We start from the raw sequence: 115,343 nt of genomic DNA, 5'->3' as shown, positions 1-115,343 counted from the left end.
GTGGCCGTGTCCATCTTCATGGACCTGTTTGCCCACCGGAACTCCACCGAGATCCGCCTGCGCGATGCGGTGGGCTGGTCCGTGTTCTGGGTCAGCCTGGCCCTGAGCTTCTACGGCTACCTCTGGGTGCGCTTCGACAAGTCCTGGGCGGACCTGTACCTGGCGGGCTATGCCCTCGAAAAGGCGCTCTCCGTGGACAATCTAATGGTTTTCATGGCGATTTTCGCCTCGTTCGGCGTGCGCGGCGCAGACCAGCACCGGGTGCTCTACTGGGGCATTCTGGGGGCCATCGTCTTTCGGGCGATTTTCGTGGGGATCGGGGCCGGACTGTTCCTCTGGGCGCCCTGGGTGGGCTTTGTGTTTGCGGCCATTGTGCTCTGGACGGCCTGGAAGATGCTGACGGCGGGCTCGCAGCACCAGGAGATCGAGGACTACTCCGATCACTGGTCTGTGCGCATTGCCCGGCGCTTCGTGCCCGTTCTTCCCCAACGGGACGGCCATGCCTTTTTCGTGGGGGCGAGGCGCGCGGCCTCTCTGGCGGCGGCCACCGGCGCAGCCGTGGTGGGCTCCGGCCGCAAGGCGCTGTTCTACGTCACCCCCATGTTCCTGTGCCTGATCGCCATCGAGGCCTCGGACATCATGTTCGCCTTTGATTCGGTCCCGGCCATCATTGCTGTGACCCACGAGCCGCTTCTTGTCTACGCGGCCATGATCTTCGCCATGCTGGGCCTGCGGTCCCTGTACTTTGTGCTGGCCGCGGCGACCCGCTACGTGGTGCACCTGGACAAGGCCGTGATCGCCCTTCTGTTCTTCATTGCCTTCAAACTCGTTTTCCACGCGATCGAGCAGATATCGGGCTGGCATCCTTTTGAAATTACGCCCACAATGAGTCTTCTGGTGATCCTTGGTGTTCTCGGTGCCGGATGCGTGGCCTCGTTCCTGTGGCCCGGCCCCAAAGATGGCGGACAAGAGCAGTCATGACGACATCCTTGCGAATTTCCCTGCTTCAGATGGATGCGGTCCTTGGGGACGTCTTTGGAAACGCCCGGCGGATCCTGGAGTTCCGCGCCCGCGCCTTTGCCGAGGGGGCGGACCTGGTGGTGGCCCCGGAGATGGTCCTGCCGGGCTATCCCCCCGAGGATCTTGTGTTCCAGACCTCCTTTCTCGAGGATGTGCGCCGGGCGGTGGACATCCTGGCCGAGGCAACGACGGACGGTGGTCCGGGCCTTCTGGTGGGCGGTCCCTGGCGGTCCGGGAGCGGATGCACCAACTCGGCCTTCCTGATCGACACGGGACGTCTGCTGGCGGTGACCAGCAAGGTCAACCTCCCCAACGATGGCGTGTTCGACGAGAAGCGGGTGTTCGTGCCCGGTTCCATGCCCAAGCCCCTGCGGTTCCGCCAGCACCGCCTGGGGGTGATCCTGTGCGAGGATCTGTGGAGCGACGACGTCGTTACAGGCCTGGTCTCGGGAGGGGCGGATATCCTGATCGCGCTCAATGCCTCGCCCTTCGAGATCGGCTGCGGTGACATTCCGGCCAAGCCCGCCCAGCGCCTTGAGGTGGCCCGCAAGCGGGTGGAGGAAACGGGCCTGGGGCTGGTCTACGTCAACAAGGTGGGCGGCCAGGACGAGGTCGTCTTCGACGGCGGCTCGTTCGCGGTGTCCCCGGGCGGCAAGTTCGGGCCGTCGTGCGTGCTGAACCTGCCCCACTGGCGGGAGGAGATGGCCTCGGTTCTGATGACCGCGGCGGGCGGCGAGCTCATGGATGTGAGCGGTCTGCCCCCGTATGAGGAGCTCTCGGAAAACGAGCACATCTACCGGGCCCTGGTGACCGGGCTTGGGGACTATGTGAACAAGAACGGCTTCCCCGGGGTTCTGATCGGACTTTCCGGCGGCATCGACAGTGCCCTCGCCGCGGCGGTCGCGGTGGATGCCCTTGGCCCGGACCGGGTCCGCGGCGTCCTGCTGCGCAGCCCCTACACCAGCGCCGAGAGCGTCGAGGACGCCTACGGTGTGGCCCGTCTTCTGGGCATCCGGCTCGATGACCTGGACATCCAGCCCGGGATCATGGCCGTCAACCACATGCTGGAGCCCCTGTTTGCGGGCGTCGCCCCGGACCTGACCGAGGAGAATATCCAGGCCCGGCTGCGCGGCCTGCTTCTCATGGCCCTGTCGAACAAGTTCCACCCCATGCTGATTGCCACCAGCAACAAGTCCGAGACCAGCGTGGGCTACAGCACGCTGTACGGTGACATGTGCGGCGGCTTCTCGGTCCTGAAGGACGTCTACAAGACCCGGGTGTTTGCGCTCTCGCGCTGGCGCAACGCGCTCGAGGACATGGGCCCGCCGGGGGAGGATGCCTTTCTGGGGGCTCCCGGCCCGGTCATGCCCGAGCGGGTGATCTCCAAGGCGCCCTCGGCCGAGCTCCGGGAAAACCAGAAGGACGAGGACACCCTGCCGCCTTACGTGGTCCTGGACGCCATCCTCGAGCTGCTGATCGAGCGTGAGTTCGGTATCCGCGAGGCGGCCCTGGAGGGCGGTTTCGACATCGAGCTTGTCCGGCGGGTCTGGACGATGCTGGCCCGGGCGGAGTACAAGCGTCGCCAGGCCCCTCCGGGAGTGAAGGTCACGCGCCTTGCCTTCGGACGGGACCGCCGCTACCCCATCACGAACGCCTACAACGGCTGATCCGGTTTATGTGATGAACACTCTGACCACGCCGACCCCCGGAGTGCGGGTGCGCTTCGCGCCCAGCCCCACGGGGGAGCTGCATCTTGGGAATGCCCGCATCGCCATCATCAACGCCCTGTTTTCCCGGGCGCACGGGGGCGAGTTCATTTTGCGTCTGGATGACACGGATGCGGAGCGCTCGACGGATGCGTTCGCCCACGGCATCCGCGACGACCTGGCCTGGCTGGGGCTGACCTGGTCCCGGGAGGAACGCCAGAGCGACCGGGAGCCTCTCTACCGGGAGGCCCTGGCGCAGCTGGAGGCCGCCGGGCGCCTGTATCCCTGCTTTGAGACCCCCGAGGAGCTCGAGGCCCACCGCACCTGGCGGCGCGCCCGCGGGCAGCCGCCGGTCTACAACCGCGAGACCCGGCGCCTGACGGACGAGATCCAAGCCCGGGCCGAAAGCGGCACCCACGCGCCGCACTGGCGTTTTGCGCTGGAGCCACGGGACATCGTCTGGGATGACCTGGTGCGGGGGCGCTGCCATTACAACGGGGCCCACCTGTCCGACCCGGTTCTCGTGCGGGCCGACGGCCTGTTCCTCTACACGCTGCCGTCGGTGGTGGACGACCTGGAGATGGGCATCACCCATGTGATCCGGGGCGAGGACCACGTGGTCAACACGGCCGTCCAGTTGCAACTGATCGAGGCCCTGGGCGGGGTTGCTCCCGCCTGGGCCCATCTGCCCCTGGTGCTGTCCGCCGACGGGGGACCGCTGTCCAAGCGCGAGGGTTCCCTGTCCCTGTCGGGCCTGCGGGCGGAGGGCATCCAGCCCGAGGCCATCACGGCCCTGATGGCGGCTCTCGGGGGCTCGGGCGCGCCGGAGCCCGGCCTGTCCCTCGATGAGCTGGCCCGGGACTTCCGGCTGGAGGCCTTCGGTCGCGCTCCGCCCCGTCTGGATCCGGAGGATCTGCCGCGCCTCAGCGCCCGTGTGATCCATACCCTGCCCTGGGAGACCGCCCGTGCCCGGGGGGTGACCCTCACCGAGCAGGCCTGGCCTGTGGTGCGCCCCAACCTGGAGCGTCTGGACGAGGCCCGGGCCTGGGAACGGGTGCTCGACGGGCCCCTGGACCCGGTGACGGAGGACGGGGACCGGGAGTTTCTGGACCAGGCGGTGTCCTGCCTGCCGGCCTCTCCCTGGGACCGGACCACCTGGAAAACCTGGACCGACGCCCTGAAGGCCCTTTCGGGCCGCAAGGGGCGCCCGCTCTTTCTGCCACTGCGCCGTGCGCTGACGGGCACCGATCACGGCCCGGACATGAATGATCTTCTGCCCCTGCTGGATCCGGGGCGTGTACAGGCCCGCCTGAAGGGAAACACTGCATGATGACCGCGCCTTTTGCCCCCACGCCCCTGACGCTCCACAACACCATGAGCGGGGAGAAGGAAACGTTCGTTCCCCTCGATCCGGACAACGTGCGCCTGTACGTCTGCGGCCCCACGGTGTACGACCGGGCCCACATCGGCAACGCCCGCCCTGTGGTGGTGTTCGACGTTCTGGCGCGGCTCCTGCGCCGGCGCTTCCCCAAAGTGACCTACGTCCGCAACATCACGGACGTGGACGACAAGATCAACGCCCGCTCCCGGGAAACCGGCGAGAGCATCGACGCCATCACGGGCCGGACCATCGGCTGGTATCACGAGGACATGGGCCTTCTGAACGCCCTGCCGCCGGATGTGGAGCCGCGGGCGACCCACCACATCCCGGCCATGATCGACATGATCAGCACGCTTATTGCCAGGGGCCATGCCTACGAGGCCGAGGGGCACGTGCTGTTTTCCGTCTCCAGCATGCCCGATTACGGCCGCCTTTCGCGCCGCTCCCGCGATGACATGATTGCCGGAGCCCGGGTCGAGGTGGCGCCCTACAAGCGTGACCCGGCGGACTTCGTGCTCTGGAAGCCGTCCGACGAGACCCTGCCGGGCTGGGAGTCCCCCTGGGGGCGCGGCCGTCCGGGCTGGCATATCGAGTGCTCGGCCATGAGCAGCCAGTACCTGGGGACCAGCTTCGACATCCACGGCGGCGGCCACGACCTGATCTTCCCCCACCACGAGAACGAGATTGCCCAGAGCGTGGGCTGCCACGGTCATGGAACCTTTGCCCGCTTCTGGCTGCACAACGGCCACGTGGTGGTGGACGGCGAGAAGATGTCCAAGTCCCTGGGCAACTTCCTGACGGTTCAGGATCTTCTGGCGGATGCGCCGGGTGAGGTGATCCGTCTGGCCCTTCTGGACACCCACTACCGCCAGCCTCTGGACTGGACCCGCGAGCGGGTCGCCCGGGCGGGCAAGACCCTGGACCGCTTCTATGCGGCGCTGGAGCGGGTCGGCGCGGTGGAGCCCTCCTTCGACAGGGAGGCGGCGGCACTGGGCCAGGCGGCCTGGGACCGGCTGTGCGACGATCTGAACACGCCGGGCGCCCTGGGCGAGCTGCACCGGATGGTGGCGGACCTGAACCGCTCGGAGGATCCGCGGGAGCAGGCGGCCCTGAAGGGCGCAATCCTGAGCCTGGGCGGGCTTCTGGGGCTTCTGGACAAGGATCCGGTGGCCTGGCGCCAGGGCGCGTTCGCCCCGGCGGCGGGCGGTGTCGACGAGCTGGACGCGGCCGCGGTCGAGGCCCTGATCGAGGAGCGCCTGGCCGCGCGCAAGGCGCGCAACTACGGACGCGCGGACGAGATCCGCGACGACCTGAAGGCCCGGGGGATCGAGCTTGAGGACGGCCCCTCCGGGACCGCGTGGCGCAAGATCGCCTGATGGCCGCCTGGTCGGGGTGGTGACGGACGCCTGGCGGTGGAAGGCTGATGGCGGAAGGCTGATGCCCGACGCATCGGACGCCGGACATGAGCCCCGGACATCGGCCCCCCTGCGCCGGACCCGGACGCCGGCCCCAAACGCCGGACAGGGGTGGCGCACTCCGGGGCGTCGCGAGCGCCCAAACGCAAACGGCCCGGAGGAGGGTTCCCCCGGGCCGTTTTTTGTGTCGTGCAGGTCCAGGCTGCCGGGGCCGCACAGCGGGCGGGTGCCCGGCGTCCGGTGGCGCCCGATGATGCCGCCGGGGCGCGGGTCTCAGGGCTCGTAGGTGCGCGCCGGCGTGATCGTGCAGGCCACCTGCATGGGGAACCGGGCGTCCCCGGCAAAGCCTGAGAACTCGACCGTGGCCCCGGTCATCTGACAGTAGTTCCACAAAGCCCGGGTTTCGTGCCCTGTGAACTCGTCGAAGATGGCCAGATAGGGCTCCTTGAAACGATCGATCATGGTCATGGCAAACACGGTGGCGCTGTAGATGTCGGCGTCGTAGTGGACGACCAGGTTCTTGAGCTCGCTCCGTCCAGAAAGAAAGTCTGGAAGTGTATTCTGGAACCATCCTTTGATGAACTGAACCCGCGGATCGGCGATCTGCGGGATTTGCCCCTCCACATCGAAGGAGCTTCGGGGAAGGGTCCGGGTCCAGTCTTCCGGAAGGCCCTCGAAGCTGTCGAACCCGTAAAACCGGGACTGGGGGTGGGTGTTGAGCTCGCTGAACGTCCGGATGGACTCCCCCCGGAACACGCCGAACTCAAGGACGGTGATCTCGCGGTTTTCAAGCGGGGCGAAGACACTGCGCCACAGATCCTCGCGCCGCGGGAAGGCGGGGGTCTGCCGGACGGTCGGGAACCGGTTCCGCAAGATCGAAAGGGCCAGCCAGCGTTCGACAAAATCCACCGGAACTCTGGACAGGCCGTCTTTCAGGGCGCCACGCAACGTGCTCAGCATACAGGGACTCCTTCGGGGGGCGGGCTGCAGGCCCGGGGCGGATCACGGGACAGGCCGGTTCGGAGCCTGCGGGATTTCGGTCCTCTCACAGTTGGACCGGAGGGAACGGGTACCGGGGAGGGCCCGTCCGGGTGTGGACGCCGGGGAGACCCCATGGGGTTTATCTCTAGCAGGATGGGGCAGAAGGACCAAGTCAAATTCAGGGGGCTGGGAGCAACCTCAGAAGAGGACCAAATGATCCGGGCGCGCCCGCAGCGGCGGTCCCGGTGAGGCTGACGGGTCGGAGACAAGGGGTGACGGTCCCGGGGTATCTCACCGTGTCAGATGGCGTGGCGGCGGGATCGGGTCCGGTGGTGCGGCTGTCGTGCCGGGATCCGGCCCCGGTGAGGCTGACGGGTCGGAGAAAAGGGGTGACGGTCCCGGGGTATCTCACCGTGTCAGATGGCGTGGCGGTGGGACCGGGTCCGGTGGCGCGGCTGTCGCGCCGGGATCCGGCCCCGGTATGAGGGCCCTGGACACGCAAACGGCCCGGAGGAGAGTTCCCCCGGGCCGCCTGTCGGTCATCGGATGTGGTCGCTGTTGCGCGCGATCAGGCCTGCTTGGCGTCGATCACCGCCTTGCGGATGGCCCGGGTGCGGCTGAACAGTTCCTCCAGCACCTCGCCCTCGCCCCAGCGGATCGCCCGCTGAAGGGCGGTCAGGTCTTCGGTGAAGCGCTGGAGCACGTCCAGCACCGCATCGCGGTTGTTGAGAAAAATATCGCGCCACATGATGGGGTCCGAGCCCGCAATACGGGTGAAGTCACGGAAACCGGTGGCCGAGAACCTCACCACCTCGCGGGACATCTGGGTCTCCATGTTGGAGGCGGTTCCCACGATGGTGTAGGCGATCAGGTGGGGCAGGTGCGAGGTGATGGCCAGCACCCGGTCGTGATGGGCCGGATCCATGATCTCGATGGCCATTCCGGCCCGGCGCCACATCTCGGAGACCTTCTCCAGGGCATCGGGGTTCGTGTCCGGCAGGGGCGTGAGAACGCACCAGCGGCCCTGGAACACCTGGGCAAAACCGGCGTCAGGGCCGGATTTTTCCGTACCCGCCAGCGGGTGCCCGGGCACGAAGTGAACCGTGTCCGGGAGCTCGGGCGTGACCATCTCGATCACGCGCAGCTTGACCGAGCCCACGTCGGTGACGATGGCTCCGGGCTTCAGGGAGGGCGCGATGGTCCGGGCGATCTGGTCCGAGACCCCCACCGGCGCGCACAGCACCACCAGGTCCGCATCCCGGACCGCCTGGGCCAGGTCGGTGGTGGCCTCGTCCACGATGCCAAGCTCCAGGGCGCGTTCGGCGACGCCGGGGCCCGTGTCTCCGGCCACCACGGTGCGGGCCATGTCCTCGCGCCGGATGACCCGCGCGAGGGACGAGCCGATCAGGCCGATGCCAAGGATGGCGACCCGGTCAAAAAGCGGTTCTGTCATGAGCCTCCGCCTTCTTCCATGAATTCGGTCAGGGTCTGGACGAACAGCTCCATCTCCTCGCCGGTGCCGATGGACACCCTGAGGGAGTCCGGCAGGCCGTAGCCCGCGACCCGGCGGCAGATCAGCCCGCGGGAGCGCAGGAACGCATCCGCGCGCTCGGCTGTGCGCGGGCCCTCGGAGGGGAACGTGGCCAGAAGGAAGTTGCCCTCGGACGGGGTCACCACAAGGCCCAGGGCCTCCATCTTCTCGCGGGTCCACTCGCGCCAGAGCCGGTTGTGGGCGCGCACGCTGTCCTGGAACTCCGTGTCCTTGATGGCCGCCACGCCCGCCACCTGGGCCAGGGCCGAGACGTTGAACGGACCGCGCACCCGGTTCAGGACATCGACAATGTGGGCAGGACCGTAGGCCCAGCCCAGGCGGATGCCGCCCATGCCGTGGATCTTGGAGAAGGTGCGCAGCATCACCGTGTTCGGGTGGGAGTTCACAAGCCCGATGCCGCCGTCAAAGCTGTTGCTCTGGACGAACTCGCAGTAGGCCGAGTCCAGGGCCAGGATGATGTCATCGCGCAGGCCCTCGCGCAGGCGCTGGACCTCGGACGGCGGCAGGATCGTGCCCGTGGGGTTGTTCGGGTTGGCAAGGAAGACCAGCCGGGTGGTGTCCTTCACGGTGGCAAGAAGGGCGTCCACGTCCGCGGTCAGGTTCGTCTCGGGCGCGAAGAGGGTCTCGACGCCCGCGCTCTTGCCGTAGATCGAGTACATGAGAAACCCGTAGCGGCTCTGCACCAGGGTGTCCCCCGGTCCCGCGTAGGAGTGGATCAGCATGCCGATCAGCTCGTCCGAGCCGGCGCCGCAGACGATCCGGGCCGGATCGATGCCGTACTGCTGTCCGATGGCCTCTCTCAGCTCCACACAGGCCCCGTCCGGATATCGATAGACGTCCCCGGCCGCATGGATCATGGCGTCGCGCGCGCGCGGGCTGCACCCGAGGGCACCCTCGTTGGAGGCCAGCTTGATGATCCGGGAAACACCGGGGATTTTCGACTCGCCACCCGCATAGGGGACGATATCCATAATTCCGGGGCGGGGCAGGGGAGTGTTCGACAGGTTCATGGTAACGATCCTTGAGGACTCGCAAGTCAGCCCATGCTGTTGAGGGGCTGGGTTGGCGGCGGGGCCGCAGGCGCGGGGTTTCCCCCGGGGACAGTGTGCGGTCGTCCTCCCCCGCTCAGGGGAGGCCGTCCGGGTCCAGCTCGGCGTCCGTGAAGGGTCTCGCATAGGAGCCGATCAGGCAGACGCGGCGGACCGCATAGGGGCCGGAGGACGCGGAGACCGTCTCCAGAGCCTCAAGCCGGGCATCAGTATTGTGGAAAGCGCCGTCCACCTCCAGAAGAATTCGGGCGCATCCGGCCGGGTCGGTGCGGGCGTCCAGAATGCCCCGCACGGGGACGCCGGCCCGGGTCACATGCTCCAGAACCCGGTCCGGGTGGAGCGCCGGGTCGTGCTCCAGGGCAAGGAGGGTGCGGTCGGTGCAGTCGTCGGCCTCGGGCGGCATGATGGCGATGACCAGGGCCTCGGGCGTGCCCTGGGTGCCCGCCATGGGCAGCCGGGCGATCACCCGGGGGGTGTCGGGGGCGGCGGTGGCCAAGAGGGGCCACCAGGCCAGGCGGTCACCGGTCTCGGGGAGGGGGAGGATGCCCAGGGTCGCCCGGCGCTCCGAGACCTCCCGGATCACCTGCTCCATGGACTGGTGCAAAGAGGCCGTCGTGAACGATCCATACTGGTTGTGGGCGATCTCCAGGAAGGCCGCGCCGCGCTCGGGCATCCAGACCGCCAGGGTCATGCGGTTCTGCATGGCAAGGGAGACCGAGAAGATCTCCCGCCACAGGCGCACCAGAACCCGACGCGGGAACCGTCCCGAGTGGCGCGCCATCAGGCGGCGCAGGACCGCGGCCTCGCGCCCCGGGCGCAGGTAGGTGGCGTCCTTCCCGTCCTCGTCGCGCTTGGCGAGGCGGACAAACTCCGCCAGCTCGGCGCGGCGCATCAGCAGGTCGTGCAGGGCGTCGTCAATGGAGTCAATCTCGGACCGCAGGGCCCCCAGGGAGACCGTCTCCCGGGTGGTGTCATGCGCTTGGCTCATCTCTCTCTCCGAAAAGGGGCATGGCCGTCAGGGCGTGGTCCCTTGGTTTACGCTGATGCGCGCTGCGAATCAAAAAGAAAAGATTGACTCCGCAGTCCCCCCTTCATACCAAAGCGATTCCCGGCCCCGTCCGGGTTCGTGCCCGCAAGGTTCTGTACCGGCGCCCCCTCCCGGTGCCATTTTTGACTGGAGAACGAAAGCCATGGTCGTTCCCGACCCGAAAACCGTCAACGCCGTTGTGGAGCTGTGCACCGACGCGCCGCTGCGCCTGGACAGCGGGGCGGAGATGGGGCCCGTCACCGTGGCCTACCAGACCCAGGGGACGCTCAATGCGTCCCGGAGCAATGTGGTCCTGGTCTGCCACGCCCTGACCCTTGACCAGTACATGAGAGGCCCCCATCCCGTCACGGGGCGCCCCGGCTGGTGGGAGGACATGGTCGGCCCGGGCAAGGTGATCGACACCACCCGGTTCTTTGTCGTCTGCGCGAACGTCCTGGGGGGCTGCATGGGCACCTCGGGCCCGAAGGACATCAACCCGGCGACCGGAAAGCCCTGGGGGCTTGATTTCCCGGTGATCACCATCCGGGACATGATCCGGGTGCAGGCCCTTCTGCTCGACCACCTGGGGATCGAGAACATCTTCTGCGTCATCGGCGGGTCCATGGGGGCCATGCAGGCGCTCCAGTGGGCGGTCAGCTACCCCGAGCGGGTGGGCGCCGCGGTGGTGATTGCGGGCTCGTGGCGCCACTCGGCCCAGAACATCGCCTTCAACGAGGTCGCCCGGCAGGCCATCATGGCCGACCCGGACTGGCGCGGCGGCGACTACCTCAACCAGGGAACCCGTCCCGCCCACGGTCTTGCGGTGGCCCGGATGACGGCCCACATCACGTATCTGTCCGAACCGGCCCTGCACCGGAAGTTCGGGCGCAAGCTCCAGGACCGGGAGCAGCTCAGCTACGGCTTCGAGGCCGACTTCCAGGTCGAGAGCTACCTGCGCCACCAGGGGGCCTCGTTCGTGCGTCGCTTTGATGCGAACAGCCTGCTCTACATCACCCGGGCGATGGACTACTTCGACCTGTCCGACGAGTACGGCGGTGTCCTGGCCAACGCCTTCACCCGGACAAAGACGCGCTTTTGCATTGTGTCCTTCTCGTCGGACTGGCTTTACCCCACCACGGACTCCCGGGCCATTGTCCGGGCCCTGAACGCGGCGGCGGCCAACGTCAGCTTTGTCGAGGTGGACACGGACAAGGGGCACGACGCCTTCCTTCTGGACGAGCCCGCCTTCTCCGACACCCTGTCCGGCTTTCTGGAGAGCATCGCGCGGCGCGCCGGTCTCCCCCCGAAGCTGAAGGGGCCGTCCGATGCGAGGGGCGACGATCCGCAGGCTCCGCTGGCGGTGACCCCCGTTCGTGATTCTCAGCCGGAGGGAACCGGACCATGATCTTTCCCAAGCGCCTGAAAGGGCCGATCCGTGACGACCTCCAGCTGATCGGGTCCATGATCCCCCACGGGGCCAGGGTTCTTGACGTGGGCTGCGGCAACGGCGAGCTGCTGGCCTGGCTGGCCCACGAGAAACAGGTGGACGGCCGGGGGGTGGAGCTGTCCATGGCGGGCGTCCGTGCGGCGGTGGCCCGGGGCGTGGCCGTGATCCAGGGGGACGCGGACACGGATCTGGACGACTACCCGGACGACGCCTTCGACTACGCCATTCTCAGCCAGACCCTTCAGGCCACCGAGCGGCCCCGGGAGGTTCTGGGAAACCTGGTGCGGATCTCGCGCCGGTCCATTGTGTCCTTCCCGAACTTCGGGAACTGGCGCTCGCGGTTCCAGCTCATGTTCCGGGGGCGGATGCCCGTGGGGGACTGCATGCCCCATGAGTGGTGGCAGACCCCGAACATCCACCTGTGCACCACCCGGGACTTCCTGGACCTGTGCAGCACCATGGGGATTGTGGTCGAGAAGGCCATTGCCCTTGATGCCCGGGGCCAGGCCTGCTCGTACTCGGGGCAGGGGCGGTTTGCCAACCTGTTTGGCGTTCAGAGCGTGTTTGTGCTGACCCGGCACGCCGGCCGATGATCGCTCGGGCCCGCCGCGTCCTCCCCGTCCTCGTGCTGCTTGTCCTGTTCGTGGCGGCCATGGCGGCCCTTGCCCTCTCGCGGTTTGTCGAGGATCCGGTGGCCCTGGTTCTGGAGATCCGGGAGACGGTGTCGATCCCGCTGCCCGGCTCCGGTGACCGGATTCTGGTGGAGCGCGCGGCGCTGCGTCCCTTCGGCTGGTTCCCCCGTCGGGCCCTGTCCTATGAGCGCGCCGGACAGCGCTCCCCCTGGGTGGGCATTTGCCCGCAGCGCGATGCAAAAGCCCCCCTCGAGGTGTTCTTCCTCCCCCTCGCATCGGCGGGAAGCGGGCCCTTTGTCCTGCTGGGCGAGCCGGGTGTCGAGCTCGTTTTGGATCTGCGGCAGGGCGCCCAGACCGTTTCCGGGTTCCCGGCAGAGCACCTGCTGCCCGGGGTCCACCGGTTTGTGCGGACCCCGTTCGGTCCGTTTCTCACCGCTCCGGGGGACCGGGCGGTTGCCGGGATCGCCCTGCTGCCGGGCGCGCCGGCCGTCATCACCCATGGGCGCACGCCGGCCTCCGCCGGACTGCCCCTGCTGGCACCGCCGCCGGACTTTGCCCTGCCGTCCGACACGGACCCCGGGCGCTACCGTCTGGGAGCGGTGACGGGCGGCTACGGAACCGGCCAGCCCCTGACCTTTGTCCCCTCGGACGGCCCGCTCTAGCGTCCTTCCTCACCTGTCCTGAATGGCCCCCGCGGGGCACTCACCGTTCGGGCTGCCCCGCCCCCGGGGTGCGTCCCGTGTCCCGTACGTGCGTGCCGCGGGCGCAGCTCCCTGGTGCGTCCTCCGGTGTGTCCCGGTGTGTCCCGGTGCGTCCCCGTTTGGCCCCTGCGCGCCCCTGGTGTGCCCTCCGGTGTGTGCCCCGGGCATGGCCCCGCCCGGGCCCCGTTTCAGGCCCTGTCCCGGTGCCGGAGCGGGGCAGGGGAGGCGGGGCGGGCACGGGCGGGTGCCGGAGTCCGGGACTGCGGTTCCCGTCTCCCGTTTTTTTTGGACATTTTATCCTTATCCCTTGTCTTTCCATCTTTTTTACCCACATCAGGGTTGGTGTCGGTGAGGTTTCCGCGTCAGATCCCCGATTCGCTGCCCGGGGAAGGGCGGTACATGTTTTTGGAATATTTTCAAAAGCATACGGCTTCCCGGGCGTCTGCTTGGATTCGCGTGGCCGGCGGCGCTGTTTTGCCCCCTTGGCGGCTTTTTCGCGACTCCTCCTCAGGTTGCGTTTATTGCACAGCAACCAGTGGTTACATATTTTTCAGGTAGCGGAGCTCGGTTGGTCAAACCCTTCAAGTGTAAGGAAAAAAAACACACCCCGATTAGCACGCATCAGTTGCTTTTTCTGCGGGGTGCGCCTAAATGTTCTTGACGAAAACGCAAACTGGATCCATCTAGGATTGATAACAAGCCGTTTTTACAATTGGGGGGTGATGGTTATGGTCAATCGTGAAGAGCATGCGTCTTATACGTCCGTGAACGGTGAAATCGTGGAGGACGCCCGTCCGCGCTACGATATCCGCAGGGTCGTGGGAACCAATATTCGCAGCCTGCGCCTCGAGGCCGGGCTGGCCCAGGATGTCCTGGCGACCCGCATGGGTGTGGATCAGGCCTATGTCTCAAAACTCGAGGCCGGGAAGCGCAACCCGACAATCACGACCATATCCTACGCGGCCCGGGCCCTGGGTGTCGAGGTGTCGACCCTGTTCCTGACCGAGGGTGTCCGCTCGGCGAAGGTCTCGGCCTGGCCGGGGGACAACATCACCTTTATCAAGCCCGTGCACGACGACAGCGACGCGGGCCGCCGCTAGAAACTTCCACCCGGGGCTCCTCTCGCAGGCAGCCCCGGTGCCGTTTGTGCAGGGAGTGAAAAAATCCCTGCGAGGGGGCTTGCACAAACCCGTCCCCGGACGCTATACAGAGCGCGGAAGGCTGGCGCGGGCGTGAGGCTCCGCCAACCCGGTCAGGTCCGGAAGGAAGCAGCCGTAACGGATGCACCGCGGGTCGCGTTCAGTCTTCCGCCTTTTTCGCGCAGGCGCCTTGACGGCACCGGTGCGGTTCCCGGAACATCCTCCCGGGAGTCCGGGACCGTTCGCGAGTGGCACGGCCGCGCGGAATAACGGACCGGAACCCTGACTTTCGATCGTTTCCGGTGCCGGGCGGCAACATCCTCCAGCGTCGGACGCGTTTTCGGCTCACCTGCCATATGGGGGCTGCCCCCCACTGACCTGGAATGACCGACACTCATCCCCCGAGCGACACGTTTCTGGATACGGACTCGACCGGGGCGGCCGGTTATCGGGTGCTGGCCCGGAAATATCGCCCCTCCACCTTCGAGTCCCTGATCGGCCAGGAAGTCCTGGTCCGGACCCTTCGCCATGCCATCGAGTCCGGGCGCCTTGCCCAGGCCTGGATGCTGACCGGTGTCCGGGGTGTGGGCAAGACCACCACGGCCCGTCTGATTGCCCGGGCGCTCAACTGCGTCGGCCCGGACGGAAACGGCTCCGTGACCATCGACCCCTGCGGGGTGTGTGAGCACTGCCGCGCCATCGCCCAGGACCGTCACGTGGACGTCCAGGAGATGGACGCCGCCTCCCACACCGGTGTGGGCGACATCCGCGAGATCCTGGAGTCGGTGCGCTACCGCCCGGCCATGGCGCGGACCAAGGTCTATATCATCGACGAAGTGCACATGCTCTCCAGCCAGGCGTTCAACGCCCTGCTGAAAACGCTGGAGGAGCCGCCGCCCCACGTCAAATTCATCTTTGCCACCACCGAGCTGCGCAAGGTTCCGGTGACGGTGCTGTCGCGCTGCCAGCGGTTCGACCTGCGCCGGGTGCCTCTGGGGCTTCTGGAGGAGCACTTCACCCGCATTGCCGGGCTCGAGGGCATTCCGGTCGAGCCCGAGGCCATCCGCCTGATCGCCCGGGCCGCTGACGGGTCGGTGCGTGACGGGCTGTCCCTTCTGGACCAGGCCATTGCCCACGCGGGCGGCGAGGTCGGCGCGGCCATGGTGGCCGACATGCTGGGCCTTGCGGACCGCAGCCGGGTTCTGGACCTGCTGGAGCACGTCCTGTCCGGTCGGGTTCCCGCCGCGCTCGACGAGCTGGGCGCCCAGTATGCCCTGGGGGCGGATCCGCTGACGGTGCTTCAGGATCTTCTGGGGCTGGTTCACTGGATGACCCGCATCAAGGTGGCGCCCGACAGCCTGGACGCCGAGGCCCCCGTGGGGGATTCGGACCGGGAGCGGGCGCGGGATCTGGCATCCCGCCTGTCCATGAGGGTGCTGAACCGGGCCTGGCAGATCCTGATCAAGGGCCTGTCCGAGACCCGCGAGGCCCCGTTGCCTCTCCAGGCGGTGGAGATGACCCTGATCCGCCTTGGCTATGCGGGCGACCTGCCGTTCCCCGAGGATCTTCTGCGCCGTCTTCAGCGCGGCGAGATCCCGGTGCTTCCCGGCGGTCCCGCGGACGGCGGAGCCGGGGGCGCGCCGTCAGCCGGCGGCGGGCCGGGAGGCTCGGCCATGGGCCACGCCTATGCGGCTCCCATGGCCGTGGGGGCCTCGGGGCCCGGTCCGACCATGGCCATTTCCAATGGGGCCATTCCCCAGACGGGGGGCGCGATGCCCGAGGCGGCAGCGGCGTTCGCGCCCTCTCCGCGCTCGTTTGTTCATCTGGTGGAGCTGTTTCGCGAGAAGCGGCGCATGGATCTTGTTGTGTCGCTGGAGCGGCAGGTCCAGCTGGTGCGCTTTGATGCGAAGGCCCGGGTTCTCGAGTTCCACCCGCTGGAGGAGGCGCCCCGCAGCCTGGCGGGGCAGGTGGGCGAGCTTCTCTCCCGGTGGACCGGCGCGCGCTGGGTGGTCTCGGTCAGCGACCGGCCCGGAGCGGTCCCCTTGCATAGCGAGCGCCAGGCGGATATTCATGCCGACCCGGTGGTGGCCTCGATCCTGGAGCTGTTCCCCGGCGCGGAGGTGGGCGCGGTTCGGGTCAACCTGAAAGCCCTCGAGCTGGAGGACACGTCCTCCGACGCTCTTGAGGCCACCTTTGAAGACAATCTCATCGACCCCTTCGATACAGAGGATGACTCATGAAAAATATCGGCCAGATGCTCAAAGCCGCCCAGGAGATGAAAACCCGGATGGAGGACGCCCAGAAGCAGCTGGAGGCTCTGGAGGTTCGGGGTGTGTCCGGCGCCGGCATGGTCGAGGTGGCCGTCAGCGGCAAGTTCGAGCTGAAGTCCGTTCGTCTTGATCCGTCCATTCTGCGGCCCGAGGATGCGGAAATGGTCCAGGACCTGATCGTGGCCGCCTTTGCCGATGCGAAGGTCCGGGTTGACGAGGTCGCCAAGGAGAAGATGGCCGAGGTCACCGGCGGCCTGTCGCTGCCCGGCGGCATGGGCCTGCCGTTCTAGGATCGCGTCCAGCCTGAGTTTTGCGCCGGGGCGGGCCTCTGCTGCTGATGCGGGGGCCGGTTCCGGCGTTTCCGACTGGAGCGGACGGGTTTTGGGGAAGGCCCCCGGGGACAGACCCCCGCAGGCCATGCAGACCGCGCTGAAAGGCAGACCCACTCGTGAGCACGAACGAAATCGAGCATCTGATCACCGTCCTCGGGCGGCTGCCCGGTCTGGGGCCCCGGTCCGGTCGCCGGATCGCGCTTGCCCTGCTGCGCCGACGCACCACGCTTCTTGATCCCCTGCGCGACGCCCTGACGGCGGTCAGCGAGCGCGTGGTCGAGTGCCCCCTGTGCGGCAATCTGGACACCTGCACCCCGTGTCGCCTGTGCACGGACGAGCGCCGGGACGCGGGCCTTCTGTGCGTTGTGCGGGACGTGGCCGACCTGTGGGCGCTGGAGCGCGGCGGCGAGTTCCGCGGGCGCTATTTCGTGCTGGGGGGGCTTCTGTCCGCCCTTGACGGAGTGCGCCCCGAGGATCTGGGGTTCGAGCGCCTGTACGCCCGCGCGGCCGAGGAGACGGTACGGGAGGTTATCCTTGCCCTCCCGGCGACGGTGGAGGGGCAGACCACGGCCCACGTCATTGCCGACCATCTGGAGGCTCTGGGGCGCCCGGTCACCAGCCTGGCCCAGGGCGTCCCCGTGGGGGGCGAGCTCGACTACCTGGATGACGGCACCCTCAGTGCCGCGCTGCGGGCCCGCCGCCCGGTCTAGCGCCCCGGTTGGGGATCCACAGCCCGGCGCCCGCCGGTCCGCCCGGTCCGGGGCCATTGGTTCCGGCCCATCGGCCCGGCCCCTAGCGCAGCAGGGTCACGAAAACACCCGCAAAGATCGCCGACGTGATGACGCCGCTGATGGACACGCCCAGGGCCTCGGGCAGGACGATTACTCCCGGCGCCACGGACTTCTGGGCCACCTTGGCGCAGGTGGGCACGCACGACACTCCCGCGATGCCGATCACCGGGTTGAAGCGTCCCCGGGTCAGGACATACAGGGCGTAGCCCCCCAGAAGCCCGCCAATTCCCGAAATCAGAAGCGCAAGGATCCCCAGCAGCAGGAGCGTCAGAACCTGCGGGTTCATGATGGTGTTGGCCTCGGTCAGCACGCCCAGAAGGATGCCCAGGAACAGGGTCGCGCCGTAGAGGATGGTGGTGCCCAGAAGCTGGCTGAGGTGCTCGAGCCCGCTTTCCCGGATGATGATCCCCAGGAACAGGGAGAAGAACAGGGGCGAGGCCACGGGAAACAGGAGGCACAGAAGGGTGCACATGACCACCGCGAAGACGATCTTCTGCCCCGAGGTGATCACCACCGGCTTTTTGGGCGGCGGCGGCTGGATGGCCCGGAGCTTCTTCGGCACCATGATCCGGATCAGGTAGGGGTAGCCTCCGTAGGTCAGGCCCAGGTACAGGTACGCGACCACGGTGATCGGCACAAACAGGGCCGGCGCCAGCAGGAGCGAGGCAAACAGCACCATGGGCCCGTCCGCGCCGCCGATGGTGGCGACCGCGGCGGACTCGCCTTCCGTCAGGCCCAGCCAGACCGCCAGCGGATAGACCGCGACCGTCCCCAGCTCGGCGAACAGGGCCACGAACATGCTCTGGAACGGGCGGGCCATCATGAAGCCCACGTCCAGGAGCACCCCGATGCCCATGAACACCAGACACGCGATCAGGCCGTTGGAGAAGCTGAGGGTGTAGATGGGCTGGAGCCAGTCCACCTGGAGAATGCTGACCAGGTCGTCGGTCTGGGCCACCAGCGGGTCAATGAACAGGTTGGTGGGCTTTCGGTCGATCCCGAAGAACACTCCGGCGTTCACGGCCATCATGCCCAGGCCCATGGGCATCATCAGAAGGGCCTCGAGCACGCCCTTGCGGCCCAGGTAGATCAGCAGCCCGCCCAGGAAGATCAGAAACAGCCGCATCGCCGTGATGGAGAGATCCTCGGCGTACACGAGCGTGGCAATGCCCTGAAAGAAGTCGAGAGTATCCGCAAGCAAGGTGTCCACGGGCGCTATCCTTAACAGCCGTTGTCCGGGAGCGTGTGGCGGAGCCGGCGGGTGCCGGACCGCGCGCGGGCGGGCCGGTTCAGCCGATGCTGACCAGGGGCTGGCCGGCCTCCACCGGGGCGCCGGGCTCCAGATGCAGTTTGGTCACGGTTCCCTCCAGGTGGGAGACGATGACGGTTTTCATCTTCATGGCCTCGATGGTGGCAACCTGCTGGTCCAGGGCGACCCGGTCCCCGGCCCTGACGGTGTACTCCACCAGAACCCCGCTCATGGGGCTGACCACGTCGCCCGGGCGGGCGTTGGCGGCAAAGGGCGTGAGCTTCTCGGCCGGGCGGGGGGCAGGGGTCTCGGCAATGGTGGGCTCGATGATGTCGGAGCGCATGGCGGGGGAGGGGTAGAAGGTCTCGGACGAGGATCCGGTGACGTTCTCCACAATCACGTTGTAGGTCCGGCCATCAATGGTAATTCGCAGTTCCTGCCTCATGTCGGTTCCTTGCAGTGGTGTGGCGTGGCGTGGGGGCTGGTGACCGGCTTGCGCCCGGTCTGTGTCTGCTCCCGGTCCGTTCCGGAGGGCGGCGGGGCCTATCTCTGGCGCCCCTTGAAGACGTTGTGCGACGAGTGGAGGGCGAAGCGCCCGGCGGACACCCAGCCCTCCCGCGGCCTCGGCTCGGAAATCTGGACCACGGGGCCGTCAAACCCCAGGGCATGGACCGCAGCGGCGATGATGGCCACGTGCTCGGGCGGGATGTCGCCGCCCGCGCAGCACACCGCCGGGGCCGCGGCGGGCCCGGGTGCGTCGGGGCCGCCTGCTCGTGCTCCTGCCCCTGCCGCGTCCCGTGCCGCCTCCCGGGCCCGGGAGCGCTCGGCCTGGGACGACAGGACCAGAACGATCAGCCGGATCACCGCCGCGCAGAAGAAAGAGATGACAATGACAAGGCCGTACACCTTGAGGGAGAAAAGGACCGGCTCCAGGGTCATAGCGGAATGTTCCCGTGCTTTTTTGCCGGACGCAGCTCGCGCTTGGCCGCGAGCTTGCGCAGGGCCAGGCCGACGGTCCAGCGGGTTTCCTCCGGCAGGATGATGTCGGTCACGAAGTCCAGGGCCGCCGAATGGTAGGGCGAGGCAAACTCGCTCCGGTATTCGGCCGCCAGCTCCGCGGCTTTTTCCCGCCGGTCATCCGCCTCGGCCAGCTCGGCGCGGTAGAGCAGGTTGACCGCCCCCTCGGCGCCCATGACCGCGATTTCCGCCGACGGCCAGGCATAGACCACGTCCGCCCCCATGGCCTGGCCGCACATGGCCAGGTAGGCGCCGCCGTAGGCCTTGCGCAGGATGACGGTGATCTTGGGAACCGTGGCCGAGCCATAGGCGAACAGGAGCTTGGCGCCGTGACGGATGATGCCGCCCCGTTCCTGGTCCACGCCGGGCATGAAGCCGGGGACGTCCACCAGTGTCACAACCGGAATGTTGAAGGCGTTGCAAAACCGGATGAAGCGCGCCCCCTTGTCGGAGGAGTCGATATCAAGGGCTCCGGCCAGCACCATGGGCTGGTTGGCGATGATGCCCACCACGGTCCCGTAGAGGCGTCCGAAGCCCACCACCAGATTGCGCGCGAAGGCGGCATGGACCTCGAGGAAGTCCCCCGCGTCCACAAGGCGCCTCACGATCGTGCGCACGTCCAGGGCCATGGCGGGATCGTCGGGCAGCAGGGTGTTCATGACCGGGTCCGGCTCCACCGCCAGGTCCATCGGGATGTTGGGCGGATCCTCGGAGTTGTTCGCGGGCAGGAAGGACAGGAGCCGGTGCACAAGCTCGACCGCGTGGCGGTCGTCCTCGGCGATGAAGTGCACGTTGCCGGAGACCCCCGCGTGCATTGCGGCGCTGCCGATGGCGTCCATGGTGGTGTCCTGCCCGGTCACCGCCCGGATCACCTCGGGGCCCGTGATGAACATGTGGGCGTTCGTGCGGGTCATGATGATGAAGTCCATCAGGGCGGGGGAGTAGGCCGCTCCGCCCGCGCAGGGGCCCGCAATGACCGCAATCTGGGGCACGACCCCGGACAGCAGAACGTTGGAATAGAAGATGTCGCCGTATCCGGCCAGGGCCTCGACCCCCTCCTGGATGCGCGCGCCGCCCGAATCCTGGAAGGCCACCACCGGCGAGCCCGTCTTTTCCGCCATGTGCATGACGTCACAGACCTTGCGGGCATGCATGCGCCCCACCGTCCCGGCCATGACCGTGAAATCCTGCGAGAACGAGCACACCAGGCGTCCCGAGACCATGCCCGTGCCGCAGACCACGCCGTCTCCCGGCAGGGTGCGGCGCTCGTCAACGCCAAAGGCCCGGGTGGCGTGGCGCACATGAAGGCCGGTTTCCTGGAAGGTTCCGCTGTCGAACAGGGCGTCGATCCGCTCCCGGGCGGTCATCTGGCCCCGGTCGTGGCGCTTGCGGATCGCGTCCACCCCGCCCCCCTCGCGAAGCTGCTCGCGCCGTTCCTCTAGCCGGGCAGCCTGGTCTGGATCAATGGGCATGGCACCTCTCGTGGTGTGAGGGGGCGCAGCGGGCCGGGAGCCGGTGTGCTTCCCGGGCGGTGCTGTCGCGGCAGGACAGGGCGGCAGTCCGGTTCGGGGCTGAGGCCTGCAGGATCCGTTACCGTACCAGAGTTTATAACGCTTATAAACACCAGTTTTCTGTCCAGAAAAACCGGAGGTTACTGCAGCGCGGCACAGGGGCGGCCCAAGGGCGGCCATATGGGGGCATGTGGGGCGCAGGCGGGGCGCTGGCGGGCTTCTGCCGAACGGGCGGCCGGCCGGGCCATGTAATCGCCCGCGCGTCGGATCCCAGTCCCGGCCGTTTCGGCACCAGCGGCCCCGGAACCCCAGGTAGCTGATATGCCGGATTTTGGTGTAAATATTAACAACTAAATGTTTATGTTGAATATAAGTGCGTGAAATCTATCGAGTTTACGGAAAAATAAAAGAATCAACATTCATTGTGTGGTTGTTTAATTGCAACTGTAAATATAAATATGCCTTTTATAGTTCGTGTTGTGTTGATGTTTCTGGTCGATCTGACCTAATGGTCTCTATCTTTTCGGAAAAGTCAGACGGTCGGGAGTGTCCTGTTATGCCTCAGTCGCGGCATTTTTTTGCCTCAAGTCACAACCATAGGATGCGAATGCGTGTCCGTTATGGTGTAGCTCTCGCTCTGGCGCTCACGGTCACCGGGGCCGGGCAGGCGTCGGCACAGGCCTATGACTGCCCTTCGGGCGGTAGTGGCACCTGTACCGTCACGGGCGTGGTGGCCTGGGAAGAGCTTGTGGGCGCGCAGTTCAGTCGAGATCTGTCCGACCTGACGTTCTCCGGATCGGGAGGAAAGGTCACCTTTTCCGAGGACACGACGCTCCAGGCCACATCCGGCAGCGCGGACCAGCGTCTGGCTGTCGATGGCGGTGTCACGGCGACCCTGTCCGTGGCAGACACCAAAACCCTGAAAATCATGGAGAACAGCCTGAGCAAGGCAGATGCTCTTGTCGAGGGGGGTGCGATTTACAATAAAGGGTCGTTAACCCTCTCCGGCGCCTCTGTCTTCACCAAGAACCTCTCGGAAAGCCAGAAGCTAAGAGGGTTGTCCTACGGTGGATCCATCTCCAGCGATGGTGGTTCTGTCTATGTGGGACGTATAGAGTTTATAGAAAACACCGCGCGCGTTGTTGAAAGCTCCAGTGCCGCATACGGGGGGGCTTTTTCCAACCGTAATGGCGATGCGATTTTCAATGAGTCCGCTGTCTTCAGAAACAACAGCGCTCAAGCCGTAAAGCAAGCGTCTCAGGCCAACGGCGGAGCAATTTACAACTCTACTGGCTCCGTCAATATTGTGGGTGCGGCGACCTTTGAAAACAATACTGCCAACAGCATGGAACGGGACGGTTTGAGCCGGGGTGGAGCGATCGCCAGCCTTGACGGTGCTGTGATTTTGAAAGATGCGGCACGCTTTACCGGGAACACAGCAACGGCTGCGGGGTCTGGAAAAGCCCATGGCGGTGCGATTTTCAGCACCGGAAATCCGGCAGGCGTCACTCTTGAAAAGACGGCAGAGTTCTTTCGCAATGAGGTGTCTGGCTTTTATGCTCTTGGTGGCGCAATCAGTAATTGGTCCGGGTCAATATTGAAAATCGCCGGGGTCGCTAAATTTGAGGGCAACTCCGGCACGAGTACTGTGCAGACTGGGTTTGCCGGAGGCGGTGCTCTTTATAACTATGGAGGAGCGGTGACGCTTAATGAAAAATCATCGTTTTCAGACAACAAAGTTGTGGGTTCGGGTGAAAATGGAAGAAGTGAGGGCGGAGCCGTTCTGAATACCAATAATGGTACGGTGACGCTTGAAAAGTACGCCCAGTTCACAGGGAACAAGGCCGAACATACGGGGACTCTCGGTTATTCCCGGGGCGGCGCGCTTTTCAATACGACTGTAAAGGGCAAGGTGACTCTGGCGGCTGGAGGAGAATTCCGCGATAACGTGGCCGTCGGTCCCATGGCGTACGGTGGGGCGATTTTCAACTCATTTGGCGGTGAGGTGTCCATTTCCGACGCCGTGACCTTCGAATCCAATACGGTCAAAAGCACCAATGCACAGCAGGGCGTCGCCTACGGGGGAGCAATTGCATCGCTCGTCGCCGGCGGTAAAGTCACTGTGACTCAGGCCTCGACATTCACCGACAACAAAGCCCTGGGTCGGACTGCTGTTGGTGGTGCGATCATGAACAATCAGGATTCCGTCACGCTTGAACAGTTTGCCTCTTTCTCCAAAAATATCGCCCAGAGCGAGGAAACTAACGGGCGCGCCAATGGAGGAGCCGTATCAAACATGGGCCTTTCCGGTGTTTTTACTCTGAAAAATGGCGGAGAGTTCAAGAATAATAAGGCCATCGGGGACAGCACGCGTGGCGGCGCCATTTATAACCAGAGGGGCAAGACCGTTATCTCGGGTGCCGTTTCCTTCAAGGACAACGAGGCAGAGAGCAAAAACAACAGCGGGTTTGGCGGAGCTCTCTACAACGAGTTGGGAACGGTCGAGATTCTTGGTGAGGTGGAGTTTTCCGGGAACAAGGCGACCTCAGGCGGCGGTGCCATTTGCAGCCTTGGCGGCACGATAACCCTGGCCCCCGAGACCGTTGACAAGACGATCCTCTTTAGCGGGAATACGGCCGGGGGGAAAGCGAACTCGATTTATCTCGTGAGCGGGGTATCGGGCAGCACAAACATGGATGCCGTCCTGAAGGTTGAGGGAGCGGGCAGGATGGACATGAAGTCCGATCCCATGGGAGGCCAGGCATCGGGCGGGCGGGCCGTTACTCTCGTCAAGGATGGCACCGGCACCTGGGCCTTGGGGGGCGAGAACGTCTTCATCACGGATGACAACGCGGACAGCCGGACGGAGTTTCTGGTCAAACGCGGGGAGCTGGCCTTTGCGGCCGACACCGCAGGCGGCACAACCGTCGATCTCCGGGGCCTGAAGTCTGCCTTCACCCTGGAGGCCCCGGCCACCCTTTCGCTCGTGGGCGACAGCCACAAAATTCTGGTCGGGAACGGTGGCCTCAACCCCGATACAGGGACGGGCGGGACCATCACCCTGGCCGCAGGCTCCACCCTGACGTACGACCTGGACAAGGCCGGGCAGAAAACCTCGGTCCTTACTCTTCGGGCGGAAAACGTGATCCTCCCGACGGCTGCGGGCGAGACAGTCACGCTCGATATCCGGTCGTTCAAGAATGTTGCGGGCACCGAGTACTGGCTCCTGGACGCGGGCGTGGACCTGACAGGAAAACTGAAGCTGACCTACCGGGGCGAGGACATCACCAGCACGCAACTGGGTGAGAGTCTGGTTGGGGAGCTGAGCGACGACAAGAAGATTCAGAAGCTGCTTGTCAAACAGCGTGGGAACCGGAAACTGACCTGGGTCGGGGACAGCAATGACTGGAACACGACCATCGCAGACAAATGGCGCCTGCCGGACGGGACAACCCTGACCGTGTTCGTCCCGGGCGACGCGGTGGAGTTCATCCCGGAGCATACGGGAACCGTCAACGTCAACGCCGGTGGCGTGGTGGTCGCCGGCATGGAGATCAAGGGCGGCACGTTCCTGTTCAAGGGCGGCGAGATTGTCTCGGCCACAGGCGACGAGACCAACTACACCCCGGCCACCCGGAAAATGGAGCTGAGCGGGACCGCGGACGCCACCTTCGAGGACACCGTGGACCTGAACTTTGCCAACGGCTATGACATCGCCAGCGGCGCCAAAATGACCGTCAGGGGTGGCGCCATCGAGGGCAAAATAGTCAACAGCGGGACGTTCGTTTTTGACATCGGCAAAGACAAGACGTTCCTCTACGGCAACCCTTTGACCGGTGTCGGAACCTTCGGGAAAGACGGAGCGGGTACACTGGTCCTCTCCGGCGACCAGACCGGGGCCACAGGCAGCCTCGTCCTGAACGGGGGCACGCTGGGCGGCGCCTTCACGTGGGGCGGGGGGCTGAGGCTGGGCAACAGGGGCACCACCGTGGCGCCGGGCACATCCGATACGGTCGGCACCCTCTCCGTCAACAGGTTCGACACGAACGGCAAGGCGTTCACCCTCCAGGTTCGTGTCACGGCGGATCGCAGCGACCTTCTGGAGGTCCGCTCGGGGACCGTGATCGTTCCGTCCGGCTCCACCCTGAAGGTGGTCGAGGCCATCGGAAGCGGCTGGGCTGCGGAAAAGATCTACACGGTCCTGGTGGCCCGGGAGAGGGGCCAGAAAGTCGTGGGCACCTTCAAACACCTGGACAAGGCGGCGGACCTGCCGTTCCTGATCCTCGAGCAGGTACGCCTGGGGGCGGACGGGAAGCCGATTGTCGGGCGGGGGCCCGCCTCGGCCATCGGTCTGCGGGCCACCTACCAGGGACCGAAGCCCGGGCCTGGTCCCGGCCCGGACCCTGGCCCGCTGCCGCCGTCCCCCTGGGAGGGCATGACCCCGAACCAGATCGCAACAGCCGAAGCCATCGGGACCATGGCTCCGGGGCCGGTCCAGAACGCCATGATCAACGCATCGCGCAGCGAGGGCTTGCGCCTTCTGGACCTGTTCTCCGGCGACGGTCACGCCAACGTGGGGCATATGATCCGCCACGGCGCCCTGGAGCTCTCGCGCACCCTGATGAACACCCTGTCCGACATGGCGCCGTCCGTGGACGGGATGCCGGGCGGGGGCCGCCTCGAGGTGGCCTCCCGGGGTCCGGTTGAGGTCGACCCCGCCACGGGCCTGCGCAAGAACCACCGGGTCTGGGCCCAGGTCTCGGGCGTGCACAACACCTGGGACGGGGACGGGAATGCGGCGCGCTCCACCGCCAGCGGCGTGGGTGTCCGGGCCGGGGCCTCGTTTGGCCTCGGGGACGGCTGGTTTGCGGGCGGCCTGTTCCGCTACGGCTACCGGGATTTCCGGGTGTCGGACCGCCTGTTCAAGGCCGACATCCACTCGTTCTCGGCCGGGGCCTACGGCGGCAAGGTCTGGGACGTGGGCACGGGCTCGCTGCGCACGACCCTGGGCGGGGTCTACACCCGCCACGGCATCGACAGCCGGCGCACCTCTCTGGGCGAGCGCCTGAAGGCGGACTACGGGGCGAACGTGTTCCAGGTTGTGGGCGAGGCCGCCTGGCGGATCCAGGCCACCGACGCCCTGATGGTGGAGCCCTTTGCCGGAGGCTCGTGGGCCATGGGTTATACCGAAGGCTTCTCGGAAAGCGGGGGCGTTGCGGGCCTGCGCGGGCACAGCCAGGCCAGCCATACGGGGGTCTCCACGGTGGGGGTCCGTATGGACGCCCGGGTGCATGAGAACGCGGTCCTGAAGCTGGACCTGGGCTGGGAGCACGTGTACGGCGACATCGACACCAACAGCCGGATGGCGTTCCTTGCGGGGTCGGATGACTTCCTCGTGCGGGGGACGCCGGCGGACCGGGATGCGGCGGTGGTGGGTGTGGGCGCCGAGGTGCGTCTGGACGACACCTGGGGCCTGACGGTGATGTACGACGGTGCGTATGGTGCCCACACCACCTCCCACGGAGGCCGCGCCCGCGTAACGTATCGCTGGTAACACCGGTAGCGAGGGCCCGGGCTTCGGCCCGGGGCCGGGACGTCCTACCCCGGACCACTCCGGCACAAGCCCCGCCCCAAAGGCGGGGCTTTTTGTGTACTGAGCCCGTTTTGGGGCACGTCCGCTCCGCTTGTCCGGCATGAGGGTATGTATCCGGGAGCATCGAGACGTCATTCAAAGATAGGAACATTTCTGACCGGACTTTTGGATCGGCCAGACCGGAGGGGGATTTAAAAATCTCATTGGGCAAAAATAACATGTTAATTAAAAGATTGTACACGAAAAACTGAGCATATGGCTATTAATTACATTTTTCAAGTGGTTGTCCTTAAGTCACAAAAATTAATATAGTGACTCATTGTGAGTTTTTTGGGCCTTTTATTCTTGATGTTTTTTTCACCGGGACACTAGACTTCTGGCTGCGTTTGTTGGTTCAGCACCAATACCCGGAGGCGTGATCATGTGCGTTTTGAGCTGTCGCTGCGCGTCCCCAGCCAACAGGCCTGTTTATAGGGGCAGTTGTGCTCTTTCCAGTCTGGCCCTTGTTCTGGCGCTGACCGCTACCGGTGCTGGTCAAGCGCTCGCTGCCGGCCATGACTGCCCGAGTGGCGACGGTAAATGTATCGTGACCGATGAGGTGGCCTGGGACGAACTGGTTCTGGATCCGAAGTTCAGCGGCAAGCTGTCCGATCTGACGTTTTCCGGATCGTCCGGAAAGCTGACGTTTGGCGGCGACACGACGCTCAGCGCAACCGCGGGCACTGCGGATCAGCGGCTGGTCGTGGGAAGCGATGTGTTGTTGACCCTTTCGGTGGCGTACGGAAAGACGCTCACGTTCCAAGGAAACACTCTTGATCAGACCAGCGGTTTAGCTGAGGGCGGAGCGATTGACATACAAAGCTCCACATCAGGCGTTTTAATCGTGGGGCATTCTGTGTTCCGTTATAACGGAGCGAGAAATTCAAGTTCAAAAGATGGTATTGCAAGAGGGGGAGCAATTTCAAACAAATCAAGAGGATTAGTGCTTTCTGATTCTGAATTTTTGAGAAATTCAGTGTTTGCTGATGGCGAGTCTGCTTTCGCTGGAGGTGGTTCAGTTTTTAACAAAATTTCAGGAACTATAAAATTTGAAGGAAAAGCTATTTTTAACGAAAATACGGCTCAAACGAACGGATATATGGGTAACGCCTGTGGCGGTGCGGTCAATAATGAGCAGGCTGAGATTTCTTTTTCGGGAACATCTAAATTTTTATCAAATAAATCAACATCGTCAGGATCTTCTGCAAATTCTCATGGGGGCGCCGTTTACAGTAAGGGGTATGCATTTGTTTCGTTTCTCGACGATGCTTTTTTTGACTCCAATTCTGCAGAAACCACGGGGGATGCTCAGTTTGCCAGTGGCGGAGCCCTCTTCGGCGGATCGGTTGTTGCGTTTCATAAGCACGCCGAATTTCTGGAAAATAAGGCGGTCTCCTCGTCCTCTGATGCAGCTACGGAGGCACGCGGTGGCGCGATCCACAATCAGTCCGGTGGCATCGTCAGCTTTTATGGTGATTCTATTTTCAGAAAAAATAGCGCCGAATTGATTAAAGGGGGAAAGAGCGCGTCTGGAGGGGCCGTTTTCAATTCGGGAAAGATGTATTTTTCTGGATCAGCCTCTTTCAAGGAAAATAGATCAGTTTTATTTGGAAGCGAATTAAATGGTGCCACTCATGTTTCTGGTGGTGCTTTTGTTAATGAGAAAGAAACTCAGTTTAGTGGTGATGTAAAATTTGATGAAAATGAGGCTTTAAATAAGAGTATTTTTGAAACTGACGTTTCAAATGCATCATATGGTGGTGCTATTAATAATCGATATGGATCGATCAAGTTTCTCGGGTCGACGTCATTCTCTGGAAATTCCGCGAAAACCATTAAGGGTTTGGCTAGCGGGGGAGCTGTGCACAATTTCGGGAAAATTATCTTTGATGGTTTTACCGAGTTTCTTGGGAACACGGTTTCGTCTGACGACATCGGTAGCAGGGCTATCGGTGGGGCGGTTTCAAGCTCGATTGGGTCCGTTTACTTCAATAGTGCCGTTGATTTTATTGAAAACAGTGCTCTGGGGCCTAACGGGCGCGGAGGCGCTTTATACAATCTGAAGACGATGGTCGTTAGCGGCAGTGCGAATTTTCTTCGAAACACCGCGTCCACCGAAGGTGGTGCCATATACTCTGCAGGTGGCACAATTACGCTCGATCCCGGCGCTGGCAAGGCCATCCTTTTCAGTGGCAATATGGCCAACGGACGTGCCAACTCCGTGTATATGGACGCATGGTATGATGATGTGATGCTTCAGGTCGGTGTCTCGGGAAGCGGCACGGTGGATATGCGCTCCGATCCCATGGGAGGGCAGGCAACAGAGGGGTGGGCCGTCACCCTCGTCAAGGACGCGGCCAGCATCTGGTGGCTTGGAGGTGAGAACCGCTTCACCACTGACGGTAAAGACAACAGCCGGACGGAGTTTCTGGTCAAGAACGGAACCCTTGCCTTCGCGGCCGGGGCGTCCGGCGGCACAACCGTCGATCTTCGGGGCCTGAAATCCTCCTTCACCCTGGAGCCCTCCGCTCTTCTGCATCTTGAGGGGAGCGGCCACAAAATTTATGCTGGAAATGGTGGCGAAAACCCCACCGCGGAGACCGGCGGAACCATCACGCTGAAGACCGGCTCCACCCTGACCTTCGATCTGGACGCGGCGAAAACGGGAGAGGCGATTCTCACCCTGCGGGCCGAAAAGGTGGTCCTGCCGACGACGGCGGGCGAGACGGTCACGCTCGATATCCGGTCGTTCACGAACGTCAAGGGGACGGAATACGCTCTTCTGGATGCGGGCGTGGATCTGGCGGGGAAGGTGAGGCTGACCTATCGGGGCGAGAACTTTGCCGACACGCGCCTCGGCCAGGTTCTGCAGGGCTGGCTCGAAAAGGGCGATACGGTTCAGATGCTGACAGTGGCTCGGGCTGTGCAAAACCGAAAGCTGACGTGGGTGGGGGGCAGCAATGAGTGGAACACGACCATTGCAGACATGTGGCGCCTGCCGGACGGGACAACCCTGACCGTGTTCCTCCCGGGCGACGCGGTGGAATTCATCCCGGAGCATACGGGAACCGTCGACATCAATGCCGGTGGCGTGGTCGTGGCCGGCATGGAGATCAAGGGCGGCACGTTTGTGTTCAAGGGCGGCGAGATCGTCTCGGCGGCGGACAAGGAGACCAACTACACCCCGGCCACCCGGAAAATGGAGCTGACGGGGAACGCCAACGCCACGTTTGATGTGAATCTGGACTTTGCCAACGGCTATAGCATCGCCACGGATGCAACGATGATCGTTCGGGGGCAGTCCGTTAAGGGTGACATTGCGAACGCGGGCACCTTCGTTTTTGATATCGGTGCGGGCAAGGAGCTTGCCTACACGGATAAGATGTCCGGCGGCGGCAAGGTCTTCAAGGAGGGTGATGGCAAAGTCCTCCTTTCAGGCGACCAGACCGGGGCAACCGGCCCCTTCACCCTGAACGGGGGCACGCTGGGCGGCGCCTTCACATGGGGCGGCGGGCTGATCCTGGGCAACAGCGGCACCACCGTGGCTCCGGGCGCAGAGGACACGGTCGGCACCCTCTCGGTCAACGGGTTCAATACGAACGACAAGACGTTCACGCTCCAGGTCCGGGTCACGGCGGATCGCAGCGACCTGCTGGAGGTCCGCATGGGTGATGTGAGCGTCCCGGACGGCTCCACCCTGAAGGTGGTCAAGGCCATCGGAAGCGGCTGGGCGTCGGAAAAGATCTACACGGTCCTGGTGGCCCGGGAGGACACCCGGAAAGTCGTGGGCACGTTCTCGATCCTGGACAAGGCGGCGGACCTGCCGTTCCTGAGCCTGGACCAGGTGCGCCTTGACGCCAATGGCAAGGTGGTTGCCGACGGCGAGGACGCCGCGGCCATCGGCCTGCGGGCCACCTACCAGGGGCCGAAGCCCGGTCCTGGTCCCGGCCCTGGTCCCGGTCCGGGGCCCGGCCCTGGCCCCGTGCCGCCGTCTCCCTGGGAGGGCCTGACCCCGAACGAGATCGCCACAGCCGAAGCCATCGGCACCATGGCCCCCGGTCCGGTCCAGAACGCCATGATCAACGCCTCGCGCAGCGAGGGGATCCGGCTTCTCGACCTGTTCTCCGGCGACGGGCATGCCAACGTGGGCCACATGATCCGCCACGGCGCCCTGGAGCTCTCGCGCACCCTGATGAACACCCTGTCCGACATGGCCCCGTCCGTGGACGGGATGCCGGGCGGGGGCCGTCTCGAGGTGGCGTCGCGGGGTCCGGTTGAGGTCGATCCCGCCACGGGCCTGCGCAAGAACCACCGGGTCTGGGCCCAGGTCTCGGGCGTGCACAACACTTGGGACGGGGACGGCAACGCGGCTCGCTCCACCGCCAGCGGCGTGGGCGTCCGGGCCGGGGCGACCTTCAGCTTCGAGGACGGCTGGTTCGCCGGCGACCTGTTCCGCTACGGCTACCGGGATTTCCGGGTGTCGGACCGCCTGTTCAAGGCCGACATCCACTCGTTCTCGGGCGGGGCCTATGGCGGGCGGGTCTGGGACGTGGGCACGGGCTCGCTCCGCACGACCCTTGGGGGCGTCTACACCCGCCACGGCATCGACAGCCGGCGCACCGCTCTCGGAGAGCGCCTGAAGGCGGACTACGGGGCCAACGTGTTCCAGGTTGTGGGCGAGGCCGCCTGGCGGATCCAGGCCACGGACGCCCTGATGGTGGAGCCCTTTGCCGGAGGCTCGTGGGCTATGGGCTACACCGAGGGCTTCTCGGAAAGCGGCGGTGTTGCGGGCCTGCGCGGACACAGTCAGGCCAGCCATACGGGGGTCTCCACGGTGGGTGTGCGTATGGATGCCCGTGTGCATGAGAACGCGGTCCTGAAGCTGGACCTGGGCTGGGAGCACGTCTATGGCGACATCGACACCACCAGCCGGATGGCGTTCCTTGCGGGGTCGGATGACTTCCTCGTGCGGGGCACGCCGGCGGACCGGGATGCGGCGGTGGTGGGCGTGGGCGCCGAGGTGCGCTTGGACGACACCTGGGGCCTGACCGTGATGTACGACGGTGCGTATGGGGCCCACACCACCTCCCACGGCGGCCGCGCCCGCGTGACGTATCGCTGGTAACATCCACAGCGAAATCCCGGGCCTGACGCCAGCGCACCCGGCGACGGATCCCGGGCCTCGGCCCGGGCGTGCCGATCCGCGCCGCCTTCGGGCTGGTCTGAGCCGACGCCAGCATGTCGGATGTCACCCGGTCCGAGGCGGGGTTGGAGCTTTGAGCAAGGTTCCGAAAGCAACATTCTGACATCGGCACAGTCCGGCCCGGGTCCGATACCTGGCCCCCACGCGATACCCCAGGGCAGCGGAGGCTGTCGCGCGGGAATACAGCGCCACCCTGGTCCCGGACGGCACCCGGTCCCGGTTCGGCGGCGGCAACGCCAGCGGTCCACGGTCCGTCCTTCCGGGGTGGCCTGCCCGTCACCCGGGACGGGAGCCCCCTGCGGAGCCCCCCTGCGGGACCGGCCGGGAGAGAGCGCGGGCCGGCTGGAGCCCGACCGGCATCCGTGATACCTGTGACGCCGCCCCAGCAACGGCGCCGGGCTCGCCAACACACAGGACGCCCGTCCGGCCAGGAAAACACGCGCCGGAGCACCCTCAAAAAAACAGATAGTGCACACTTTTTTCTGTTACTTTTCTCTGGCACCCTATCCTGACTGGCGTTTTCCTGAGACTTTGTCTCCCCGACGACCCCGGAACACACCACATACAGGACTGATGTCCCGCCCACCCCGTCCTTTCTGCCTGCCCGTTTTGGGCCGGAAAAACTTTTGGTTATACCGCAATGAACCCCGCCCTGCCCGCCTCCGATACCGCCCGCGATGCTGCCACCTTGACCGCCCCCGACACCGCCCTGAGCATCGAGGGGCTCTCGAAACGCTACGCCGGGGGCAAGCTCGCCCTCGATTCCGTGTCCCTGAACGTGCCCCGCGGCGCATTCTTCGGGCTTCTGGGACCGAACGGCGCCGGCAAGTCCACCCTGATCAACATCATGGCCGGCCTGGTGCGCAAGACCTCGGGCCGGGTGCGGATCTGGGACCGGGACCTGGACCGGGACGAGCGCAACGCCCGCCTGGCCATCGGCGTGGTGCCCCAGGAGCTGAACTTCGACCCGTTCTTCACGCCCCGGGAGATCCTCTCGGTGCAGGCCGGGCTTTACGGCGTCCCCCGCAAAGAGCGCCGCACCATGGAGCTCCTGGAGGCCGTGGGCCTCGCGGACCAGGCGGACAGCTACGCCCGGGCCCTGTCGGGAGGCATGAAGCGTCGGCTTCTGGTGGCCAAGGCCATGGTGCACCGTCCTCCGATCCTGATCCTGGACGAGCCCACCGCCGGAGTGGACGTGGAGCTGCGCCAGCACCTGTGGTCCATGATCCGCGCCCTGAACGACGAGGGCACCACCATCTTGCTGACCACCCACTATCTGGAGGAGGCGCAGGAACTGTGCGACACCATCGCCATCATCAACCATGGCCAGGTGGTGGTGTGTGAGCCGACCCGCGATCTTCTCGCCCGGGTGGACGCCCGCTGCCTGGTCGTGACCCTGCGCGACCCCGTGGATACGGTCCCCGAGCGACTGGCCGCCCTGGGCATGGAGCGGCGCGACAGCCGCACGCTGGTCCTGTGCTATCACGCCCGGGCGCTGACCATGGATTCGATCCTGGGCGCCCTTCACGACTCCGGCCTGTCGATCGAGGACATGGCCATCCGCGAGGCGGACCTCGAGGATGTTTTCCTGCAGCTCACCCGCTCGGGGGCCGCGGGCCCGGCGCGAGCCTGACCCCTCCATGACCGGCACCGGGAAGGATTTGTCCGAACGGCCCGTTGCTGGCATGATGCGGGGGCTCGCATGTCTGGTGGCCGCCCTTGTCCTTGTTGCAGGATGCGCCCGGATGCCCGCCACCGGAGCACCGCCCGACACCGGAGAACCGCACACCCCCGGGGATCCGCCCCGACCGGCCGCCCGGACAGATTGGAAAGGACCGCCGCTTATGGACCAGACGTCGTTCCAGGCGCCCGACAGCCTGAAGATGCCCCTGCGCTCGTGGCTTCCGGACGGAAAGCCGCCAGAGGCCATCTTCCTCGCGCTGCACGGCTTTTGCGACCACTCCGGCGCCTGGGATGTGTTCGGCCCCTCACTTGCGGCGCGAAACATCGCGGTCTTCTCGTGGGACCAGCGGGGCTTCGGCCACAGCCCGGACCGGGGACAGTGGCCGGGGCACGAGACCCTGATCGCCGATGTGCGCGCCGCGCTCCGGGCGGTGCATGACCGCTACCCCGACACCCCCCTCTACCTGATGGGGGAGAGCATGGGGGCCTCCCTTGCGGTGGCGGCCACCACGGGCCCGGAGCGCAGCACGGTGCCCATCCGGGGACTGATCCTCTCGGGGCCCGCCCTGTGGGCGAGAGCCACCATGTCCTGGCCCATGACCGCCGCCATGTGGGTGGCCCGCAAGCTGCTTCCCGGCGTGCGGCTCAGCGGCCGCGGGGTCGAGCGCTACGCCACCAACAACGTGCCTCTCCTGCAGCGCCTGTCGAAGGATCCGCTGTGGATCCATGCTCCGACGGTGGAGTCCATCGCCGGCCTGACCGACGTGATGGACATCGCCTACGCCCGCTTTGCGGAGCTGGAGGGCCCGGTTCTGGTTCTCTACGGCCTGAACGACGAGATCGTGCCGGCGGGCCCGGTGCGCACCAGCGCGGCCAAGCTGGACCTGCGCACGCCAAGCAACCGGCTGGCCATCTACCCCGAGGGCTGGCACATGCTCACCCGGGATATCGGCGGCGCGGCGGTGACAGCGGACATCCTGTCCTGGGTCGGGAACCCGGACGCTCCGCTTCCCTCCGGCGCCGACCGGAACGCGGCGGCGTTTCTCAATGGCACCCTGCGCTCGGGGATGGAGCGCAAGGAGAGGGAGCACCCCTCGAGGGCCTGGGAGCGCCTGACCCAAAGCGAGCGCGAGCGCCTGCAGAGCGAACAGGACAGCCGTCCGGAGTAGCCTCCCCTGCCGCCCTTTCCGGAGAGTCCGATGGAGCAATGCACGCTGTTTCTGACGGTACCGACCCCCAGCGCCCTGTTCGACATGATCGAGGACGCCCTGCCCGCCCACACCCTGAGCATTGACCCCGAGGACGGCCAGATCCTGGCCACGGCGGAAACCGGCCCCGGCGCCGTTTTCCGGGTGATCGACATCAAGCGCGAGACCGATCACTTCCACCGCCTGATCACAACCCTGGTCCGCCTTGTGGGCTCGGTGACCACACCCCGCGAACCGGTCCGGGCCGGGCTTCTGGGCCACCTGCGGTCCCTGACAACCGTGGTCGTGGCCACCGCCGAGCCCCCGAGGGACACCCTGGACGAAACCCTGGTCAGCCGCCTGACGGACATGGGCGCCCGGGCGGACGGGCTCCTGCTGACCCCCAAAGGCGAGTTCCTCACGGGACAGGGAACCCTGGTCCTGAACCTTGCGGGAGAGAGTGACCTGCAGGTCTACCGGCCTCCGGACCCCCCGGGCCAGCGGCCCTCCACCGTGGTGGACGTCCTGGAGCTGAACGAGGCCCGCCGGGACCGCTCCCACCGGACCCTCGCGGCCCGGGGCATTCCGGTGTGCCCCTCCCTGCCGCCAATCGTGGGGGACGACCAGGTCCGCCTGCGCACCTGCGAGGAGGTGGTCCGGCGGTCCCTGGGCATCCTGATCACCTCGGTCTACGGGGAGTTCGTCCGCGACGAGTGCGTCGAGATTGCCCGTGAGCAGATCCTCACCCCCATTTTCCCCGACGACCCGGACCACGACCCGGATGTGATCTCGCCCTTCGGCCTGAAAACGGCCTGGGAGGTCATGACCCCGCGGGAACTGGCCTTCCTCGCCCGCGACGATGTCACCGACCAGGATGTGGCCACCTACGTCTGGCGCTACGAGTGCTACTGGACCGCCCTGTGGGCGCTGGGCTTCGTGCCCCGGCTGGACTACCCCGACCACATCTGTGACGTGCCCGGCATGCTCGGGTTCCTCAGGGATGCCGGATCCCTGGCCGCCTTCGCCCGGCAGGCCCGCCTGCGCAGTCCCCGGGAAATCCTGGACCAGGCCGACCTCATCTACCGCTATGACTGGGCCTGTGTGGAGGCCACGCTGCACGGAACCCCTCCCCCCGCGGGACTGGAGCCCGGCGTGGTGCGCGAGCGCCACCGCATGCTGAACTGGCTGACCTGCTACCGGAACCAGGACTGGGACGACGTCACCACCGACACCTGAAACCCGGCCCGGGAGGCGATCAGCGGGAATTACTCAAGCGCCTCCAGGACCCGCCGCGCCGTATCAATACGCTCATGACAGGCGGGGGCAACACGGTGAGGCGGATGGGATGCGGCCAGAACCTGGTACGCAGCCGCCAGCGACCCCAGCGCCTCCCGGACTGGCTCGGGGTCCCGGGTTTGCGCACCCAGTTGCAGGAGGGTGCCAGCCAGATTGTAGTGTGCCAGGGCCCACTCCACCGGATCGCGGTCGCGGGGTTTTGCGTCCAGCGCAGCGCGGAAGGCGGCGACCGCCTCCTTCATGGGCTCCGCACTACTTTCCCGCTTGCTCAGAGTCACAAGCGCGACGCCCAAATTGGTCTGGATCGTGGCCCACTCCCCGGGACTGCTGTCGCGGCGGATCTCTTCCAGCGCAGCGCGGAAGGCGGCGACGGCCTCCTTCAGGCGCTCCGGACCGCTTTCCCGCGTGGCCAGATCCTCAAGGGCGTAGCCCAGGTTGACCTGTGTCTTGATCCAGGCCATGGGGCGGTCGCGGTGGATCTCCTCCAGTGCGGCGCGAAAGGCGACCACCGCCTCCTCCAGGTGTTCCGTACCGCTTTCCCGGTTGCCCAAGGCCGCAAGGGCGCCACCCAGACTGGCCTGCATCCTGGCCCACTCTGCCGGATCACGGTCGCGGGTCTTTTCTTCCAGGGCGGCACGGAAGGCAGCGACCGCCTCGTTCAGATGCCTCGTACCGCGTTCCCGATTGCCCAGGGCCACAAGCGCGTCCCCCAGGCTGGCCTGTGTCCCGGCCCACGCCAGGGGGCGACCCCGGGGCGTTCCCTCCAGCGCAGCGCGGAAGGCGGCGACCGCCTCCTCCAGGTGCTTCGTCCGGCCGCCCTGTCCGCCCAGTTCCAGGAGCACGGCGCCCAGGGTATTTTGCGCCCGGACCCAGTCTTCCGGAGCCAGAGCCCTGTCCAGTTGCGAAAGGATCGTCCGCAGGAGTGTGGCCGCGCCCTCCAGAGCCCTTCTCTCCCCGAACTCGTTCCCCAGATCCTCAAGAACACGGACCTGCTGAAAACGGTAGCCACGGGAGATCCCGTCATCGATGGGGGCCAGCAGCTCTGCTGCGTAGTCGTACAAACCGATCGCTGCGCGGTAGGCCTCCCGCCCCGACTGAAGCCGGTAGCTGTCCGCCGCCTCACTCAGGAGAAGGGCCATCTGAAGAGTGTCCCAACGGATGAGGTCCGAACTCTGCCCCGCTTTTTTCTTCGCATCGCGGGCATCGGACACGTGGACCGCTGCCTCGCACAACAGCCACTGCGCCTTGTCCAACTGGCCGGCATCAAGCGCCGCGAGGGCGTCCCGGCGCATCCGCGCCACTTTGGGATCCTTCCCCTGAGCGCTGCTCAGGCGGGCTTTCAGATCCAGATACTCTTCGGCTTTCCTCTTCAGAAACGGGATGAGGGCCAACCCGTCCATGCCCCCGTCCATCGCCGTGTCGCCGGTCCTGATGCTCCCCACGATCGCGGTCAGGGTCGCAACCGGAATGCCGAGCCCGCGGGCGAACTCCTCGACGGGATTTGGGTGAGCCCGGGACGCGGGAGCCCCGGACCCAGGGGCCACAGGAGCGTCGGCCGGGACCATGGGCGCCTCGACATCGGCACCCCCTGTCCCCGGATGTTCGGAGGACAGGGACGCCGACGCCGGGCCGGCTCCGATCCCTCCCCCAAGACACACGACCACAGCGACCCAAGCGATTTTCGCCCCGATGGACACTCGGTTCCCGTCCGGAAAACACGTGTCCAGCCCCGCGCGGGCTCTGGCCACCGTCGTGGACTGTTTCGGATCCCCCATAGCACGCCTCCGTTTGAACCGGCCCTGACCGGACCCGCATTGGACGCTGCGGCGTGTCCGCGCAGCAAAGACCTCCCGGATTATCCCACAGACCCCTGTGGAAATGAATTGCATTTCATATTTATTACAATCAATGCTCCCGGCCGGCCCCGTCCCTGCCCCCGCAGACCCTGATGCGCGGGGTGGTGGGGGGGGCAAACCGCTCTCCCGGCTCGTGCCCTGCCGGAGACCACCACCGACACCTGAAACCCGGCCCCGGGACTCCGGGCGCCCCCTCAACTTTTCTGCTGCACGGGTTGCGCGAGCCTCCGCGCAAGGCTACAATTCGCGACCGTTTGGGCCTTTTGCCTGACGGCCCTCCCGGAACAGGCACGAGTGCACCACGTCATGAGCGCAAAAAAAGACCCCGCGAAAACGGCCTCCGCCGATGCCGGAACCGACGGCATGCCCGCAATCGACACTCTCACCTTCGAGCAGGCCCTGGCCGAGCTGGAGAGCATCGTGCGCCAGTTGGAGGCGGGAAGCGTCGACCTGGAGAGCGCCGTCCGCTTCTATGAGCGCGGTGTCGCCCTGCGGCGGCGGTGCGAGACGCGCCTGGCCGAGGCCCGCATGAGCGTCGAGAGCATCGCCCGCACCCCCGAGGGGGAAACCGGTCTGGCGCCCTTCGGCACCGAGTGACAGGCCTCACTGCCGCCCCTGCTTCCCCCAAGTCTTGAAAACAAGGATCCGCTTCCGTGACCCGTTTGAACGAAGAGATGCGCCTGGCCGCCCAGGCTGTGAACGATCACCTCGATTCCCTGATGGCCGAGACCGGAGACCCGGAAGACCGCGTGATCCAGGCCATGCGCTATGCCTCCCTGGACGGGGGCAAGAGACTGCGGCCGTTCCTTGTCATGCAGTCGGCGTCCCTGTTCACGGTTGCCAACTCCTGCGCGCTCAACGTGGCGGCGGCTCTTGAGATGATCCACTGCTACTCGCTGGTCCACGACGACCTGCCGGCCATGGACAACGACGACCTGCGCCGCGGCCGCCCCACCGTTCACCGGAAGTGGGACGAGGCCACCGCCATTCTCGCCGGGGACGGCCTGCTGACGAAGGCCTTCGAGGTTCTGGCCCTGACCGGCACCCACTCGGACCCCTCTGTCCGCTGCGAGCTGGTCACCGAGCTGGCCCTTGCCTCGGGAGCCCGCGGCATGATCGGCGGGCAGATGATCGACCTGATGGCCGAGCGCGGTCTCCTGGACCAGAACCAGGACATGGCCGCCATCACCCGCATGCACGCGATGAAGACGGGCCGCCTGATCGGGTTCGGCTGCGTGTCCGGCGCGATCCTCGGAAAGGCCGCGCGCCCGCTGCGCCAGGCCCTGGGGAACTTCTCGCGGGATCTGGGCCTTGCGTTCCAGATTGCGGACGACATCCTGGACGTGGAGGGCTCCACCGAGGAACTGGGCAAGACCGCCGGAAAGGACCAGGCCGCCGGAAAGGTGACCTTCGTGTCCCTCCTGGGGCTTGAGCGCGCCCGCGAGCAGGCCCGCATGCTCGCCGACCAGGCCGTGCGGCATCTGGAAGTCTTTGATGAAAAGGCCGATCTCCTGCGTGCGGTTGCCCGTTTTGTCGTCGAGCGGCAGAACTGACCGGCACCTGACACCACCGCTCCGGCCCCCGGCACGGGCCGGATTTTGATTGACGGACCGCTCCGGTTTCTTCAGAAGGAACGGAGAAGCGATCCGGCGGAGACCCCGTACCGGAGTGACTTCCGGATCCATGCACGGGTCTCCGCCGCTCCGGAGCGCCCGACCATCCGGTGACCGTCCCGGAACATCTGTTCCGGACCGGCACCCGGGAGCGCCCCCCTTTCGTTCCCGGATGCTGGCAGAGGCGCGCTTTCAAGACACGTTCCGTTACCCCCGGAGGACCACCGCGTGACATTGCAATCCGAAACGCCCATGCTTGACCAGATCCGCGACCCCCAGGACATGCGCGACCTGACGCTTCTCCAGCTTGAACAGTTGTCGGCCGAGGTCCGCTCGGAAATCATCCGGGTTGTCTCGCGCAATGGGGGCCACCTCAGTGCCAGCCTTGGGGTGGTGGAACTGACGACCGCGCTCCATCACGTGTTCAACACCCCCGAGGACCGGCTGATCTGGGACGTCGGTCACCAGAGCTACCCCCACAAGATCCTGACCGGACGACGCGAGGCCATGGAAACCCTGCGCCAGGCGGGGGGAGCCTCGGGCTTCACCCACCGGCACGAAAGCCCCTACGACCCGTTCGGGGCGGGGCACTCGTCCACGTCCATCTCCGCCGGCCTGGGCATGGCCGCGGGCGCCCGGATCCTGGGCGACAAGCGCCACGTGATTGCGGTCATCGGCGACGGCTCCATGAGCGCGGGCATGGCCTACGAGGCCCTGAACAACGCGGGCGCCATGCAGGCCCGCCTGATCGTGATCCTGAACGACAACGACATGTCCATCGCGCCCCCGGTCGGCGCCATGAGCGCCTACCTCTCGCGCCTGCTGAGCTCCAAGAGCTTCCTGTCCTTCCGTGAGCTCGCCCGGGGCATGGCCTCCCACCTGCCCAAGCCGCTGGAGCGCACCGCCCGGCGGGCCGAGGAGTACGCCCGGTCCTTCGTCACCGGCTCCGGAACCCTGTTCGAGGAGCTGGGCTTCTACTACGTGGGCCCCATCGACGGCCACCGCATGGAGCACCTGGTTCCGGTCCTGCGCAATGTCCGGGATTCGGACCGGGAGGGCCCGGTGCTGATCCACGTCGTCACCCGCAAGGGCATGGGCTACGGCCCGGCGGAGGAAGCCCCGGACCGCTACCACGGCGTCTCGCGCTTCGACATCCGCACCGGCGAGATGGAGACCTCCAAGTCCCAGAAGCCCAGCTACACCAGCGTGTTCGGCCGGACCCTCCTGCACGAGGCCACCCGGGATCCCTCCATCGTGGCCATTACCGCGGCCATGCCCTCGGGCACCGGCCTCGACATGTTCGCCGAGGCCTGCCCGGACCGCTACTTCGACGTGGGCATTGCCGAACAGCACGCCGTGACCTTTGCCGCGGGGCTGGCCTGCGAGGGCCTGAAGCCCTTCGTGGCCCTGTACTCCTCGTTCCTGCAACGGGGCTTTGACCAGGTGGTCCACGACGTGGCCCTGCAGAAGCTGCCGGTGCGCTTCGGCATCGACCGGGCCGGGTTCGTGGGGGCCGACGGCGCCACCCACTGCGGTGTCTTTGACATGGCCTTCATGGGCTGCATCCCGGATCTGGTAATCGCCTGCGCCGCCGACGAGGCGGATCTGGTCCACATGGTCCACACGGCGGCGGCCTTCAACGACGGCCCGTTCGTGATCCGCTACCCCCGGGGCGAGGGCGTGGGGGTCACACTCCCCGAGCCTCCGCAAATCCTGGAAATCGGCAAGGGGCGCGTTGTCCGCGAGGGCTCCCGGGTGGCCATCCTGTCCATCGGCACCCGCCTTGAGACCTGTCTCGAGGCCGCCGACACCCTGGCCCGCGAGGGTATCACCCCCACCGTGGCGGACGCCCGCTTCATGAAGCCCCTGGACTGGGATCTGATCGAGTCCCTGGCCCGCTCCCACGAGGCCCTTCTCCTTGTGGAGGAAGGCTCCATCGGCGGCTTTGTCTCCCACGTCTCGACGGGCCTGATGAACCGGGGCCTGCTGGACAGCGGGGCGCTCAAGGTCCGCGGCCTCTACATTCCGGACGAGTTCTTCCCCCACGGCACCCCCGCCAGCCAGCGCGCCGCCGCCGGCATCGACCACACCGCCATCGTGGCCACCGTGCGCGAGATGATCGCACCGGCCGCCGCCGTGTCGGACAAGAAGGCGGCCCGGGGCTGAGGGTGACACCAAAGCCGAAAAAAATCCGCCTCGACCAGCTCCTGGTGGACCGGGGGCTGTCGGACACCCGCACCCGCGCTGCGGCCCTTGTGCTTGCCGGGCAGGTCTTCAGCGGAGACCGCCGGCTGGACAAGGCCGGGGCCCAGGTCGCCCAGGATATCGAGCTGTCCCTGAAGGGGCAGCCGCACCCGTGGGTCTCCCGGGGCGGGATCAAGCTGGACTCGGGACTGGACCACTTCGGATACGATGTGACGGACCGGGTCGCCCTGGACGTGGGGGCCTCCACCGGAGGCTTCACGGATGTGCTTTTGTCCCGGGGCGCCCGACGGGTCCATGCGGTGGACGTGGGCTACGGCCAGCTGGCCCAGAAGCTCCGGACCGACCCCCGGGTCGTGGTCATGGAGCGCACAAACGCCCGCTATCTGGACCGGACCCTCCTCCCGGACCCCGTGGACGCCATTGTCTGCGACGCGAGCTTCATCGGCCTGAGAACCGTGCTGGAGGCCCCCCTGGGCCTGGCCGCGAACGGAGCCATCCTGGTGGCGCTGATCAAGCCCCAGTTCGAGGTGGGCCGCGAAAACGTGGGCAAGGGCGGCGTGGTGCGCGACCCGGAGCTGCACGCCGAGGTCTGCGCCCGAATTCGCGACTGGGTCAGCGGCCTGCCGGGCTGGATCGTGGACGGGATCGTCCCCAGCCCCATCACCGGCCCCAACGGCAACGTGGAATTCCTGATCGGCGCCCGGTTCACCGGCCCCACGCCGGAGGCTCCGCACACCGGCGCCCCCGTCAGTCCCGAGTCCCCGGCAGACTGACAGCGGAGCCCGTCGCCCCTTTGTGCACGGGCACGGGCACCGGGAGCGCTCGCGCCCGGACGGCGGCACAAAAAAAAGCGGGACCAGAAGGCTGGCCCCGCAAGTGGATTTTACCGGAGGTAGTCGAAGGAAGGAAAACGATCAGGAGACCCGGAGGTCGGGTCACCCATTCCCTATGCCGACAATAGTGCGCCTCCGCGCGCCCGGACTCCACTTAACTTGACGTCATACGCCGGACAGCAACCCGGGGATGCCATTCCGATACAACGGGCTGCGTTCGTGTTTTGAATCAATGTCCTGCCCGGACACGCCCTCGGCCGGAGGAAAAAACCGCCCCCGGGATGGCGGGGTTACGGTTTTGCAAGGTGGAGACCCGCCGGAGCGCGCTCCAATATGCGTGCGCCCTGCGCTTGTTCTTGAATTCACCCTCCCGGAGCCTTAAAGTCCGCCGAGCCGGTTTTCTTCTGTCCGGACGCCGTGTGGTCTCGCGCGGCCTCCGAACCCAGCCCCCGGACACAGGGGCCGGCTGTCCCTTTCGGATGCCGCCCGGACAGGCATTCGTTTGCTGTCCGCCCGTCCGGACAGGGTTCGGGTGTTTTCTCCCGGATCCTTTTGTCTCTCGTTTCCAGAAAGAAGGTTGTCCGCGTTATGGTCGCCATTACGTTGCCCGATGGTCAGGTTCGCGAGTTCCCCGGTCCTGTGACCGGTGCGGAGATCGCGCAGTCGATCGGCCCCGGTCTTGCCAAAGCCGCCCTTGCCGTTACCGTCAACGGGGACATGATCGACCTCACCCGACCCATCGAGACCGACGCGCAGGTGTCCATCGTCACCGCGAAGGATGACGCGGGCGTTGACCTGATCCGCCACGACGCGGCCCACGTGATGGCCCAGGCGGTGCAGGAGCTGTTTCCCGGCACGCAGGTGACCATCGGCCCGTCCATCGAGAACGGGTTTTACTACGACTTCGCCCGCGACGAGCCCTTCTCCACGACCGACTTCGAGAAGATCGAGGAGCGCATGCGCGAGATCGTGGCCCGGGATCTGCCCATCGAGCGCGAGGTCTGGGACCGCAACGACGCCATCCGCTGGTTCGAGGAGCGCGGCGAGACCTTCAAGGCCGAGCTGATCCGGGATCTGCCCGAGAGCGAGCCCATCACCGTCTACCGCCAGGGCGACTGGCTGGACCTGTGCCGCGGGCCTCACCTGCCCTCCACGGGCAAGCTGGGCAAGGCCTTCAAGCTGATGAAGCTGGCGGGCGCCTACTGGCGCGGTGACCACCGCAACCCGCAGCTCCAGCGCATCTACGGCACGGCCTGGCCGGACGACAAGTCCCTGAAGGCCTACCTGGAGCGCCTGGAGGAGGCCGAGCGCCGGGACCACCGCCGTCTGGGCGCCGAGCTGGACCTGTTCCACCTTCAGGAGGAGGCCCAGGGCGGCGTGTTCTGGCACCCGAAGGGCTGGGTCATCTACCGCGCGCTTCAGGACTACATCCGCCGCCGCCAGCAGCAGGCGGGCTACGTCGAGGTCAACACGCCGGTTCTGGTGGACCGGACCTTGTGGGAAAAGTCCGGCCACTGGGAAAAGTTCCGCGAGAACATGTTCATCAGCGAATCCGAGGACCGGATTCTCGCCGTCAAGCCCATGAACTGCCCGTGTCACGTCCAGATCTTCCGTCAGGGCATCAAGAGCTACCGCGATCTGCCCCTGCGCATGGCCGAGTTCGGCTCGTGCCACCGCAACGAGCCCTCGGGCGCGCTGCACGGCCTGATGCGCGTGCGGGCCTTCGTCCAGGACGACGCCCACATCTTCTGCACCGAGGACCAGATCGTTTCCGAAACGAAGGCGTTCTGCGACCTGCTCAAGAGCGTCTATGACGACCTGGGCTTCACGGACATCCGGGTCAAGTTCTCGGACCGCCCCGAGGTCCGCGCCGGATCCGACGAGACCTGGGACCGGGCCGAGGGCGCGCTCAAGAACGCCACCGAGGCGGCCGGCCTGGAAACGACCCTCAACCCCGGCGAGGGCGCCTTCTACGGTCCCAAGCTCGAGTTCGTCCTGCGCGACGCCATCGGCCGCGACTGGCAGTGCGGCACGCTTCAGGTCGACTTCATCCTGCCCGAGCGCCTGGACGCCCACTACGTGGCCGAGGACGGCACCAAGCAGCGCCCGGTCATGATCCACCGCGCGGTCCTGGGCACCTTCGAGCGCTTCATGGGCATCCTGATCGAGCACGTGGCCGGACGCTTCCCCATGTGGCTGGCGCCGACCCAGGTCGTGGTGGCCACCATCACCTCCGAGGCGGATGCCTGGGCGGAAGAGGTCGCGCAGGCGCTCCGGGAGCAGGGACTCCGGGTCGAGCTCGACATCCGCAATGAGAAGATCAACTACAAAGTCCGCGAGCACACCGTGGCCAAAGTTCCCGCCATGCTGGTCGTGGGGGCCCGGGAAGCCGCAGAACGGACCGTCGCTGTCCGCCGTCCGGGCGGAAGGGAGCAAGAAATTCTTGCACTTGAACAGGCGATCGATACATTTGTGACTGAGGCCGTTCCGCCGGACCTGCGAAACCGGAACGCCGCACGCGTGCACAAGACCCGTTAACGATACAAGGAGAAGGTAACATCGCCAGACCACCGATGCAGGCGCCGCCGTCCAAGGATGGACCGCGCGCCAACAGGGACATCAGAATTCCTGAAGTCCGCCTGATTGACGAGCACGGAGAAAACGTCGGCGTGGTTTCCACCCGTGACGCCCTGAGCCGCGCGGAAGCCGCCGGTCTCGACCTGGTCGAGATCTCGCCCAACGCAGACCCCCCGGTCTGTAAAATTCTGGATCTGGGCAAGTTCAAGTACGAGGCCCAGAAAAAGAAGAACGAGGCGAAGAAGAAGCAGAAGGTCATCGAGATCAAAGAGATCAAGATGCGCCCGAACATCGACGAGCACGACTATCAGGTCAAGCTTCGCGCCGCGAAGAAGTTCCTCATCGAGGGGGACAAGGTCAAGGTCACGCTCCGCTTCCGCGGTCGCGAGATGGCTCACCAGGATCTCGGTATCGACGTGCTCCGGCGCGTCAGCGAGGAACTGGGGGAGCTCATCCGGGTCGAGCAGCATCCCAAGCTGGAAGGCCGTCAGATGATCATGGTCATGGCCCCCCGGTAAGGTCTCCCATGGCGATACACTCCGCACTGATCGAGGCTCTGGGCGCATGCCTGGGGCCTCGAGGTCTTTTGACAGACCCGAAGGCCCTCATCCCCTACAACGAGGAACAGCGGCGCAACTACCACGGCGAGGCCCGGGTGGTGGCCCGACCCGCCACGACCGCCGAATGCGCCGCCGTGGTGCGCCTGTGCCGGGAGGCGGGCGTGTCCGTCGTGCCCCAGGGCGGCAACACCGGGCTTGTGGGGGGCGCCGTCGCCACCGGGGACCAGGTTCTCCTGTCCCTGGACCGTATGGGCGCGGTGCGCTGGATCGACCCGGAGGGCTACCGCATTGCCGTGGACGGGGGCTGCATCCTCGCCGACGTCCAGCGCCACGCCGACGAGGCCGGGCGCCTGTTTCCCCTGTCCCTGGGGGCCGAGGGCTCCTGCCGGATCGGCGGCAACCTGGCCACCAACGCGGGCGGGCTCAACGTCCTGCGCTACGGCCCGGCCCGGTCCCTGTGCCTGGGCCTGGAAGTGGTCCTTCCCGACGGCCGGATCTGGGACGGCCTCAGGGTGCTGGAAAAGGACAACACGGGCTACGCCCTCAAACACCTGTTCATCGGATCCGAGGGGTCTTTGGGCATCATCACCGGCGCGGTCCTGAAGCTGTTTCCCCGCCAGACCTCCACCGTCACCGCGCTGTGCGGCCTGACGGACGTGCGCGCGGTTGTGCCGCTCCTGTCCCGGGCCCGGGCCATCACCGGAGACGAGGTCTCGGCCTTCGAGCTCATGAGCCGCTTTGCCTACGGCCTGGGCGTGCGCCACCTGGACGGCGTGCGCGACGTGCTGGACACCCCGTTCCCCTGGTATGTGCTTGTGGAGCTTTCCACCTCCCGGGCGCGCGCGAACCTGGACGAGACCTTGGCCATCCTGCTGGAGGACGCCTTTGACTCCGGCCTGATCGCGGACGCCGCCGTGGCGTGCTCGGAGGCCCAGCGCCAGATGCTCTGGACCCTGCGCGAGGGCCTGCCGGAGGCGCAGAAAAAGGAAGGGGCCTCGATCAAGCATGACATTGGCGTGCCGGTCTCCCGGATCCCCGCGTTTCTGGAGCGGGCCCTGCCGGAGGTGGAGCGCCTTGTTCCCGGCATCCGCCCCTGCCCCTTCGGCCACGTGGGGGACGGCAACCTGCACTTCAACCTGACCCGCCCCGAGGCCATGGGCGACCGCGCGTTTCTCGACCGCCGCGAGGAGCTCAACGCCCGCATCCATGATATCGTCATGGACATGAACGGCACCTTCAGCGCGGAGCACGGCGTCGGCCGTCTCAAGACCCGGGAGCTGGCGCAGTACCGCTCCCCCGAGGAAATGGACCTCATGCGGACCCTCAAGCGGGCTCTGGATCCCGCGAACCTGATGAACCCGGGAGTTATCGTTTGAGCGCAGGCTGAGAACTCACAACACAAGAACAGGGAGACGACCAATGAAAGACACATGGACGGCACAAAAGATCGTCCGGCTTTCCGGAATGTACTGGGTGGGCTTCGCGCTGCACAGCGCGGTGGAGCTGGACCTGTTCACCACGCTGGAGAGCCTGGGCGGCACGGCGGAGGTCGATGCCCTGGCCGAGGCTCTGGCCTGTGACCGCCGGGCCCTGGGCATGCTGGCCACGACCCTTTCGGGGATGGGGCTCCTGTCGCGGGACGGCGGCACCGTCACCCTGAGCGCGGAGGCCGCGCGCTTTCTCTCCCGCCGCTCGGACGAGTACGTGGGCTATCTGGTGCGCCACCTGGCCGACGCCGTGGACAACTGGACCGGCCTGACCGAGGCCATCCGCACCGGCCGGCGGGTGAACTCCTCCTACGCCTCCCACACGGACGACCCCGAGGAACGGGAAGCCTTCCTGCTGGGCATGCACAACAACGCCGCCCCCCAGGCGCGGACCGTTGCCGAGGCCCTGGACCTCGAGGGCCGGCGCAGGCTCATGGACCTGGGCGGAGGCCCCGGAACCTACGCCATCACCTTCTGCCAGACGAACCCGGATCTGGACGCCCTGATCTTTGACCTGCCCACCACCGAGCCCTTTGCCACGGGCCTGGTCCGGGAGGCGGGCCTGGCTGAGCGCATCGGGTTCCAGGGGGGCGACTTCTTCGAGGACACGCTTCCCGGCGGCTGCGATGTGATCTGGATTTCCCAGGTGCTCCACTGCGAGCCCCCGGGGCGCGTCCGCTACCTGGTCCGGAAAGCCGCCGAGGCCCTGGAACCGGGCGGGATGCTCTGTGTCCAAGAGTTCGCCCTCGACAACCGGCACACCGGCAAACCCCTGCACCCGGCGGTCTTCGCCCTGAACATGCTGGTGGGCACCGAAGGCGGGCAGAGCTACACGGACGACGAGATCCGCGCCTTTTTCCACGATGCGGGGCTACAGAACGTGCGAGCCCTCGACCTGACCCTGCCGCAGGGATGCCGGGTCTACATCGGTGACAAGCCCGCGTCCTAGGGACGGGGAAAAACCGCAGAAGGGGGCGGGGGCGGGGCCTTCGGGCACGGGTCCGCCCCCCGACCACGAAATCCGGCCCCGGAGCCCGGAGCTGACAGGGGCCCGGAAGGCGGGCGCCGGACGGCCCTGCGGACCGGTCCCCACGACCGTGGCCCGGCGCAGTGGCACCCCCGGAATAAAAGGGCACGGAACGGCCCCCGCAGAGATACCGGCCCCGCGCGAGCCCGCAGGACAGCCGCCGGACGGCTCTACTCGAAATCGTCCAGGAACGAGGCCTGGCGCTGGTCCGCCTCCCCCTTGCGCGGGGAACGGCGCGGCCGGGCGGGCGACGCCGCCGCAGGAGCCCCGGCTGGCTGGGCGGCATCCGGGACACCGCCGGACACGACGGTACCGGACACGGTCCCGCCGGCCGAAACCGCCGCAGATGCCGGGGCGGGTGTCGAAACGGGCGCCGTTTCCGGCACGCCGGACCCCGGACCCGCGGGCATGACCGCATCCGCTCCCGCCGAAGCCGCTCCCGCCGGAGCCCGGGCCGCCGCAGGCGATGGCAGAACCGGCGCGCCCCCGCCCTCCACCCGGACCCCCAGGGTTCCATCGGAAAACACCAAAGCCAGATCCTCGCCCGCCCCGGCCCGGCCCGCCGAGGTCACCAGCGTGCCGTCCGACACCCGGCGCACCAGCGCATAGCCCCGGGCCAGCACCGACCGGTGGGAGACACTTTCCAGCCGGGGCGCGAGGGCCTCCAGACGGGCCTGCCGGTCCGCCAGCCCCCGGGCGCTCTCCCGGTCCAGCCGGGCGCCCAGATCCTGAAGCCGGGTCAGGCCCGCCTCGCAGGGGCGCAGCAGAAGGCCGGGCTGGAGCCGCCCGCCCCGGTCCGCCAGATCCCGCCCGCAGCGCTCCATCAGCCCGGCAATGACCCGCTCCAGGCGCTCGCCCCGGTCGTCCAGCCTCTGGGCCAGCGGCTCCAGCAGCCGGTCAAGGCGGGGCAGCCCCCGGGCCAGAGCCTCCAGACGCTCCCGGCGATCACCGAACAGGCGGGTGGTGGACCGCTCCAGGCGCTCCGCCAGTCCCAGCACCCGGGCGACCAGCTCGGCGCGCACGGGCACCGCAATCTCGGCCGCACCCGTGGGGGTCGGGGCCCGCACGTCGGCGGCGTGGTCGATCAGGGTGACGTCGGTTTCGTGCCCGACCGCCGAGATCAGCGGGATCTGCGAGGCCGCCGCCGCGCGGACCACGCTTTCCTCGTTGAAGGCCATCAGATCCTCGAGGGAGCCGCCGCCCCGGGCCACAATCAGAACGTCGGGCCGGGGGATGGGCCCCGCCGGATCCAGGCTGTTGAAGCCCTCGATCGCGGCCACAATGGCCCGGGCCGCCCCGTCGCCCTGCACGGCAACCGGCCACAGCAGCACCCGCAGGGGAAAGCGGTCCGTAATGCGGTGGAGGATATCGCGGATCACCGCCCCGGTGGGCGAGGTGACCACGCCGACCACCCCGGGCAGAAACGGCAGGGGCTTCTTGCGCGCGGCGTCGAACAGGCCTTCGGCGGCCAGGCGCTTGCGCCGGTCCTCCAGCAGCTTGAGAAGCGCGCCCTCCCCCGCCAGCTCAAGGGAATCGATCACGATCTGGTAGCTCGAGCGCCCCGGGTAGGTGGTCAGGCGCCCGGTGGCAATGACCTCCATGCCCTCTTCCGGGCGGACCGGAAGCTTGGCCGCCTGCCCGCGCCAGATGATGCCGTCGATCACCGCCTCGTCGTCCTTCAGGCGCAGGTACCAGTGCCCCGAGGCCGCACACTTGGGCTGGGAAATCTCGCCGCGCACCCGCACGCGGGAAAACGCGGTCTCCACGGTGCGGCGCAGGGCGCCGGAAAGCTCGGAGACCGTAAGCTCCGGAACGTTGTGTGCGAGAAGGTCGTCTGTCATGAACCCGGGGTATCCTCTGTGCCACGGCCGCGCAGGCAGCCCAGCGCCCAGCGCGCCGCCTCGGCAACCGTCTCATTGTCGTCGTGCGCGAGGGGCTCCACAAGCGGAATCAGCGACGGATCCCCGCTGTTGCCCGCCGCAATCAGCACATTGCGCCGGAACCGCCCGAAGCCCAGGCGACGCACCCCGGACCCGGCGAACAAGGACCGGTAGCCCGCCTCGTCGAGCCGGATCAGGCGCTCCAGCGGAAGGGCGAGGCGCTCGTCCCTCGGGGCCAGGGCCGGATCAGTGCCCTCGGGGGCCCGACGCCCCCAGGGGCAGGCCATCACGCATTCGTCACAGCCGAAGATCCGGTTGCCCATGGCCGTGCGCCAGGCCGGGTCCACCGGGCCCTTCTCCTCGGTGGTGTGGTAGGCGAGGCAGCGCCGGGCGTCCAGCACGCCGCCGCCCCGCAGCGCTCCGGTGGGACAGGCGTCCATGCAGCTGGAACAGTGGCCGCAGCGGTTTTTCACCGGCTCGTCCGGCTCCATCTCCAGGGAGGTGAAGACCTCGGCCAGAAAGAGCCAGGGGCCGTAGTCCTCGGTGATCAGAAGCCCGTTGCGCCCCTGCCAGCCCGCTCCGGCGCTGACGGCCAGGGGCTTCTCCATCACCGGAGCGCTGTCCACATACACCCGGACCTCGCCCCCGCCCCGGGAGACCATCCACTGGCCCAGGGTCTTGGCCCGCCCCTTCAGCACCTCGTGATAGTCCCGGGAGAGCGCGTGGGCGCTGACCCGCCCCAGGGACGGATCGGTAGCTTTGTGCAGAACCTCGGCCGCCGGCTTGTAGAGAAGCCCCAGCACCACCACCGAGCGGACCCGCTCCCACAGGGCCTCGGGCCGGGCGCGGACCTCGAGGGTGTTGCCCAGCCAGTCCATGCCCGCGAACTCGCCCCGGGCCAGACTCGCGGCGAAATGGCGGCGCGTGCGCTCGGAAATCTCCGGGCGCGCCACCCGGCAGACCTGGAAACCCAGCGCGGCCGCCCTGTCCCTGAGCGCCTCCTTGAAGTCCCTCATCGCCCGTCTCCTGCACCCGCCGGGGCACCGTACCGCCCAATCCCGCCTGGAAATCCGGTCGCGCCGGGCGGGTCAAACCCCCGCGCCATCAACCCCAGGAACCGTGAAAACCGTTGCAATTTTACCGGGGAGGCCGTACCTCCGGGGTATCGAAGACAACAAAACACGCCGACAAACGGCAAGTTGACAGGGAGCCTGGTGTCACCCATGACCACGTTGCTGATCTCTCATCCGGCCTGCCTCGAGCACGACCCCGGCGTGCTGCATCCGGAAAACCCGACCCGGCTTCGGGCCATCCTCAGAATTCTGGAGATGGAAACCTTCGCCATGCTGGAGCACGCCGAGGCGCCCTACGCCACGCGCGAGCAGCTTCTGCGGGTCCACCCCCTGTCCTACATTGAAGAGGTTTTCCAGTCCATCCCCCGCGAGGGCTGCAAGATGCTGAGCCCGGAGGACAACAACGCTGCCAAGGACGAGGACACCTACCTGTGCTGCTCGTCGGAGGAGGCCCTCTTGCGGGCGGCCGGGGGCGTGATCCTGGCGGTGGACGCCGTCATGAGCGAGGACATGCCCTTTCGCAACGCGTTCGTGCCCATCCGCCCCCCCGGACACCACGCGGAACGGGACAAGGCCATGGGCTTCTGCCTGTTCAACAACGTGGCCATCGGCGCCCTGCACGCCCGCGAGCAGTGGGGCGCGGAGCGGGTGGCGGTGGTGGACTTCGACGTCCACCATGGCAACGGAGTCCAGCATATTTTCTGGGATGACCCCTCCCTGTTCTACGCCTCCACCCACGAGGTGGGCCTGTTCCCCTTCACGGGGCACGCGGATGAGAAGGGGGCGCATGGGAACATTGTCAACTGCCCGCTTCCCCGGGGCTCGAACGGGGACGCCTTCCGCGAGGCCTACACCGAGACAATCTTCCCGGCCCTGACCGAGTTCAAGCCCGACCTGCTGATGATCTGCGCCGGGTTTGACGGGCATGTCATGGACCCCATGTCCTCGCTGGAACTGAAGGTCGAGGACTTCCGCTGGGTCACCTCGGAACTCCTGAAAATCGCCCGGGAGACCTGCAACAGCCGGGTCGTCTCCACCCTGGAGGGGGGCTATGACATCACCAGCCTCGCCTCGTCCGTCTCGGCCCACATCAAGACCCTGATGGAAGAGTAGGCCGGCAGACCACCGGAGCACGGGGCGCCTGCCGACAGACGATGCCCCCGGAGAGACGACCGGCGCAACACGCAACGGACCCGGGGACGCCCCACGGGGGCCAGGCGGACGCAAAAGCACGAAGAGGCCAGGGCCCGACGGACGGGGCCCAAAAAGGGATGGGATGGCATGACAAGGGGGACCGGGAAAAGCCGCCCCCACTGGGCGCTGTCCGGCGCCGTGTCGCCCAGCGGGCCCCTCGGTGCGGACCAGCGGAACCCGGGAGCTCTGCCCAGGACCGCCCCGCCCGGACACAACGGAGGCCGCCTCAAAACGACGCGACCGCGCCCGGACACCGCGGCTCTAGGACACCGCCTCGCTGCGGGCCAGGGGAACCCGGGAGGCCAGCGGCCCCTGCGGGCTGTCCGGCCCCGCTGCCGGATCCACCGCCGGAACGCCCTCAACCGGGGCCAGGCCCTGGGCACTCTGGCGTTCCTTCATGCGGGTGTGCAGAAGGTGAAGGATGTTGGTCAGCAGGAAGATGACCCGCTCATAGGGGCTTTCCCCGATGATCTCCTTCAGCAGGCGGTTCTCGTCATAGGTATCGAGAAGGCGCATCATCTGCTCATAGCGCGTCAGAAAGGACTGGAGCGCCACCGTGGACTGGGGGTCGGCAATCAGCCGGTCGGACACGATGGTGCGAAAGCCCTGCCCCGTCAGCTCGGCGCTGGCCATGAAGGTCGCGGGGATCGCCCAGGGGTTCCCGGCAGCGGTCATGCCCCAGAGGGTCTCCATCTCGCCCTGCCCCACCATGCCGATCCGCTCCATGATCACGGCGAGCTGGGCGTTCATGTCCTTGATGATCAGGTCCACGACGTCGCGCTCGGCCCGGCGCTGGCTCTCCTGCTGGCTGCGCAGGATGACCCGGCCCAGGGCCTCGGTGTCCTCGAGCGTGCGGGTCGAGAGGTGGGCGAGGGTCGCGAACTGGCGCCTCATGGACACCAGGTTCCAGACAACAAAACCGCACAACACCCCAAGCCACAGCAGCAGCAGGGGGATCAGTGTGATCAGCGACGCCTTGACCAGAAAGTCCGCGCCCAGGTACCCGTCACTGATCGCATACAGCGTCACGGGAACCAGCACCAGCCAGCCCGCGGTCACCGTCCCGGCCAGGGCCAGGACCACAGCCGTAAGAAGCCCGCCGGGGGTCTCTTTTCTCCGTCTTGCCATACTCTTCGCTTCCGTAATGCGGGGCACAGTCTCGCGTCCGGGCAGTATGCACGTTTTCCGGCGCTGGTAAAAGCCGTAGCATTCCCCCGGGATCTCATTTCGGCGTAGACCCGCCGAGGGGGGAAGGCTAAACTTCCTCTCCTTTTTTTTGCCCCTGCCGAGGACTGCACATGGCCGTATCCGAAACGCCCCTGGACAAACCCGATACCTCTGTCAGCGTGCGCGATGTCTTTGGCATCGACATCGACATGACGGTGCCGGCTTTCACCGACGCAACCGAGCACGTGCCCGATCCGGACCCTGCCTACCGCTTTGATCCGGACACGACCCTCGCGATCCTCGCCGGGTTTGCCTACAACCGCCGGGTCATGATCCAGGGCTACCACGGCACCGGCAAGTCCACCCACGTGGAGCAGGTGGCCTCGCGGCTGAACTGGCCGTGCATCCGGGTCAACCTGGACAGCCATGTCAGTCGAATCGACCTTGTGGGCAAGGACGCCATCGTCCTGCGCGACGGACAGCAGGTGACCGAGTTCCGGGAGGGGATCCTCCCCTGGTGCCTCCAGCGCCCGGTGGCCCTGGTGTTCGACGAGTACGACGCCGGACGGCCCGACGTGATGTTCGTGATCCAGCGCGTCCTCGAGGTCGAGGGACGCCTGACCCTTCTGGACCAGAGCCGGGTCATCCGCCCTCACCCGTTCTTCCGGCTGTTTGCCACCACCAACACCATCGGCCTGGGGGATACCACCGGGCTGTACCACGGAACCCAGCAGATCAACCAGGGCCAGATGGACCGCTGGAACATCGTGGTGAACCTGAACTACCTGGACCACGAGACCGAGATGAAGATCGCGCTCGCCCGCCACCCGGGCTACGACACGCCCCAGGGCCGGGATGTGCTGTCGCGCATGGTGAAGGTTGCCGAGCTGAGCCGGGCAGGCTTCATGGGCGGCGACATCTCGACGGTCATGTCCCCGCGCACCGTGCTGACCTGGGCCGAGAACGCCGAGATCTTCCAGAACGTGGGCATGGCCTTCCGCCTGACGTTCCTCAACAAGTGCGACGAGGCGGAGCGCACCATCGTGGCCGAGTACTACCAGCGCTGTTTCGGTGAGGAGCTGCCCGAGGGACTGGCCGCGCGGGCCGTCCAGGCGGGTTAAGGCGCCATGCACCCTCCAGGCAAGGCGCGCACCGACACGGAACGGGCCGCCGAAACGCTGAAAAGCGCCACGACCGCCGTGCTGAAGGCGGTGTCCGGGCATCCGGAAGTGACGGTCGTGTACACACCCGGGCAGGCCGTCCTGTCCGGAACCAGCGCCCGCCTGCCCCAGCCGGGGCGCGCGCTCTCGCCGGCGCAGGTCGCGAAGCTCAGGGGCACGGCCGACGCCATCGCCCTGAAGCTGCGCTACCACGACCCCCTGGTAAACGCCCGCTATGAGCCGGACACCGCTCCCGCCCGCGCCCTGTACACGGCGCTGGAGCAGGCGCGCTACGAGTCCGTGGGCGCCGGCGCCTACGTGGGGGCCGGAAAGAACATCGGCCTCGCCATCGAGGACCGCCTCCAGTCCGAGGGCTTTGCCACCGTGGAATCGGCGGAACAGGCCGAGGCCGGCGAGCTTGTCCGGCTTCTGGCCCTGGAGGGGTTCGGCACCGTCCCCCTTGGCACGCTGGGCGAGAAGGGGGCAGCCCTGGGGCGCCAGAACCTGCCCCCCGACGTGGCGGACGCGCTCGACGACCTGTTCAGCAACCGGGACGACCAGACCGGCTTCGCCCGCAGCACCCGGGTTCTTCTGGAGCGCATGGGGCTGGAGGATTTTGACGATCCGGACGAGGAAAAGACCGACGACCCCTCCAGCGGGGACGACAGCCCCGAGCCGGAGGACGAGGACACCCCCTCTGACCCGGATGCTCCGGACTCCGCCACCCCCGAGGGCGTGGACTCCCCCGGCGACATGGGGGACACCTGCTACGAGCCCGGCGAGACCGAAGCCCCCGGCGAGGAAACCTCCGGCGAGAGCGGCGAGGAGCAGGAGGCGCCCGCAACCCAGGGCGACGCCCCCTCGTTCGATGACAGCGCGGTCGAGGCCCCCGCCCCCGTGAACGGTCCGGACGGGGTCTACCGCATCTACACCACCCGCTTCGACGAGGAGGTCGAGGCCCACGACCTGTGCACCCCCGACGAGCTGGAGCGCCTGCGCGCCCAGCTTGACCAGCAGCTTCTGCCGCTCCAAGGCGTGGTGTCCCGCCTTGCCAACCGGCTCCAGCGCCGCCTGATGGCGCAGCAGGTCCGGGCCTGGGAGTTCGACCTCGAGGAAGGGGAGCTGGACACGGGCCGCCTTGCGCGCATTGTGGCCAACCCGACCCACGGGCTCTCGTTCCGCCGCGAGAAGGAAACCGACTTCCGCGACACGGTCGTGACCCTGCTCCTGGACAACTCGGGCTCCATGCGCGGACGGCCCATTGCCGTCACCGCCATCTGTGCCGACATCCTGGCCCGCACCCTGGAGCGCTGCGGCGTGAAGGTCGAGATCCTGGGTTTCACCACCAGCGCCTGGAAGGGCGGCCAGTCCCGCGAACTGTGGCGGACCTCCGGCGAGCCCGCCAACCCGGGACGCCTGAACGACCTGCGCCACATCATCTACAAGAGCGCGGACCAGCCCTGGCGGCGGGCCAAGAAGAACCTGGGGCTCATGCTCAAGGAAGGCCTGCTCAAGGAGAACATCGACGGCGAGGCGCTCATCTGGGCCCACCGGCGCCTCTCCCTGCGCCCCGAGGCCCGGCGCATCCTGATGGTCATCTCGGACGGGGCTCCGGTGGACGACTCCACCCTGTCCGCCAACACGGGGAACCTGCTGGAAAACCACCTGCGCGCGGTGATCGAACGGGTCGAAACCGCAAGCCCGGTCCGGCTGACCGCCATCGGGATCGGGCACGACGTGACCCGCTACTACCAGCGCGCCGTCACCCTCAACGATCCCGAGGAACTGGGCAGCACCATCATGCGCCAGGTCCTGGAGCTCTTCTCCGAGGACAACCCGAGGGACCGCCGCCGCCTGTCCGACCCGACCCGCCTGCTGTTCTAGGCCCGGAAGGACCGAAGCACCGAACCGGCCGCCGCACCCGCCTGCCGCATCTGATGCAGGACGGGGCGGCAACAGGGGACAGCAGCACGGGAAGGCACGCGAAGACAGCCGCCCCCCTCCCTCATGCAGACCTCACCCCATTCCGCACCCCGCCCCTCCCTTTGAGGCGATGGTTATTGACGGCTCCGTATACTTTGGCGCCAGGCGTGCGGTGCCGGTTTTTCGCTCCGCGAAGCTGGCTCGCCCACAACCACTCCTGCGGGCATTCAGTGTATAAATCGCGGACATACAGAAAACTCAATGTTACGATCAGACTACCCTTCCTGTTATGGAGTCACTGAGATGCGTGATGCCGTGGAAATCCTTGATCTCGACGGTAAAAAAGAGTTGGCGACAGAGTTAGCCCCTACCCTTTCTGAATTAGCGAAAAGCAACCCCACTGCCACACTAATATCAATGGTTGGAGTTGCCACTATGTATATAGTATACCTCATGGAAAAGAGTAAAAATTAGTCACCTAGAGACTTGCGAGGCACGAAGAGTCAACCCTGACGTGCCAGCATCAATATGCAATTATAGATTTTATCGGACACCTCTAAAGACAGGCAATACGGCTAGTGTTATCGGCCTACAGCACCTAGCTCGTAACCGCAGATCGAATCACCTTACGCCAGCTGGTGGTGAGGTTTGCGGTCAAGGGACTGTGACCTGAGGCCTCCTCAGAACAGGATGGGCTGAGCAGCCACCGGTTCCCGCCCATTCGCACCCGCTCCCCGACCGCCAGATACCAGAAAGCCCTGCCGGGCTCCTGCCGACAGGGCTTTCGCAGGAAGCGCCCCGACCCCAACCCTCACACTGCGTCGCAGGGTGCGTGCCGGGGCCGGTTCGGTCCGGGCGTTCGCTGTCCTACCAGCGATACGTCACGCGGGCGCGGCCGCCGTGGGAGGTGGTGTGGGCACCATACGCCCCGTCGTACATCACCGTCAGCCCCCAGGTGTCGTCCAGGCGGACCTCGGCGCCAACACCCACCACAGCCGCATCCCGGTCCGCCGGTGTGCCTCGCACAAGGAAGTCATCCGACCCCGCAAGGAACGCCATCCGGCTGTTGGTGTCGATGTCGCCGTAGACATGCTCCCAGCCCAGGTCCAGTTTCAGGACCGCGTTCTCATGCACACGGGCGTCCATCCGCACACCCACCGTGGTGACTCCCGTGTGGCTGGCCTGGCTGTGCCCGCGCAGGCCCGCAACACCGCCGCTCTCCGAGAAGCCTTCGGTATAACCCATAGCCCACGAGCCTCCGGCAAAGGGCTCCACCATCAGGGCGTCGGTGGCCTGGATCCGCCAGGCGGCCTCACCCACAACCTGGAACACGTTCGCCCCGTAGTCCGCCTTCAGGCGCTCTCCGAGAGCGGTGCGCCGGCTGTCGATGCCGTGGCGGGTGTAAACGCCCCCCAGGGTCGTGCGCAGCGAGCCCGTGCCCACGTCCCAGACCTTGCCGCCGTAGGCCCCGCCCGAGAACGAGTGGATGTCGGCCTTGAACAGGCGGTCGGACACCCGGAAATCCCGGTAGCCGTAGCGGAACAGGCCGCCCGCGAACCAGCCGTCCTCGAAGCTGAAGGTCGCCCCGGCCCGGACGCCCACCCCGCTGGCGGTGGAGCGGGCCGCATTGCCGTCCCCGTCCCAGGTGTTGTGAACACCCGAGACCTGGGCCCAGACCCGGTGGTTCTTGCGCAGGCCCGTGGCGGGGTCGACCTCAACCGGACCCCGCGACGCCACCTCGAGGCGGCCCCCGCCCGGCATCCCGTCCACGGACGGTGCCATGTCGGACAGGGTGTTCATCAGGGTGCGGCTGAGCTCCAGGGCGCCGTGGCGGATCATGTGGCCCACGTTGGCATACCCGTCGCCGGAGAACAGGTCCAGAAGCCGGATCCCCTCGCTGCGCGAGGCGTTGATCATGGCGTCCTGCACCGGGCCGGGCGCCATGGTGCCGATGGCTTCGGCTGTGGCGATCTCGTTCGGGGTCAGGCCCTCCCAGGGAGACGGCGGCACGGGGCCAGGGCCGGGCCCCGGACCGGGACCAGGGCCGGGACCGGGTCCGGGCTTCGGCCCCTGGTAGGTGGCCCGCAGGCCGATGGCCGCAGCGTCCTCGCCGTCGGCAACCACCTTGCCATTGGCGTCAAGGCGCACCTGGTCCAGGCTCAGGAACGGCAGGTCCGCCGCCTTGTCCAGGATCGAGAACGTGCCCACGACTTTCCGGCTGTCCTCCCGGGCCACCAGGACCGTGTAGATCTTTTCCGACGCCCAGCCGCTTCCGATGGCCTTCACCACCTTCAGGGTCGAGCCGTCCGGGACGCTCACATCACCCGTGCGGACCTCCAGCAGGTCGCTGCGATCCGCCGTGACCCGGACCTGGAGCGTGAACGTCTTGTCGTCTGTGTTGAAGCCATTGACCGAGAGGGTGCCGACCGTGTCCTCTGCGCCCGGAGCCACGGTGGTGCCGCTGTTGCCCAGCGTCAGGATACCCTCGGTTTCCAAGGTGCCGCCCCATTTGAAGGCGCCGCCCAGCGTGCCCCCGTTCAGGACGAGGCCGCCCGTGGCTCCGGTCTGGTCGCCGGAGAGGACCAGCGTGCCCGCTCCGTCTTTCGCGAAGGTTCCGACACCGGTCAGGGGATTTCCGTAGCCGAAGGTCTTGCCGGTACCGATATCAAAGACAAACGTGCCCCGGTTGGCAATCTTGCCCTCGATGGCGCCACCCTTCACGGTCATCTTCGCACCGGTGTCGATGTCATAGCCGTTGGCGAAGTTCAGCTTCACGCTCTCCTCGAAGGTGGCGTCCGCGGTCCCCGTCAGCTCCATTTTCCGGGTGGCCGGGGTGTAGTTGGTCGGCCCGCCTGTGGTCGAGACGATCTCGCCGCCCTTGAACGTAAAGGTGCCGCCGGTGATCTCCATGCCGGCCACCTCCACGCCGCCCGCGTTGACGTTGACGTCGCCGACATTGTCCCTGGTGAACACGACCGCGTCACCCGGGAGAAACTGGGTGAGGTTGGTGTTCGGGAGCTTCCATTTTTGTTCTGCGGTAATGTTCCAGTCGTCGCCGGTGTTTCCGACCCAGGTCAGCTTCCGGTTGACGGTTCCCCCCCTGACGGTCAGCATCTGGACCTTCTTGTCATCACTCAGCCTGCCCTCCAGGACCTTGCCCAACTCCGTCTTGTCAAACGCCTCTCCCCGGTACGTCAGCGTGATCTTGTCCGTCAGAACCACGCCCGCGTCCAGGAGCCAGTACTCGGTGCCCGCAACATTCTTGAACGACCGGATATCGAGCGTGACCGTCTCGCCCGCCGCAGTTGGCAGAACCACGTTTTCAGCCCGCAGGGTAAGAACAGAAGTTTTCTCCCGGGTGGCGTCCAGGTTGAAGCTCAGGGTGGAGCCCGCGGCCAGGGTAATGGTCCCGCCCGTCCCTGTATCGGGGTTGAGGCCACCGTTCCCGGCCAGAATTTTGTGGCTGTCACCCGCGAGGGAAAGGATGGCCGGGGCCTCCAGGGTGAAGGCAGACTTCAGGCCCCGGAGATCGACGGTTGTGCCGCCTGCGGTGTCGGTCGCAAAGGCCAGCTCCCCGCGTTTGACCTGGAAATCCGTCCGGCTGTCCGCGTTGTCATCCGCAGTGAAGACGTTCCCGCCCCCAAGCTCCCAGGTGCTGGTAACGTCCTTGATTATGGTGATGCCCCGCCCGTCGGATGCGTTGCCGCCCATGGGATCGGACTTCATGTCAACCGTGCCGGCGCCCCCAACCTTAAGGACGGCATCAAAATTTTCGCCCCCCAACGTCTTGCTCACGAGATAAATCGAGTTCGCCTTACCCCCGGCCGTGTTGCCGCTGAAGCGGATGGTCTTTTCAGCAGTCTCGGGGGCCAGGGTTGTCATGCCCCCAAGGCTGTAGAGAGCACCGCCCTCTTTTGTGGCCCTGTTGTTCAGGAACTCCGTGGCCCCATAGATCCGGAGAGTCCCCCCGCGGTTGTAGATGGCACCTCCGGCCCCACCGCCGCCACCACTCTCGGCAAGGTTGAGTTCGAAGGCTGTCAAACCGGAAAATTCTATCGTGCCGGTCTCGTTGTTGTACACAGCCCCACCCTGAGCGAGGCCTGTGTCGCTTTCGACCCTGTTGTCCTTGAATGTGACGGGTCCGCTGAACGTTACTTTGCCGCGGTGGTTACATAGCCCACCGCCATAAGCACTTCCTTGCGCACCTGTGTTCTTCGCGACGTTCCCCTCGAAGTGGGCCGTCTTGGCAAACTTCAGTGGGCCCTTGTTTGAAACGGCACCTCCGAACGCCGCGCTCTGATCTCCGGTGGCAAGCGCTTTATTTTCGAGAAAGGTCGCCCCCATCTCGAAGTTCATCGATCCACTCTGGTCGTTTATCACAGTGGAAAAACTCTCGACCGCACCACCGTGCACCTCTTTTCCTGTGCCGCGACTTGTTGCCGTGTTGAGCTCGAAATTCGCATCGCCGGAAAACGTGACAGCATTTCGGGAGACATGCATCGCACCCCCGTAAGCCGAGCCTTCGGCGCTTTCAACCGAGTTGTCTGTGAAGGACGCGTTTCCGAGGAAATCCACCTTGCCATAAACGGTTCGCGAGGTCAGCCCCCCATACTCCGACGCCCTGATCGCACCACCCGAGGCCACCTTATCTGTCCCCGAACTGGTAGCCCGATTTCCCTTGAACGTGACACCGCCCCCGAGGGTCAACACGCCCCCCCTGTTGTAGATGGCGCCTCCCGATCCGGCCTGCCCATTGGCCGTATTGCCTTCAAAAGAACCACCATTCTCCAGGGTAATGGTGCTGGCAAGTCCGCTCTCAGTCTGAGCACCTGTGTCATTTGTGCTGTAAATCGCCCCACCAGAGGCTACCTCTCCACCCTCAGCCCGGTTTTTATCGAAGGTGGCGAAGCCGGAAATAATCACCTTTCCTTCAGACGAGTTGTCAATTGCCCCGCCGCGTGATCCAGAGACTCTGGCTTCTGCTGTGTTCTGCTGAAACAACACGTCTCCGCCGATATTCAGGGTAGCCCTGTTGTTGGCGATTGCACCACCCCGAGCGTTGTCCCCGGAAGCCCCGTTTTCGATAAACTGCCCCCCCTGGGCCAAAGTAAATACCGCAGGGTTCGTGCCGCTGCCGGTAGAGAAGAGGCTGTCAACCGCTCCCCCGACAGCTGTTGCCCCGGCGAAAGTTGACGAAGCTTTGTTCCCCTTAAAGGTGGCAACACCCGAAATGGTGGTCGAACCCGACCAGTTGTAGACTCCACCGCCGAGCCCATCTGCGGTGTTCGCGATGAAGGAAACGTCTTTGTCAAAGACAAGAGACCCACCAAAATTGTTGACTGCGCCGCCCGGTCCGCTTCCATTACCCGGATCGTCCATACGTGTGGTCATGTTTCCAGTAAACGTAGCCTTGTCTTTAAAGGTAATGTCGCCACCGAAGTTGATAATCGCACCGCCCCCGTAGCTTCCGCCCCCCCCGGTGAATTCGGCTCTGTTCCGGTCGAACTCGACCGCCTGCTGAAAGATCATTGTGGCGCCCGTGTTGTTGAGCACGGCGCCACCATGGGCACTGCTGCCTGTGCCGGACGCTCTGGCCACGTTGTCTGAGAACGTGGGAGAACCTGAGAACGTTATCTTGCCGGGGGTCTCGGAGCCTTTTGAATCGTTGGCGACAGCCCCTCCCCCCGCGAAGGCCCCTCCGGAAGCGATTGCCGTATTGCCTGTAAAGGTCGAGGTGCCGCCGAGCGACAGAACACCGGACGTCCCGTTATAAATCGCTCCGCCATAGGAGAGCTTGGCTTTCCCTCCGGCTTCCGTCGTGTTCATCGTGAAGGTCGACGGGCCGGCCAGGCCGATGGTGCCAGAGTTGTAAATCGCACCCCCCCTGGACGTTCCAAGAGTGCTCATGGCCTTGTTTTTGTTAAAGGTCGCCTCGAAAAAGGTTACCGTACTGTCTTTGCCGGCAAAAAGGGCGCCCCCAAGAGCCTGCGACTTTTCCTTGTCGCTGCTTGCGCTGTTGTCCTCAAAATTCGCGGGGCCAAAAAACTCCGCCACCCCCCAGGAGGCAACCGCGCCCCCATAGGCCCCCTCGTCGGAGTCGCTGCCCGAAGACGTGCTTTGCGCTGCGTTGCCAGTGAAATCGATGGGGCCGGAGACGGTCATGGAGCCAACACTGTAAACAGCCCCACCCCAAGCGCTTCCGTTGCTGTTCGTACTTTCGACTCTATTGAACGTTAATGATGGCTGTGCGTTGAGATTTAACTGTCCACCGGGCGCGTTATAGATCGCTCCTCCCAGGGCTTTTCCCCCCTGCCCCGTGTTAAGAGCCGCGTTTGCGGAAAGCGATATCTGGCCACGGAGCCAGAGGCTCCCGCGGTTTGCAAGTGCTCCACCGACGGCCTCGGTGGTCCCCCCCCCACTTTCGACTGAGTTTTTCTCAAACACCCAGGTCCCCAGAAGTCTCAGAGCTCCTCTGTTTTCGACCGCCCCCCCCGAGACCGAGCTGGAGTCAAGCAAGGTGTTGTTCCGGACCAGCACGCTTCTTTGGGGGTCTATATTCAGCTCCGCTTTCTGGTCCGCGTCCACCCTCAAACGCTGGCTCGCGCCCCCGCCCGCCCCATCAAGCTCCATATCGTTGGAGATGGTGACTTTTCCGCCCTGGCCGTCAAAACTAAGGTAAGACAATCCGCCATTGAACCCCGCAGCCATGAGCTCGTCCCATGTCACCTCACCGTCAACGGTACAGGTGCCGGAAGCGCAGGTGTACCCGGCGGCAGACGCCTGACCGGCACCTGTGACGCTCAGCGCCAGAGCCAGAGCCACACCGGACAGGGCAAGACCGTCGCGACGGGAAAAAGGGGTGGAGAAAGGGGTGAGGTTACGGAACCGCGGTGACATGAAGATGCTCCCAGAGAAAGGCTGGCTGGCACGCACGCAACCGTAAGCCCCAAAGAGCAAAGAAAACAAGTATGCGTGAAATAAAAAACGGGGAAATTTGAAAATAAAAAATGATCGTGCCCTTTTGACAACCACGAGTTTTCTGTTAAAACCCCCTCAATAATCCACCGTCAGTCGGTGTTGTTTAAAAGTGCAGCAGCTTTTTGTTGATTAACACCAAATATACCACAAACACCACACCACTCGGGTGCAGCGGATTTCATTCCTTCTGGATCGGAAACGCCTGCCACGGAGGGCCGTGAGGTGACGTGACCCCAAGTAAACACTCCCGCATTTTGACACTGTTCCGTCAGGCTGACTGAAACGCCCCAGACTCCCCGATCCAATCTGACGCCTGGCGCTTCAGTCCTGCTGGCACGGCAAGAGGAATGGGCCACCAACACAAAAGCCCCGCCTTTAAGGGCGGGGCTTTGGCGGGTGCAAGGCCGGAGGGAAGGACGCCCCGGAGCCGGAACGGGGACGACGCGGATCAGCACGCCCGGGCCGGGGGGAAGATGTTCCGGCCCACTGGCCCGCCATCGACTGCTGAGGGCCAGTGACCGGTCCGGGCCAGAGTCCGGGTGTGCTGGCGTCAGGCCCGGGCGTTCGCTGTCCTACCAGCGGTACGTCATACGGGCGCGGCCGCCGTGGGAGGTGGTGTGGGCACCATACGCCCCGTCGTACATCACGGTCAGCCCCCAGGTGTCGTCCAGGCGCACCTCGGCGCCCACGCCCACAACGGCCGCATCCCGGTCCGCCGGCGTGCCCCGCACGAGGAAGTCATCCGACCCCGCAAGGAACATCATACGGCTGGCGGTGTCGATGTCGCCGTAAACGTGCTCCCAGCCCAGGTCCAGCTTCAGGACCGCGTTCTCGTGCACCCGGGCGTCCATGCGCACACCCAGAGAGGACACGCCCGTGTGGCTCGCCTGGCTGTGCCCCCGCAGGCCCGCAACACCGCCGCTTTCCGAGAAGCCTTCGGTATAGCCCATAGCCCACGAGCCTCCGGCAAAGGGTTCCACCATCAGGGCATCGGTGGCCTGGACCCGCCAGGCGGCCTCGCCCACAACCTGGAACCCGTTGGCCCCGTAGTCCGCCTTCAGGCGCTCGCCCAGCGCGGTGCGCCGGCTGTCGATGCCGTGGCGGGTGTAGACGCCCCCCAGGGTCGTGCGCAGGAAGCCCGTGCCCACATCCCAGACCTTGCCGCCGTAAGCCCCGCCCGAGAACGAGTGGATGTCGGCCTTGAACAGGCGGTCCGACACCCGGAAATCCCGGTAGCCGTAGCGGAACAGGCCGCCTGCAAACCAGCCGTCCCCGAGGCCAAACGAGGCCCCCGCCGTGACCCCCACGCCGCTGGCGGTGGAGCGGGCCGCATTGCCGTCCCCGTCCCAGGTGTCCCGGGCACCCGAGACCTGGGCCCAGACCCGGTGGTCCTTGCGCAGGCCCGTGGCGGGGTCGACCTCAACCGGACCCCGCGACGCCACCTCGAGACGGCCCCCGCCCGGCATCCCGTCCACGGATGGCGCCATGTCGGACAGGGTGTTCATCAGGGTGCGGGACAGTTCCTGCGCCCCGTGGCGGATCATGTGGCCCACGTTGGCGTGGCTGTCGCCGGAGAAGAGGTCCAGAAGGCGCAGGCCCTCGCCGCGCGAGGCGTTGATCATGGCGTTCTGGACCGGACCCGGAGCCATGGTGCCGATGGCACGGGCGGTGGCAATCTGGTTCGGTGAGGCGTTCGTCCAGGGGGACGGAGGCACGGGACCGGGCCCCGGACCGGGACCAGGGCCAGGGCCGGGTTTGGGATCGGGCCCCGGACCGGGGTCTGGGCCGGGATCGGGCCCCTTGTAAGTCGCCCGAAGGCCAATAGCGGATACGTCCGCGTTGCCCTCAACCGGTTTCCCGCCCGCACCCAGGCGCACCTGGTCCAGACTCAGGAATGGCAGGTCCGCCGCCTTGTCCAGGATCGAGAACCTGCCCTCCACTTTTCCGTCCGGATCCAGGGCTGCCAGAACCGTGTATATTTTTTCTACCTCCCAGCCGCTTCCGATGGCCTTCACCACCTTCAGGGTGGACACCTGGGGCAGAACAACGGTGCCGTTCTGCACGTCCAGACGGTCACTGGCCTCCCGAGTAACGCGAACTCGGAGGGTGAAGGCCTTGTCGCCCGGATCGAAGGAACCGACGGACATCGTGCCAACGTCATCCGCATCCCCCGGCGCCAAAACGGTGCCGCTGTTGCCCAGCTTCAGGCTGCCACCCCATGTGAAGGCGCCGCCCAGGGTGCCCCCGTTCAGAGTGAGGGGACCGGTCGCCGCAGAGTGGTTTCCGGACAGCAGGACGGTTCCGGCACCGTTCTTGAAAACCTTGCCGCCGCCGGAGAGGGTGTCGGTGTAACGGAGCGTCGCATCAGGCCCGGTATCGAAAACGAACTCACCGCTGTTAACGATATTGCCCGTGAGAACCGTGCCCCTCACGGTCATTTTCGCGTTATCGCCTATGCTGTATCCTTCGGCGAAGCTCAGCTTCACGCTCTCCTCGAAGGTGGCGTCGGCCGTTCCGCTCAGCTCCATTTTCCGGGTGGCCGGGGTGTAGTTGGTCTCCTTGTCCGCCGCCGAGACAATCTCGCCCCCCTTGAACGTAAAAGTGCCGCCGGTGATCTCCATGCCGGCGACCACCACGCCACCGGCGTTGACGTTGACAGCGCCCTGTTTGGCCTCCGTGAACACGACCGCGTCCCCGTGAGCGAACTGCGTTTTGGTCGTGTCGGGGAGCACCCATTTATTCTGGACCTTGATGTTCCAGGGATCCTCGTCGTCGCCAACCCAGGTCAGTTTGTCGTTCTTCACCACCTGCTGGACGGTCAGCATCTGAACCGTATCGTCTTCCGCCAGCGAGCCCACAAGCGCGGAGCCGAAGCGGGTATTGGCAAAGTCCTCGCCCCGATAGATCAGCTTCACCTTGTCGGTGAGTTTCACTCCGGCGTCCAGCAGCGCGTATTTGGTACCCACGACGTTTCGGAATGTCAGGATGTCGAGAATTACGGGCCCCTCTCCGCCTGCCGGCAGGGTCGTGGTTCCTGCCCGCAGGGTGAGAACCTTTTCTCCGGATGGAACATCGAGAAGGTCATAGCTGAGTTTCGCTCCGGCCTTCAGATTGATGGTGCCGCCGGTCATGGTTCCGCCGGTCCCGGCATTTCCGGCCAGAATTTTGTGGCCGCTCCCCTCAAGATACAGCACGGCAGGGGAAACCAGGGTGAAGGACGAGCCCGCGCCCTGAAGGTCGATTTTCGTACCGGCCACAAAGGCAAGCGTCCCGTCATTGACCGAAAACTCGGTTTTGCTGCCGGCGTTGCCATCGCTGGTGAACAGGTTCTGGCCCCCCAGCCACCAGGTCGAGCCGGCACCGTCCTTGATGATGGTAATGGCCTGATTGTCCGCGGCCCTTCCCCCCATCGGATCCGTGCGCATGTCCACCGTACCCGTGCCCGAGACACCAACCTTCAGGGTTGGGCTGTATTTATTGCTAAATATATCTTCAAGGCTCTCCAGATAGACAGAACTTGAACGCCCGCTGGCCGTATTGCCACTGAAGAGGACCGTCTTGCCCGCGCCCGGGTCCAGAACAAGTGTTCCACCGCGGATGGAGATGGCGCCTCCGTAGGCTTCGCCCGAGGTGCTTGTGGCCGTATTGTCCTTGAAGGTGGCGTCGCCCGACAGGGTCACCGCGAGCTCGGGGATCCTGCTAGTGATAGAAATTGCGCCACCATACGCTGTTCCTGACGTGCTTGTGGCCGTATTCTTCTCGAAGGCGGCCCTTCCAGACAGGCTCACGTTGGTAAGATAAGCCTCAACTGCGCCTCCAAAAGCGTCGCCAGTCTCGCTTTGGGCCCGGTTCCCGCTGAAGGTGGCGTCCCCTTGCAGCTTCGTCGTCACATAGGCGCCGTAAGCACTTATCGCGCCGCCGCTCACCTTGCCGCTCTTGCTTTCGGCTGCGTTCCCGCTGAAGATGGCGCCGCCCAAAAAGGTCAGCTTACCGCCGCTGTTATCCAGCGCACCACCACAGGCCCTGCCGCTGTCGCTTTGGGCCGTGTTCCCGATGAAGGTTGTGGTCCCGTAAAAAGTCATCGGATCCGCAGTAAAAATTGCTCCGCCATAAGAATCGTCGCTCGTTCCGAGGGCCGTGTTCCCGATGAACGTGGCAGCCTTTTCAAAAATCAGCGTGCCCGCGTTATAAATCGCACCCCCATAGGCCGCCTTGCCATGGGCTTTGTTCTCGAGGAAGGTGGCATCACCCGAGAAGGTCACCTTACCCCAGTTATAAACCGCCCCACCGGAGGCATCTCTTGACATCGCGACAGCCGTGTTCTTCTGGAAGAGGGCGGCGCCCTTGAAGGTCGTCGCGCTGCCTGTGACGTTCGATTGACGAAGCGCACCAGCAGCAGCCCAAAATTTCTCGCTTTGGACCGTATTTTCGATGAACGTGGCGTCACGCTCGAAGGTCAACATCCACTCGTTATAAATAGCACCGCTAAAGACCCGGTAATCCCCGGATGTGACTGAGTTCTTCTTGAACACCGCAAAACCAGAAAATGTCATCTCCCCGTAGTTTGCAATCGCAGCAGTCGAAGCGCTGCCCCTGTCAGCGCTGGCCGAGTTCTCGACAAAGACGGCGTCGCCAGAAAAAGTCATCTTGCCAACACTAAAAATTGCAGCAGATCCAGCCCCTCCGCTATCGCTTGTTGCCGTGTTCCCGATGAAGGTGGCCGTGCGCTCGAAGGTCACGGAACCACCTTCGTTACGAATAGCGCCACCACCGGCGCTGCCTGACGTGCTGTAAACCTTATTTTCCCGGAAGGTGGCGTCCCCAGAAACCGTCAGCGTTCCGCCGCTATCGATGTAAATTCCGCCGCCCCGGGCGAAGCTGTCAACGCTATAAGCCGTGTTTCCGACAAAGAGGGCGTCTCCATAAATGCTCACCCTGGCATTTGTACCTTTGTTATAAATCGCGCCGCCATAGGCGCCATAACTTCTGTTTTTTTCGCTTTTGGACACGTTCCCCGTGAACGTCGCATCGCCAGAAATCGTGACCGTACCCTCCGCATTGTGGATCCCACCGCCCAACGCGTTATGTTCATCACTTGAGGCCGTGTTCTTCTCAAAAACGGCATTTCCAGAAATCACCACCTCATTACCACCATTATAGATCGCGCCACCCCAGGACCAGGTGCCTATGCTTGAAGCCCTGTTCTCTTTGAAGGTGGCGTTGCCCGAAATCGTCACCGCCCCCGTCCGAATATAAATTGCCCCGCCATAGGCACCATTGGTCACGCTCGTGGCCGCGTTTCCGCTGAAGGTCGCATCACCCAAAAACACTACCGTACCCGAGTGGTTATAGAGAGCACCGCCATCGGTCCATCCGCGCGTGGTTGTTGCCGTATTCCCGCTGAAGATGGTGTCGCCCAAAAAGGTCAGCGTCCCCGTATTGTGAATTGCGCCACCCAAGGCATACTTGCTTGTGCTTGTGGCCGTGTTCCCGGAGAAGGTGGTATTGCCCGAAAAGGTCAGCGTCCCCGCATTGGAAATCGCGCCGCCTTCGGCGTTGGTGGTGTTGCTTTCGTGTGTATTGTCCGCAATCGTCAGTGTCCCGCCGCCGGCAACAGAAAGCGTCGCGGTGACACCCTCCCCCACGACCAGACGCTGATCCGGGGTGCCGGATGATGCGGAAAGAACCGTATCCTTGGAAAACGTCACCTTTCCTTCCTGCCCCTCAAACTTCAGATCCTGAAGTTTGCCGCTGAACTCCGAATCGGCGACAAGATCATCCCAGGCCACCTCGCCCGTAACGGTACAAACACCCCCGCTACATTGGTAGGGCTCCGCCGCCCGCGCCTGCCCGGCTCCCGTGACGCCCAGCGCCAGGGCCAGTGCCACACCGGAAAGCGCCGCACCACGACGCCCGGAAACGAAAAACACGCGGCAGTCACAGTTGCCCGCGATATCCTTTGACATACGCACCCCCCAAAGCCATTGGCCGACGGCCACAAAACACAGGCAACCATAGCGGAATGTAATAACGCGATCAAAACCTAAAGACGAATACACTGGGCGCGCTGTAGAAAAAACGAAGGAGCGATGCAAAAATACATCCACCCAGTAACTGTATTTATGACTGATCCCGGTTCAGGGACCGTTTCTTCATACCCTCACCACCTGCCCCAGCGCCCGCCTGACGGGCACGGCGACCGCCCCTCGCGCGGGCACGCTCCCGCCCGGCCTCGGTTTTTCAGGCTCCAAAATTTTCGCGAAAACTTTTCCCGAGCCTTGACACCCGCCAGGCTCCGTTCTATCTGTGACCTATCTTTGGCACTCACCATGACAGAGTGCTAACAAAAGTTCCCCATCAGGCGGGGCACCCGCTCCCCTGACTGTTCTCTTTTGATACGGAAACCCACGGAGGCTTCATCAATGAATTTCCGTCCTTTGCATGATCGCGTTCTCGTCGAGCGCCTCGAAGGCGAAGAGAAGACCGCTGGCGGCATCATCATCCCCGACACCGCCAAGGAAAAGCCCATGGAGGGCAAGGTGATCGCGGTTGGCTCCGGCGTGCGCGGAGAAGACGGCAAGCTCGTTGCTCTTGACGTCAAGCCCGGAGACCGGATCCTGTTCGGCAAGTGGTCCGGCACCGAGGTCAAGCTCGACGGCAAGGAATACCTCATCATGAAGGAATCCGACATCATGGGGATCGTGGGCTGATCCCGGCTCCCTCCCCCTGACTTTCCGTTCGAATTCCCGTTTCCGAGAGGAAGATAGAAGACATGAGCGCTAAAGACGTTAAATTCTCCACCGACGCCCGTGACCGCCTGCTGCGCGGCGTGGACATCCTGGCCAACGCCGTCAAGGTGACCCAGGGCCCCAAGGGTCGCAACGTCGTCATCGACAAGAGCTTCGGCGCCCCGCGCATCACCAAGGACGGTGTGTCGGTTGCCAAGGAAATCACGCTCAAGGACAAGTTCGAGAACATGGGCGCCCAGATGGTCAAGGAAGTTGCTTCCAAGACCGCTGACATCGCGGGCGACGGCACCACCACCGCCACCGTTCTGGCCCAGGCCATCGTCCGCGAGGGCGTGAAGGCCGTTGCCGCCGGCATGAACCCGATGGACCTGAAGCGCGGCATTGACCTCGCGGTGTCCAAGGTTGTCGAGGACGTGCAGTCCCGCTCCAAGAAGATCAAGACCAGCGACGAAGTCGCCCAGGTCGGCACGATCTCCGCGAACGGCGACAAGGAAGTCGGCCAGATCATCGCCACCGCGATGGAGAAGGTCGGCAACGAGGGCGTCATCACCGTCGAGGAGGCCAAGGGTCTCGACACGGAGATGGAAGTCGTCGAGGGCATGCAGTTCGACCGCGGCTACCTGTCGCCGTACTTCGTGACCAACCCCGAGAAGATGATTGCCGAGCTCGAGGATCCGTTCATCCTGCTCTTCGAGAAGAAGCTCTCCGGCCTGCAGCCGCTGCTGCCGGTTCTCGAGGCGGTTGTCCAGTCCGGCCGTCCGCTGTTCATCATCGCCGAGGACGTCGAGGGCGAGGCCCTGGCCACCCTGGTCGTCAACCGTCTGCGTGGTGGCCTGAAGGTCGCTGCCGCGAAGGCTCCGGGCTTCGGTGACCGCCGCAAGGCCATGCTGGAAGACATCGCCATCCTCACGGGTGCGCAGGTCATCAGCGAAGACCTGGGCATCAAGCTCGAGAACGTCACGGTCGAGATGCTGGGCACCGCCAAGCGCATCACCCTGACCAAGGACGACACCACCATCGTTGACGGCGCCGGCGAGAAGGCCCGCATCGAGGCCCGCTGCACCCAGATCCGCGCGCAGATCGAGGAGACCTCCTCGGACTACGACCGCGAGAAGCTCCAGGAGCGTCTTGCGAAGCTCGCGGGCGGCGTTGCGGTCATCAAGGTCGGTGGCGCAACCGAGGTCGAGGTGAAGGAGAAGAAGGACCGCGTGGACGACGCCATGAACGCGACCCGCGCTGCGGTCGAGGAAGGCGTGGTTGCCGGTGGCGGTGTCGCCCTCCTGCACTCGACGAAGGTTCTTGCCAACCTGCGTGGCGACAACGACGACCAGAACGTCGGCATCTCCATCGTGCGCAAGGCCATCCAGGCTCCGGCTCGCCAGATCGCGGACAACGCGGGCTCTGACGGTGCGGTGGTCGCGGGCAAGCTGCTCGAGAGCGATGACCCGAACTTCGGCTTCAACGCCCAGACCGGCGAGTACACCGACCTGGTCAAGGCCGGCGTGATCGACCCGACCAAGGTGGTGCGTGCGGCTCTCCAGGCGGCTGCCTCCATCGCGGGCCTCCTGATCACCACGGAAGCCATGATCGCCGAGATCCCCGAGCGCAAGGACCCGATGCCGGGTGCTGACATGGGCGGAATGGGTGGCATGGGCGGCATGGGCTTCTAAGTCCACTGTCCCTGCGATCAACGCAAAAGAGGGCGGCTCCTTCGGGGGCCGCCTTTCTTTTTGCCTCAGTGCTTCTTTCCCGCCCCCTCCATGCCCCCTCCCCGTCCCCCACGCTTACCGGGCAGAGGCCCGATCCCGTGAGCGTGCCCGACTCTCCACGCTGACCCCCTCTTTTCTGGAGCGTGCCCACCCGGGCAACGCCTCCCCTGAACCCGGCCCGGCGTCGTGCGCTGCCGCACAGAGCCCCTTGAGCGGGCCCCCTGCACCCCGGAAGGGAAACGGCCCGCCGACCATCGGGCGACCGGCCGGCACACCCGTGTATCCACCCGGGCCACCTTTTCCTGAGCCGGCTGGTGCTGGAACCGGATCCGGCCCCCGGCACACTCCGGGCACAAAAAAGGCGCCGGATCCAGGATCCGGCGCCTGCGTTCTGTTCACGGGGACCTGGCCCCTCCCCTCCCGAAAAGAACGGGAGACCGGCGGCCGGTCAGACCGCGCGGGAGTGGCGGGTCTCGCCCGGCTTCAGGTACTGGTCAAACTTGGCACACACAGCGCGCACCAGGGTGCGGCCCAGATCGGTGATCTGGATCACCTGTCCGTCGCGCGCCACCACACCGTCAGCCTCCAGATCGTCCATCTGGGCCAGCTCCGGCGCGAAGTAGTCGGCCGGGCGATTGTAGGCGGCGGCAATCTCGCCCAGGTCGGCCTTCAGGTCACACATCAGGCGCTCGATCACGTCCCGGCGCAGACGGTCCTCGTCGGTCAGGGCGACGCCCCGGCGCGTGGCCAGCTTGCCCTCGGAGATGATGGACTTGTAGGTGTCGATATCCAGCTCGTTGGCCACGTAGCCCTGGGGCAGGTAGCCAATGCCGGAGGCCCCCATTCCAATGAGAGCCGGGGCCGTGTCCGTGGTGTAGCCCTGGAAGTTCCGGTGCAGCTTGCCCTCCTTGAGAGCAATGGCCATCTCGTCGTCCGGAGCGGCAAAGTGGTCGAGACCAATCTGCACGTAGCCCAGTCTAGCGAAGTTGGCGGTGGCGCTCAGGTACTGGTCCCAGCGCTCGGCGGCGCCGGGCAGGGCATTCTCGTCGATGGCCTTCATGTTGGCCTTGACCCAGGGCACGTGCGCGTAGCCGAACAGGGACACCCGCGCCGGCTTCAGCGCCATGACCTTGTCCATGGTGCCGAGCATGGACTCGGTGGTCTGGTGCGGCAGGCCGTACATCAGGTCCATGTTGATGTCGGTGATGCCGTGCTTGTGCAGCCAGTTGAAGGCGTTCTCAACGGTTTCCATGGGCTGGATCCGGTTGATGGACTTCTGCACCACGTCCGCCATGTCCTGGACGCCCAGGGAGGCGCGGGTGAAGCCCGCCTTCGCCATGGCGATCACGTACTCCTCGGTCGCGGTGCGCGGGTCCATCTCGAGGGCGATTTCCGCATCATCCGCGACGTTGAAATGCTTGCGCAGGTGGTCGGTGGTGTGCTTCAGCTCGTCGCCGGTCAGGAGGGTCGGGCTGCCGCCGCCAAAGTGGATGTGGGTGATCCGCAGGGGGGACGAGGCGGTGCGGGAGATCAGTTCCGCTTCCTTGAGAAGGACTTCCAGGTAATCGGCCACGGGCTCGTGACGCTTGGAGACCCGGGCATGGCAGCCGCAGAAGAAGCACATCTCGGCGCAGTAGGCGATGTGGAGATAGAGGGACGCGGGAGTATTCTCGGGAAGCTCTGAAAGCCAGGTCGCGTACTGGTCCGGGTCGATACCGGGGTGGAAATGCGGAGCCGTGGGGTAGGAGGTATAGCGGGGCAGGCGAAGATCATACTTGTCTGCCAGTTGACGCACGCGGGCGGCGTCGATGGTCAAGGGATGAACGCTAGAGCACTCGCCAGACATCGGCTCTCTCCTGTCGGGGCAATGGAAGGTGGCTTTTCCCATAGCCTTTTGCGCACGCTTTGTCCAGAATTACCGCGTTTTCATGTTCGCGAAACCCTCCCGCAACGGGGCTCCCGCTAACGGGTCTCCCCCGGGCGCGCCGGGCCTGGCGCCGGGCCCGGCACCACACCCGGCCCCACCCTTCCGGGGCGAGTTCCGCAGACAGATCCGCAGACAGACACGCAACACACCGACCAGGTCAACATACCGGAGAGCCGCACCCATGCCCCGTTTCAGTGCCAACCTTGCACGCCTTTTCACCGAACACCCCCTGGACGCCCGGATCGACGCGGCACGGGCCTGTGGCTTCGGGGGCGTGGAGATTCCCCTGCCCTACATCTGGAAGCCCGAGGTCATCGGCGACCGGCTGGCCATGGCAGATGTGGAGCTCGTGTGCTTCAGCGCGCCCCCCGGGGACTGGGCTGCGGGGGAGCGGGGCCTTGCCGCCCTGCCCGGCCGGGAGAGCGAGTTCCGGGACTCGATCGAGGTGGCCCTGGAGTACGCGGACCTGTGCGACTGCACCCGTCTTCTGGTTCCCGCCGGCATCGTGGCGGACGAGGCCCAGTGGCCCGAGGCCCTCGACACCTATATCGCCAACCTGTCCTGGGCGGCGGAGCGCTGCTCGGAGGACAACGTTCGGGTTCTGATCGAGCCGAAGAACACCCGCGAGAACCCGGGCTATTTCCTGTCCCGGCCGGACGATGCGGTCCGCGTTCTCGAGGACGTGGACGATGACAATCTCTGCCTGTGCTACAACATGTACCACGCCCAGATCATCCAGGGCGGCCTGTCGGACTTTATCGAGGAGAACCTCGAGTTCCTGGGTCACGTGCGGGTTGCGGGCGTGCCCCTGGGCGACGAGCCGGACCGCAACGGCGAGATCAACTGGCCGTTCCTGTTCACGCTGCTGGATGCCCACGGCTATCCGGGCTGGGTGGGCTGCGACTACACGCCGAGGGCCGGCACCGTTCCGGGCCTGAGGTGGGGCGCGGACTTCGGGCTGGGGGAGCGCTGAGAGCGCCCCCACCAAAGCGATTTACTTTTGCCCCGGACGCACTACAGTGGGCGGCATAACTAAGGGGGGTCCGTGAATCGGGCTGAGAGTGGGAATTGTTCCCAGACCCTTTGAACCTGACGCAGCTCATACTGCCGTAGGGATAGTTCCTCACCAGCCTGCTGGTGACAGGCCGCCTCCGGGCCGCCGGACCGTGCATCCGTTCCTGCTTCCCACGTCCGCCCTGTGCGGCGCCGGGAGGCCGTGCGGGCGCTTGCGTGTCCGGTGTCCGAAGACTGCGCCTGCCAGGCCCCGACCCGGGTCCGGCGGGCTCGCCGGCGGCGACTTTTCCTCTGTGTGCGCGCGTCCTGAAAAGGATGCATCATGACTCTTTTTTCCAAGAACCCTGCCCTGTCCGCCCTGTTCGCCAAACATGGCGAGGCCCTGTGCCGCTCCGAGGGCCTGTCGCCCGACACCGTGCGCGAGCACATCAACCGGGGCACCATGGTCCTTCTGGGCAACCCGGCCCATCCCGGGGTCCGGCCCGTGCTTGTGGGCCAGCCGTCCCGCATCAAGGTCAACGCCAACATCGGAACCTCGCCCCTGCGCAACGACGCGGGCGCGGAGATGGCAAAGCTGGCCGCCGCCCTGGAGGCGGGCGCCGATACGGTCATGGACCTGTCCATCGCCGGGGATCTGGACGCCATCCGCTCCCGGATGCTGGCCGAGTGCCCGGCTCCCGTCGGCACCGTTCCGCTGTATGCCGCAGCCCAGGGCTACATCAGCGCGGACCGCGACCCGTCCGCCCTGACCACCGAAGACATCCTGGGGGAAATCCGCAAGCAGGCGGCCCAGGGCGTGGACTTCATGACCGTTCACTGCGGCCTGACCGCCCGCGCCGCCGCATGGGCCACGGACGAGGGCAGCCGGGTGCTGGGCATTGTGTCGCGGGGCGGGTCCATCCTCGCGCGCTGGATCCGGGTCTCGGGTCAGGAGAACCCCTTCCTGACCCACTTTGACGCCATTGTGTCCATCGCCCGCGAGTACAACGTGACCCTGTCCCTGGGCGACGGCCTGCGCCCGGGTGCCGGATCCGACGCCGGGGACGCGGCCCAGTGGGACGAGGTCATCATGCTGGGCCAGCTGGCCCGCCGGGCCCGGGAGCAGGGTGTCCAGTGCCTGATCGAGGGACCGGGCCACGTTCGCCTGCACGAGGTCGAGACCCAGATCCGGGGGATCAAGACCCTGTGCAACGGGGCGCCGCTCTATGTGCTTGGCCCTCTGGTGATCGACTCCTGCCCCGGGTACGACCACATCGCGGGCGCCATCGGGGCCGCCGCCGCGGTGCGGGCGGGGGCGGACTTCCTGTGCTACCTGACCCCGGCGGAGCACCTGACCCTTCCGGACCTGGAGGATGTCCGCGCGGGCGTCATGGCGTCGCGGATTGCCGCCCAGGCCGGCGAGGTGGCCCTGGGCCGGGCGCACGCGCTGGAGCGGGAGGCCTCCATGTCGGTGGCCCGGGCTGCCCTTGACTGGCCGGGCATGCAGGACGCGGCCCTGGACCCGGGCGTGTTCTGCGCCAAGCGGGCGGAGCACGCCAACGAAGACGTCTGCGCCATGTGCGGAGACTACTGCGCCGTGCGGATGCTCCAAGACTGATCCGCCCGCGCCGGAGGATCGGAAGGAAACCCGGGAGAACGGAAGGGGGTGGAGGGACGCCGGGACACGCCGGGCGCCCTCCGCCCCGCACCCGCCAGGCGTCCCCGCCCCTCCCACCCGGGGCCGCCTCTCCCACCCGGGCCCGCCCCTCCCGCCAGGCGTCCCCACCCCCCGAAACGACGCGCGCAGCTCCAATGAGGCGCGACGCGCCACACCCACGAAAAAGCCCCCGGCTGCACAGGCGGCCGGGGGCTCGGGTGTCGCGTTTTGTCATGGTCCCTGACGGAGCGGTCCGTCAGGAGCCCGCCCGTCAGTTCGCCTGACGGCGGAACCAGGCGGGATTGTCCGGACCCGCGCCGGGGCCATCGGGATCATCATCGTCCTTGCTGGAGGACACGACCTTGGCCCGGGGCTGGGCATTCTTGGGCGCGCCAAACCCGAAGAAGCGGCGCTTGAAAAAGCCCTCGCTCTGCTGCGGCTGGGAGGCCACCGGCTCGCGGCCCGGGATCGCGCCAAGCGGCGGCGGGGTCAGCTGCGCCGAACCCTTGTCCTCGCTGGAGCGGGGCAGCGGCGGCGGCGGCAGCGGGTTGGGCTGGAGCACCGTCGAGCCCGTAACGTGCTGCGCGCCGGGCTGCATGGAGGAACCCGAGGGAGCAGGCCCCGCCCCGTTGGGGAGGAAGCCGGTCTCTCTCAGGAGACCGCCGTCAGGATACGGCATCGGGCGGACAATCGGTGCCGGCGCGCTCTGGGGCATCCCCTGCGGGTGCATGGACGGGGGCGGGGCGAAAGGCGCGGGGCCAACGGGGCGGGCGGAGGCCGGAGATCCATCCCCCTGAAGCTCCGGGCGTGCGGACTCCCCCGGGCGGGGGGTCTCCCGGTCCCGGTGCATCTCCACCACCAGCTCGTTCAGCTGACCGAGCACCTCGCGCGTGGCGCCCTCGCTGATGAGCGAGGCGTTGTCGGACGCCGCCACCTCGGAACCCTTAGAGGCCGCAGCCGGCGCCGTGGACGCCGAAGCCGCCGCAGCCGAAGCCGCCGGACGGACCGGGGTCGGATAGGGGGCGCTCAGGGGCGCTGACGCCGGAGCGGTCGTGCCGCCAAGGGGCTGGAGCCCGCCGGGAGCCGCCATGCGCGACGCCGGGGCCGGAGCCACAACAGCCGGAGCCGGCGTGGTGCGGACATTGGTGTAGCCCGCGCTCTCGGCGCCGATGCCGGCCGCAACGACCGACACCCGGACACGGCCGGAAAGCTTCTCGTCCTGGGACGAGCCGACGATGATCAGGGCATCGCCCTCCACGTCCTGGCGGACGCGCTCGGCAGCCTCGTCGACCTCGAACAGGGTCAGGTCGGCGCCCCCGATGAAGTTCACCAGAACCGCCTTCGCACCCCGGATCGAGGTGTTCTCCAGCAGCGGGTTCTTCAGTGCGGTCTCGGCGGCGTCCAGAGCGCGACGGTCGCCCTCGGCCTCGCCGGTACCCATCATGGCACGCCCCATGTTCAGCATGACGCGACGGACGTCGGCGAAGTCCACGTTCATGATGCCCGGGTTGACAATCATGTCGGTGATGGAGCGCACGCCGTCATAGAGCACGTCGTCCGCAAGGCGGAACGCCTCCCGGAAGGTGGTGCGCTCGTTGGCGATCAGGAAGAGGTTCTGGTTGGGAATGACAATCAGGGTGTCAACCTCCTTGCCCAGTTCGTCCACGCCGCGCTCGGCGATCTCGGCGCGCATGTGGCCCTCGTACTGGAAGGGCTTGGTCACGACACCGATGGTCAGGATGCCCATCTCGCGGGCGATACGCGCAACGACCGGAGCCGCGCCCGTGCCGGTGCCGCCACCCATGCCCGCCGTGATGAAGGCCATGTTGGCGTCCTTCAGGGCAGCCGCGATCTCCTCCTCGTTTTCCTCGGCCGCAAGACGTCCGACTTCCGGCTCGGACCCGGCACCCAGGCCGCGGGTCGTGTCGACCCCCAGCTGGATGCGGTTTGTTGCGAGGGAGTTGGCCAGCGCCTGGGCGTCCGTATTGGCCACGACGAACTCCACCCCGTTCAGGCTGGAGCTGATCATGTTGTTGACGGCGTTGCCTCCGGCGCCACCGACGCCGAACACAATGATGTTGGGAAGTCCGGGCGTGTGCCCGGGCTCGTCGGGCGGGAGAATGGTTATCGTCATCGTCTGTACTCCGGGGTTTGCATAAGGTCGCGTTGATTGAAAAAAGAGTTACCGGTGTCAAAAACTCTGAAGGGCGGGAAGCCGGATCCGCCCGGGTACGCACAGATCACAGGCGGGCCTCCTTGCTTGGGTGTCCGGGCTTCGGCATGCCGGGGGAGACGATCCGGTTCATCAGAAATTCTCCCTCAGCCAGAGTGACAGCTTTCCGAACATGCCCGGGGGAGCGGTCTCCTCCAGGGTCTCCGGAAAGTCCGAGTGGGTGTAGAGCGTGGGCCGGGCCGCGTAGCGCAGAAGCCCGTTGGCCGTGGCAAAGGCGGGACCGAACGCGGTCTCGGCCTGGCCACGGAAGCGGATCGGATGACGCAGGTGCACGGGGCGCTCGAGGATGGCCTCGGCCAGGTCGCGCACGCCCTGAAGCTGGGAGCCTCCGCCGGTCAGCGCCACAAGGCGCGTGCCCAGACTGGAGATGCCCGGCTTCTCGAGCTTGTCGCGCACCATCTCGAGGATTTCCTCGATCCGGGGATGAATGATCTGGGCCAGCATGGAGCGCGGCACGTCCACGCAGACCTCCTCGCTCTCCCCGCCCATCTGGGGGATCCGCAGGCGGTCCCGGGCGTCGGAGGGGGAGCACAGGCAGGTTCCGTACATGACCTTCAGGCGCTCGGCCACGGCAAAGGGCGTGTTCAGCCCCTGCATGAGATCCGTGGTGATGTGCTGCGCGCCCAGGGGAACGGCCCCGGCGTAAACCGGCCGGGAGTCCGCAAACACGGCGATGGAGGTCACGCCCCCGCCCAGATCGATGAGGGTGGCACCGGCGGCCCTCTCCTCGTCCGAGAGGCAGGCAAGGGCCGAGGCAAACGGCGTCAGCAGGCGCCCCTCCACACCCAGGTGGCAGCGCCCGATCACCGTGGACAGGTTGCGAAGCGGGCCGGAGCGGAACGTCACCAGGTGCATGGTCGCGCCCAGGGTCTGGGCGTACGAGCCCACCGGATCCAGGACGCCGCTTCCGCCGTCGATGGCGTAGGACAGGTTCTGGCCGTGCACGATGTCGCGCCCCGGGGCGCTGACGTGCTCGCGGCCGAACTCCTGGAGCTTGGCCAGGTCCGACGGGCGCACGAGCCGTCCGTCCATATCCAGCTCCAGCTCGACCAGGGTCGAGTGCGGATTGCCGCCGGACAGGTTGACGAAGACGTTCTCAAGGCGGGTCTGGGCCATGGTTTCGGCGACGGCGACGCACGAGCGCACCGCGTGTTCCAGGTCATCCATGTTCGAGACCTGGCCCGCCCGGACGCCATCGGCCCGGTGATGGCCAGCCCCGATCACCCGCGGGCCAGCGGGCTCAAGGCGTGCGATCAGGCAGACAATCTTTGTGGTTCCCACGTCCAGGACGCCCACGGTCCGCTCACGGCCGCGCCAGCGGTCCTGCCCCTGGGGCCAGAGGGGATCGGGGGAGAGGCTTCTGTCCTGGTCTCGGGCTCTCATCATGATCATGCGGCGCTCCTTACGCGTCCTGCCCGGATTTCCGGGCACCGGGCTGGCGATCAGGCGCAAAGGGCGCGCGACCGGCGGGGGCCACACCCGTCCCCTCGTCCTTTTTCAGGGCCGAGCGGGGGCGGACCACAATCCGGTCAGACAGGCGCATGTCGATGGAGGACACATCACGGGCGAGGAGCGAGCTCCGGGCGTCGAGCTCGAGAAGGCGCGCAACCGCCCCCGCCGGATCCGTTTCCGGCAGGAGAACCTGGATGCCGCGCCCGTCGTCGAGGGTGTCGAGATGGAGGGTCCAGCGCCGCTCGCCCACCCGGGTGGCCGCAACCACCCGTTCGCGCAGGGCCGGCGCGGCCTCCAGAAGATCCAGAAGACCGGCGGTGGCCTCCGGCGCCCCCTCCCCCACCACATAGGGCAGGGACGGCGCGAGGTCGGTCACGTCGACAGAGACGGTTTTCCCTTCCGTATCAACCACATGGAACTGCCCCTTGTGGAACCACAGGGCCATGGGGGTGCGCTCGGACAAGCTGAGGTGCAGCCGGTCGGGGAAGCGCCGCTCCACCCGGGCAAGGGACACCCATGGAAGGGCCTCCAGACGGTCCTTCAGCGCAACGGGATCAAGCTCGAGCAGGGGCACGCCCTCCACCGGGCCGAGGGCGGCCATGATGTCCTCTGAGGGGGTCATTTTCCGACCCGCGACGGAGATGCTGGAAAGAGCCATGTCCTGAGAGATCAGCGCCGAGAACGTTGAGGAGAACGGGGAGGCGCCCTGCTCGGGACCACCATCCGACGGATAAGAATGTGCGGTTTCCGTGCCCAGGAACGTCTCCAGTGACGGAAGCCGAGCCGTAAACGTGAAAATACCACTTATGCAGGCGAAAAGAAACACCGTCGAGGCGACTCGAGTCAATTTTGTTGAATCAAGGACTTTGCTCGAGTCGCTCGAACGATATTCTACACCCTTTGGTTGATTATGTGTAGACCAAAAGGGGATATCGGCCGGGGCTGCACCTATCGCGGACATGTCGCATCTCCCACCATCCAGGACACGAGATCCTCGAAGGAAATCCCGACATGGCGCGCCTGTTCCGGAACCAGCGACGTGGCGGTCATGCCCGGCTGGGTGTTGATTTCCAGCGCATAAAGACCGGTACCGTCGTACCGGAAGTCGGTGCGGCTCACGCCCCGGCAGTGCAGCGTGCGGTGGGCCCGCAGGGCCAGGTCCATGGCCTCGCGGGTTACATCCTCAGGGATGGGTGCCGGGAGAATATGACGCGAGCCGCCGGGCGCATACTTGGCCTCGAAGTCATAGAACTGGTTGTCCGTCACGATCTCGGTCACCGCAAGCGCCCGGTCCCCCATGACCGCAACCGTCAGCTCGCGACCGGGAATGAAGCGCTCCACCATGACCTCCTCACCGAAGGGCCAGGTGTCCGCCGACAGGGGGATGCCGTCCATGTCCTCGTGAACGATCAGCACGCCGTAGCTGGACCCCTCCGCCGGGGGCTTGATCACATACGGGCGGGGCATCACCTCCCCGGCCAGGACCACGTCCTTCGGCGCAACCACGTGCTCGGCCACGGGAATGCCCGCGCGGGCGAACAGCTTCTGGGTCAGGGGCTTGTTCATCGCCACCGCGCTGGCGAGGGCGCCCGAGTGGGTGTAGGGGATGCCCAGCACCTCCAGAATGCCCTGGACGCCACCGTCCTCGCCGAAGTGCCCGTGAAGCGCGTTGAAGATCACATCCGGGTTCACGGCCTGGATGGCGCGGATCAGCTCGGGGAGATCCCGGGACACATCCACCAGGCTGACCTGGTGGCCCGAGCGCTCCAGCCCCGCCGCCACGGCCCGGCCGCTTTCCAGCGACACCGAGCGCTCGGAGGAGAAACCGCCGTGAAGAACACAGACGCGCTTGCGCGCAGGATTTGCGGTCGCCGTCATGCCGTCTCTCCCTCCGTCACCGGGGGAAGCCCGATACGCCGGACCTCCCACACAAGATCAACCCCCGAGGTCGTCCGGACCCGCGTGCGGACCGTCTCCCCCAGGGTCTCCAGATCCGACGCCGTCGCCGCCCCTGTGTTCACCATGAAATTGCAGTGGACCTCGTGCATCTTGGCGCCGCCCACCCGCAGCCCCCGGCATCCGGCCCGGTCGATCAGCTCCCAGGCCCTCGGCCCCTCGGGCGGGTTCCTGAAGGTGGAGCCGGCCGTCTTGATCCGCACGGGCTGAACGGCCTCCCGGTGCAGGCGGTCCGCCTCCATGCGGGCCTGGATGTCGGCGGCCCGGGCCGCCTGCCCCTCCAGAACCGCGGAGATGAAAATCGTGTCCTCGGGCGCGCCGCAGCTGCGGTAGCCAAACTTCAGGTCGGCAACCGTCCAGACATGGGTGGTGCCCGTGCTGTCCAGCGCCGTCACCTCGCGCAGCACCTCGCACAGCTCGTGGCCGTGGGCGCCCGCGTTCATCCGGATCGCACCGCCCAGCGTGCCGGGAATGCCGCCCAGGAACTCCATGGCCCCCACCGAGGCCTCCAGGGCCCGGCGCGCAATCATGCTCACGAAGGCGCCCGCGCCCGCCACGACCCGGTTGTCCCGGATGCTGATCCCGCCGAATGAGGGCCCCAGGCGGACCACCACGCCGGGCACACCGCCGTCGCGCACCAGGAGGTTGGAGGTGGCGCCGATAATGGTGACCGGCACATCCGCGGGGCGCGCCGCCAGAAAATCCGCAAGGTCCGAGGCATCGGCCGGACGGAAGAGAACCTCCGCCGGGCCGCCCACGCCAAGCCAGCTCCCGGCGGCCAGGGGCACAAACGGGCGCAGGTCACCGCGCGCCGCCGGCAGACGCCCGAGAAGCGCGGTGGCGCTGTCGAATGTGACGGCCGCGGTCATGGTCCGGACCTCTCGGCCGGGGCCTGCCCGGCGCCGCGGCGCGCGATCACCTCCGCCAGTTGCCGGGGAAGGGCCTGGGCCCAGTTGGTGATCGAGCCGGCGCCAAGGAACACGACCATGTCCCCGCTTTGGGCCAGATCGGCGATCCGCTCAGCAAGGGCGGCCTCGCTCTCCAGCTTTTCCGCGCCCCGGTGTCCGTGGTCGCGCAGCCCCTCCACAAGGGCGTCCGCGTCCACCCCGGGAATGGGGGTCTCGCCCGCCGAGTACACATCCGCCACCAGAACCGTGTTGGCGTCGTTGAAGGCGGTGCAGAAGTCCTCGAACAGGGTCTGAAGACGCGTGTAGCGGTGAGGCTGGACCACCGCCACAACCTCGCGCCGGGTGGCCTCCCGGGCGGCCTTCAGGACGGCGGCGATCTCCACCGGGTGGTGGCCGTAGTCGTCGATGATCTTGATGCCGTCCACCTCGCCGGTCAGGGTAAAGCGCCGCTTGACCCCCCGGAACCGGGCAAAGCCCTCTTTCAGCGTGGCGTCCGGGATTCCCAGCTCCAGACCGATGGCGAGCGCGCCCAGGGCGTTCAGGACGTTGTGCTGGCCGTACATGGGCAGGGCGATGTCGGGGATCAGGCGCTCCTCGCCGGTCTTGCGGTTGTGCACGATCACCGAAAAGCGCGCGCCGTCCGGACCAATCTCCACGTTGGTTCCCTGGACGTCGGCCTGGGGGTTGAAGCCGTAGGTCACCAGACGCCGGTCCTGGATGGTGGCGATCAGGCTCTGGACCTCGGGGTGGTCCAGGCACACGGAGGCAAACCCGTAGAAGGGCAGGTTCTGGATGAACGTGCGGAAGGCGTCGCGCAGGGTGTCGAAGTCCGCGTAGTGATCCATGTGCTCCGGATCGATGTTGGTGATCATGGCCACGGTGGCCGGGAGCTTGATGAAGGTTCCGTCGCTCTCGTCCGCCTCGACCACCATCCACTCGCCGCTGCCCAGATAGGCATTGGTGCCGCGGGCGTTGAGAATGCCGCCGTTGATCACGGTGGGGTCCATGTTGGCGGTTTCCAGAAGCTGGGCCACCAGCGAGGTCGAGGTGGTCTTGCCGTGTGTCCCCGCAACGGCGATGGACGCCTTGAGACGCATCAGCTCGCTGAGCATCTCGGCGCGCCGGACCACGGGAACGAAGCGGGCCCGGGCCTCCAGCACCTCGGGGTTGGTGGGCTTGACCGCGCTGGAGATCACAACGACCGCCGCCTCGCCCAGGTTCTCCCGGTCATGGCCGATGGCAATCTCGACCCCGAGACTGCGCAGGCGCTGCACGTTCGCGTTTTCCGAAAGGTCCGAGCCCTGGACCCGGTAGCCCAGAGTGACCAGGACCTCGGCAATCCCGCTCATCCCGATGCCGCCGATGCCCACAAAGTGAATGGGCCCGATATCAAGGGGGATCGTTCTCATCGGCGGGCTCCTTCACGGGCGGTGTCAAAAACAAGGTCGGCAAGGCGGTCGGCGGCGTCCGGAAGGGCCAGGCTGCGGGCGGCGGCGGCGGCCCGGGACAGGTCGTCGGGCGCGCCCATCAGGGCCTCGATGCGGGCGGCGAGAAGCGCAGGCGTCAGATCCTTCTGGCTCATGAGCCAGCCCCCACCCGCCCGGTCCAGAACCCGGGCGTTGGCGCTCTGGTGGTCGTCGATGGCGTGGGGGTACGGCACAAGGATGGCCGGGCGCCCCAGCACGCACAGCTCGCCCACGGTGGAGGCCCCCGAGCGGCACACCGCAAGGTGGGAGCGCACGAGCCGCCCCGGAAGATCGGAGAAGAACGGCGCCAGATCCGCCTTCAGACCCAGGGTGAGGTAGCGCAGGCGCGTTTCCTCCAGCCGCTCGGGACGGCACTGCTGGGTGATGTGAAGGCGGGCCCGGGCGGGCGCGGACAGGCGCCCCAGCGCCTCCGGCAGGAGGTCCGAGAACACCTGGGCCCCCTGGGAGCCGCCGGTCACCAGAAGCTCGAACGGACCATCCACAGCCGCCGCCTCGTAGGGCGTGTCCCGAAGCGCAAGGACAGCCGGACGCACCGGCATGCCCGTCAGGACCGTCTCGATCCCGGCGGCCGGTTTTTCCTGGGGGAAGCCCGTCGCAACCCGGCGCACCCTGGGGGCCAGCATGCGGTTGGCCCGCCCCGGGATGGCGTTCTGCTCGTGGATGACGGTGGGAAGCCCCAGACGGCTGGCCGCAAGAAGCGGAGGCAGGGAGGCATAGCCGCCAAAGCCCACCACCACATCCGGGCGCCATGTTTTCAGGAACCGCCGGGCCTCGAAGTAGCCCCGCGCCAGGTTCAGAGCCCCGGACAGGCGCCCCGCAAGGCCCCGGCCCGCGACACCCCCCGCGCGGATGCGCACGGTCTCCAGCGTCCCAAGCGTGCCCCCATAGGTCTCGCCGCGCCGGTCCGTGACCAGCACGAGCTCGGCGCCGCGGGCCGACAGGACGCCCGCCAGCGCCTCGGCCGGAAACACATGTCCGCCCGTGCCCCCGGCTGCGAGGGCCACCCGAAGCGGTGTCTGGGAACCGGATGGGGCGGTCATGGGCTGTCTCCGTGAGGTCGGTGCCGGCTGAGGGCCAGAAGCATGCCCATGGCAAGGGCGGTTGCCAGGGTCGAGGATCCGCCGTAGCTGATGAACGGCAGGGTCATGCCCTTGGTCGGGATCAGGCTGAGGGACGAGGCCATGTTGATCAGGGCCTGGAAGCTGATCAGGGCAATCAGGCCCCCGGTGGCCAGGATGGCGAACAGGTCGCGCTCCCCCCGCAGGCGCCAGGTGGCGCGCAGGGCGATGAACAGGAACAGCCCCGCGATCAGCAGGCACAGAAGAAGGCCGAACTCCTCCCCCGCGACCGAGTAGATGAAGTCCGTGTGGGCGTCCGGAAGCAGGGACTTGATGCGCCCCTCCCCGGGGCCGCGCCCCAGGAACCCGCCCTCGGTGAAGGCCCGCATGGACTGGGTGATCTGGTACTGGTCCGTGCTGGCCGGATCCAGGAACGCGTTCACCCGGTGGTTCACGTGGGGGATCAGCAGGTAGGCCAGATAGGCCCCCGCGCACCCTGCCGCCACCAGGCAGAACACCCAGAACAGGGACAGGCCCGCCAGGAAAAACTGAACGCCGAACACCGCCGAGACGATCATGGTCATGCCGAAGTCCGGCTGGAGGATCAGCATGCCCCCCAGCACTCCCAGAAGCCCGAGGGCGACCAGGTCTCCGGGAAAGCGCCGGTACTCCTTGCCGGCGGCGAAGAGCCAGGCGCAGACGATGGCGAAGAGCGGCTTGGCAAACTCGGACGGCTGGAGGGCAAACGACCCCAGCGAGATCCACCGGGTGGATCCCTTGATCTCCGAGCCCAGAACCGGCACGAGCGCAAGAACCCCCAGCACACCCAGGAAGCCAAGCGCCCCCATCCGGCGCAGCCACTTCAGGGACAGCAGGGATGTGCCCATCATCAGCACGATGGCCGCCAGGATAAACAGGATCTGGCGGTTGACGAAGTGCATGGTGTCCACGTTGATGCGCCGGGCCGCCGAGGGCCCCGCCGCCAGGATCAGGATGAACCCGAACACCACCAGGACCATCATGGCCGTGACCAGAACCCAGTCGATGGTCCAGCGCCAGTTGCTCACCACCGAGGTGTCAAGGCGGGTGAACATGGCCGGTGCCGCGTTCGGTCCGGAACCGGAGACAAAGCGCGGGGTGCCGTAAGCGGGTGTCCGGGATCGCAGATCGCTCATGAGCCCCCTCCTGCGGACGAGGGGACAGACGGGGGAGCCGACGAAGGCGAGGACGCGCCCGGGGACGGGGCGCCGCCGGGGGACGCAGTAGACGCAGGGGACGCAGCCGCCCCACCGGTGTCCAGAGCCAGGACGAGCTCACGGAACCGGTCGCCCCGATGCTCGAAGCTCTCGAACTGGTCCCAGGACGCAGCCGCGGGAGACAGAAGGACCACAGCACCGGGAAGCCCCTCCTCGCGGGCGGCGCGGGCGGCAGCCTCCACCGCCTTGTCCAGGGTTCCGCACAGGGTGGCGGGCACCCGGCCGTCCAAGGTCTCCCGGAACTGCTCCGCACAGGCGCCGATCAGGAACGCGTGACGGATGCGCCCGAACAGCGGCACGAGAGGCTCGATGCCGCCCTCCTTGGGCAGACCGCCCGCAATCCAGTAGATGGCGCTGTAGCACGACAGGGCCTTTTCCGAGGCATCCGCGTTGGTGGCCTTGCTGTCGTTGATGAAGGGAATGCCGTTCAGGGTCGCCACCAGCTCCTGGCGGTGGGCAAGACCCGGGAAACTCCGGATCCCGCGAATGATCGCGTCCGGCTCCAGACCGGCGGCCCGGGCCGCACCCCAGGCGGCGGCCATGTTCTGGGCGTTGTGGCTTCCGGGAAGGGCCGGCACCGAGGCCAGCTCGAGGACCGCCACCGGAGCGCCTCCGGTCCCGTCCACCAGCCAGCCGTCCCGCACGCCAATGCCGTTCTCCGGCAGGGTCGAGCCGGACACGGGAATGGCCCGCAGCCCGGGCTGACCGGACAGGGAGGCCAGAACCGCCCGGCTGTCCGGATCGTCCACCCCGACCAGGGCCACCCGGGCCCGGTCGCTGCGGCGCTCGAACAGGCGGGCCTTGGCGGCCACGTATCCCTCGAAGCCGCCATGGCGGGCCAGGTGGTCCGGAGTGATGTTCAGCAAGATGCCAATGTCCGCATCCAGGGACGGGGTCAGCTCCATCTGGTAGGAGGAGAGCTCAAGAACGAAGGTCTCGGCCCCGTCGGCGGGCTCGAAGTCCATAACCGGACGGCCCAGGTTCCCGCCCGTCTCCGCCGGCTGCCCCGCGGACGCCAGGATGTGGCCAATCAGGGCCGTCGTTGTGGACTTCCCGTTGGTGCCCGTGATGGCGATGGTCCGGGCGCCGGGACGCGCCTGCAAAAGAAGCTCCACGTCGCAGAACAGGGGAACCCCGCGCTCCCGGGCCTGAACGGCAACCGGGTTGGGCTCCGGGAAGGTGTGGGGGATGCCGGGGCTCCAGACGATCCCGTCCAGCCCGTCCCAGGCCGCGGCGCTGCCCGCCACGCCCGTCAGATCGCCAATCTCGAGCCCGGCCGCACACGCCGCCTCCCGGCGGGGCGCACTGTCGTCCCACACCCGCACACGGGCGCCGGACGCCACAAGCGCCCGCGCGGCGCTCAGCCCGGTCTTGCCAAGGCCCATCACCGCGTAGGTCCGGTTCCGGAAGGCATTGCTCGTGATCATGACATGCGACCCCAGTGGTTCATTCTCTGCCGTTTCCTCCCGGTCCTAGCGCAATTTCAGGGTGGACAGTCCGATGACTGCCAAAATCAGGGCGATGATCCAGAAGCGGATCACGACGGTGGACTCCGCCCAGCCCTTCTTCTCGAAGTGGTGATGCAGCGGGGCCATCCGGAACACCCGGCGCCCCGTGGTCTTGAAACTGATGACCTGAACGATGACCGAGACCGCCTCGAGCACGAACAGCCCACCCACGATGGCAAGCACCAGCTCATGGCGGGTGGCAATGGCCATGGCGCCCAGGGCTCCGCCCAGCGCGAGGGAGCCCGTGTCTCCCATGAACACCTGCGCGGGGGGCGCGTTATACCAGAGGAAGCCCAGCGCCGCCCCCACGATCGCCCCGCAAAAGACCGCCAGTTCTCCGGTTCCGGGAACGTAGGGGATCAGCAGGTACTTCGAGAACACGGCGTTGCCCGCCAGGTAGGCGATGAGCATGAAGACCACGGCGGCAATCATCACCGGCACAATGGCCAGCCCGTCGAGCCCGTCTGTCAGGTTGACCGCGTTGGAGGATCCCACCATCACGAACACGGCGAACGGAATATAGAACCAGCCGAGCTGGATAAAAAGCTCCTTGGTGAAGGGCACGGCCACGGCGGTGGCGTGGGCGTCGTCGGAGAACGACACGATCCAGAACGCCACCAGCGCCCCCATCAGCACCTGGGCCACCAGCTTCATGCGGCCCGAGAGCCCCCGGGTGTTGCGCCGGGTCACCTTGAGATAGTCGTCGGCAAAGCCGATCAGCCCGTAGCCCAGGGTCAGGGACAGCACCGCCCAGACAAAGGCGTTGGACAGGTCCACCCACAGGAGGGTCGCGAAGCTCATGGAAAAGAGGATCATAACGCCGCCCATGGTCGGGGTTCCGACCTTGGTGACGAGATGGCTTTCCGGGCCGTCGTCGCGGATGGGCTGGCCCTCGGCCTGCCTGGACTTCAGCCAGTTGATCACGAAGGGACCGATGATAAACGAGACGACCAGAGCGGTCATGACCGCGCCACCGGTCCGGAACGTCAGGTATCGGAAGACGTTCAGGGCACTCAGGACATCGGAGAAGGTGGACAGGTAATAAAGCATAAGTTTCAGGTCCGTTCGTATCAGGACTGCGGCGCGGCGGGGGCGCCGGTCGCAGTCCGGGGTTCGCAGGTCTCGAGCAGGGCGGCGGCGATCTTCCAGACACCCGATCCGTGGGAGCCCTTGAGCGTAACCACATCCCCGTCCCGAAGGGCGGCCACCAGGGGCGCCATCAGAAGCTCGGGGGCCGCGGTGTGCTGGCCGCGAAGGCGCTCGGGAAGGGCCTCAAACAGGCGGGCCATCAGGGGCCCGGTCGCAAACACAAGGTCAATGTCCCGCTCCGCCACCTGCCGGGCCAGCCTCTCGTGCAGGGCGTTTTCCTGCTCCCCCAGCTCCAGCATGTCGCCCAGGACCGCAATGCGCCGTCCCGTGGGCCCGACGGGCAGCATGGAGAGGGTGGCAATGGCCGCATCCATGCTGTCGGGGTTTGCGTTGTAGCTCTCGTCCACCAACTGGAAGGTGCCCTCGCCCGAGGGGAGCGCAAGACAGTGGCGCAGGCCCCGCCCGGCGGGGGCGCTCACCGAGGCCAGGCCCCGGGCCGCGTCCTCGAGGGACAGGTTCAGGGCCCGGATCACCGCCAGGGAGGCCATGGAGTTGCAGACCCACTGGACCCCCTCAACGGGCATGGAATAGCTGATGGGGCGGCCCTCGGCGCTGACGGTCACGTCCACACGCCCGGCCCCGAGCGCGTAATCCATCATGCGCACGTTGGCATAGGGGCTCTCGCCGAAGGACACGATGTACCAGGCATCGTTTTTCAGGGCCCGCTCCCGCAGGCGCTCGTAATAACGCCCGTCCCGGCCCAGAACGGCCGTGCCGCCGGATTCCAGGCCGTCGAAGATCTCGGCCTTGGCGTCGGCGATGGCGTCCAGATCCCGGAAGAAGGCCAGGTGGGCGGGGGAGATGGTGGTCACAAGCGCCACATCAGGGCGCACCAGACGGGACAGGGCGGAGATTTCCCCCGCGTGGTTCATGCCCATCTCGAACACGGCCACGTCGGCATCCTCGGGCATTCGGGCCAGACTGAGGGGCACGCCGATATGGTTGTTGAGGTTGCCGTCACTGGCGTGGACCCGAAGCTGGCAGCCGACCTCGATGGCGGTGCGGAGCATCTCCTTGGTGCTGGTCTTGCCGACCGAGCCGGTCAGGCCCACCACCTTGCCCCCGAAGCGGGTACGGGCCGCCCTCGCCAGCGCCTCCAGAGCCGCCTGGGTGTCGTCCACCACAAAGCAGGCCCCGCCGGCCGGAACACAGGACGGATCCGCCACGACAACAGCCGCGGCGCCCGCCTCAAGGGCGGCGCCCACATAGGCGTGGCCGTCCAGGCGCTCGCCGCGCAGGGCGAAGAACAGGTCTCCCGGATTGACGGACCGACTGTCAATCGACACACCCGTAAAGGCCGGGGCCCCTTCGCCCCGAAATGTCGTGCCGAGAGCCCCGGCAACAGTGTCCACAGTCCACAAAGGAGTCATGCCTCTTCCACCTTACGAATGGCTTGCCGCGCTTCCTCGGCGTCGTTGAAAGGATAAACCCGGTCACCCACGACCTGGCTTGTCTCGTGCCCCTTGCCCGCGATCAGCAGGACGTCCCCGGAGCCAAGCCCGGAAACAGCCTCGGAAATCGCAGCCGCGCGGTCGCCGATCTCCCGGGCCCCGGGGGCCTGTTCCAGGATGGCGGCCCGGATCAAAGCCGGGTCTTCCGAGCGGGGGTTGTCGTCCGTCACAATGACCCGGTCGGCCAGGCGGGAGGCGATCTCCCCCATGACCGGACGCTTGCCCGCGTCCCGGTCGCCACCGCAGCCGAACACGCACACCAGGCGCCCGGCGCAATGGGGGCGCAGGGCTCGCAGGGCGCTTTCCAGGGCGTCGGGTGTATGGGCGTAATCCACATAGACGTGGGCACCCAGGGGGTGCTCGCCCACCAGCTCGAGCCGTCCGGGCGCGCCCTTCAAGGTGGCCAGAAGCTCGACAATCTCGGGAGCCTGGGAGCCTGCAAAAGACTGGGGCGTGAGAGAACCGAGAACAAGCCCCAGCGCACACAGGACGTTCATGGCCTGGAAGTCCCCCACGAGGGGCAGGAACACCTCGGTCTTGTACCCCAGCACCTGAAGGCGCAACAGCTGGCCGTCCGGCGCGGGGGTGCTGTCCACCAGCCGGATATCCGCACCGTTGCGGCCGTAGAACCACACGGGCATGCAGCGGCGCTCGCCGATGGCCCGCAAGGTTGCGGCCTCGGGGATGTCGGCGTTGGCCACGATAATGCCGCCGCCGGGAAGAACCTCGCTGAACAGCCGGAGCTTGGCCGCCAGATAGGCCTCCATGGTGTGGTGGTGGTCGAGGTGGTCCCGCGACAGGTTCGTAAAGCCCGTAGCCGCCAGCCGGACCCCGTCCAGGCGGTGCTGCTCCAGACCGTGGGAGGACGCCTCCAGCGCCACCGGCCCGCCGCCGCTCTTGCGGATCTGGGCCAGCACCCGGTGAAGGGTCACCGGGTCCGGCGTGGTCATGGAGGTGTCGATATTCAGGCCGTCGCCCTGGACCCCCAGGGTGCCGATGGTCACGGCCCCGGTCCGCCCCATTCCCAGCCAGAGCTGGCGGGCAAAACTGACGGTGGAGGTTTTTCCGTTCGTGCCGGTCACGGCCACAATGGGGGACGGCTGGGGGCCGTAGAACTCGGCCGCCAGAAGGGCAAGAGCCCGGCGCGGGTTCGGATGGGTGAGCAGCACCACACCGGCCTGCGCCGCGCCCTCGGGAAGCATGGTGCCCGGCGGAGCCAGAACGACCCGAGCCCCCCGCTCGACGGCGGCGGCAATGAACGCGCGCCCGTCCGCCCGCACGCCCGGAAGCGCGGCAAACAGCCCGTCGGTGACCACGGTGCGGGAATCGGCGCTCAGCCCGGTGATGACCGGATCCCCGTCGCCCGAAACCGGGGCCGGGACCGCAACCGCCTCGTCGCCGAGGGCCTGGAGTGCACAGGACAGTTTCATCGGGCAGGCCCTCCCTCCGGCTCCAGGGTCTTGAGACCGACCTCCTGGATCAGGGACTCGTCAAAGAACCCCGACGGCGAGAAATACGAGGGCGCCACGCCCAGAAGCGGGGCAATCTCGGCAATCAGGCGGCCGGTGGACGGAGCCGCGTTCCAGCCGGCGGTCCGGTAGCCCCAGGTGCCCTGCACGGGCTGGGGGTCGTCCAGCGTGAACAGGACCACGTAGCGCGGGGCCGTCATGGGGAAGCCCGCCACAAACGAGGCCAGCACCGAGTTCCGGGCATAGCCCCGGCCCACCTGCTTGTCGGCGGTTCCGGTCTTGCCCCCCACGTAGTAGCCGTTGACGGCGGCGCTCTTGCCCGAGCCCGCCTCCACCACCAGCCGCATCAGGGCGCGCATGATCACCGAGTTGCGCTCGCTGATGACCCGGGTTCCCTGAACCGCCTGCCGGTCCTGGACCTTCAGGAGCGTGGGAGGAATGAACACGCCGCCATTGATCACGGCGCTGACGGCGCTGGCAAGGTGCAGGGGCGTGATGGACAGGCCATGGCCGAAGGCCACGGTCAGGGTGGAAATCTCCCGCCAGGGGTTGGGCACCAGGGGGGTGCCCCGCTCGGGCAGCTCGATGCGCACGGGCTCCAGAAGGCCCAGATTCCTCAGGAACTCCCTCTGGTAGGTCGTCCCGACCCGGGAGGCCATGCGGGCCGACCCGATGTTCGAGGAGTACATCATGATTTCGGGAATGGACAGGGGCCGGTTCTTGCCCTTGTAGTCGCTGATGGAGTGCCCGCCAATTCTGAGGGGGGCGCTGGCATCGAAGTACGACCCGAGCGGAATCCCCGACTCAAGCGCCATGGCCGTGTTCACCACCTTGAACACCGAGCCCATCTCGTACACGCCCAGGGTCGCCCGGTTGAAGCGCTCCTTGTCGGCGGGACTGCCGTTGCGCTCGGGCTCGAAATCCGGGAGCGAGACCATGGCCATGACCTCGCCGGTCGCCACGTCCAGAACCAGGGCCGAGCCCCCCTGGGCCCGGAAGTGCTTGACCGATTCCGAAAGCACCCGGTGGGTGATGTGCTGGACCCGCAGGTCAATGGACAGGACCAGGGGCTCATCCGAGGTGGTGAGCCACCTGTCGAAGTAGTTCTCGAGCCCCGAGCTGCCCCGATTGTCCAGGTTGGTGGTCCCCACCACGTGGGACAGGGCCCGGCCACCCGGATAGACGCGCTTCTCGGCGGTCTCGAACTCCAGCCCCGGGATGCCCAGGTCGTTGACCCGCTTCTGCTCGAACGGGGTCAGATGGTGGCGGATGTAGACGAAGGCCCGCTGGGAGTACAGATCCCTGCGCAGCTTCTCCGGATCCAGTTCCGGAAACAGGGCCGGGAGCGCGGCAATGGCGCGCTCGATCTCCGGGCGGGGAATGCCCCGGGTGTCGGCAAACAGGTTGACGGTGGGCAGGTCGGTGGCCAGCACCAGGCCGTTGCGGTCCACGATATCGGAGCGCTTGCGCACGGGCTCCTCGGCCATCTGGCGGGCCATGGCCGCGTTGGCGGTGCCCCGCGCCGTCTCGGGCGCCAGGATCATGATGTCCACAAGACGCCAGGACACAACGGCAAAAAGGGTCGCAAGGACCAGACACATGAACCGCAAACGCGCATGCCCGACCGCGACGGGCCGGGCTCGTTCCTCCGGTCCGGGCAGCTGGCGCCGGTCGCCGGGGGAGACCGGGCCGCCGGGCAGCCGGTCCCCGCCCTGCCCGACAAGGCGCGGACGGGCGCGTTTGCGGAAAAAGGCGTTCATCAACGGGCCCCCCCGCTGATCCGCCGGGTTGCGGAAACCGGGGTCACGGCCAGGGGCGCTGTCTCGACGCGGGCCATGGGGAAGGCTCCGTCCGCAGGCGGCTGGAAGTGCTCGATCTCCTGGGGCTCGCCCGGCTCGGGCGCAAACTCGAGCTGGTCGATGGAGATGTACTGGTCCGCCCGGAGCGGTTTCAGCCCGAGATGCTCGGTCGCCAGAAGATCAAGGCGCGCGGGCTCGTTCAGATAGCTCCACTCCGCGCGCAGGACCTGGATGTCCTGCGAGGTCTTGCGGATGTCCTCGCGGATAGACCCCAGAAGGGTTTCCCGCTGGTCAACCTCGTTCGCCACAAGAAACAGGAACGTCGAGATAAACACGACAGCGACGCCCCAAAAGAGATAGACGGATCTCATGGTTCGGCTCTCCTTGATGTCTCATGATGTCCTGCGGGCGCGTCGGTCCGGATGGCCGAGCGCAAACGGGCGGAGCGGGCACGGGGGTTGGCCCAGGCCTCCGCGTCGGTGGCAGAGCGGGCCTTGCGTTCCCCCAAAAGGAACGCGGGCTGAACACGGTCCTGCCCCGGATCACGGGGCTGGTGGCGGCTGCCTCCGGGCGCCTGGCCCGAACGCTGGCGCAAAAACTGTTTGACGATGCGGTCCTCCAGGGAATGGAAGGACACGACAACAAGACGCCCCCCGGGCGCCAGAAGACGCTCGGCCGCGTCCAGGGCCCTCTCCAACTCGCCCAGCTCATCGTTCACGGCAATGCGCAGGGCCTGGAAGGTGCGGGTGGCCGGATCGATCCCGTCCCGGGAGCGGGGCAGCTGGGAGCGCACAATCTCCGCAAGCTGGAGGGTCCGGGTGACGGGCGCCTCCGCGCGGGCGCGCACGATGGCCCGGGCAATGCGGCGCGAGGCCCGCTCCTCGCCGTACCGGTACAGGATGTCGGCCAGGGCGGTCTCGTCGAGACTGTTCACCAGATCGGCAGCGTCGGGACCGGTTCCCCCCATGCGCATGTCCAGGGGGCCGTCCGCGCGAAACGAGAAGCCCCGATGGGCCTCGTCCAGCTGCATGGAGGACACACCGATATCAAGGACGATCCCGTCCACCCGCTCCACACCCGCCGCCGCGAGCAGCGTCTCCATGTCCCCGAAGCACCCGGGAAGGAACGTGAAGCGCTCCCCGAAGCGTGTCTCGAGAGCCTGGGCCCTGGGCACCGCGGCCGGGTCACGGTCGATGGCCAGGAGCCGGCAGGGCGCCGCCTCCAGGATGGCCGTGGTGTAGCCTCCGGCCCCGAAGGTTCCGTCCACCATGACGTCCCCGGCCGAGGGGGCCAGAGCCTCCAGAACCTCGGCCAGCAAAACAGGAATGTGGGGTGCGCCCGCATCCGGGGCGGTCAGCACGGAAGGGCTCATGGCAGACCTCCCGGCAGAACGCCATGGCTGGACCTGGCCGCGTGCTGGGTCAGGCGGACCCGGAACGCCTCGTGACGCTCCTGGCTCCAGATCTGGAAGGTCTTGCCGCGCCCGACGAAGTGTACACTGTCCCCGGGAACCAGACCGGCCACATCCATCATGTAATCGGGAAGCACAATCCGCCCGTTACCGTCAAAGCCCGTATCCTGGGTCTCACCAATCAATTTGTAGTAGTACGCCATATCCGGATCCGACAGGTCGGGGGACACCCCCAGTTTCTGGCTGTACTCCTCGAGAAGCTCGTGTCCGAAGCCCTCCAGGCAGCCCCTTATTTCGTCAGGCCTTAAGCCAAAATTAAGAGTCCCGTCCTTAATGTCGTCCACGGGCAGCCCCTGGGAAATCGCGTGCTTGCGCGCGGCCTCCAGCAAAACGGCACGAAACTTGGCCGGGACGGAGACCCGTCCCTTCTGGTCAACTTTCGCAACCTGCCAGCCGCTGAAAAACGCCATGGATCGGGAGCCTTTTGTTTCGCCAGGGAAGTGAGAAATACGCAATCCGGGGGCAGACCGGACGCCGCAGCAACCAGAGTTCCACATTCGTATATGACATGGTGATAAGTGGGCGTCAATGGGCTGACATGGTCCAGCAAACCACCAAACAGCTAAGCCCATGGGCTGAAAACGTTTTTTAGAAACACTATCGGTTCTCGCGCGTCAGGCGCAAAAAGAACGGGAAACGCCCGTTAAATTTTGCCCCCATTCGCCATAAATTCTTTCTATGCTCTTTATTTGTTCTCTTCACGCACCCATAAAGGGAAATATATAGGAAACGCGACCGGGGCAATCGGCGCAAGCGGGGCCTGCAAAAGCCCGGACCCCCGCACACAACGGCGCCCTGATTCGGAGCGCCCCCGAATGCGAGTCCCGCCCCCCCCTGCACCGCGGCAAACACCCGGCTTTCCGGGCCCGGCCGGGAAATCGGCCTCCCCGAGTCTGGATCGGGACCGGTCCGGCCCATGCCAGCCCATGCCCCGGAGCCACCCATCCCAGCCCATGGCCCCCGGCCCCAGGCGCCCACCCACAGGCGGCGGGGCGGGGAAACGGGCGCTCGGTGGCGGGAAAAACGCCCCCGCAGCCGAAACCCGGGCCCAAAGCAGCCGGACGCACGGCAGGTCTTCCGCCACGGTGCGGTCTACGTTATAACAGCCCGGCCTTTATGCAAGGAGTGCGGGAGACCCATGGAAACGAGACACAACACCTATCGCAACGGCCCGGACGACCGGGGCCGCTTCGGCCAGTACGGAGGGCGCTTCGTGGCCGAGACCCTCATGCCTCTGATCCTTGATCTCGAGCGGGCCTGGAACGAGGCCCGGAACGACCCCGCCTACATCCGCGAGCTGAACGGCTACCTGAGCACCTACGTCGGGCGCCCCAGCCCCCTCACCTTTGCAGCCCGGCTGACAGAGGAACTGGGCGGCGCGAAGATCTACCTCAAGCGCGAGGATCTGAACCACACCGGTTCCCACAAGGTGAACAACACCATGGGGCAGATCCTTCTGGCCCGGCGCATGGGCAAGACCCGCATCATCGCCGAGACCGGAGCCGGGCAGCACGGCGTGGCAACCGCCACGGTCTGCGCGCTCTTCGGCATGCAGTGCGTGGTCTACATGGGCGCCACCGACATCGCCCGGCAGGCCCCCAACGTCCTGCGCATGAAGCTGCTTGGCGCCGAGGTCCGCCCCGTCACCTCGGGCGCGGGCACCCTGAAGGACGCCATGAACGAGGCCATGCGCGACTGGGTGACCAACATCGCCGACACCTATTATCTGATCGGCACGGCCGCCGGCCCCCACCCCTACCCGGTGATGGTGCGGGAGCTCCAGACCGTGATCGGCAACGAGACAAAGGCCCAGATCCAGGAGGTCGAGGGACGCCTGCCGGATACGGTGATTGCCTGCATCGGCGGCGGCTCCAACGCCATCGGCATGTTCCACCCGTTCCTTGACGACCCGGAGGTGACCCTGATCGGAGTCGAGGCCGCGGGCGAGGGCCTGGACCGGCGCCACGCCGCCTCCATGGCGGGCGGCACCCCGGGCGTGCTGCACGGGAACCGGACCTACCTCCTGCAGAACTGGGACGGCCAGATCACCGAGGCGTTCTCCATCTCCGCCGGCCTGGACTACCCGGGCGTCGGCCCCGAGCACGCCTGGCTGAACGACACAGGACGGGTGACCTACGTCCCCATCACCGACAGCGAGGCCCTGGACGGCTTCCAGCTTCTGACCCGGACCGAGGGCATCCTCCCGGCCCTGGAGAGCTCCCATGCCATCGCGCATGCGGCGAAGATCGCGCCGGGGCTTCCGGCCGACCACCTTCTGGTGATCAACGTCAGCGGGCGCGGCGACAAGGACATCGAGTCCGTTGCCCGGGCCCTTTCGGCCCGCAGCGAGGAGACCGCCGGATGAGCGCGACCATGACCCCCGCATCCAACGACCGCATTGCCCGGCGTTTTGCCGCCCTGAAGGCCGAGGGCCGGGGCGCCCTTGTGACCTACACCACCGCCGGGGATCCGGACGCCGCCCGGGCGCTGGAGATCCTGCGCGGGCTTCCCGCCGCCGGAGCCGACGTGATCGAGGTGGGCATGCCCTTCTCCGATCCCATGGCCGACGGCCCCACGGTCCAGGCGGCCGCCATCCGGGCGCTCGCCGCCGGCATGACCCTGAAGGGAACGCTGGACACCATCGCCGCCTTCCGCGAGGGGGACACGGACACCCCCGTGGTGCTGATGGGCTACTACAATCCCATCTATATCTATGGGGCAGAGGCCTTCGCCCGGGACGCGGCGGCTGCGGGCGTGGACGGGGTTCTGATCGTGGACCTGCCGCCGGAAGAGGCGGACGAGATGATCGGGGCCCTGCGGGCCCACGGCCTCTCGCTGATCATGCTCACCACCCCGACCACGGACGAAACCCGCCTCGACGAGATCCTTCGCTATGCGAGCGGTTTCCTTTACCATGTCTCGATCACCGGGATCACCGGCTCGGCCTCGGCCGAGAACGAGGCGGTGGACTCGATGATCCGCATGATCCGCTCCCGGACCGACCTGCCCGTGGTGGTGGGCTTCGGCATCAAGACGCCCGAGCAGGCCCGCGCATTCGCAGGCATGGCGGACGGCGCCGTGGTGGGCTCGGCGATCGTTTCACGCATTGCCGCGGACGAAGATCCGCTGGGATTCGTGAAAGAACTCGCCAACGCCGTCCGGGGGCGATAAATTCCAGGCGTCCGGCACTCTTGCGCGGATGTAAGTTTGACCGGGGCTGCGGGCGCAACTGGCTCTCCTGCCGTCCCCTCCTGTAGACAGAGCGTGACGACATGAACTGGCTGACAAACCTTGTGCGCCCGAAAATCCGGAACCTGGTTCCCAAGAAGGATGTTCCGGAAAACCTCTGGGTCAAGTGCCCCTCCTGCGAGCACATGCTGTTCCGCAAGGACGTGGAGAAGTCCAGCATGGTCTGCTCCCGCTGCGGACACCACATGCGCCTGCCCGCACGCAAGCGCCTGGAGATGCTGTTTGACGGGGGGAACTATACGGAAATCCAGCTTCCGGTTCCGGCTCCGGATCCGCTGAAGTTCAAGGATCTGAAAAAGTACCCCGACCGCCTGAAGGACGCCCAGACCAAGACCGGCGAGAAGGATGCCCTGATCGTCGCCCACGGCTGGCTTGCGGGCATGCCGGTGGTCGTGGCCGCCTTCAACTTCGACTTCATGGGCGGATCCATGGGCGTGGCCGTCGGCGAGGGCCTCGTCCAGGCGGCCGAGGTGGCCGTGCAGCAGCGCGCGGCGCTGATTGTGATCCCGGCCTCGGGCGGCGCCCGCATGCAGGAGGGCATCCTGTCCCTGATGCAGATGGCCCGCTCCACCGTGGCGGTGCAGCGTGTCCGGGAAGCCCGCCTGCCCTACATCGTGCTTCTGACCGACCCGACCACCGGCGGCGTGACGGCCTCGTTCGCCATGCTGGGCGACGTGACCCTGTCCGAGCCCGGCGCCGTGATCGGCTTCGCCGGAGCCCGGGTGATCGAGAACACCATCCGCCAGAAGCTCCCCGAGGGCTTCCAGCGGGCCGAGTACCTGCGTGACCACGGCATGGTGGATCTTGTGGTGCACCGCAAGGACATCAAATCCACGATCGCCCGGATCATCTCCATCATGACGCACCGGGACGCCCCCTCGGAACTGGCTCCCGCGTACCTCTCCACGGTGGAGGAGACCGACTCTCCCCTGCCCCTGCCGCCGCCCGGCGACCCCGAGGCCGCAGCCCGGGCCGACGGACGCCCGGCTGACCCCTCGGACGAGGTCTCCGAGGATGACGAGGGCCCGGAAGACCCGACCCAGCACGGGGACAAATGATCCCGGGAACCGAAGGGGGAGCCGCCCGGGTTCACGCCATCCTCGAGCGCCTGTCAGGTCTTCATCCCAGCCGGATCGACCTGACACTGGACCGGGTGTGGCGTCTGCTCGAGGCCCTGGGCAACCCCCAGGATCACCTGAACGCGCCGGTCGTCCACATCGCGGGGACGAACGGCAAGGGCTCGACGGCGGCCTGTATCCGGGCCGCACTCGAGACCGCGGGGCACACGGTCCACACCTACACCAGCCCGCATCTGGTGCGCTTCAACGAGCGCATCCGCGTTGCCGGAGACCTGATCTCCGACGACCGCCTGGCCGCTCTCCTGGAAGAGGTGGAGAGCGCCAACGCGGGCCTGCCCATCACCTTCTTTGAAATCACCACCGTGGCGGCATTCCTGGCCTTTGCCCGAACCCGCGCCGACGCCGTGATTCTGGAAACCGGCCTGGGCGGCCGCCTGGACGCCACCAATGTGGTGACGAAGCGCACGCTGGGGGTCATCACCCCCGTCGCTCTGGACCACCAGGCCTATCTGGGAAACACGCTTGAGGAGATTGCCCGGGAGAAAGCCGCCATCCTGAAGGCGGGCACGGGGGTCTCGGCCCGCCAGGAACCGGAGGTGCTCCGGGTGCTGGAGGCGAGGGCCCGTGACGCGGGCTGCCGTCTGCTTGTGGAGGGACGGGACTGGTCCGTCGAAAGCACCGGGGACGGCTTCCGGGTGCACCGGGCGGGCGGAGAGACCGCCGACTACCCGAGGCCCGCACTGGCGGGCGCCCACCAGAAGGCCAATGCGGCTCTGGCGGATCAGGTTCTTGAGGTTCTGGGGGATAGGGGCGGCACGGAAGGCGCCGGGCTGGCCACCACCACGGCCGAGCGCTCCCGGGCGTTTTCCCGGGAGGTGACCTGGGCTGCCCGCATGCAGCCTCTGGACCGGGGCCGGCTGGTGGAGAGCCGTCCGGCGGGAACCCGGGTCTGGCTTGACGGCGGGCACAACGCCCACGCCGCCGCCGCCCTTGCCTCACTGGTGCGGGAGTGGTCCCTGACAGGTCCGGTGGACATGGTCCTGGGCATGATCGAGACCAAAGATCCGAAAGGCTATCTGGAGCCTCTGGTGCCCTGGATCCGCCGCCTTGCGGTGGTTCCCGTCCGGGGCGGACAGACCGGCGCGGGCATGGACGCCGGGCTTCTGGCCCGCATCGCCGCCGAGACGGGCGCCCGCGAGGTCCGGGTGTTCGCGGACCCGGAGGAGGCCCTGGCCAGCCTCGATGCCCCGAATGTGCTGATTGGCGGCTCGCTGTATCTGGCGGGCGACATCCTGGAGCGCAACGGCACCCCTCCCTGAGGACCGGGACGCCTCCCTGAGGACCGGCACGCCTCCCTGAGATGCGGGGGCCACCCTGAGATGCGGGGCGCCACCCTGCGCACCACCCTACCACACGCACCCGGGCCGGAACCTTTTCGGGGACTGGGATGCGACCTCTCCACGGCCCCTGCAGCCCGTCCGCGGAACCGGCGCGGCGGGTCAACCGGCGGGGCTATACGACCGGGCCAAGCCGGACAGGCGCCGCAACGCCCCCCCACAGGGAACGGACGAACCACCGCCGTGGGAGCCCTGTTCAGGACCGCGCATGGGGCCGCTCCCCGGCCCGTACGGCCAGGACAGGCCTTCATACGCAGCCACGCCCCGCCGCCAGGAACGGCAGCCGGCATGGGCGGGGACAAAATCAGATGTCAGGAAATTTGTGAGGTCCGGGTTCCGGCGAACCTGCTTTGGGGCGACGCTCTGGTGCAGCCGCCTCCCGGGTCCGGGTGCCCCGTGCGGGGCCCGGACCGGAAAGGAACCTCGCCCCGTCATTCGGAGCGACAACCCGCCATGGACAACAGAGAACACCCGATGCAAAACACCCGGTGTTCCCTGGGTCCATGGCGGGGACCAAGGGTCTAGCGTCGGGCGGGGCCACCCTGGGACGCCCCCTCGGGGCTGCCCGTCTCACGGCTGACATCGCCGGAGCTCGGGGTGTGGTGCTTCGGATCAATGGTCTGGGTGTCCATCTTCTCCGGAGCCTCCATGCCCGTGGCGGGCTCGGCCTTCTCGCCGGGGGACGGCGTGGTCATGCTCGCGGGGGGGGCAACAGCGTCCTTCGCCTTGCTGCTCTCGGCAACGATGAGCGGGCGGTCGTTGAAGCTGATATCCTGGGATCCGGACGAGCCCAGGAGCAGGACGCCACCCAGAACGGCCGCGGCCGGAGCAAGAACGGAAAGTGTTGCGATTTTATTGCGTGTCCAGAACATAGGCAAAATCCTTATGGTTGTCGTCCAGAAAGCCGCGCCTCACAGGGGCGCGCTGCGACGAGAGACACTGAGACGCCTTTCAGGTTCCCTCCCCAACGCACGAGCAACGTCCATCCGGAGGGCCTCTGCTACCGTCCGGGTAATCCCATCACGATAGATCCCTAAGAATTTGCACCGGAGCGGGTTACATGTCAACATTGAAAAATTAAAGGGTTACACATACAGGTATGTTTTTCAGTGCATTACCTCGCAAGAATCTGCGACAGGGCCTGAAGCCGGCACCGGCAGTCCTGTCCGGCATCGCTGAGTTGCACCAGGTAGCGGGCAACGTCGCGCTGGGTGCTCCCGGGCCCGGGAGCCTCGGGCGCAGGGGCACAGCCGCGAAGGCTCTCAGGGATTTCCGGGCGCAGGTAGTGCACCGTCTCCACAGCCGGGAGTGCGCACGCGCTCAAGAGCCCGGCGCAAGACAGGAGCAACAGGACCGTTATCACCTTCCGGGGCATTCTCGATCTCCCTCATGGCTGCGTGCAGCGCCTCGGTGCGCTTCTTTTCGGCCGCATGGACCGACTCCAGGGTCTCGACCGCCTTTCGGGCGTCGGTGCGGACCGCCTCAAGGGTCACCACCAGGGCGGCATTCGCGCTTCGCAGGGACCGCTCCCGCCCTGCGGCCGCCTCCAGATCCCGCGACAGGCTGTACGACCAGGCCACAAGGCCCGCACACACCAGCGCGACCGCCAAAAGGGCGGGATTTCGCACATCCATAGCACTATCCTTTCCCGTCAATGCCTTGAACACCGGCAGACAGACGCCGGGAACGCCTCCCTGACCGAACGCCTCGCGACCACCGCGGCCCAGGTTATGCCCCCGAATGGGGCCAGCCCGGACCCGCGCCGGACGGGGGCACCCCCTGAAAAAAAGGAGAAACGCCATGCCACACCGTTCGACCCGGATCCTGTCCGGACTTCTGGCGTGCGCTCTGGCAGCGGGGAGTGCAGCGGGCTGTGCCGCACCGCCCGCCTGCCCCCTGCCGGCACCGGTCCCGTCAGCCCCGGGGCTCGATTCCCACAACGCACGCAACGCCCTCGACTGGGACGGCCTCTACGTGGGAGCGTCCCCGGAAGACACCCTGACCCTGTTCCCGGACGGCCGGTACGTGATGAGCGGAGCCCGGGCCGTCCTGCCCCCGGCGGGAGCGTTCGACTGGGATCCCTCCGGCAGCCGGATCCTGCTCCCGGCGGGAGACAGGCCTGCGGCAGTTTTCTTTGTGGGCGAGGGCTTTGTCCGGCAGATCTGCCCGCAAACCGACCCGGGGGCCGAACCGGTTTACCGCAAGGCCGGAGTCGCCCCGGGGCACCCTCCCCCCGGCACCCCGTAATCCGGGTGCCCCCTCGGGACCGGCGGGCCGGCGGGAGACGCCGGGGCGGAGCGGCCCGGAACACGACAGGCCACGACACGCCACCTGTCACTCCCCTGCCACAGCCTCCACCCGGTCCGTCCCTCCGCCCCCCCTCCTTGCCCCACCGCCCGCCATCACGGCGGCTTGCGCATCCCGGCGGCATGCGCCATCCCGCAGGCACCAGCCCCTCCGCGCGCCCAACGGCACATACGCTGTCCCCTCACCCCGGGGCGCCGGGGTCTCCGGACTGGCGTGGCCCGCCCGCGGCCGTCAGAGCCCGCGGCGGAAAAAATCCACCACGACCACGCCCTGCTCCCCCGGCTCTCCGGCGCCGCCCTTGACCCCGACCGTGCCGCCGTTTCCTCCGGCGCCATAGGCATAGGGCTTCTCGAACGGGGTTTCCCCCGGAGTGGAGACCATCACGCCGCCCAGGATCAGGGGGATGCTCCCCACCCCTCCCGCAGGACCGGAGGGCGCAATCGGCACCGGCCCCAAAGCCACCGCACGATCGGTCTTCGAGCCCGGGCGACAGGCCAGAACCTTCTGACCGGAGGCCGCCACAGGCGAACCGGCCCCCTCGGTCACGCCCTGGATGAGGACGGGGGGAATGGAGACCAGCCCCGAGCACGATGTGCGGGTCAGCGCCCCGGCGGTCCACGAGCCCCCCTGTCCGATCACCACGTCCAGGACATCGCCCCTGGCCACCGCCGCCGTCTTCTGAACCACGTATCCGGAGGGCCCCGCGCATCCTCCAAGAGACTGCCCGCCCTGAACGGTCACACTCTCGCCGTCCTTCCCCTCGCTCACCAGGGTTACGACAACGGTTCCGGCCGCCGGGGCCGTCCACCGCCCCGACGCGGACAGGACATGGCGCTCGTGCCCCGTGGCAGACCCCAGGGCGCCGGCCAGACCGGCGGGCGTCACGGCGCAGGCGGTGTCACTCCCCGCCCGGGCCTCGGCGACGGTGGCAAGCCGGCCCAGGCCCCAGACCGTCTCGCTGAAGCGGGGGATCCGGGAGACATCCAGCCCCCCGGTTTCCAGGATTTTCCAGCAGGTGCCGGGCGAGTCCTGAACCGGATCCCGGGGCCCGGTGCCGGTTCCCGGTCCGGATTCCGCCAGGGCCACGTATTTTTTGCCGTCCGATCCGTAGACCTCGCAGCGCACGGCGTAGTCCCGCCCCGAGGACCACTCGAAGGTGCCCCCGGACTGCTGGTAAAGCGCAAACTGGGACAGGTGGTTCAAGATGCCGTTGATGTCAGACCGGGTGGGCGGCACCCCTCCCGCCGCCACCGGCAGGGAGGTCCGGGGCGGGAACCCCGCGACAAAACTGGCCAGGTAGTCCGTGACCTGGGTGTCCGGTATGGAGTTCTTGTCCCCGCCCTCGGCAAACGGACGGGGGATTTCGGTCGGCCTCGACAGTGCCATGGTGTGCTACTCCGCTGGTGGTTCGGGGATCGCAACCCCGTAGGAAAACGCGCCCTGGTCAAAGGGCTGGAGCCCGGAGCCCGAAAAACCGAACGTGGAGCCCGGCTCGTGCTCCAGCCATTCGAAGCCCACTCCCGCGCCCCGGGCAAGCAGCCCCCCCTTGCGAAAAAGCGAGCGCTGCCAGGGCTCGAGAAGGAAGGGGAAAACGCACCGGATGCGCATCACCCCGACCTCGAGAACAAAAACCGGGAGCCCCCGGAACAGGCGGTTCAGAAGAGCGTTCAAAGTCGCCGCGTCCGCCGACGAGATGTTGGCCAGAGCCTTGAACATCAGCAGCTCGCGGAAGGGGGCGTCGGCCAGGGCAAAGGTGCGCGTCGCCGCGCCCGGGTTGAACACCCCGTTGTCAAACGCCCGAAGCCCCGACCCGTTGAAGCCAAGAACGTCGCCCTCATCCAGCTCCAGGCTCCGACTGATCCCGAGGATCCGGCCCCAGATGTCGAGCCCCGGACCGCGGGCGGTGCGAATGTCAAAAACAGTGCGGTAGAACAGGAGGATATCGTTTGCGGGATCCAGGCGCGCGGCCTTGCCCGCGACGAGCGACCGGATCACCGGCGAGGCCGAGTACTGGCTTTGGAGCGTTGCCGGAGGAACGTCCCGAATGTCCGGAACGCTGCGAAGATTGGGGATCGAACGGATGTTCATGCTCACCCCTCCGCGCACGCCACGGCGTTCCAGTCCCCATAGACAGGAAGGGGCGCCTGGACCCAGGAGAGTCCGTCCTCCGAGCACAGGGCATCGCCCCCGCCCCGAGCCATAAGGACAAAACGGCCCCGACCGTACCCCATGCAGTTCCAGTCCGCCTTGATCGGAAGAAGTATCTTCTCCCAGGTCACCCCATCGCGGGACCAGGCCCCGTTCCTGCTCCATGCCGCCGCGCTCACAAAGCGGTCCTTTCCAAACGCCAGGGCATACCACGACTCGTAGGTGGGCATCTCGCCCAAAGACCAGTTCACGCCATCGACAGATGAGCACGTTTCTCCGCGAAGGCAGGACACACCAACAAAACGCCCCATGCCCCAGCACACCTTGCTCCACCCAGAAAACTTGGTCGCGCTGCTCTGCCACGTGTCCCCGTCATCAGACCACAGGGTGGTGTCCATCAGGTAAGCAAGCACCGCGAACCGTCCGCCGCCATAGGCCACAGACCGCCAGTAGCCGTATCCCAGCGGCTCCGCCCGGTGCCACGACCGGCCATCCGTTGACCACATTGCACCCGTCGACGTGCCCGACAAGGGGTCCCCGACCGCGACAAAGCGACCGTTGCCGAAGGTGATGCTTGTCCAGTTCCCGCGAAAGGGCAGCTCCCCGGGGATCCAGGTCTTGCCGTCCGCAGACCACGCATACAAAGCGCTGCCCGCGGCCAGGGCGACAAAACAGTCTCCCCCCCAGGCCACCGCGCGCCAATTCAGGGCAGCGGGCAAGGAGGCCTGCATCCACGTCAGCCCGTCGTCGGACCACACGGCGTCCCTGCTGCTGTCCCCCACGGCAACAAAACGCCCGGCGGGCCCGCGGCGCCCGTAGCCGGGCAAAACAAGAGCCCCTGCCATTGTCTACACTCCCAACCGGAGAAGAACGCCAACACCCGTGGTGCCCGAACCGGATCCGGACAGCGTGAAGTCCACACTCCGCCCCCGGAACGCGGTCACGTCCACCGTGGCCGGCGCGGGGGGGATGGTGATTTTGGTGTCGCCGAAGGTCAGGGCTGCGGACAGGGAAAGGCCCGCAACCGATGACCCGCTCGGGTCAAGGGCCACAAGACTTGCGGTCCGTCGATCCGGCGGAATGACCGAACGCACCGGGTCGGTCTGGTTTGCATCAAAGTAAAGAGGGAGCCACGCCGGAGCAGCGAGGGCCTCCCGGGCCTGCGCCTGCGCCGCCTCCCCCGTCACCCGGGCCCGGTCTGCGGCCTCGGTTGCGCTGTCGGCACGGCTGCGGGCGGCGGCGGCGGCACTCGCGGCATCGGTGGCACTCTTTCGGGCGGCAGCGGCAGCGTCTGCGGCGCCCCGGGCACGGGTATCGGCTTCCCCCGCCCGGGTTAGCGCGGTCTCCACCCGGGTTCGGGTGGTCTCCAGAGCCGCCCGGGTCGTTTCCAGGGTGCTCTCGGCCCGCCCCACGGCCCGGGATGCGGCGCCCACCTCCTCGCGGACAGTCTCGAGCCCCTCCAGAGCCTGCCGGGCAAGCTGCTGGGCGGTCGTGGCGATCCCGGCCGCCTGGCGCGCGGCCGTGCCCGCCTCGTTCCCCACGGACACCGCATCACCGACCGCTCCCGCCGTCTGGGCGATCCGCGCGGAGAGATCCTCGGCTTTCTGCTCCAGGGCGTTCAGGAAGTCCGCGGTCTGGCGCTCGAAGGACGCACCCGGCAGGGCGCCCGATTCCGGAAGGTACCGGCAGGAAGACGTCATGGGAAACTCTCCTCAGACACTGGCGAAGGAAATGGAGGCCTCTGTCAGAACCGGCACACGATCGGCCGGGACCACAACCGAGCCGGCCCACTCGGGCGCCTCGTCGGTGGCCACCTGGAGGGACACCAGATTCTGGATCCCGGCGGACACCACCGGGCAGACGTAGGTCGTTGCGTAGACGCTCGAGGCAATCCGGGCTTTCCGGCTCCCGCTCTCGCCGTTGAAGGCGTCCACCAGAGCCTTGCGGGCCAGGGCCTCGATGTCCGCCGGGGTGGAGACCGTGGGGCGCAACGTGACCCGGAAGCGGAAGGACAGGGGGGTCGGCCTCTGGATACGATAGGTGTAGAGGGCGCCGCCGTACTCGTGATCCACCCAGGTGATTTCCGAGTCTCCGGCGGTGCCGCAGCCCGCATCCTTTTTCCGGTAGAACACCTCGGCAATGTCCCGGTCCCCGCCCCCGTAGATGCTGGCAAAGACCGAGTGCCCCGGAATGGTCACCCCCCACTTCACCACCGGAACCGGACCGGTGTTTTCCAGAACGCACAGGTCCAGAACCCCGTTCAGGTCGGCCAGGGCGCCATAAAGGGAGGCAAGGGTTCCGTGTCCGTTCCGGGCCACGCTGGCGGCCCGGCGGGTTTCAAAGTCGTGCCGCGTTTCCTCGTGCCGCCCGGGAACGCCGGGGGCCGGATTTTCCGCGCTGTCCCACCCGGGAATGGTGGTGACGATCCCCGTGACCAGGCGGGCGGGGACCGCAACCGGCCCCGGGGTATCGCAGGAAAACAGGATCTCCGCGGTGCCGGACGGCCCGATCACCTCCGCTGACAGGGCGGAGAAGGTCAGGTTTCCGGCCGCCATGACCCGGGCGCCCCTCGGGATGACGGTTCCGGGCAGCCCCCGGCACACCACCGTGATCACCGAGGGCTGGGCCGACTTGCGGGTCAGGAAATAGAGACTGGCCAGGGCCTCCTGAAAGATGCCGTCAGCGGTCTGGGGGTCGAACTGGCTGGCCAGGGCCAGAAGCTGGGCGTCCTTCTCGGCGATGAACACGGTCTCCGAGTCAACGAGCTGTCCCGCCGGGGTGTCCGGCGTGGTCTCCAGCGGGGGCGTGTCCTCACGCCCGAAGGCATTCACCCAGGCGGCGCGCACGCGCTCCCGGATAACGTCCGTGCTTTCGGCACGCAGGCCGGTTGTCGGGTCGAAGATCAGGGGCATTGGCTCGGATCCATGGACAGGGGGGACAGGAAGGAGGGGCAGAGACAGGGGGGCCAGGAAGCGAAAAGGAAAGGGAAAGGGGGAGAGAGGAAGAAAAGGGATCAGGGCCCGTGGACACGCCGGGAAGCGCGGACGGGGCGGGAACCGGGGACAGGGCGGCAGGCCGAACAGGCCGCCCCCCGCGCCGCGACCCGTTCAGGCACACCGTGGCAACCGGGCACCCACCACCGGACCGCAGACAAGGACGCGCCGACGCCCGAGGACCGCGGGCCCGGGGAAGCGCGGGGGCTCCGGTGCCTCCGGCCGGAAGCCCGGGACCGGAGGCGGAGGCGAAGGCGGAGACGAAAGCGGACGACGGAAGCCCGGCGTCCGGGCCCGTCAGGCGCTGAGGACCGGGTTCCAGCTGGTCTCGACGATCATGTCCTGGAAGTGGAACACCCAGGTGGTGGGTGCCAGGACCGGGTTTCCGGCCGGAACCGGAGTGGAGTCATGCAACACCCCGTTGGTCCAGGTGATCGTCTGGTTGATGGACGGAATGCGGGCCGTGAGAGTGACCGGGTAGATGGTGCGGGCCCGCTCCATGGCCCGGTGCAGGTCCACCATGGCCGGGAACGAGGGGCTGGAAGCCTCCAGCATGACCGTGACCACCTTGATGTTCGGCACGTAGCCCGCCACCATCTGGCCATCGACCCCCATGCGGGTCTCGGCGATCTGGTTCTGCTCCTGGGAGAAGCTCTGGTCGGTGGCGAACTGCTCCAGGCTCACCCCGGCGGGGAAGAGCTCCTCCACAACCATGGTGAGGGTTGCGTTGGCGCTCGTGATATTTCCAACAGCCATATGCGGATCTCCCTAGCTGAGTGCGGTCGAGGTGACGTCGAGTTTGTGAATGGCGCCCGCGTCCGTGTACCAGAGACTGACGATGGGGCTCTCGCGGCCCGCACGGTTGGCGGGCGGCGGATCGGACAGCCGGATGAAGTAGCCCTCCCGCTCGACATTGCGGGAGATGTCGGTTCCGGCCTCGCGGTTGATCCGGGCGCGCTGCCCCTCCGTGAGGGTCATGCCCGGAGTGATGGCCCCGTTGCTCAGGGCCCGGTTCACCGGATCTTGAATCCACGAGCGCACAAGGCCGTAGCCCCGCTCGGTGTAGGGCACCCGGGGGGTCTGCCTCAGGCCGTTGACCAGGGCCACCTGAAGCGCGTTGAACAGCCAGACCGCGTTGACGTAGGTGTCGATCCAGCGCCAGCTTCCAAACATGCAGCCGCTGTAGGACAGGACAAACTGGTCGTTGCGCGTGGCGAAATCGCCGATGTAGTTCACCCCCTGGGCCTCCAGCGCCAGGGCATCGCCCAGGGTCTCCACCGAGGCGGGCAGCCCCTCCTGGGCCTTGAAGGCAAAGGTGATGGAGCCGTCACGCCGCTCCCAGTCGATGGAGGCGGCCACCCCCGCCATGAACACCGCATAGCGCGCATCGCCCCACCACAGGGCGGTGGCGCCCGCGTTGGCCTGTCTCAGGGCGTGGGCCGAGGTCGTGACATTCCCCGGCTGGAGCAGGGCCGGATCGTTGTCCCAGGGCGCGTACAGGTAGGCGGTTCCCTGGTCGGCGGCCCAGCGGGCAAAGGCAACCATGTCCTCGTGGGACGCCTTCCACACGGTGGTGAAGGTCACCCAGTTGCGGGTCACGGCGGCGATGGCCGCCATCTGCTCCGCCGGGGTCATGGGCGCCGCCCCCTGGGACAGGACCGCTCCCGCCTCCCGGCTCAGGCCCAGCGGCCCGGCCAGGGAGCCGTCCGCGAAATCCACAGCCAGGTCGGCACCCGCGCGCCCGCCCGTGATCGTGAACGCCCGGAACAGGGACGACCAGGACACGCTGGCGCCGGTCCAGTCCTCGCCCCCGGCGGTGTGGGAGCGCAGAGCCTCCTGCACGCGCAGGGCGGCCTCCGAGGGGCTGGTGACCCCCGAGAGGTCAATGCCCGAAACGGTGGCCGTATGGGCCCCGAGCGTGAGGGTCAGGCTCCCGGAGGTCACCTGGCGGAGATCCTCCAGCGAGAGGGCCACCGGACCGCCCCGAAGGAACGGGGCCGCGGCCTCGTCCAGCCGTCGGGCGATATAAAGCACCCGGGGTTTCCGGTAGCTGCCCGTGTAGCCCTGGAAATAGACGCTCGCGAGGCGGTACTCCTCGGAATCCCGCCCGAAGTAGGCGCCGGCGGCGTCGGCGCTGGCGAAGGGCAGCACAAGGTGCCCGCCGGTGCGGGAGCCGGACACGGGGATGGAGGCGTTGCGGGTCAGCAGGAGACCGTTGAACTCCAGGCTGGTTCCTGCGGGCTCCAGAAGCCCCGGGTTGACACTGACAATATGGGAGGCGTTGATAGCCATGGGTGTATCACTCCTGTTTGGCAGCGGAACCTGCCGGCGACAGTGTGGGAGAAAACCGGACGTCCACAGGATCGACGGACAGCCGGACATGATCGAAAAACGGCACCTCAAGGCAGGCGTGGACCCAGTACTCCAGCCGCAGGACCAGAGCGAACCGGCACACGTACTGGCGCGTCTCGTCGGCCTGGCTGTCGTCGGTGGGGGCCGAACAGCCGATGACGCTGATCCCCCGGGGGCGGAAGAACGCCACCCCCGCCGGATCGTTGCTCCAGAGCTCGATCAGCGAGGCCACCTGGCGGGCGCGCTCCGGGTTCCGGGCGTGGACCTCCAGGCGCATGTCGCAGACCACGAGCTTGCGGACCTGAAGCGGGCCGGAGGGGGGCTCGGACAGGCCCCCGGACGAGCCCCCGGACGGGGCCTCAGACGGGGGGTCCATCTCGTGAACGTTCGAGCCCCGGCGCGTCTCGGACAGGACTGTCATCAGCACGAAGTCACTGTGCCCGCCCGGCAGGGGCACCCGGTTCTGGCGACTGCGCAACACCGCCCCGCACGGGGGATCCACGATGAAGGTGGTCAGGAAATCGTGGACCGCCCCGTACACGTCCGGGACCGGGCGGGAGGGCTCGACGGGCTCGGACCCCGGGGGGCAGCGCTTCCGTGCGCCCGGGCCGCTCATGGACGGTCTCCCGAATGCAGGACCGCGGCAGGGGGCAGGACCGGCGGACGCCGGGCCTCACTCCCGGAGGGTGACGCGGCACCGCACGGGGGCCGGCGCGCATGCCGGCACAGGCGAGGGGCCAGCGGGTCCGGAGCGCGGGCTCCGGGCCCCGGGTACCCGACAGGACACCTGGAAAAACAAGGGATCATGAGGACTGGTCCTTGTGTGGAGCATTGAGCTTTGAGCACAGAGCCCGGTCAGCCCGGGGCCCGGTCAGCCCGGGGCCCGGTCAGCCCGGAGCCCGGAACGGGAGGACGGAGGTGCTGCCATCCCCGGTGGTGACCCGGATCGTGGCCTGCAGGGCACGGCCCTCGAACCCGCTGACCCGGGTGTCGGCCCGGACAACGCCCGGCACCTCCCGGGCGGCCCGGTTGACCCGGGTGGTCAGCAGCGGCAGATTGAGGCGCCCGGAAATATCCGTCTCGAAATGCGCAATCCCCCGGGTCCGGTCGAGACAGGCATCCCGGGTGAACAGGCGCACGGCGCAGGCAACGTTCTGGAGGGTGGCGGCGGAGCCCTCGACGGTTCGGATGCCTCCGCGTCCGTCAAGCTGGAGATCCCAGCCCCCCGGGGTCAGACACAACGTGTGCGCCATGATCAGACCCCTCCGTGGGCGGATACGGCCAGGCCGGACACCGCCAGCCCGGACAGGAGCGCCCCCGCCCAAGGGGAGACGGATGAAGACACGCCCGGGGATCCGAAGGGGGACACGGATCGTGCCGACGGCCGGGCCACGCGGACACATGCGGGAGCCGGAGGAACGGGCTCCGGCGGAGCGTCCACTCCGGTGCCCCGGGCCTGGCGGACAAGGCGGACCGAGACCCAGCCCTCGGCCCCGGGTTCGGTGAAATCTTCCAAAACCGCGTCCACCAGCCACCAGCTTCCGTCCACACGCTCGATCAGGTCGCCGCCCCGGCCCTCGTCACGACGGACGCTGCACACCGCAGGGTCGGGCAGCAAAAGCCAGGCCTTCCGGGTTTCGGAAATCCGGGTCCAGTCGGCCTCAGGAATGGCCATGTCCCCGGCCAAAGGCTGGATCCAGGCCCGGATCTCGACGGGAGGCTCATAGAGGGGCTCCAGCTCACCGCGCCGGCTTTGGGCCCCCGCCGAGCGATAAAGCCGGACCCGCTCGGGCGCATTCACCCGAGCAATGGCCGACGCCACCAGGGGAAAAAGAGAAAATACGCTCACGCTCCATTCCTTTCAGGGGAAGAAGGAAACCGGCCCGGAGGGCGCGCCCGCGGACCGGAGAACACAGGCTGTGGGACGCCGGGCGGGCAAAAGCAGACGGCAGGGGGCCGGAGAGAGGACGCTGGAGAAAGGAAGCAGAAGGCTGGACGCGGAGGGCGGAGACGGAAGGCCAGGAAGGGTGGAGACCGGTCGGGCAGCCGGTGTTCCGCCTGACGGAACGGGTTCGATCGGGTTCGATCCGATCCGGCCCGATCGTCTCACGGAAGCTCTGGCCGATTCCGCCCGAGCCGGCCCGGTCGTCCCACAGGGGCTCTGGCCGGTTCCGCCCGAGCCGGCCCGGTCGTCCCACAGGGGCTCTGGCCGGTTCCGCCCGATCCACTCAAGGCACAGGCCTGCCCCGGGGTGCCCTCTCCAAAACAGCCACCCCGAAACAGCCCCCCATGGAGCATCCGCCTCCCGGGCGCCCCTCCACGGGATCCGCCCCCGGGACAGTGGCCCCCGGAGCCCCTCGGGAGCCCACCGAACCGCTGCCCCTTCCCGCTGCCGGACACCCGGGACGAACCGGAGCCGGCAGCGTCGGGGACGGGCCCGAACCAGACAGGGAGCGGCAGCCCCCCGCCCCTGCCCCGGCGGCCCCCCGCCCCGGCCCCGCAGACCATCCCGGGCGCCCGCAGAGTGCGCCCGGAACAGCCCCCCTCAGCGGCGCCGGGCCCGAACCAGACAGGGCCCGTTCCGAGGCAGCCTCCGCAGCAGAAGAGCCGCGAAGGCACCGCAACCGGTCTGCTCCAGCCAGGACAGGAACGGGTCCGGATCCGAGGCGGGACGACCGAACGACAGGCTGATGGAGCCCATGGTGGCCCCGGTCACCGGACCGCTGGCCCCGCCTTTCTGACGGGCCAGCGTGGCCAGATGGCAGACCAGCGCCTCAAGCAGGATCCGGCGCATCCCAAGGGACAGCGCCCTGTCGGGCGCGTTGCGGGCAAGGGCGCCGGACAGAAGAAGGTCCGCCGTCTGGACGTGGATGTTGAGAGCCTCATCCGTGAGGTCGTGGAACTCCGGGTGCTGGCTGCGGAAACGGTCGGGCTCGAAGGGCACCCCGGCCCTCTCCTCGAGCGAGCCGGTCGGAACGCTGTCCTCACCCGGCCCGGTCGGAACACTGTCCGCACCCGGGCCCGCCACCGCGCCCCCTGTCACATCCGCATCGGCAACCGCGTCCACAGTCCCAGCCCCGGCCAGGTCCGCATCCGGGGGCACAGCGCCCCCGGGCTCGGCCTCATGCGCATGACCGCCCATGGCCTCACCCCCTGTTCCGGGGCCCGCCGTCGCCGCGGGCGGGACGGGTCTTGGCCGCTTTCGGCGAGACGGGCTCGAAACCGGTGCGAACGTCCTCCTGCTCCCGGGCGCGGGCATCACCCCGGTCGCGGTTCGGCTCGACGAAAATCAGGTTCGAGTGGGGCCCCAGCAGAACGCTGTCCGCGTGCTCGGCCCGGATCCGCTCCCACAGGCCCGGATCCAGCGCGGTGACCCCATAGCGCCCGGAGGCCTGGGGCGCTCCGCTGCCATCGACCAGGGCAGAGAGGGGACGTCCGTTCAGGCGGACCGACGTCCCGTCGGACAGGAAGAACACATGGTCCCGCGGCAGGGCCGAGTAGACCTGAAGGGCGCCGGAGGCGCTGTTGTCCGCCCGGGCGGGGGTGATCTGATCCGTGGCTGTCATGCTCTAGACTCCGGTCATGGTGGCAATGGCGAAGGGGCGGTAGAGCTGGAAGCCCCAGACCCCGGCGACCCATTTCTGCTCTTCGGTGGTGTGGCGCACGAAGGGCTGGAAGGTGCGGATCTTCTCGGAATAGAGAAGCTCGCCCGTCAGCTGCCCCGTCACCTCGGGCGCATAGAGAAGGACCGTCTCCCCCGCCGTATCGCTTGCGAGCTCGGGAAGCGTGACCACCGTCAGGTCGCTGAAGTGACTGTGGAGCATCTCCAGCG

Annotated in this window: 83 protein-coding genes, 1 other RNA gene, 1 pseudogene and 1 riboswitch (2 of these 86 only partly in view); of the genes and pseudogenes, 38 read left to right on the top strand and 47 right to left on the bottom strand. The window is 66.8% G+C overall.

What is annotated here, in order from left to right:
- The 4 genes in view from IHV25_RS07900 to cysS are tightly spaced (at most 13 nt apart) and all read left to right on the top strand, a layout consistent with a single transcriptional unit that may run on beyond the window.
- On the top strand, nucleotides 1-981 hold the 3' portion of the coding sequence (locus tag IHV25_RS07900) for a TerC/Alx family metal homeostasis membrane protein (RefSeq protein WP_274605261.1). 93 nt of this gene lie to the left of the window's left edge; 981 of the gene's 1,074 nt are visible here — the last part of the coding sequence; the start codon falls outside the window, past its left edge; the stop codon is at nucleotides 979-981.
- Entirely contained in the window at nucleotides 978-2,687 is a 1,710-nt protein-coding gene (locus IHV25_RS07895) for an NAD+ synthase (RefSeq protein ID WP_192534571.1), read from the top strand. Before IHV25_RS07900 ends, IHV25_RS07895 begins: the two co-directional genes overlap by 4 nt.
- A 13-nt stretch (nucleotides 2,688-2,700) precedes the next feature.
- Complete coding sequence (locus tag IHV25_RS07890; RefSeq protein WP_192534570.1) at nucleotides 2,701-4,056, top strand: glutamate--tRNA ligase; 1,356 nt, start codon at nucleotides 2,701-2,703, stop codon at nucleotides 4,054-4,056.
- Nucleotides 4,056-5,483: a cysteine--tRNA ligase gene (gene cysS, locus IHV25_RS07885; protein WP_192534610.1), complete on the top strand. Its 1,428-nt coding sequence runs from the start codon at nucleotides 4,056-4,058 to the stop codon at nucleotides 5,481-5,483. Before IHV25_RS07890 ends, cysS begins: the two co-directional genes overlap by 1 nt.
- Nucleotides 5,484-5,795: 312 nt before the next feature.
- On the opposite strand, the gene IHV25_RS07880 is transcribed toward cysS, so the two are convergent.
- From IHV25_RS07880 to IHV25_RS07865, 4 genes are all read right to left on the bottom strand, one after another.
- Entirely contained in the window at nucleotides 5,796-6,482 is a 687-nt protein-coding gene (locus IHV25_RS07880; protein ID WP_192534569.1) for a TylF/MycF/NovP-related O-methyltransferase, read from the bottom strand.
- A 589-nt stretch (nucleotides 6,483-7,071) separates the two neighbouring features.
- Nucleotides 7,072-7,956: a prephenate/arogenate dehydrogenase family protein gene (locus tag IHV25_RS07875; protein ID WP_192534568.1), complete on the bottom strand. Its 885-nt coding sequence runs from the start codon at nucleotides 7,954-7,956 to the stop codon at nucleotides 7,072-7,074.
- Complete coding sequence (gene hisC / locus IHV25_RS07870) at nucleotides 7,953-9,065, bottom strand: histidinol-phosphate transaminase (protein WP_192534567.1); 1,113 nt, start codon at nucleotides 9,063-9,065, stop codon at nucleotides 7,953-7,955. Before hisC ends, IHV25_RS07875 begins: the two co-directional genes overlap by 4 nt.
- Before the next feature lie 115 nt (nucleotides 9,066-9,180).
- The gene (locus IHV25_RS07865) at nucleotides 9,181-10,092 is read right to left on the bottom strand and encodes a chorismate mutase (protein WP_192534566.1); all 912 of its coding nucleotides are present in this window, start codon (nucleotides 10,090-10,092) and stop codon (nucleotides 9,181-9,183) included.
- Between the two features lie 202 nt (nucleotides 10,093-10,294).
- Here IHV25_RS07865 and metX point away from each other — a divergent pair, with 202 nt between their 5' ends.
- The 8 genes from metX to recR all read left to right on the top strand — a co-directional run bounded on the left by metX (nucleotide 10,295) and on the right by recR (nucleotide 17,362).
- Nucleotides 10,295-11,536 (top strand): homoserine O-acetyltransferase MetX, encoded by a 1,242-nt coding sequence (gene metX / locus IHV25_RS07860; protein WP_192534565.1) that lies wholly within the window; start codon nucleotides 10,295-10,297, stop codon nucleotides 11,534-11,536.
- Nucleotides 11,533-12,171 carry a methionine biosynthesis protein MetW gene (gene metW / locus IHV25_RS07855; protein WP_192534564.1) on the top strand — a complete coding sequence of 213 codons (639 nt, stop codon included), beginning with the start codon at nucleotides 11,533-11,535 and terminating at the stop codon, nucleotides 12,169-12,171. The genes metX and metW overlap by 4 nt, the downstream gene beginning before the upstream one ends.
- Nucleotides 12,168-12,872 (top strand): hypothetical protein, encoded by a 705-nt coding sequence (locus tag IHV25_RS07850; protein ID WP_192534563.1) that lies wholly within the window; start codon nucleotides 12,168-12,170, stop codon nucleotides 12,870-12,872. The genes metW and IHV25_RS07850 overlap by 4 nt, the downstream gene beginning before the upstream one ends.
- A 767-nt stretch (nucleotides 12,873-13,639) precedes the next feature.
- Complete coding sequence (locus tag IHV25_RS07845; protein WP_192534562.1) at nucleotides 13,640-14,011, top strand: helix-turn-helix domain-containing protein; 372 nt, start codon at nucleotides 13,640-13,642, stop codon at nucleotides 14,009-14,011.
- Between the two features lie 115 nt (nucleotides 14,012-14,126).
- Nucleotides 14,127-14,223: signal recognition particle sRNA small type (gene ffs, locus IHV25_RS07840), an RNA gene on the top strand.
- A 210-nt stretch (nucleotides 14,224-14,433) separates the two neighbouring features.
- Complete coding sequence (locus IHV25_RS07835) at nucleotides 14,434-16,290, top strand: DNA polymerase III subunit gamma/tau (RefSeq protein WP_192534561.1); 1,857 nt, start codon at nucleotides 14,434-14,436, stop codon at nucleotides 16,288-16,290.
- Nucleotides 16,287-16,610, top strand: coding sequence for a YbaB/EbfC family nucleoid-associated protein (locus IHV25_RS07830; protein ID WP_192534560.1), 324 nt, complete (start codon nucleotides 16,287-16,289; stop codon nucleotides 16,608-16,610). Before IHV25_RS07835 ends, IHV25_RS07830 begins: the two co-directional genes overlap by 4 nt.
- A gap of 158 nt (nucleotides 16,611-16,768) precedes the next feature.
- Nucleotides 16,769-17,362: a recombination mediator RecR gene (recR, locus tag IHV25_RS07825; RefSeq protein WP_192534559.1), complete on the top strand. Its 594-nt coding sequence runs from the start codon at nucleotides 16,769-16,771 to the stop codon at nucleotides 17,360-17,362.
- Nucleotides 17,363-17,444: 82 nt separating this feature from the next.
- Here recR and IHV25_RS07820 read toward each other — a convergent pair whose 3' ends face one another.
- The 4 genes from IHV25_RS07820 to IHV25_RS07805 form a co-directional block, all read right to left on the bottom strand.
- Nucleotides 17,445-18,653, bottom strand: a complete 1,209-nt coding sequence (locus tag IHV25_RS07820; protein WP_338048605.1) for a sodium ion-translocating decarboxylase subunit beta — start codon at nucleotides 18,651-18,653, stop codon at nucleotides 17,445-17,447.
- Between the two features lie 79 nt (nucleotides 18,654-18,732).
- Nucleotides 18,733-19,137 carry a biotin/lipoyl-containing protein gene (locus IHV25_RS10565; protein ID WP_192534558.1) on the bottom strand — a complete coding sequence of 135 codons (405 nt, stop codon included), beginning with the start codon at nucleotides 19,135-19,137 and terminating at the stop codon, nucleotides 18,733-18,735.
- A gap of 98 nt (nucleotides 19,138-19,235) precedes the next feature.
- Entirely contained in the window at nucleotides 19,236-19,631 is a 396-nt protein-coding gene (locus IHV25_RS07810; protein WP_192534557.1) for a hypothetical protein, read from the bottom strand.
- Nucleotides 19,628-21,181, bottom strand: coding sequence for an acyl-CoA carboxylase subunit beta (locus IHV25_RS07805; RefSeq protein WP_192534556.1), 1,554 nt, complete (start codon nucleotides 21,179-21,181; stop codon nucleotides 19,628-19,630). The genes IHV25_RS07810 and IHV25_RS07805 overlap by 4 nt, the downstream gene beginning before the upstream one ends.
- A gap of 646 nt (nucleotides 21,182-21,827) precedes the next feature.
- Here IHV25_RS07805 and IHV25_RS07800 point away from each other — a divergent pair.
- The 6 genes and pseudogenes from IHV25_RS07800 to IHV25_RS07775 all read left to right on the top strand — a co-directional run bounded on the left by IHV25_RS07800 (nucleotide 21,828) and on the right by IHV25_RS07775 (nucleotide 36,161).
- On the top strand, nucleotides 21,828-26,774 hold the full coding sequence (locus IHV25_RS07800) for an autotransporter outer membrane beta-barrel domain-containing protein (RefSeq protein ID WP_192534555.1): 4,947 nt from the start codon (nucleotides 21,828-21,830) through the stop codon (nucleotides 26,772-26,774).
- A gap of 460 nt (nucleotides 26,775-27,234) precedes the next feature.
- Nucleotides 27,235-28,995 (top strand): annotated as a pseudogene (locus IHV25_RS10735) (hypothetical protein); the annotation flags it as partial.
- Between the two features lie 54 nt (nucleotides 28,996-29,049).
- On the top strand, nucleotides 29,050-31,977 hold the full coding sequence (locus IHV25_RS07790; protein ID WP_192534618.1) for an autotransporter family protein: 2,928 nt from the start codon (nucleotides 29,050-29,052) through the stop codon (nucleotides 31,975-31,977).
- A gap of 718 nt (nucleotides 31,978-32,695) precedes the next feature.
- Entirely contained in the window at nucleotides 32,696-33,688 is a 993-nt protein-coding gene (locus IHV25_RS07785) for an ABC transporter ATP-binding protein (RefSeq protein WP_192534554.1), read from the top strand.
- 211 nt (nucleotides 33,689-33,899) lie between these two features.
- Entirely contained in the window at nucleotides 33,900-34,907 is a 1,008-nt protein-coding gene (locus IHV25_RS07780) for an alpha/beta hydrolase (RefSeq protein ID WP_192534553.1), read from the top strand.
- Nucleotides 34,908-34,937: 30 nt separating this feature from the next.
- Nucleotides 34,938-36,161, top strand: a complete 1,224-nt coding sequence (locus IHV25_RS07775; RefSeq protein ID WP_192534552.1) for a DUF4272 domain-containing protein — start codon at nucleotides 34,938-34,940, stop codon at nucleotides 36,159-36,161.
- A 29-nt stretch (nucleotides 36,162-36,190) separates the two neighbouring features.
- Here the strand turns inward: IHV25_RS07775 and IHV25_RS07770 are convergent, their stop codons facing one another.
- The gene (locus IHV25_RS07770) at nucleotides 36,191-37,996 is read right to left on the bottom strand and encodes a tetratricopeptide repeat protein (RefSeq protein ID WP_192534551.1); all 1,806 of its coding nucleotides are present in this window, start codon (nucleotides 37,994-37,996) and stop codon (nucleotides 36,191-36,193) included.
- A 387-nt stretch (nucleotides 37,997-38,383) separates the two neighbouring features.
- Here IHV25_RS07770 and IHV25_RS07765 point away from each other — a divergent pair, with 387 nt between their 5' ends.
- The 8 genes from IHV25_RS07765 (at nucleotide 38,384) to IHV25_RS07730 (ending at nucleotide 48,301) form a co-directional block, all read left to right on the top strand.
- The gene (locus IHV25_RS07765) at nucleotides 38,384-38,674 is read left to right on the top strand and encodes an exodeoxyribonuclease VII small subunit (RefSeq protein WP_420825419.1); all 291 of its coding nucleotides are present in this window, start codon (nucleotides 38,384-38,386) and stop codon (nucleotides 38,672-38,674) included.
- A 77-nt stretch (nucleotides 38,675-38,751) separates the two neighbouring features.
- Nucleotides 38,752-39,630 carry a polyprenyl synthetase family protein gene (locus IHV25_RS07760; RefSeq protein ID WP_192534607.1) on the top strand — a complete coding sequence of 293 codons (879 nt, stop codon included), beginning with the start codon at nucleotides 38,752-38,754 and terminating at the stop codon, nucleotides 39,628-39,630.
- A 312-nt stretch (nucleotides 39,631-39,942) separates the two neighbouring features.
- A complete protein-coding gene (gene dxs, locus IHV25_RS07755) occupies nucleotides 39,943-41,856 on the top strand; it encodes a 1-deoxy-D-xylulose-5-phosphate synthase (RefSeq protein WP_192534550.1) in 1,914 nt (637 codons plus the stop codon).
- Between the two features lie 2 nt (nucleotides 41,857-41,858).
- Nucleotides 41,859-42,668: a TlyA family rRNA (cytidine-2'-O)-methyltransferase gene (locus tag IHV25_RS07750; protein ID WP_192534549.1), complete on the top strand. Its 810-nt coding sequence runs from the start codon at nucleotides 41,859-41,861 to the stop codon at nucleotides 42,666-42,668.
- A gap of 648 nt (nucleotides 42,669-43,316) precedes the next feature.
- The gene (gene thrS / locus IHV25_RS07745; protein WP_192534548.1) at nucleotides 43,317-45,266 is read left to right on the top strand and encodes a threonine--tRNA ligase; all 1,950 of its coding nucleotides are present in this window, start codon (nucleotides 43,317-43,319) and stop codon (nucleotides 45,264-45,266) included.
- Between the two features lie 35 nt (nucleotides 45,267-45,301).
- Nucleotides 45,302-45,823 (top strand): translation initiation factor IF-3, encoded by a 522-nt coding sequence (gene infC / locus IHV25_RS07740; RefSeq protein WP_192534547.1) that lies wholly within the window; start codon nucleotides 45,302-45,304, stop codon nucleotides 45,821-45,823.
- 8 nt (nucleotides 45,824-45,831) lie between these two features.
- Nucleotides 45,832-47,241: an FAD-binding oxidoreductase gene (locus IHV25_RS07735; RefSeq protein ID WP_192534546.1), complete on the top strand. Its 1,410-nt coding sequence runs from the start codon at nucleotides 45,832-45,834 to the stop codon at nucleotides 47,239-47,241.
- 43 nt (nucleotides 47,242-47,284) lie between these two features.
- Entirely contained in the window at nucleotides 47,285-48,301 is a 1,017-nt protein-coding gene (locus IHV25_RS07730; RefSeq protein WP_192534545.1) for a methyltransferase, read from the top strand.
- A gap of 248 nt (nucleotides 48,302-48,549) precedes the next feature.
- On the opposite strand, the gene xseA is transcribed toward IHV25_RS07730, so the two are convergent.
- A complete protein-coding gene (xseA, locus tag IHV25_RS07725; RefSeq protein WP_192534544.1) occupies nucleotides 48,550-50,220 on the bottom strand; it encodes an exodeoxyribonuclease VII large subunit in 1,671 nt (556 codons plus the stop codon).
- On the bottom strand, nucleotides 50,217-51,275 hold the full coding sequence (gene queG, locus IHV25_RS07720; RefSeq protein ID WP_192534543.1) for a tRNA epoxyqueuosine(34) reductase QueG: 1,059 nt from the start codon (nucleotides 51,273-51,275) through the stop codon (nucleotides 50,217-50,219). The genes xseA and queG overlap by 4 nt, the downstream gene beginning before the upstream one ends.
- Nucleotides 51,276-51,482: 207 nt before the next feature.
- Between queG and IHV25_RS07715 the strand changes: the two genes are divergently transcribed.
- Nucleotides 51,483-52,445 carry a histone deacetylase family protein gene (locus IHV25_RS07715; RefSeq protein ID WP_192534542.1) on the top strand — a complete coding sequence of 321 codons (963 nt, stop codon included), beginning with the start codon at nucleotides 51,483-51,485 and terminating at the stop codon, nucleotides 52,443-52,445.
- Between the two features lie 342 nt (nucleotides 52,446-52,787).
- Here IHV25_RS07715 and IHV25_RS07710 read toward each other — a convergent pair whose 3' ends face one another.
- Nucleotides 52,788-53,654: a hypothetical protein gene (locus IHV25_RS07710; RefSeq protein WP_192534541.1), complete on the bottom strand. Its 867-nt coding sequence runs from the start codon at nucleotides 53,652-53,654 to the stop codon at nucleotides 52,788-52,790.
- A 170-nt stretch (nucleotides 53,655-53,824) separates the two neighbouring features.
- Between IHV25_RS07710 and cobS the strand changes: the two genes are divergently transcribed.
- Nucleotides 53,825-54,814 (top strand): cobaltochelatase subunit CobS, encoded by a 990-nt coding sequence (gene cobS, locus IHV25_RS07705; protein WP_192534540.1) that lies wholly within the window; start codon nucleotides 53,825-53,827, stop codon nucleotides 54,812-54,814.
- 6 nt (nucleotides 54,815-54,820) lie between these two features.
- On the top strand, nucleotides 54,821-56,737 hold the full coding sequence (locus IHV25_RS07700; RefSeq protein ID WP_192534539.1) for a cobaltochelatase CobT-related protein: 1,917 nt from the start codon (nucleotides 54,821-54,823) through the stop codon (nucleotides 56,735-56,737).
- A 906-nt stretch (nucleotides 56,738-57,643) separates the two neighbouring features.
- On the opposite strand, the gene IHV25_RS07695 is transcribed toward IHV25_RS07700, so the two are convergent.
- Nucleotides 57,644-63,673: an autotransporter outer membrane beta-barrel domain-containing protein gene (locus tag IHV25_RS07695; RefSeq protein WP_192534538.1), complete on the bottom strand. Its 6,030-nt coding sequence runs from the start codon at nucleotides 63,671-63,673 to the stop codon at nucleotides 57,644-57,646.
- Nucleotides 63,674-64,326: 653 nt separating this feature from the next.
- Nucleotides 64,327-69,720, bottom strand: coding sequence for an autotransporter domain-containing protein (locus IHV25_RS07690; protein WP_192534537.1), 5,394 nt, complete (start codon nucleotides 69,718-69,720; stop codon nucleotides 64,327-64,329).
- A gap of 456 nt (nucleotides 69,721-70,176) precedes the next feature.
- Here IHV25_RS07690 and groES point away from each other — a divergent pair, with 456 nt between their 5' ends.
- Together groES and groL are read left to right on the top strand one after the other, a co-directional pair.
- The gene (gene groES, locus IHV25_RS07685) at nucleotides 70,177-70,464 is read left to right on the top strand and encodes a co-chaperone GroES (protein WP_192534536.1); all 288 of its coding nucleotides are present in this window, start codon (nucleotides 70,177-70,179) and stop codon (nucleotides 70,462-70,464) included.
- 62 nt (nucleotides 70,465-70,526) lie between these two features.
- Nucleotides 70,527-72,173, top strand: a complete 1,647-nt coding sequence (gene groL / locus IHV25_RS07680; RefSeq protein ID WP_192534535.1) for a chaperonin GroEL — start codon at nucleotides 70,527-70,529, stop codon at nucleotides 72,171-72,173.
- 487 nt (nucleotides 72,174-72,660) lie between these two features.
- Here groL and hemN read toward each other — a convergent pair whose 3' ends face one another.
- The gene (gene hemN / locus IHV25_RS07675; protein ID WP_192534534.1) at nucleotides 72,661-74,058 is read right to left on the bottom strand and encodes an oxygen-independent coproporphyrinogen III oxidase; all 1,398 of its coding nucleotides are present in this window, start codon (nucleotides 74,056-74,058) and stop codon (nucleotides 72,661-72,663) included.
- 262 nt (nucleotides 74,059-74,320) lie between these two features.
- On the opposite strand from hemN, the gene IHV25_RS07670 reads away from it, so the two are divergent.
- Nucleotides 74,321-75,112 (top strand): hydroxypyruvate isomerase family protein, encoded by a 792-nt coding sequence (locus IHV25_RS07670; protein ID WP_192534533.1) that lies wholly within the window; start codon nucleotides 74,321-74,323, stop codon nucleotides 75,110-75,112.
- Nucleotides 75,113-75,164: 52 nt separating this feature from the next.
- A riboswitch (TPP riboswitch) is annotated at nucleotides 75,165-75,272 on the top strand.
- A 203-nt stretch (nucleotides 75,273-75,475) separates the two neighbouring features.
- Nucleotides 75,476-76,750, top strand: coding sequence for a phosphomethylpyrimidine synthase ThiC (thiC, locus tag IHV25_RS07665; RefSeq protein WP_192534532.1), 1,275 nt, complete (start codon nucleotides 75,476-75,478; stop codon nucleotides 76,748-76,750).
- Between the two features lie 310 nt (nucleotides 76,751-77,060).
- Here thiC and ftsZ read toward each other — a convergent pair whose 3' ends face one another.
- The 16 genes from ftsZ to IHV25_RS07585 form a co-directional block, all read right to left on the bottom strand.
- Nucleotides 77,061-78,923, bottom strand: a complete 1,863-nt coding sequence (ftsZ, locus tag IHV25_RS07660) for a cell division protein FtsZ (RefSeq protein ID WP_192534531.1) — start codon at nucleotides 78,921-78,923, stop codon at nucleotides 77,061-77,063.
- Nucleotides 78,924-79,094: 171 nt separating this feature from the next.
- Entirely contained in the window at nucleotides 79,095-80,414 is a 1,320-nt protein-coding gene (gene ftsA / locus IHV25_RS07655; protein ID WP_192534530.1) for a cell division protein FtsA, read from the bottom strand.
- Nucleotides 80,415-80,424: 10 nt separating this feature from the next.
- Nucleotides 80,425-81,132, bottom strand: coding sequence for a cell division protein FtsQ/DivIB (locus tag IHV25_RS07650; protein WP_274605260.1), 708 nt, complete (start codon nucleotides 81,130-81,132; stop codon nucleotides 80,425-80,427).
- Nucleotides 81,133-81,422: 290 nt separating this feature from the next.
- The gene (locus IHV25_RS07645) at nucleotides 81,423-82,352 is read right to left on the bottom strand and encodes a D-alanine--D-alanine ligase (protein WP_192534528.1); all 930 of its coding nucleotides are present in this window, start codon (nucleotides 82,350-82,352) and stop codon (nucleotides 81,423-81,425) included.
- Nucleotides 82,349-83,299: a UDP-N-acetylmuramate dehydrogenase gene (gene murB, locus IHV25_RS07640; protein ID WP_192534527.1), complete on the bottom strand. Its 951-nt coding sequence runs from the start codon at nucleotides 83,297-83,299 to the stop codon at nucleotides 82,349-82,351. Before murB ends, IHV25_RS07645 begins: the two co-directional genes overlap by 4 nt.
- Nucleotides 83,296-84,747, bottom strand: coding sequence for a UDP-N-acetylmuramate--L-alanine ligase (murC, locus tag IHV25_RS07635; RefSeq protein WP_192534526.1), 1,452 nt, complete (start codon nucleotides 84,745-84,747; stop codon nucleotides 83,296-83,298). The genes murB and murC overlap by 4 nt, the downstream gene beginning before the upstream one ends.
- Nucleotides 84,744-85,865, bottom strand: a complete 1,122-nt coding sequence (gene murG / locus IHV25_RS07630; protein WP_192534525.1) for an undecaprenyldiphospho-muramoylpentapeptide beta-N-acetylglucosaminyltransferase — start codon at nucleotides 85,863-85,865, stop codon at nucleotides 84,744-84,746. Before murG ends, murC begins: the two co-directional genes overlap by 4 nt.
- Nucleotides 85,862-87,058 carry an FtsW/RodA/SpoVE family cell cycle protein gene (locus IHV25_RS07625; protein WP_242018877.1) on the bottom strand — a complete coding sequence of 399 codons (1,197 nt, stop codon included), beginning with the start codon at nucleotides 87,056-87,058 and terminating at the stop codon, nucleotides 85,862-85,864. Before IHV25_RS07625 ends, murG begins: the two co-directional genes overlap by 4 nt.
- Entirely contained in the window at nucleotides 87,055-88,566 is a 1,512-nt protein-coding gene (murD, locus tag IHV25_RS07620; protein WP_192534524.1) for a UDP-N-acetylmuramoyl-L-alanine--D-glutamate ligase, read from the bottom strand. The genes IHV25_RS07625 and murD overlap by 4 nt, the downstream gene beginning before the upstream one ends.
- 45 nt (nucleotides 88,567-88,611) lie before the next feature.
- Entirely contained in the window at nucleotides 88,612-89,697 is a 1,086-nt protein-coding gene (gene mraY, locus IHV25_RS07615; RefSeq protein WP_192534523.1) for a phospho-N-acetylmuramoyl-pentapeptide-transferase, read from the bottom strand.
- A 20-nt stretch (nucleotides 89,698-89,717) separates the two neighbouring features.
- Nucleotides 89,718-91,166, bottom strand: coding sequence for a UDP-N-acetylmuramoyl-tripeptide--D-alanyl-D-alanine ligase (locus tag IHV25_RS07610; RefSeq protein ID WP_192534522.1), 1,449 nt, complete (start codon nucleotides 91,164-91,166; stop codon nucleotides 89,718-89,720).
- Complete coding sequence (locus tag IHV25_RS07605; protein WP_192534521.1) at nucleotides 91,163-92,677, bottom strand: UDP-N-acetylmuramoyl-L-alanyl-D-glutamate--2,6-diaminopimelate ligase; 1,515 nt, start codon at nucleotides 92,675-92,677, stop codon at nucleotides 91,163-91,165. Before IHV25_RS07605 ends, IHV25_RS07610 begins: the two co-directional genes overlap by 4 nt.
- Nucleotides 92,674-94,476, bottom strand: a complete 1,803-nt coding sequence (locus tag IHV25_RS07600) for a peptidoglycan D,D-transpeptidase FtsI family protein (protein ID WP_192534520.1) — start codon at nucleotides 94,474-94,476, stop codon at nucleotides 92,674-92,676. Before IHV25_RS07600 ends, IHV25_RS07605 begins: the two co-directional genes overlap by 4 nt.
- Nucleotides 94,476-94,886, bottom strand: a complete 411-nt coding sequence (gene ftsL, locus IHV25_RS07595; protein WP_192534519.1) for a cell division protein FtsL — start codon at nucleotides 94,884-94,886, stop codon at nucleotides 94,476-94,478. Before ftsL ends, IHV25_RS07600 begins: the two co-directional genes overlap by 1 nt.
- The gene (rsmH, locus tag IHV25_RS07590; protein ID WP_192534518.1) at nucleotides 94,883-95,887 is read right to left on the bottom strand and encodes a 16S rRNA (cytosine(1402)-N(4))-methyltransferase RsmH; all 1,005 of its coding nucleotides are present in this window, start codon (nucleotides 95,885-95,887) and stop codon (nucleotides 94,883-94,885) included. Before rsmH ends, ftsL begins: the two co-directional genes overlap by 4 nt.
- Nucleotides 95,884-96,396, bottom strand: coding sequence for a division/cell wall cluster transcriptional repressor MraZ (locus tag IHV25_RS07585; RefSeq protein ID WP_192534517.1), 513 nt, complete (start codon nucleotides 96,394-96,396; stop codon nucleotides 95,884-95,886). Before IHV25_RS07585 ends, rsmH begins: the two co-directional genes overlap by 4 nt.
- Nucleotides 96,397-97,124: 728 nt before the next feature.
- Here IHV25_RS07585 and trpB point away from each other — a divergent pair.
- The 4 genes from trpB (at nucleotide 97,125) to IHV25_RS07565 (ending at nucleotide 101,633) form a co-directional block, all read left to right on the top strand.
- Nucleotides 97,125-98,351: a tryptophan synthase subunit beta gene (trpB, locus tag IHV25_RS07580; RefSeq protein ID WP_192534516.1), complete on the top strand. Its 1,227-nt coding sequence runs from the start codon at nucleotides 97,125-97,127 to the stop codon at nucleotides 98,349-98,351.
- Nucleotides 98,348-99,157, top strand: coding sequence for a tryptophan synthase subunit alpha (gene trpA, locus IHV25_RS07575; protein ID WP_192534515.1), 810 nt, complete (start codon nucleotides 98,348-98,350; stop codon nucleotides 99,155-99,157). The genes trpB and trpA overlap by 4 nt, the downstream gene beginning before the upstream one ends.
- Before the next feature lie 101 nt (nucleotides 99,158-99,258).
- Nucleotides 99,259-100,293, top strand: a complete 1,035-nt coding sequence (gene accD / locus IHV25_RS07570) for an acetyl-CoA carboxylase, carboxyltransferase subunit beta (RefSeq protein WP_192534514.1) — start codon at nucleotides 99,259-99,261, stop codon at nucleotides 100,291-100,293.
- Complete coding sequence (locus IHV25_RS07565) at nucleotides 100,290-101,633, top strand: bifunctional folylpolyglutamate synthase/dihydrofolate synthase (RefSeq protein ID WP_192534513.1); 1,344 nt, start codon at nucleotides 100,290-100,292, stop codon at nucleotides 101,631-101,633. The genes accD and IHV25_RS07565 overlap by 4 nt, the downstream gene beginning before the upstream one ends.
- 599 nt (nucleotides 101,634-102,232) lie before the next feature.
- On the opposite strand, the gene IHV25_RS07560 is transcribed toward IHV25_RS07565, so the two are convergent.
- From IHV25_RS07560 to IHV25_RS07555, 3 genes are all read right to left on the bottom strand, one after another.
- The gene (locus IHV25_RS07560) at nucleotides 102,233-102,583 is read right to left on the bottom strand and encodes a hypothetical protein (protein WP_192534512.1); all 351 of its coding nucleotides are present in this window, start codon (nucleotides 102,581-102,583) and stop codon (nucleotides 102,233-102,235) included.
- A gap of 242 nt (nucleotides 102,584-102,825) precedes the next feature.
- Complete coding sequence (gene lysC / locus IHV25_RS10750) at nucleotides 102,826-103,086, bottom strand: Rz1-like lysis system protein LysC (protein ID WP_476704112.1); 261 nt, start codon at nucleotides 103,084-103,086, stop codon at nucleotides 102,826-102,828.
- A complete protein-coding gene (locus IHV25_RS07555; protein ID WP_192534511.1) occupies nucleotides 102,974-103,345 on the bottom strand; it encodes a hypothetical protein in 372 nt (123 codons plus the stop codon). The genes lysC and IHV25_RS07555 overlap by 113 nt, the downstream gene beginning before the upstream one ends.
- A 166-nt stretch (nucleotides 103,346-103,511) precedes the next feature.
- Here IHV25_RS07555 and IHV25_RS07550 point away from each other — a divergent pair, with 166 nt between their 5' ends.
- Nucleotides 103,512-103,958, top strand: coding sequence for a hypothetical protein (locus tag IHV25_RS07550; RefSeq protein WP_192534510.1), 447 nt, complete (start codon nucleotides 103,512-103,514; stop codon nucleotides 103,956-103,958).
- 291 nt (nucleotides 103,959-104,249) lie between these two features.
- On the opposite strand, the gene IHV25_RS07545 is transcribed toward IHV25_RS07550, so the two are convergent.
- From IHV25_RS07545 to IHV25_RS07485, 13 genes are all read right to left on the bottom strand, one after another.
- Nucleotides 104,250-105,404 carry a hypothetical protein gene (locus tag IHV25_RS07545; protein ID WP_192534509.1) on the bottom strand — a complete coding sequence of 385 codons (1,155 nt, stop codon included), beginning with the start codon at nucleotides 105,402-105,404 and terminating at the stop codon, nucleotides 104,250-104,252.
- Nucleotides 105,405-105,410: 6 nt separating this feature from the next.
- Nucleotides 105,411-106,106 (bottom strand): baseplate wedge 1 family protein, encoded by a 696-nt coding sequence (locus IHV25_RS07540; RefSeq protein WP_192534508.1) that lies wholly within the window; start codon nucleotides 106,104-106,106, stop codon nucleotides 105,411-105,413.
- A gap of 2 nt (nucleotides 106,107-106,108) precedes the next feature.
- Nucleotides 106,109-107,011, bottom strand: a complete 903-nt coding sequence (locus tag IHV25_RS07535) for a hypothetical protein (protein WP_192534507.1) — start codon at nucleotides 107,009-107,011, stop codon at nucleotides 106,109-106,111.
- Nucleotides 107,012-107,014: 3 nt separating this feature from the next.
- Nucleotides 107,015-107,866 carry a methyl-accepting chemotaxis domain-containing protein gene (locus IHV25_RS07530; protein WP_192534506.1) on the bottom strand — a complete coding sequence of 284 codons (852 nt, stop codon included), beginning with the start codon at nucleotides 107,864-107,866 and terminating at the stop codon, nucleotides 107,015-107,017.
- Nucleotides 107,867-107,878: 12 nt separating this feature from the next.
- A complete protein-coding gene (locus IHV25_RS07525) occupies nucleotides 107,879-109,078 on the bottom strand; it encodes a baseplate J/gp47 family protein (protein WP_192534505.1) in 1,200 nt (399 codons plus the stop codon).
- 378 nt (nucleotides 109,079-109,456) lie between these two features.
- Complete coding sequence (locus tag IHV25_RS07520) at nucleotides 109,457-109,915, bottom strand: phage tail fiber protein (protein ID WP_192534504.1); 459 nt, start codon at nucleotides 109,913-109,915, stop codon at nucleotides 109,457-109,459.
- A 12-nt stretch (nucleotides 109,916-109,927) separates the two neighbouring features.
- Nucleotides 109,928-111,451, bottom strand: a complete 1,524-nt coding sequence (locus IHV25_RS07515; RefSeq protein WP_192534503.1) for a DUF3383 domain-containing protein — start codon at nucleotides 111,449-111,451, stop codon at nucleotides 109,928-109,930.
- 7 nt (nucleotides 111,452-111,458) lie between these two features.
- On the bottom strand, nucleotides 111,459-112,127 hold the full coding sequence (locus tag IHV25_RS07510; protein WP_192534502.1) for a phage neck terminator protein: 669 nt from the start codon (nucleotides 112,125-112,127) through the stop codon (nucleotides 111,459-111,461).
- A 271-nt stretch (nucleotides 112,128-112,398) separates the two neighbouring features.
- Nucleotides 112,399-112,764 carry a hypothetical protein gene (locus IHV25_RS07505; RefSeq protein WP_192534501.1) on the bottom strand — a complete coding sequence of 122 codons (366 nt, stop codon included), beginning with the start codon at nucleotides 112,762-112,764 and terminating at the stop codon, nucleotides 112,399-112,401.
- 2 nt (nucleotides 112,765-112,766) lie between these two features.
- The gene (locus IHV25_RS07500; protein WP_192534500.1) at nucleotides 112,767-113,360 is read right to left on the bottom strand and encodes a hypothetical protein; all 594 of its coding nucleotides are present in this window, start codon (nucleotides 113,358-113,360) and stop codon (nucleotides 112,767-112,769) included.
- A gap of 696 nt (nucleotides 113,361-114,056) precedes the next feature.
- Nucleotides 114,057-114,653 carry a DUF4054 domain-containing protein gene (locus IHV25_RS07495; protein ID WP_192534499.1) on the bottom strand — a complete coding sequence of 199 codons (597 nt, stop codon included), beginning with the start codon at nucleotides 114,651-114,653 and terminating at the stop codon, nucleotides 114,057-114,059.
- A gap of 4 nt (nucleotides 114,654-114,657) precedes the next feature.
- Nucleotides 114,658-115,077, bottom strand: coding sequence for a hypothetical protein (locus tag IHV25_RS07490; protein WP_192534498.1), 420 nt, complete (start codon nucleotides 115,075-115,077; stop codon nucleotides 114,658-114,660).
- A 3-nt stretch (nucleotides 115,078-115,080) separates the two neighbouring features.
- A protein-coding gene (locus IHV25_RS07485) for a major capsid family protein (RefSeq protein ID WP_192534497.1) crosses the window boundary here: on the bottom strand, nucleotides 115,081-115,343 show its 3' portion. It continues 817 nt past the right edge of the window; the window shows 263 of its 1,080 coding nt (coding positions 818-1,080); its start codon lies off the right edge, out of view; it ends in the stop codon at nucleotides 115,081-115,083.

The organism is Phaeovibrio sulfidiphilus, assembly GCF_014861485.1.
In the GTDB taxonomy this organism is placed as follows: Bacteria; Pseudomonadota; Alphaproteobacteria; order Rhodospirillales; family Rhodospirillaceae; genus Phaeovibrio; species Phaeovibrio sulfidiphilus.
The sequence above is the reverse complement of the archived record's forward strand: the minus strand, read 5'-3'. Positions and strand labels throughout refer to the sequence as shown.

Coding starts and splice junctions, on each gene's coding strand:
- IHV25_RS07895 (WP_192534571.1), top strand. CDS start 978: ATGACGACATCCTTGCGAATTTCCCTGCTTCAGATGGATGCGGTCCTT.
- IHV25_RS07890 (WP_192534570.1), top strand. CDS start 2,701: ATGAACACTCTGACCACGCCGACCCCCGGAGTGCGGGTGCGCTTCGCG.
- cysS (WP_192534610.1), top strand. CDS start 4,056: ATGACCGCGCCTTTTGCCCCCACGCCCCTGACGCTCCACAACACCATG.
- IHV25_RS07880 (WP_192534569.1), bottom strand. CDS start 6,482: ATGCTGAGCACGTTGCGTGGCGCCCTGAAAGACGGCCTGTCCAGAGTT.
- IHV25_RS07875 (WP_192534568.1), bottom strand. CDS start 7,956: ATGACAGAACCGCTTTTTGACCGGGTCGCCATCCTTGGCATCGGCCTG.
- hisC (WP_192534567.1), bottom strand. CDS start 9,065: ATGAACCTGTCGAACACTCCCCTGCCCCGCCCCGGAATTATGGATATC.
- IHV25_RS07865 (WP_192534566.1), bottom strand. CDS start 10,092: ATGAGCCAAGCGCATGACACCACCCGGGAGACGGTCTCCCTGGGGGCC.
- metX (WP_192534565.1), top strand. CDS start 10,295: ATGGTCGTTCCCGACCCGAAAACCGTCAACGCCGTTGTGGAGCTGTGC.
- metW (WP_192534564.1), top strand. CDS start 11,533: ATGATCTTTCCCAAGCGCCTGAAAGGGCCGATCCGTGACGACCTCCAG.
- IHV25_RS07850 (WP_192534563.1), top strand. CDS start 12,168: ATGATCGCTCGGGCCCGCCGCGTCCTCCCCGTCCTCGTGCTGCTTGTC.
- IHV25_RS07845 (WP_192534562.1), top strand. CDS start 13,640: ATGGTCAATCGTGAAGAGCATGCGTCTTATACGTCCGTGAACGGTGAA.
- IHV25_RS07835 (WP_192534561.1), top strand. CDS start 14,434: ATGACCGACACTCATCCCCCGAGCGACACGTTTCTGGATACGGACTCG.
- IHV25_RS07830 (WP_192534560.1), top strand. CDS start 16,287: ATGAAAAATATCGGCCAGATGCTCAAAGCCGCCCAGGAGATGAAAACC.
- IHV25_RS10565 (WP_192534558.1), bottom strand. CDS start 19,137: ATGAGGCAGGAACTGCGAATTACCATTGATGGCCGGACCTACAACGTG.
- IHV25_RS07810 (WP_192534557.1), bottom strand. CDS start 19,631: ATGACCCTGGAGCCGGTCCTTTTCTCCCTCAAGGTGTACGGCCTTGTC.
- IHV25_RS07805 (WP_192534556.1), bottom strand. CDS start 21,181: ATGCCCATTGATCCAGACCAGGCTGCCCGGCTAGAGGAACGGCGCGAG.
- IHV25_RS07800 (WP_192534555.1), top strand. CDS start 21,828: ATGCGTGTCCGTTATGGTGTAGCTCTCGCTCTGGCGCTCACGGTCACC.
- IHV25_RS07790 (WP_192534618.1), top strand. CDS start 29,050: ATGGCCAACGGACGTGCCAACTCCGTGTATATGGACGCATGGTATGAT.
- IHV25_RS07785 (WP_192534554.1), top strand. CDS start 32,696: ATGAACCCCGCCCTGCCCGCCTCCGATACCGCCCGCGATGCTGCCACC.
- IHV25_RS07780 (WP_192534553.1), top strand. CDS start 33,900: ATGGACCAGACGTCGTTCCAGGCGCCCGACAGCCTGAAGATGCCCCTG.
- IHV25_RS07775 (WP_192534552.1), top strand. CDS start 34,938: ATGGAGCAATGCACGCTGTTTCTGACGGTACCGACCCCCAGCGCCCTG.
- IHV25_RS07770 (WP_192534551.1), bottom strand. CDS start 37,996: ATGGGGGATCCGAAACAGTCCACGACGGTGGCCAGAGCCCGCGCGGGG.
- IHV25_RS07765 (WP_420825419.1), top strand. CDS start 38,384: ATGAGCGCAAAAAAAGACCCCGCGAAAACGGCCTCCGCCGATGCCGGA.
- IHV25_RS07760 (WP_192534607.1), top strand. CDS start 38,752: ATGCGCCTGGCCGCCCAGGCTGTGAACGATCACCTCGATTCCCTGATG.
- dxs (WP_192534550.1), top strand. CDS start 39,943: ATGCTTGACCAGATCCGCGACCCCCAGGACATGCGCGACCTGACGCTT.
- thrS (WP_192534548.1), top strand. CDS start 43,317: ATGGTCGCCATTACGTTGCCCGATGGTCAGGTTCGCGAGTTCCCCGGT.
- infC (WP_192534547.1), top strand. CDS start 45,302: ATGCAGGCGCCGCCGTCCAAGGATGGACCGCGCGCCAACAGGGACATC.
- IHV25_RS07735 (WP_192534546.1), top strand. CDS start 45,832: ATGGCGATACACTCCGCACTGATCGAGGCTCTGGGCGCATGCCTGGGG.
- IHV25_RS07730 (WP_192534545.1), top strand. CDS start 47,285: ATGAAAGACACATGGACGGCACAAAAGATCGTCCGGCTTTCCGGAATG.
- xseA (WP_192534544.1), bottom strand. CDS start 50,220: ATGACAGACGACCTTCTCGCACACAACGTTCCGGAGCTTACGGTCTCC.
- queG (WP_192534543.1), bottom strand. CDS start 51,275: ATGAGGGACTTCAAGGAGGCGCTCAGGGACAGGGCGGCCGCGCTGGGT.
- IHV25_RS07715 (WP_192534542.1), top strand. CDS start 51,483: ATGACCACGTTGCTGATCTCTCATCCGGCCTGCCTCGAGCACGACCCC.
- IHV25_RS07710 (WP_192534541.1), bottom strand. CDS start 53,654: ATGGCAAGACGGAGAAAAGAGACCCCCGGCGGGCTTCTTACGGCTGTG.
- cobS (WP_192534540.1), top strand. CDS start 53,825: ATGGCCGTATCCGAAACGCCCCTGGACAAACCCGATACCTCTGTCAGC.
- IHV25_RS07700 (WP_192534539.1), top strand. CDS start 54,821: ATGCACCCTCCAGGCAAGGCGCGCACCGACACGGAACGGGCCGCCGAA.
- IHV25_RS07695 (WP_192534538.1), bottom strand. CDS start 63,673: ATGTCACCGCGGTTCCGTAACCTCACCCCTTTCTCCACCCCTTTTTCC.
- IHV25_RS07690 (WP_192534537.1), bottom strand. CDS start 69,720: ATGTCAAAGGATATCGCGGGCAACTGTGACTGCCGCGTGTTTTTCGTT.
- groES (WP_192534536.1), top strand. CDS start 70,177: ATGAATTTCCGTCCTTTGCATGATCGCGTTCTCGTCGAGCGCCTCGAA.
- groL (WP_192534535.1), top strand. CDS start 70,527: ATGAGCGCTAAAGACGTTAAATTCTCCACCGACGCCCGTGACCGCCTG.
- hemN (WP_192534534.1), bottom strand. CDS start 74,058: ATGTCTGGCGAGTGCTCTAGCGTTCATCCCTTGACCATCGACGCCGCC.
- IHV25_RS07670 (WP_192534533.1), top strand. CDS start 74,321: ATGCCCCGTTTCAGTGCCAACCTTGCACGCCTTTTCACCGAACACCCC.
- thiC (WP_192534532.1), top strand. CDS start 75,476: ATGACTCTTTTTTCCAAGAACCCTGCCCTGTCCGCCCTGTTCGCCAAA.
- ftsZ (WP_192534531.1), bottom strand. CDS start 78,923: ATGACGATAACCATTCTCCCGCCCGACGAGCCCGGGCACACGCCCGGA.
- ftsA (WP_192534530.1), bottom strand. CDS start 80,414: ATGATCATGATGAGAGCCCGAGACCAGGACAGAAGCCTCTCCCCCGAT.
- IHV25_RS07650 (WP_274605260.1), bottom strand. CDS start 81,132: ATGGCTCTTTCCAGCATCTCCGTCGCGGGTCGGAAAATGACCCCCTCA.
- IHV25_RS07645 (WP_192534528.1), bottom strand. CDS start 82,352: ATGACGGCGACCGCAAATCCTGCGCGCAAGCGCGTCTGTGTTCTTCAC.
- murB (WP_192534527.1), bottom strand. CDS start 83,299: ATGACCGCGGCCGTCACATTCGACAGCGCCACCGCGCTTCTCGGGCGT.
- murC (WP_192534526.1), bottom strand. CDS start 84,747: ATGAGAACGATCCCCCTTGATATCGGGCCCATTCACTTTGTGGGCATC.
- murG (WP_192534525.1), bottom strand. CDS start 85,865: ATGACCGCCCCATCCGGTTCCCAGACACCGCTTCGGGTGGCCCTCGCA.
- IHV25_RS07625 (WP_242018877.1), bottom strand. CDS start 87,058: ATGAGCGATCTGCGATCCCGGACACCCGCTTACGGCACCCCGCGCTTT.
- murD (WP_192534524.1), bottom strand. CDS start 88,566: ATGATCACGAGCAATGCCTTCCGGAACCGGACCTACGCGGTGATGGGC.
- mraY (WP_192534523.1), bottom strand. CDS start 89,697: ATGCTTTATTACCTGTCCACCTTCTCCGATGTCCTGAGTGCCCTGAAC.
- IHV25_RS07610 (WP_192534522.1), bottom strand. CDS start 91,166: ATGACTCCTTTGTGGACTGTGGACACTGTTGCCGGGGCTCTCGGCACG.
- IHV25_RS07605 (WP_192534521.1), bottom strand. CDS start 92,677: ATGAAACTGTCCTGTGCACTCCAGGCCCTCGGCGACGAGGCGGTTGCG.
- IHV25_RS07600 (WP_192534520.1), bottom strand. CDS start 94,476: ATGAACGCCTTTTTCCGCAAACGCGCCCGTCCGCGCCTTGTCGGGCAG.
- ftsL (WP_192534519.1), bottom strand. CDS start 94,886: ATGAGATCCGTCTATCTCTTTTGGGGCGTCGCTGTCGTGTTTATCTCG.
- rsmH (WP_192534518.1), bottom strand. CDS start 95,887: ATGAGCCCTTCCGTGCTGACCGCCCCGGATGCGGGCGCACCCCACATT.
- IHV25_RS07585 (WP_192534517.1), bottom strand. CDS start 96,396: ATGGCGTTTTTCAGCGGCTGGCAGGTTGCGAAAGTTGACCAGAAGGGA.
- trpB (WP_192534516.1), top strand. CDS start 97,125: ATGGAAACGAGACACAACACCTATCGCAACGGCCCGGACGACCGGGGC.
- trpA (WP_192534515.1), top strand. CDS start 98,348: ATGAGCGCGACCATGACCCCCGCATCCAACGACCGCATTGCCCGGCGT.
- accD (WP_192534514.1), top strand. CDS start 99,259: ATGAACTGGCTGACAAACCTTGTGCGCCCGAAAATCCGGAACCTGGTT.
- IHV25_RS07565 (WP_192534513.1), top strand. CDS start 100,290: ATGATCCCGGGAACCGAAGGGGGAGCCGCCCGGGTTCACGCCATCCTC.
- IHV25_RS07560 (WP_192534512.1), bottom strand. CDS start 102,583: ATGTTCTGGACACGCAATAAAATCGCAACACTTTCCGTTCTTGCTCCG.
- lysC (WP_476704112.1), bottom strand. CDS start 103,086: ATGCCCCGGAAGGTGATAACGGTCCTGTTGCTCCTGTCTTGCGCCGGG.
- IHV25_RS07555 (WP_192534511.1), bottom strand. CDS start 103,345: ATGGATGTGCGAAATCCCGCCCTTTTGGCGGTCGCGCTGGTGTGTGCG.
- IHV25_RS07550 (WP_192534510.1), top strand. CDS start 103,512: ATGCCACACCGTTCGACCCGGATCCTGTCCGGACTTCTGGCGTGCGCT.
- IHV25_RS07545 (WP_192534509.1), bottom strand. CDS start 105,404: ATGGCACTGTCGAGGCCGACCGAAATCCCCCGTCCGTTTGCCGAGGGC.
- IHV25_RS07540 (WP_192534508.1), bottom strand. CDS start 106,106: ATGAACATCCGTTCGATCCCCAATCTTCGCAGCGTTCCGGACATTCGG.
- IHV25_RS07535 (WP_192534507.1), bottom strand. CDS start 107,011: ATGGCAGGGGCTCTTGTTTTGCCCGGCTACGGGCGCCGCGGGCCCGCC.
- IHV25_RS07530 (WP_192534506.1), bottom strand. CDS start 107,866: ATGACGTCTTCCTGCCGGTACCTTCCGGAATCGGGCGCCCTGCCGGGT.
- IHV25_RS07525 (WP_192534505.1), bottom strand. CDS start 109,078: ATGCCCCTGATCTTCGACCCGACAACCGGCCTGCGTGCCGAAAGCACG.
- IHV25_RS07520 (WP_192534504.1), bottom strand. CDS start 109,915: ATGGCTGTTGGAAATATCACGAGCGCCAACGCAACCCTCACCATGGTT.
- IHV25_RS07515 (WP_192534503.1), bottom strand. CDS start 111,451: ATGGCTATCAACGCCTCCCATATTGTCAGTGTCAACCCGGGGCTTCTG.
- IHV25_RS07510 (WP_192534502.1), bottom strand. CDS start 112,127: ATGAGCGGCCCGGGCGCACGGAAGCGCTGCCCCCCGGGGTCCGAGCCC.
- IHV25_RS07505 (WP_192534501.1), bottom strand. CDS start 112,764: ATGGCGCACACGTTGTGTCTGACCCCGGGGGGCTGGGATCTCCAGCTT.
- IHV25_RS07495 (WP_192534499.1), bottom strand. CDS start 114,653: ATGGGCGGTCATGCGCATGAGGCCGAGCCCGGGGGCGCTGTGCCCCCG.
- IHV25_RS07490 (WP_192534498.1), bottom strand. CDS start 115,077: ATGACAGCCACGGATCAGATCACCCCCGCCCGGGCGGACAACAGCGCC.